Source organism: Microbacterium deminutum, assembly GCF_039530205.1.
Classification (GTDB): domain Bacteria; phylum Actinomycetota; class Actinomycetes; order Actinomycetales; family Microbacteriaceae; genus Microbacterium; species Microbacterium deminutum.
Map to the genome: position 1 here is coordinate 1087966 of NZ_BAAAOG010000001.1, position 111696 is coordinate 1199661.

At 69.4% G+C, this 111696-nt stretch carries 111 protein-coding genes, 2 tRNA genes and 1 pseudogene (2 of these 114 cut by a window edge); 52 read left to right on the forward strand and 62 right to left on the reverse strand.

All coding sequences use genetic code 11. The annotated features are described in order from the left end of the window. The 6 genes from sufD to ABD212_RS04925 form a co-directional block, all read left to right on the forward strand. Positions 1–28, forward strand: partial view of a Fe-S cluster assembly protein SufD gene (gene sufD, locus ABD212_RS04900; RefSeq protein WP_344091781.1) — the end only. The gene continues 1169 nt to the left of window position 1, outside the view; 28 of the gene's 1197 nt are visible here — the last part of the coding sequence; its start codon lies off the left edge, out of view; the stop codon is at positions 26–28. Next, positions 25–354 (forward strand): non-heme iron oxygenase ferredoxin subunit, encoded by a 330-nt coding sequence (locus ABD212_RS04905; protein WP_344091783.1) that lies wholly within the window; start codon positions 25–27, stop codon positions 352–354. The genes sufD and ABD212_RS04905 overlap by 4 nt, the downstream gene beginning before the upstream one ends. A gap of 46 nt (positions 355–400) precedes the next feature. Then, positions 401–1183: a Fe-S cluster assembly ATPase SufC gene (sufC, locus tag ABD212_RS04910; RefSeq protein ID WP_344091785.1), complete on the forward strand. Its 783-nt coding sequence runs from the start codon at positions 401–403 to the stop codon at positions 1181–1183. Positions 1184–1192: 9 nt separating this feature from the next. Further along, positions 1193–1522 carry an iron-sulfur cluster assembly protein gene (locus tag ABD212_RS04915; protein ID WP_179438005.1) on the forward strand — a complete coding sequence of 110 codons (330 nt, stop codon included), beginning with the start codon at positions 1193–1195 and terminating at the stop codon, positions 1520–1522. An 80-nt stretch (positions 1523–1602) separates the two neighbouring features. Continuing rightward, on the forward strand, positions 1603–2763 hold the full coding sequence (locus ABD212_RS04920) for a MalY/PatB family protein (RefSeq protein WP_344091787.1): 1161 nt from the start codon (positions 1603–1605) through the stop codon (positions 2761–2763). Continuing rightward, entirely contained in the window at positions 2760–4172 is a 1413-nt protein-coding gene (locus tag ABD212_RS04925; protein WP_344091789.1) for an MFS transporter, read from the forward strand. Before ABD212_RS04920 ends, ABD212_RS04925 begins: the two co-directional genes overlap by 4 nt. Positions 4173–4306: 134 nt before the next feature. On the opposite strand, the gene ABD212_RS04930 is transcribed toward ABD212_RS04925, so the two are convergent. Continuing rightward, entirely contained in the window at positions 4307–4942 is a 636-nt protein-coding gene (locus tag ABD212_RS04930) for a biotin transporter BioY (RefSeq protein WP_344091790.1), read from the reverse strand. 115 nt (positions 4943–5057) lie between these two features. Between ABD212_RS04930 and ABD212_RS04935 the strand changes: the two genes are divergently transcribed. Continuing rightward, complete coding sequence (locus ABD212_RS04935; protein WP_344091792.1) at positions 5058–6656, forward strand: ABC-F family ATP-binding cassette domain-containing protein; 1599 nt, start codon at positions 5058–5060, stop codon at positions 6654–6656. A gap of 285 nt (positions 6657–6941) precedes the next feature. Here ABD212_RS04935 and ABD212_RS04940 read toward each other — a convergent pair whose 3' ends face one another. The 4 genes from ABD212_RS04940 to ABD212_RS04955 are packed head-to-tail and all read right to left on the reverse strand — an operon-like array spanning position 6942 to position 9275. Next, a complete protein-coding gene (locus ABD212_RS04940) occupies positions 6942–7820 on the reverse strand; it encodes an SURF1 family cytochrome oxidase biogenesis protein (protein ID WP_344091794.1) in 879 nt (292 codons plus the stop codon). After that, a complete protein-coding gene (locus tag ABD212_RS04945) occupies positions 7817–8041 on the reverse strand; it encodes a hypothetical protein (RefSeq protein WP_344091796.1) in 225 nt (74 codons plus the stop codon). The genes ABD212_RS04940 and ABD212_RS04945 overlap by 4 nt, the downstream gene beginning before the upstream one ends. Then, complete coding sequence (locus ABD212_RS04950) at positions 8038–8403, reverse strand: DUF3099 domain-containing protein (RefSeq protein WP_344091798.1); 366 nt, start codon at positions 8401–8403, stop codon at positions 8038–8040. The genes ABD212_RS04945 and ABD212_RS04950 overlap by 4 nt, the downstream gene beginning before the upstream one ends. A gap of 50 nt (positions 8404–8453) precedes the next feature. Then, positions 8454–9275 carry a DUF4190 domain-containing protein gene (locus tag ABD212_RS04955; protein ID WP_344091800.1) on the reverse strand — a complete coding sequence of 274 codons (822 nt, stop codon included), beginning with the start codon at positions 9273–9275 and terminating at the stop codon, positions 8454–8456. Between the two features lie 138 nt (positions 9276–9413). Between ABD212_RS04955 and ABD212_RS04960 the strand changes: the two genes are divergently transcribed. Beyond that, the gene (locus tag ABD212_RS04960) at positions 9414–10124 is read left to right on the forward strand and encodes a beta-ketoacyl-ACP reductase (protein WP_344091802.1); all 711 of its coding nucleotides are present in this window, start codon (positions 9414–9416) and stop codon (positions 10122–10124) included. 82 nt (positions 10125–10206) lie between these two features. On the opposite strand, the gene ABD212_RS04965 is transcribed toward ABD212_RS04960, so the two are convergent. The 3 genes from ABD212_RS04965 to ABD212_RS04975 are packed head-to-tail and all read right to left on the reverse strand — an operon-like array spanning position 10207 to position 12885. After that, on the reverse strand, positions 10207–10902 hold the full coding sequence (locus ABD212_RS04965; protein ID WP_344091804.1) for an alpha/beta fold hydrolase: 696 nt from the start codon (positions 10900–10902) through the stop codon (positions 10207–10209). 54 nt (positions 10903–10956) lie between these two features. Continuing rightward, positions 10957–11595 carry a phosphoserine phosphatase SerB gene (gene serB / locus ABD212_RS04970; RefSeq protein WP_344091806.1) on the reverse strand — a complete coding sequence of 213 codons (639 nt, stop codon included), beginning with the start codon at positions 11593–11595 and terminating at the stop codon, positions 10957–10959. A 45-nt stretch (positions 11596–11640) separates the two neighbouring features. Then, positions 11641–12885: a glucose-1-phosphate adenylyltransferase gene (locus tag ABD212_RS04975; RefSeq protein WP_344091808.1), complete on the reverse strand. Its 1245-nt coding sequence runs from the start codon at positions 12883–12885 to the stop codon at positions 11641–11643. Positions 12886–12931: 46 nt separating this feature from the next. On the opposite strand from ABD212_RS04975, the gene glgA reads away from it, so the two are divergent. The 3 genes from glgA (at position 12932) to ABD212_RS04990 (ending at position 15313) form a co-directional block, all read left to right on the forward strand. Beyond that, a complete protein-coding gene (gene glgA, locus ABD212_RS04980) occupies positions 12932–14125 on the forward strand; it encodes a glycogen synthase (protein WP_344091810.1) in 1194 nt (397 codons plus the stop codon). Positions 14126–14134: 9 nt separating this feature from the next. Then, positions 14135–14920 (forward strand): ABC transporter ATP-binding protein, encoded by a 786-nt coding sequence (locus tag ABD212_RS04985; protein ID WP_344091812.1) that lies wholly within the window; start codon positions 14135–14137, stop codon positions 14918–14920. Between the two features lie 135 nt (positions 14921–15055). Then, entirely contained in the window at positions 15056–15313 is a 258-nt protein-coding gene (locus ABD212_RS04990; protein WP_067246295.1) for a type B 50S ribosomal protein L31, read from the forward strand. 185 nt (positions 15314–15498) lie between these two features. Here the strand turns inward: ABD212_RS04990 and ABD212_RS04995 are convergent, their stop codons facing one another. Beyond that, positions 15499–16230 (reverse strand): 3'-5' exonuclease, encoded by a 732-nt coding sequence (locus ABD212_RS04995; protein ID WP_344091819.1) that lies wholly within the window; start codon positions 16228–16230, stop codon positions 15499–15501. Positions 16231–16305: 75 nt separating this feature from the next. Between ABD212_RS04995 and ABD212_RS05000 the strand changes: the two genes are divergently transcribed. After that, on the forward strand, positions 16306–17205 hold the full coding sequence (locus ABD212_RS05000) for an alpha/beta fold hydrolase (RefSeq protein ID WP_344091821.1): 900 nt from the start codon (positions 16306–16308) through the stop codon (positions 17203–17205). Here the strand turns inward: ABD212_RS05000 and ABD212_RS05005 are convergent. Beyond that, complete coding sequence (locus ABD212_RS05005) at positions 17165–17719, reverse strand: CGNR zinc finger domain-containing protein (RefSeq protein WP_344091823.1); 555 nt, start codon at positions 17717–17719, stop codon at positions 17165–17167. The two genes, ABD212_RS05000 and ABD212_RS05005, sit on opposite strands and share 41 nt — an antisense overlap. A 73-nt stretch (positions 17720–17792) precedes the next feature. Here ABD212_RS05005 and ABD212_RS05010 point away from each other — a divergent pair, with 73 nt between their 5' ends. Then, a complete protein-coding gene (locus ABD212_RS05010) occupies positions 17793–18791 on the forward strand; it encodes an EamA family transporter (protein WP_344091825.1) in 999 nt (332 codons plus the stop codon). Here ABD212_RS05010 and ABD212_RS05015 read toward each other — a convergent pair. Beyond that, entirely contained in the window at positions 18763–19236 is a 474-nt protein-coding gene (locus ABD212_RS05015) for an Lrp/AsnC family transcriptional regulator (protein ID WP_344091827.1), read from the reverse strand. The two genes, ABD212_RS05010 and ABD212_RS05015, sit on opposite strands and share 29 nt — an antisense overlap. A 161-nt stretch (positions 19237–19397) precedes the next feature. On the opposite strand from ABD212_RS05015, the gene pdhA reads away from it, so the two are divergent. The 3 genes from pdhA to ABD212_RS05030 are packed head-to-tail and all read left to right on the forward strand — an operon-like array spanning position 19398 to position 23045. Beyond that, positions 19398–20528, forward strand: a complete 1131-nt coding sequence (gene pdhA, locus ABD212_RS05020; RefSeq protein ID WP_344091829.1) for a pyruvate dehydrogenase (acetyl-transferring) E1 component subunit alpha — start codon at positions 19398–19400, stop codon at positions 20526–20528. Beyond that, a complete protein-coding gene (locus ABD212_RS05025; RefSeq protein WP_344091831.1) occupies positions 20525–21535 on the forward strand; it encodes an alpha-ketoacid dehydrogenase subunit beta in 1011 nt (336 codons plus the stop codon). Before pdhA ends, ABD212_RS05025 begins: the two co-directional genes overlap by 4 nt. A 46-nt stretch (positions 21536–21581) precedes the next feature. After that, on the forward strand, positions 21582–23045 hold the full coding sequence (locus tag ABD212_RS05030; protein ID WP_344091833.1) for a dihydrolipoamide acetyltransferase family protein: 1464 nt from the start codon (positions 21582–21584) through the stop codon (positions 23043–23045). A 196-nt stretch (positions 23046–23241) separates the two neighbouring features. Here the strand turns inward: ABD212_RS05030 and ABD212_RS05035 are convergent, their stop codons facing one another. Further along, positions 23242–23838: an SACE_7040 family transcriptional regulator gene (locus tag ABD212_RS05035; RefSeq protein WP_344091835.1), complete on the reverse strand. Its 597-nt coding sequence runs from the start codon at positions 23836–23838 to the stop codon at positions 23242–23244. Between the two features lie 103 nt (positions 23839–23941). Here ABD212_RS05035 and ABD212_RS05040 point away from each other — a divergent pair, with 103 nt between their 5' ends. From ABD212_RS05040 to ABD212_RS05060, 5 genes are all read left to right on the forward strand, one after another. Next, the gene (locus ABD212_RS05040) at positions 23942–25618 is read left to right on the forward strand and encodes a carboxyl transferase domain-containing protein (RefSeq protein ID WP_344091837.1); all 1677 of its coding nucleotides are present in this window, start codon (positions 23942–23944) and stop codon (positions 25616–25618) included. A gap of 5 nt (positions 25619–25623) precedes the next feature. Then, positions 25624–27822 (forward strand): acetyl/propionyl/methylcrotonyl-CoA carboxylase subunit alpha, encoded by a 2199-nt coding sequence (locus ABD212_RS05045; RefSeq protein ID WP_344091839.1) that lies wholly within the window; start codon positions 25624–25626, stop codon positions 27820–27822. Between the two features lie 83 nt (positions 27823–27905). Further along, positions 27906–29057 (forward strand): acyl-CoA dehydrogenase family protein, encoded by a 1152-nt coding sequence (locus ABD212_RS05050; RefSeq protein WP_344091842.1) that lies wholly within the window; start codon positions 27906–27908, stop codon positions 29055–29057. A gap of 5 nt (positions 29058–29062) precedes the next feature. Continuing rightward, positions 29063–29596: a MaoC family dehydratase gene (locus ABD212_RS05055; protein WP_344091845.1), complete on the forward strand. Its 534-nt coding sequence runs from the start codon at positions 29063–29065 to the stop codon at positions 29594–29596. Beyond that, on the forward strand, positions 29593–30414 hold the full coding sequence (locus tag ABD212_RS05060) for an HpcH/HpaI aldolase/citrate lyase family protein (protein ID WP_344091848.1): 822 nt from the start codon (positions 29593–29595) through the stop codon (positions 30412–30414). The genes ABD212_RS05055 and ABD212_RS05060 overlap by 4 nt, the downstream gene beginning before the upstream one ends. A gap of 734 nt (positions 30415–31148) precedes the next feature. Here ABD212_RS05060 and ABD212_RS05065 read toward each other — a convergent pair. The 3 genes from ABD212_RS05065 to ABD212_RS05075 are packed head-to-tail and all read right to left on the reverse strand — an operon-like array spanning position 31149 to position 33032. Beyond that, positions 31149–31526, reverse strand: a complete 378-nt coding sequence (locus ABD212_RS05065; RefSeq protein ID WP_344091850.1) for an iron chaperone — start codon at positions 31524–31526, stop codon at positions 31149–31151. A 10-nt stretch (positions 31527–31536) separates the two neighbouring features. Further along, positions 31537–32142 (reverse strand): histidine phosphatase family protein, encoded by a 606-nt coding sequence (locus tag ABD212_RS05070; protein ID WP_344091852.1) that lies wholly within the window; start codon positions 32140–32142, stop codon positions 31537–31539. Positions 32143–32180: 38 nt separating this feature from the next. Beyond that, positions 32181–33032: a Sir2 family NAD-dependent protein deacetylase gene (locus tag ABD212_RS05075; protein ID WP_344091855.1), complete on the reverse strand. Its 852-nt coding sequence runs from the start codon at positions 33030–33032 to the stop codon at positions 32181–32183. A gap of 74 nt (positions 33033–33106) precedes the next feature. On the opposite strand from ABD212_RS05075, the gene ABD212_RS05080 reads away from it, so the two are divergent. Beyond that, complete coding sequence (locus tag ABD212_RS05080; protein ID WP_344091857.1) at positions 33107–33919, forward strand: TrmH family RNA methyltransferase; 813 nt, start codon at positions 33107–33109, stop codon at positions 33917–33919. A 25-nt stretch (positions 33920–33944) separates the two neighbouring features. Here ABD212_RS05080 and ABD212_RS05085 read toward each other — a convergent pair whose 3' ends face one another. After that, a complete protein-coding gene (locus ABD212_RS05085; protein WP_344091859.1) occupies positions 33945–34805 on the reverse strand; it encodes an SGNH/GDSL hydrolase family protein in 861 nt (286 codons plus the stop codon). A 154-nt stretch (positions 34806–34959) separates the two neighbouring features. On the opposite strand from ABD212_RS05085, the gene ABD212_RS05090 reads away from it, so the two are divergent. The 3 genes from ABD212_RS05090 (at position 34960) to ABD212_RS05100 (ending at position 38593) form a co-directional block, all read left to right on the forward strand. Next, positions 34960–36867: a DEAD/DEAH box helicase gene (locus ABD212_RS05090; RefSeq protein WP_344091861.1), complete on the forward strand. Its 1908-nt coding sequence runs from the start codon at positions 34960–34962 to the stop codon at positions 36865–36867. Between the two features lie 21 nt (positions 36868–36888). Then, positions 36889–37389, forward strand: coding sequence for an SRPBCC family protein (locus ABD212_RS05095; protein WP_344091863.1), 501 nt, complete (start codon positions 36889–36891; stop codon positions 37387–37389). A gap of 115 nt (positions 37390–37504) precedes the next feature. Further along, positions 37505–38593 (forward strand): VIT1/CCC1 transporter family protein, encoded by a 1089-nt coding sequence (locus ABD212_RS05100; protein WP_344091865.1) that lies wholly within the window; start codon positions 37505–37507, stop codon positions 38591–38593. A 28-nt stretch (positions 38594–38621) separates the two neighbouring features. Here the strand turns inward: ABD212_RS05100 and ABD212_RS05105 are convergent, their stop codons facing one another. Next, positions 38622–39122: a hypothetical protein gene (locus ABD212_RS05105; RefSeq protein ID WP_344091868.1), complete on the reverse strand. Its 501-nt coding sequence runs from the start codon at positions 39120–39122 to the stop codon at positions 38622–38624. A gap of 242 nt (positions 39123–39364) precedes the next feature. Between ABD212_RS05105 and ABD212_RS05110 the strand changes: the two genes are divergently transcribed. From ABD212_RS05110 to ABD212_RS05120, 3 genes are all read left to right on the forward strand, one after another. Next, positions 39365–39449, forward strand: a tRNA-Leu gene (locus tag ABD212_RS05110). A gap of 593 nt (positions 39450–40042) precedes the next feature. Next, positions 40043–41344: a M20/M25/M40 family metallo-hydrolase gene (locus ABD212_RS05115; protein WP_344091870.1), complete on the forward strand. Its 1302-nt coding sequence runs from the start codon at positions 40043–40045 to the stop codon at positions 41342–41344. A 53-nt stretch (positions 41345–41397) separates the two neighbouring features. Next, the gene (locus ABD212_RS05120) at positions 41398–42225 is read left to right on the forward strand and encodes an undecaprenyl-diphosphate phosphatase (protein ID WP_344091872.1); all 828 of its coding nucleotides are present in this window, start codon (positions 41398–41400) and stop codon (positions 42223–42225) included. Positions 42226–42254: 29 nt separating this feature from the next. Here ABD212_RS05120 and ABD212_RS05125 read toward each other — a convergent pair whose 3' ends face one another. Further along, complete coding sequence (locus ABD212_RS05125; protein ID WP_344091874.1) at positions 42255–43118, reverse strand: PAC2 family protein; 864 nt, start codon at positions 43116–43118, stop codon at positions 42255–42257. 132 nt (positions 43119–43250) lie between these two features. Between ABD212_RS05125 and ABD212_RS05130 the strand changes: the two genes are divergently transcribed. The 9 genes from ABD212_RS05130 to lnt all read left to right on the forward strand — a co-directional run bounded on the left by ABD212_RS05130 (position 43251) and on the right by lnt (position 53334). Continuing rightward, positions 43251–43937, forward strand: coding sequence for an HAD family hydrolase (locus ABD212_RS05130; RefSeq protein WP_425561232.1), 687 nt, complete (start codon positions 43251–43253; stop codon positions 43935–43937). Further along, positions 43934–44941, forward strand: a complete 1008-nt coding sequence (locus ABD212_RS05135; RefSeq protein ID WP_344091876.1) for a tRNA (adenine-N1)-methyltransferase — start codon at positions 43934–43936, stop codon at positions 44939–44941. The genes ABD212_RS05130 and ABD212_RS05135 overlap by 4 nt, the downstream gene beginning before the upstream one ends. Positions 44942–44950: 9 nt before the next feature. Beyond that, positions 44951–45919 carry an FKBP-type peptidyl-prolyl cis-trans isomerase gene (locus ABD212_RS05140; protein WP_344091878.1) on the forward strand — a complete coding sequence of 323 codons (969 nt, stop codon included), beginning with the start codon at positions 44951–44953 and terminating at the stop codon, positions 45917–45919. A 207-nt stretch (positions 45920–46126) separates the two neighbouring features. Continuing rightward, positions 46127–47059, forward strand: coding sequence for a helix-turn-helix transcriptional regulator (locus ABD212_RS05145; RefSeq protein WP_425561241.1), 933 nt, complete (start codon positions 46127–46129; stop codon positions 47057–47059). Continuing rightward, positions 47056–48018: a helix-turn-helix transcriptional regulator gene (locus ABD212_RS05150; protein WP_344091882.1), complete on the forward strand. Its 963-nt coding sequence runs from the start codon at positions 47056–47058 to the stop codon at positions 48016–48018. Before ABD212_RS05145 ends, ABD212_RS05150 begins: the two co-directional genes overlap by 4 nt. An 87-nt stretch (positions 48019–48105) precedes the next feature. Beyond that, entirely contained in the window at positions 48106–48363 is a 258-nt protein-coding gene (tatA, locus tag ABD212_RS05155) for a Sec-independent protein translocase subunit TatA (RefSeq protein WP_344091884.1), read from the forward strand. 65 nt (positions 48364–48428) lie between these two features. Next, a complete protein-coding gene (gene tatC, locus ABD212_RS05160) occupies positions 48429–49190 on the forward strand; it encodes a twin-arginine translocase subunit TatC (protein ID WP_344092454.1) in 762 nt (253 codons plus the stop codon). Positions 49191–49203: 13 nt separating this feature from the next. Next, positions 49204–51720: a DEAD/DEAH box helicase gene (locus ABD212_RS05165; RefSeq protein ID WP_344091886.1), complete on the forward strand. Its 2517-nt coding sequence runs from the start codon at positions 49204–49206 to the stop codon at positions 51718–51720. 9 nt (positions 51721–51729) lie between these two features. Further along, entirely contained in the window at positions 51730–53334 is a 1605-nt protein-coding gene (lnt, locus tag ABD212_RS05170) for an apolipoprotein N-acyltransferase (protein ID WP_344091888.1), read from the forward strand. Positions 53335–53337: 3 nt separating this feature from the next. On the opposite strand, the gene ABD212_RS05175 is transcribed toward lnt, so the two are convergent. The 4 genes from ABD212_RS05175 to ABD212_RS05190 form a co-directional block, all read right to left on the reverse strand. After that, positions 53338–53721: an RNA polymerase-binding protein RbpA gene (locus ABD212_RS05175; protein WP_344091890.1), complete on the reverse strand. Its 384-nt coding sequence runs from the start codon at positions 53719–53721 to the stop codon at positions 53338–53340. Positions 53722–53856: 135 nt separating this feature from the next. Then, positions 53857–54636, reverse strand: a complete 780-nt coding sequence (locus tag ABD212_RS05180) for a glycerophosphodiester phosphodiesterase family protein (RefSeq protein ID WP_344091893.1) — start codon at positions 54634–54636, stop codon at positions 53857–53859. Further along, on the reverse strand, positions 54633–55595 hold the full coding sequence (locus tag ABD212_RS05185; RefSeq protein ID WP_344091895.1) for an SPFH domain-containing protein: 963 nt from the start codon (positions 55593–55595) through the stop codon (positions 54633–54635). Before ABD212_RS05185 ends, ABD212_RS05180 begins: the two co-directional genes overlap by 4 nt. Continuing rightward, on the reverse strand, positions 55588–56091 hold the full coding sequence (locus ABD212_RS05190; protein ID WP_344091897.1) for an NfeD family protein: 504 nt from the start codon (positions 56089–56091) through the stop codon (positions 55588–55590). Before ABD212_RS05190 ends, ABD212_RS05185 begins: the two co-directional genes overlap by 8 nt. Before the next feature lie 123 nt (positions 56092–56214). Here ABD212_RS05190 and ABD212_RS05195 point away from each other — a divergent pair, with 123 nt between their 5' ends. Continuing rightward, the gene (locus ABD212_RS05195; protein WP_344091900.1) at positions 56215–56979 is read left to right on the forward strand and encodes an SDR family oxidoreductase; all 765 of its coding nucleotides are present in this window, start codon (positions 56215–56217) and stop codon (positions 56977–56979) included. A 3-nt stretch (positions 56980–56982) separates the two neighbouring features. After that, complete coding sequence (locus tag ABD212_RS05200; RefSeq protein WP_344091902.1) at positions 56983–58965, forward strand: S9 family peptidase; 1983 nt, start codon at positions 56983–56985, stop codon at positions 58963–58965. Between the two features lie 63 nt (positions 58966–59028). Here ABD212_RS05200 and ABD212_RS05205 read toward each other — a convergent pair whose 3' ends face one another. Continuing rightward, on the reverse strand, positions 59029–59583 hold the full coding sequence (locus ABD212_RS05205) for an HdeD family acid-resistance protein (RefSeq protein ID WP_344091904.1): 555 nt from the start codon (positions 59581–59583) through the stop codon (positions 59029–59031). A 186-nt stretch (positions 59584–59769) separates the two neighbouring features. Here ABD212_RS05205 and ABD212_RS05210 point away from each other — a divergent pair, with 186 nt between their 5' ends. The 4 genes from ABD212_RS05210 to ABD212_RS05225 all read left to right on the forward strand — a co-directional run bounded on the left by ABD212_RS05210 (position 59770) and on the right by ABD212_RS05225 (position 62419). Next, the gene (locus tag ABD212_RS05210) at positions 59770–60363 is read left to right on the forward strand and encodes a sulfite oxidase-like oxidoreductase (protein WP_344091906.1); all 594 of its coding nucleotides are present in this window, start codon (positions 59770–59772) and stop codon (positions 60361–60363) included. Continuing rightward, the gene (locus ABD212_RS05215) at positions 60360–61085 is read left to right on the forward strand and encodes a ferredoxin reductase (protein ID WP_344091908.1); all 726 of its coding nucleotides are present in this window, start codon (positions 60360–60362) and stop codon (positions 61083–61085) included. Before ABD212_RS05210 ends, ABD212_RS05215 begins: the two co-directional genes overlap by 4 nt. Further along, entirely contained in the window at positions 61085–61384 is a 300-nt protein-coding gene (locus tag ABD212_RS05220; RefSeq protein WP_344091910.1) for a DUF6510 family protein, read from the forward strand. The genes ABD212_RS05215 and ABD212_RS05220 overlap by 1 nt, the downstream gene beginning before the upstream one ends. 138 nt (positions 61385–61522) lie before the next feature. Beyond that, positions 61523–62419, forward strand: coding sequence for a DNA-3-methyladenine glycosylase family protein (locus tag ABD212_RS05225; protein ID WP_344091912.1), 897 nt, complete (start codon positions 61523–61525; stop codon positions 62417–62419). An 80-nt stretch (positions 62420–62499) separates the two neighbouring features. Here the strand turns inward: ABD212_RS05225 and ABD212_RS05230 are convergent, their stop codons facing one another. Further along, positions 62500–63312, reverse strand: a complete 813-nt coding sequence (locus tag ABD212_RS05230; protein ID WP_344091914.1) for an MBL fold metallo-hydrolase — start codon at positions 63310–63312, stop codon at positions 62500–62502. Beyond that, complete coding sequence (locus ABD212_RS05235) at positions 63312–63902, reverse strand: dihydrofolate reductase family protein (protein WP_344091916.1); 591 nt, start codon at positions 63900–63902, stop codon at positions 63312–63314. Before ABD212_RS05235 ends, ABD212_RS05230 begins: the two co-directional genes overlap by 1 nt. A gap of 74 nt (positions 63903–63976) precedes the next feature. Here ABD212_RS05235 and ABD212_RS05240 point away from each other — a divergent pair, with 74 nt between their 5' ends. Then, entirely contained in the window at positions 63977–64468 is a 492-nt protein-coding gene (locus ABD212_RS05240; RefSeq protein WP_344091918.1) for a winged helix-turn-helix transcriptional regulator, read from the forward strand. A gap of 37 nt (positions 64469–64505) precedes the next feature. On the opposite strand, the gene ABD212_RS05245 is transcribed toward ABD212_RS05240, so the two are convergent. After that, positions 64506–64652 carry a hypothetical protein gene (locus ABD212_RS05245; RefSeq protein WP_344091921.1) on the reverse strand — a complete coding sequence of 49 codons (147 nt, stop codon included), beginning with the start codon at positions 64650–64652 and terminating at the stop codon, positions 64506–64508. Here ABD212_RS05245 and ABD212_RS05250 point away from each other — a divergent pair. Next, positions 64651–65394, forward strand: a complete 744-nt coding sequence (locus ABD212_RS05250) for a class I SAM-dependent DNA methyltransferase (RefSeq protein WP_344091923.1) — start codon at positions 64651–64653, stop codon at positions 65392–65394. The genes ABD212_RS05245 and ABD212_RS05250 overlap by 2 nt on opposite strands. Before the next feature lie 62 nt (positions 65395–65456). On the opposite strand, the gene ABD212_RS05255 is transcribed toward ABD212_RS05250, so the two are convergent. Beyond that, positions 65457–65717, reverse strand: a complete 261-nt coding sequence (locus ABD212_RS05255; protein WP_344091925.1) for a DUF6458 family protein — start codon at positions 65715–65717, stop codon at positions 65457–65459. A gap of 149 nt (positions 65718–65866) precedes the next feature. On the opposite strand from ABD212_RS05255, the gene ABD212_RS05260 reads away from it, so the two are divergent. Beyond that, positions 65867–66778 carry a pseudouridine-5'-phosphate glycosidase gene (locus ABD212_RS05260; RefSeq protein WP_344091927.1) on the forward strand — a complete coding sequence of 304 codons (912 nt, stop codon included), beginning with the start codon at positions 65867–65869 and terminating at the stop codon, positions 66776–66778. Beyond that, on the forward strand, positions 66778–67620 hold the full coding sequence (locus ABD212_RS05265; RefSeq protein WP_344091929.1) for a carbohydrate kinase family protein: 843 nt from the start codon (positions 66778–66780) through the stop codon (positions 67618–67620). The genes ABD212_RS05260 and ABD212_RS05265 overlap by 1 nt, the downstream gene beginning before the upstream one ends. A 19-nt stretch (positions 67621–67639) precedes the next feature. On the opposite strand, the gene ABD212_RS05270 is transcribed toward ABD212_RS05265, so the two are convergent. Together ABD212_RS05270 and ABD212_RS05275 are read right to left on the reverse strand one after the other, a co-directional pair. Beyond that, positions 67640–68086: an SRPBCC family protein gene (locus tag ABD212_RS05270; protein ID WP_344091932.1), complete on the reverse strand. Its 447-nt coding sequence runs from the start codon at positions 68084–68086 to the stop codon at positions 67640–67642. Then, on the reverse strand, positions 68079–68441 hold the full coding sequence (locus ABD212_RS05275) for an ArsR/SmtB family transcription factor (protein ID WP_344091934.1): 363 nt from the start codon (positions 68439–68441) through the stop codon (positions 68079–68081). Before ABD212_RS05275 ends, ABD212_RS05270 begins: the two co-directional genes overlap by 8 nt. Before the next feature lie 89 nt (positions 68442–68530). Here ABD212_RS05275 and ABD212_RS05280 point away from each other — a divergent pair, with 89 nt between their 5' ends. Continuing rightward, on the forward strand, positions 68531–69091 hold the full coding sequence (locus ABD212_RS05280; RefSeq protein WP_344091937.1) for a dihydrofolate reductase family protein: 561 nt from the start codon (positions 68531–68533) through the stop codon (positions 69089–69091). Between the two features lie 67 nt (positions 69092–69158). On the opposite strand, the gene ABD212_RS05285 is transcribed toward ABD212_RS05280, so the two are convergent. Further along, the gene (locus ABD212_RS05285) at positions 69159–69920 is read right to left on the reverse strand and encodes an SGNH/GDSL hydrolase family protein (protein WP_344091940.1); all 762 of its coding nucleotides are present in this window, start codon (positions 69918–69920) and stop codon (positions 69159–69161) included. Between the two features lie 22 nt (positions 69921–69942). Next, positions 69943–70980, reverse strand: a complete 1038-nt coding sequence (locus ABD212_RS05290; protein WP_344091942.1) for an LLM class flavin-dependent oxidoreductase — start codon at positions 70978–70980, stop codon at positions 69943–69945. Positions 70981–71071: 91 nt separating this feature from the next. Here ABD212_RS05290 and ABD212_RS05295 point away from each other — a divergent pair, with 91 nt between their 5' ends. Next, positions 71072–71701, forward strand: a complete 630-nt coding sequence (locus ABD212_RS05295) for a phosphoribosyltransferase (protein ID WP_344091944.1) — start codon at positions 71072–71074, stop codon at positions 71699–71701. A 3-nt stretch (positions 71702–71704) separates the two neighbouring features. On the opposite strand, the gene ABD212_RS05300 is transcribed toward ABD212_RS05295, so the two are convergent. Both ABD212_RS05300 and polA read right to left on the reverse strand, forming a co-directional pair. After that, positions 71705–73378 (reverse strand): DUF885 domain-containing protein, encoded by a 1674-nt coding sequence (locus ABD212_RS05300; protein WP_344091946.1) that lies wholly within the window; start codon positions 73376–73378, stop codon positions 71705–71707. Between the two features lie 44 nt (positions 73379–73422). Continuing rightward, entirely contained in the window at positions 73423–76062 is a 2640-nt protein-coding gene (polA, locus tag ABD212_RS05305; RefSeq protein WP_344091948.1) for a DNA polymerase I, read from the reverse strand. Between the two features lie 69 nt (positions 76063–76131). Here polA and ABD212_RS05310 point away from each other — a divergent pair, with 69 nt between their 5' ends. Next, on the forward strand, positions 76132–76563 hold the full coding sequence (locus tag ABD212_RS05310) for a hotdog fold thioesterase (RefSeq protein WP_344091950.1): 432 nt from the start codon (positions 76132–76134) through the stop codon (positions 76561–76563). Between the two features lie 41 nt (positions 76564–76604). On the opposite strand, the gene ABD212_RS05315 is transcribed toward ABD212_RS05310, so the two are convergent. Continuing rightward, on the reverse strand, positions 76605–77225 hold the full coding sequence (locus tag ABD212_RS05315; RefSeq protein ID WP_344091952.1) for an ANTAR domain-containing response regulator: 621 nt from the start codon (positions 77223–77225) through the stop codon (positions 76605–76607). Between the two features lie 39 nt (positions 77226–77264). Here ABD212_RS05315 and ABD212_RS05320 point away from each other — a divergent pair. Next, positions 77265–77347 (forward strand) — tRNA-Leu (locus tag ABD212_RS05320). Between the two features lie 213 nt (positions 77348–77560). Here the strand turns inward: ABD212_RS05320 and ABD212_RS05325 are convergent. From ABD212_RS05325 to rpe, 16 genes are all read right to left on the reverse strand, one after another. Next, a complete protein-coding gene (locus ABD212_RS05325) occupies positions 77561–79108 on the reverse strand; it encodes an APC family permease (protein ID WP_344091955.1) in 1548 nt (515 codons plus the stop codon). A gap of 95 nt (positions 79109–79203) precedes the next feature. Beyond that, the gene (locus ABD212_RS05330; RefSeq protein ID WP_344092457.1) at positions 79204–79581 is read right to left on the reverse strand and encodes an SHOCT domain-containing protein; all 378 of its coding nucleotides are present in this window, start codon (positions 79579–79581) and stop codon (positions 79204–79206) included. Between the two features lie 79 nt (positions 79582–79660). Continuing rightward, on the reverse strand, positions 79661–81112 hold the full coding sequence (pyk, locus tag ABD212_RS05335; protein ID WP_344091957.1) for a pyruvate kinase: 1452 nt from the start codon (positions 81110–81112) through the stop codon (positions 79661–79663). A 48-nt stretch (positions 81113–81160) separates the two neighbouring features. Continuing rightward, positions 81161–82627, reverse strand: a complete 1467-nt coding sequence (locus ABD212_RS05340; protein ID WP_344091959.1) for a glutamate synthase subunit beta — start codon at positions 82625–82627, stop codon at positions 81161–81163. After that, a complete protein-coding gene (gene gltB, locus ABD212_RS05345; protein ID WP_486341484.1) occupies positions 82620–87227 on the reverse strand; it encodes a glutamate synthase large subunit in 4608 nt (1535 codons plus the stop codon). Before gltB ends, ABD212_RS05340 begins: the two co-directional genes overlap by 8 nt. An 89-nt stretch (positions 87228–87316) precedes the next feature. Then, the gene (gene lgt, locus ABD212_RS05350; RefSeq protein ID WP_344091961.1) at positions 87317–88339 is read right to left on the reverse strand and encodes a prolipoprotein diacylglyceryl transferase; all 1023 of its coding nucleotides are present in this window, start codon (positions 88337–88339) and stop codon (positions 87317–87319) included. Positions 88340–88406: 67 nt separating this feature from the next. Next, positions 88407–89192, reverse strand: coding sequence for a tryptophan synthase subunit alpha (trpA, locus tag ABD212_RS05355; RefSeq protein WP_344091963.1), 786 nt, complete (start codon positions 89190–89192; stop codon positions 88407–88409). Continuing rightward, positions 89189–90478 carry a tryptophan synthase subunit beta gene (gene trpB, locus ABD212_RS05360; protein ID WP_344091965.1) on the reverse strand — a complete coding sequence of 430 codons (1290 nt, stop codon included), beginning with the start codon at positions 90476–90478 and terminating at the stop codon, positions 89189–89191. Before trpB ends, trpA begins: the two co-directional genes overlap by 4 nt. Beyond that, positions 90475–91278 carry an indole-3-glycerol phosphate synthase TrpC gene (gene trpC, locus ABD212_RS05365; RefSeq protein WP_344092463.1) on the reverse strand — a complete coding sequence of 268 codons (804 nt, stop codon included), beginning with the start codon at positions 91276–91278 and terminating at the stop codon, positions 90475–90477. Before trpC ends, trpB begins: the two co-directional genes overlap by 4 nt. Positions 91279–91313: 35 nt before the next feature. Next, on the reverse strand, positions 91314–91544 hold the full coding sequence (locus ABD212_RS05370; RefSeq protein ID WP_344091967.1) for a DUF6704 family protein: 231 nt from the start codon (positions 91542–91544) through the stop codon (positions 91314–91316). A gap of 31 nt (positions 91545–91575) precedes the next feature. Then, positions 91576–92184, reverse strand: a complete 609-nt coding sequence (locus ABD212_RS05375) for a Trp biosynthesis-associated membrane protein (RefSeq protein WP_344091969.1) — start codon at positions 92182–92184, stop codon at positions 91576–91578. Continuing rightward, entirely contained in the window at positions 92184–92549 is a 366-nt protein-coding gene (hisI, locus tag ABD212_RS05380) for a phosphoribosyl-AMP cyclohydrolase (RefSeq protein ID WP_344091972.1), read from the reverse strand. The genes ABD212_RS05375 and hisI overlap by 1 nt, the downstream gene beginning before the upstream one ends. Next, positions 92546–93319 carry an imidazole glycerol phosphate synthase subunit HisF gene (gene hisF / locus ABD212_RS05385; protein ID WP_344091974.1) on the reverse strand — a complete coding sequence of 258 codons (774 nt, stop codon included), beginning with the start codon at positions 93317–93319 and terminating at the stop codon, positions 92546–92548. The genes hisI and hisF overlap by 4 nt, the downstream gene beginning before the upstream one ends. After that, positions 93319–94158, reverse strand: coding sequence for an ATP phosphoribosyltransferase (hisG, locus tag ABD212_RS05390; RefSeq protein ID WP_344091976.1), 840 nt, complete (start codon positions 94156–94158; stop codon positions 93319–93321). The genes hisF and hisG overlap by 1 nt, the downstream gene beginning before the upstream one ends. A gap of 40 nt (positions 94159–94198) precedes the next feature. Next, positions 94199–94462: a phosphoribosyl-ATP diphosphatase gene (locus tag ABD212_RS05395; RefSeq protein ID WP_344091978.1), complete on the reverse strand. Its 264-nt coding sequence runs from the start codon at positions 94460–94462 to the stop codon at positions 94199–94201. 78 nt (positions 94463–94540) lie between these two features. After that, positions 94541–95233: a ribulose-phosphate 3-epimerase gene (gene rpe, locus ABD212_RS05400; protein ID WP_344091980.1), complete on the reverse strand. Its 693-nt coding sequence runs from the start codon at positions 95231–95233 to the stop codon at positions 94541–94543. Positions 95234–95253: 20 nt separating this feature from the next. Between rpe and glsA the strand changes: the two genes are divergently transcribed. Beyond that, positions 95254–96426 carry a glutaminase A gene (glsA, locus tag ABD212_RS05405; protein WP_344091982.1) on the forward strand — a complete coding sequence of 391 codons (1173 nt, stop codon included), beginning with the start codon at positions 95254–95256 and terminating at the stop codon, positions 96424–96426. A 7-nt stretch (positions 96427–96433) separates the two neighbouring features. Here glsA and ABD212_RS05410 read toward each other — a convergent pair whose 3' ends face one another. The 12 genes and pseudogenes from ABD212_RS05410 to ABD212_RS05465 form a co-directional block, all read right to left on the reverse strand. Beyond that, entirely contained in the window at positions 96434–97804 is a 1371-nt protein-coding gene (locus ABD212_RS05410; RefSeq protein ID WP_344091984.1) for an RsmB/NOP family class I SAM-dependent RNA methyltransferase, read from the reverse strand. Continuing rightward, the gene (fmt, locus tag ABD212_RS05415; RefSeq protein ID WP_344091987.1) at positions 97801–98724 is read right to left on the reverse strand and encodes a methionyl-tRNA formyltransferase; all 924 of its coding nucleotides are present in this window, start codon (positions 98722–98724) and stop codon (positions 97801–97803) included. The genes ABD212_RS05410 and fmt overlap by 4 nt, the downstream gene beginning before the upstream one ends. 7 nt (positions 98725–98731) lie before the next feature. Continuing rightward, entirely contained in the window at positions 98732–100705 is a 1974-nt protein-coding gene (locus ABD212_RS05420) for a primosomal protein N' family DNA-binding protein (protein WP_344091989.1), read from the reverse strand. Positions 100706–100750: 45 nt separating this feature from the next. Beyond that, the gene (gene metK / locus ABD212_RS05425) at positions 100751–101944 is read right to left on the reverse strand and encodes a methionine adenosyltransferase (protein ID WP_344091991.1); all 1194 of its coding nucleotides are present in this window, start codon (positions 101942–101944) and stop codon (positions 100751–100753) included. A 122-nt stretch (positions 101945–102066) separates the two neighbouring features. Further along, positions 102067–102321, reverse strand: a complete 255-nt coding sequence (rpoZ, locus tag ABD212_RS05430; protein ID WP_179438111.1) for a DNA-directed RNA polymerase subunit omega — start codon at positions 102319–102321, stop codon at positions 102067–102069. A gap of 68 nt (positions 102322–102389) precedes the next feature. After that, positions 102390–103262 carry a guanylate kinase gene (gene gmk, locus ABD212_RS05435; protein ID WP_344092466.1) on the reverse strand — a complete coding sequence of 291 codons (873 nt, stop codon included), beginning with the start codon at positions 103260–103262 and terminating at the stop codon, positions 102390–102392. Between the two features lie 118 nt (positions 103263–103380). Beyond that, a complete protein-coding gene (gene pyrF / locus ABD212_RS05440) occupies positions 103381–104229 on the reverse strand; it encodes an orotidine-5'-phosphate decarboxylase (protein WP_344091993.1) in 849 nt (282 codons plus the stop codon). Further along, a complete protein-coding gene (gene carB / locus ABD212_RS05445) occupies positions 104226–107513 on the reverse strand; it encodes a carbamoyl-phosphate synthase large subunit (RefSeq protein ID WP_344091996.1) in 3288 nt (1095 codons plus the stop codon). The genes pyrF and carB overlap by 4 nt, the downstream gene beginning before the upstream one ends. A 269-nt stretch (positions 107514–107782) precedes the next feature. Beyond that, positions 107783–108928, reverse strand: a pseudogene (gene carA, locus ABD212_RS05450) (glutamine-hydrolyzing carbamoyl-phosphate synthase small subunit); the annotation flags it as partial. Next, positions 108925–109434 carry a PH-like domain-containing protein gene (locus ABD212_RS05455; protein ID WP_344091998.1) on the reverse strand — a complete coding sequence of 170 codons (510 nt, stop codon included), beginning with the start codon at positions 109432–109434 and terminating at the stop codon, positions 108925–108927. The gene ABD212_RS05455 and the pseudogene carA, both read right to left, overlap by 4 nt. Beyond that, the gene (locus ABD212_RS05460; protein ID WP_344092001.1) at positions 109431–110741 is read right to left on the reverse strand and encodes a dihydroorotase; all 1311 of its coding nucleotides are present in this window, start codon (positions 110739–110741) and stop codon (positions 109431–109433) included. Before ABD212_RS05460 ends, ABD212_RS05455 begins: the two co-directional genes overlap by 4 nt. Then, positions 110738–111696 carry the 3' portion of an aspartate carbamoyltransferase catalytic subunit gene (locus tag ABD212_RS05465; protein ID WP_344092004.1) on the reverse strand. Its footprint extends 25 nt past the window's final position, so the window shows 959 of its 984 coding nt (coding positions 26–984); its start codon lies beyond the right edge, outside the window — the gene reads right to left on this strand; the stop codon is at positions 110738–110740. Before ABD212_RS05465 ends, ABD212_RS05460 begins: the two co-directional genes overlap by 4 nt.

Here is a 111696-nt window from a genome sequence, read left to right on the forward strand (position 1 = left end):
CGAACTCGCCCAGGAGGTTTCCGGATGACCGCTCAGCGCGTCTGCGCTCTCAGCGAGCTCGAGCAGGACTCGGCGATCCGCGTCGAGGTCGACGGTGTCCCGATCGCCGTCGTGCTGGACTCGGCAGGCGATGTTCACGCCATCGGCGACACCTGCACGCACGGCGACATCTCCCTCGCGGAAGGCTTCGTCGACGGCGACTCGCTCGAGTGCTGGGCACATGGGTCGGCGTTCTCGCTGAGCACCGGCAAGCCGCTCAACCTTCCCGCGTACGAGCCCGTCCCGGTCTTCGCCGTAACGATCGACGGCGACGACGTGCTCATCGATCCGAACGTGAAGAAGGCGATCTCGTAGGCTTCGCCGCGAATCGACCTCACACATCATGAAAAGAGAACTCTGAATGTCTGTCCTCGAGATCCGCGACCTGCATGTGACGGTCGAGACGGATGCCGGCATCACCCCGATCCTCAACGGCGTGACCCTCACGATCCGCACCGGTCAGACCCACGCCATCATGGGTCCCAACGGCTCGGGCAAGTCCACGCTCGCATACACGATCGCGGGTCACCCGAAGTACAAGGTCACCGCCGGCACGATCACCCTGGACGGCGAGGACGTCCTCGCGATGACCGTCGATGAGCGCGCCCGCCGCGGCCTGTTCCTCGCGATGCAGTACCCGGTCGAGATCCCGGGCGTCACTGTGACCAACTTCCTGCGCACCGCGAAGACCGCCATCGACGGCGAGGCTCCCTCGATCCGGACGTGGACCAAGGACGTCAAACAGTCGATGAAGAACCTTCGCATGGACCCGAAGTTCGCGCAGCGCAACGTCAACGAAGGATTCTCCGGCGGCGAGAAGAAGCGCCACGAGATCCTCCAGCTCGAGCTGCTGAAGCCGAGCATCGCGATCCTCGACGAGACCGATTCGGGGCTCGACGTCGACGCGCTCAAGATCGTGTCCGAGGGCGTCAACCGCGCGAAGGGCGAGACCGATCTCGGCGTCCTGCTCATCACGCACTACACGCGCATCCTGCGCTACATCCACCCCGACTTCGTGCACGTCATGATCGGCGGCCGCATCGTCGAGGAGGGCGGGCCGGAGCTCGCCGACCGCCTCGAGGACGAGGGCTACGACAGCTACCTCGAGCCGTTCGCCGAGGCCGCGGCGGACGTCGAAGCGTAGAATCGTTACATGACCGCAATACTTACGCCCGAAAAGTACGACGAGGTCACTGAGGCCCTGAAGGACGTCATGGATCCCGAACTCGGGATCAACGTCGTCGACCTCGGACTCATCTACGACCTGGGTTGGGATGACGAGAACGATGCCCTCGTCATCCACATGACCCTGACGTCTGCCGGCTGCCCGCTGACCGATGTGCTCGAAGAGCAGACCGCCCAGGCCCTCGACGAAGTCGTCGAGCGGTTCCGCATCAACTGGGTGTGGATGCCGCCGTGGGGCCCCGAGCGCATCACCGACGACGGCCGCGACATGATGCGGGCGCTCGGCTTCGCCATCTGACTCGACTCGCGGCAGACGCCCGAGTCGCAGGATGACTGCGCGACGAGGGAGGCATCCGCGGCCGCCGATAGGCTCGAGGGGTGAGCGTCACCCCCCTCCGGGCACTGTCCATCGAGCAGCTGCGGCAGCGGTCCAGCACGAAATGGCGCACCTACGCGCCCGACATCCTCCCCCTCTTCGTCGCCGAGACCGATTTCCCCCTCGCCGAGCCGATCACCGATGCCCTGCGCCGTGCCGTCGAGCTCGGCGACACGGGCTACACACCGCCGGATCCCGGCATCCGGGACGCCTATGCAGCCTTTGCGCAGCGCCGCTTCGGGTGGACGGTCGACCCCGCGAGGGTGCGGACGACCTGCGACGTCATGATGGGCGTCGTCGAGCTGCTCCGCCGCGTCACCGCGCCGGGCGACCGGGTGATCGTCACGCCGCCGGTGTACCCGCCGTTCTACGACTGCATCCCCGAAGCCGGCGCGGTCGTCGAGCGCGTGCCGCTGAGCCCGACCGGCACCGGATGGGAGCTCGACCTGCCCGGTATCGAGGCCGCTCTCGCCGGTGGCGCCCGGGCCGTGCTGCTGTGCAACCCGCACAATCCGACGGGCACCACCCATTCGCGCGAGAGTCTGGCTGCGCTCGCCGACCTCGCGAACCGCTTCGGCGCCGCCGTGATCAGCGACGAGATCCATGCTCCGCTGGTACAGCCTGGAGTGACCTTCACGCCGTTCCTGGCAGCGTCTGAAACGGCCGCAGAGGTGGGCTACGCCGTCACGAGCGCGAGCAAGGCGTACAACCTCGCGGGTCTGAAGTGCGCTCTCATGATCACGGCGGGCGACGAGCCTGCGCGGGTCGTGCGAGAGCTGCCCGACGAGGTCGAGTGGCGAACCGGGCTGTTCGGGGCACTCGCCGGGGTGGCGGCCTTCTCGCCGCAGAGCGACGCGTGGCTCGACGGACTGCTGGCAGCCCTCGACCAGAACCGCCGGCTGCTGGGCGGACTGCTCGCCGAACATGTCCCCGGCGCGCGGTATCGCATTCCCGATGCCGGCTTCCTCGCGTGGGTGGATCTCGGCGACCTCGGCTGGGGCGACAATCCCGCCGCGAGGATCCTCCGTGAGGCACAGGTCGCGCTGCATTTCGGTCCGCACTTCGGCGACGAGGGCAAGGGGCATGTGCGCATCAACATCGGGTGCTCGCCTCAGGTGCTGCGCGAGGCGATCGAGCGCATCGGGGCTCTCGACGCGCCATGACCGGCCCCATCGAGCCCCAGCCGGTCGAGTCGCCGCGGGTCGGGCGCGGCGGCGGAATCTGGGGACCACAGTACGTCTGGGTCACGGTCGGATCGGTCGCGCTCGTGTTCCTGGCCGCCATCCAATCGCTCGCCGTCACCACCGTCATGCCGGTCGTGAGCGCCGACCTCGACGGCGCATCGCTGTACGCCGTCGCCTTCGCGGGCACGCTCGCCACGAGTGTCATCGGGATGGTCGCGGTGGGCGCGTGGTGCGATCGCGGCGGAGTCGTCGTGCCGCTCACATCTGCGATCGCGGTCTTCGTGATCGGGCTGGTGGTGTCGGGGCTGGCGCCCACGATGGCTGTGCTCGTCGCGGCCCGCCTCCTCCAGGGTCTCGGGACGGGCGGCGCGATCGTCGCGCTGTACGTGGTCGTGGCGCGCGCGTACCCCGCCGAGGTGCATGGGCGTGTGTTCGCCGCCTTCTCGGCGGCCTGGGTCGTTCCGTCGCTCATCGGGCCGTTCCTCGCGGGGGCGGTCGCGGAATACCTGCACTGGCGGTGGGTGTTCCTCGGAATCGCGATCCTGACCGTGGCGTCCTACCTGCTCGTCGTGCTGCGCCTGCACGGGCTGCCCCTGCACACTGACGACCCCGCGACCGATCGGGTCGCCCCACGCCTCGTCCTCGCGGTCGCGGTGGCCGCAGGCGCCCTGCTGCTGAGCCTCGCCGGCAGCTTGGGACCGTGGGCGTGGGCGGCGGTCGCGGCATCCGTGCTGATCATCGGATTCGCATCGCGGCCCCTCCTGCCGCCCCGGACGCTGCGCTCCGGACGCGGGCTACCGAGCGTGGTGCTCATGCGGGGACTCATCGCGGGCGCCCTCTTCGGCGCCGAGATCTATGTGCCGTACCTGCTGATCGACGGCTACGGGTTCTCGCCCACGTGGGCGGGGCTCGGTCTCACGGCCGCGGCGCTCGCCTGGGCCGCGGCATCCGACGTGCAGGGCCGTTTCGGCGATCGCATGGGCAACGCGCGCATCACGCTGATCGGCACCGCGCTGCTGTTCAGCGCGGTCGCGATCGCGGCCGTCACGGCATCCGCCCATCTTCCTGCCGCGGTGCTCATCGTCGGCTGGACGTTCGCGGGTGCCGGCATGGGGCTGATGTATCCGCGCCTCACCGTGCTGACGCTGGCGTACTCCACCCCTCAGAATCAGGGGTTCAACTCGGCGGCGCTGTCGATCTCGGACTCGATCGGAGCCGCGACGACGATCGCGGCGATGGGTCTCGTCTTCACCGCGCTCGCCGGGACGGATGCCGGCTTCCCGGCGGTCTTCGTTCTCGCCGCCCTCCTGTCGCTGCTGGCATTGATCCCAGGTCTGCGGATGGGCCACGCCCACGAGAGCGCACCAGTGCATCGCGGCGCCCCCTGAGGACCGTGGATCCCCGCGGTCGCGGCCGACGCTGCCCAGAACTGATCGGCGCGATGTCTCGCGAACATGCCGAGACCCCGCTCCCGGCGCGGGGTCTCGGCACGGGGGGTCTCGGAGTATTGCGCGACGGGCGGTCAGGCGCCCTTGCGGCGATCGACCGCCCGGACCAGCGCCCACGCGCCGGGGATGATGAGCGCCGCGAGGCCCGCCTTGATGAGCCCGCCGATGATGAAGGGGAACACGCCTGCTTCGAGGATCTGCCAGAAGCTCAGGTCGAGACCCAGGACGACGTTCAGGATGTAGGCGAGGTATGGCACGCCGAACAGGAACGGGATGACGCTCGCGATGGCGAATCCGACGAACGCGAGCCCAGGACGACGGTCCCACGCGCGCTCGGCGAACCAGCCCGCCACGAACGCCGAGAAGATGAAGCCGATCACATAGCCGAAGCTCGGCTTCGCGACGGCAGCGATCGTGCCGGTGAAGTCGGCGAACACCGGGAGTCCGGCCAGGCCGACGATCATGTACGTGGTCAGTGCGGCGGCGCCGCGCCAGGCTCCGAGGGCCGCGCCGACGACGATGACGCCGAGCGTCTGCCCGGTGATCGGAACCGGCCAGAGCGGGATGGATACCTGTGCGAGGACCGCCACGAGGGCGGCGCCCGTGACGACGAGCGCGGCATCCACGGCGAACGCGCGGGCACGCGACGACGGGCGGCCGATGACGTCCGCAAGGACACGACGTCGGGATGAAGGTGCGGCGAGAGTCATGAGGCTCCTCGTGATCGGGACGCCGGGAAGGTGAGGAGGGCGTCGCGACTTATACTAGGGGGCTGGCCCATCGGGCCCCTTTGTACCCCTTCATCGAACGAAACGGACATTCGCTGTGCTCGCCGTGCACGACCTCGAGATCCGCGTGGGCGCTCGCGTCCTCATGTCGGACGTGTCGTTCCGCGTCAGCGACGGCGACAAGGTCGGTCTGGTGGGCCGCAACGGCGCGGGCAAGACCACGCTCACGAAGGTGCTGGCAGGCGATCTGCTGCCCAGCAATGGGCGGGTGGATCGCGCCGGCGCGCTCGGCTATCTGCCGCAGGATCCGCGCACCGGTGACCCCGGCATGCTCGCCCGCACCCGCATCCTCGACGCACGTGGACTCGGCACCATCGCACTGGGCATGCACGAGGCATCCCTCGCCATGGGCGACGACGACGCGGATGCCGCAGCCCGGGCGATGCGGAAGTACGCGAACCTCACCGAGCGATTCGAGGCGCTCGGCGGCTACGCGGCGGAGGCGGAGGCGGCATCCATCGCCCACAATCTCTCGCTGCCGGACCGGATCCTCGACCAGCCGCTGCGGACGCTGTCGGGCGGTCAGCGCCGGCGCATCGAGCTCGCGCGCATCCTGTTCTCGGATGCCGAGTCGATGATCCTCGACGAGCCCACGAACCACCTCGACGCCGACAGTGTCGTGTGGCTGCGGGAGTTCCTCAGGAACTACAAGGGCGGGCTCATCGTCATCAGCCACGATGTCGAACTCGTCGGCGAGACGGTCAACCGCGTCTTCTACCTCGACGCGAACCGTCAGGTCATCGACGTCTACAACATGAACTGGAAGAACTACCTGCGTCAGCGGGTGGCGGACGAGGAGCGTCGCAAGAAGGAGCGCGTCAACGTCGAGAAGAAGGCGACGGCGCTGCAGCTGCAGGCCGCGCGCTTCGGAGCGAAGGCGTCGAAGGCTGCCGCGGCGCACCAGATGGTGGCGCGTGCCGAGAAGATGCTCTCGGGCCTCGACGATGTGCGCCAGGAGGACCGCGTCGCGAAGCTCCGGTTCCCGAAGCCCGCCGCGTGCGGCAAGACCCCGCTGATGGCGTCCGGGCTGTCCAAGTCGTACGGCTCGCTCGAGATCTTCACGGATGTCGATCTCGCGATCGACCGAGGGTCGAAGGTCGTCGTGCTGGGCCTCAACGGCGCCGGCAAGACGACGCTGCTGCGGATCCTCGCGGGGGTGGACAAGCCCGACACCGGGCAGATCGAACCCGGTCACGGGCTCAAGATCGGCTACTACGCGCAGGAGCACGAGAACCTCGACGTCGACCGGTCGGTGCTCGACAACATGATGTCCGCCGCGCCGGACATCACCGCGACGGATGCGCGCAAGGTGCTGGGCTCGTTCCTGTTCACGGGCGACGACGTGCTCAAGCCCGCCGGCGTCCTCTCCGGCGGCGAGAAGACGCGGCTGTCGCTTGCGACGCTCGTGGTCTCGAGTGCCAACATGCTGCTGCTCGACGAGCCCACGAACAACCTCGACCCCGCGTCGCGCGAGGAGATCCTCGGTGCCCTCTCGCACTACGAGGGCGCCGTCGTCCTGGTGTCGCATGACGAGGGCGCCGTCGAGGCGCTCAACCCAGAGCGGGTGCTCATCCTGCCGGACGGCGTCGAGGACATCTGGGGACGCGACTACGCCGAGCTGATCAGCCTGGCCTGAGCTGGGGTTGAGCCCGGGCGGGTGACGGCGCCGGGTGTTGCCGGGGCTCGTTGCGCCGAGTCGCCCCGAGTGGCGGGCTTGCGCGGGTGGGATGCCGCCGGTCGGGGCAAGTCGGGGCAGAGCCTGCGCCGGGCGGTACCCTGCAGCCTGGTGTGAAGGGTGCGAGCCGGCAGGTGTGCCGAGTCGCCCCGAGTGGCGGGCTTGCGCGGGTGGGATGCCGCCGGTTGCGGCAAATCGGCGCGGGGCGTCGGGCGGGCTGGGTCTGCGTCGGCAGCCGAGCGCTCCTCAGCGCCCGGCGGCGTCGATCAGCGCGTCTTCGTCGACCGCGTCTCGATCACGGCGACGGCGTGGGGTGGGTGGCGCGAAGGCGATGCCCGCTTCGCGCGCTTCGGCCTCTTCGCGGCGGTGGCGCCGCTCGGTGTGGATGACGTACCCGATGAAGACGAACCCCATGATCGCGAAGAGGATCCATTGGATCGCGTAGGACAGGTACGGACCGGGATCGTCCGAGGGCGGTTCCAACGCGGTCGGCCGCTCGGCGGGCGCGGGGTCCTCCGAGACCATGAGGGCGTACGCGCTGCGTTCGAGCGCTGATCCGGCAGCGGGCTGCAGGATGTCGGCGACCAGGGCCAGGTTGATGGTCGGCACCTGTCCCTTCGGCGCTGATCGCCCTGATGGCGGAAGCGCCTCGCCGGGTCGCAGCCGTGCGATCACCGTCACCTTGCCGGAAGGCGCCGCGGGAACGGCATCCGGATCGGGCTGCTGGTCCCCTGGCGGCTCCCACCCCCGGTCGACGAGGATCACGCGCCCGTCGTCGAGCTGGAATGGCACGAGCACTTCGTACGCCGCAGTCCCACCGTGCGCCCGATTGCGCGCCAGAAGCTGATCGTCGGCGAGGTACCTGCCCTCGAGGCGCACGGGCCGCCATTCGTCTGCCGGATCCAGGCCGGCACCCGACGGGATGAGCTCGTCGAGCGCCACGGGCTTGGCGTCGTAGTTGGCCGCGATGAGTGCGAGCTGTTCCGATCGCCCGGCGTTGCGTGTGAACTGCCAGTTCGAGAGGAAGGCGCAGGCCACCGCGAAGAGCACCGCCAGCGCGATGTAGATCGCCCACCGCCCCGCTCGGGGAAGGCTCTGGATGCCGGCTGCGCGAGGACTGCTCATCGCGGCACCGCCTCGAGGCCGGGGTCGAGAGGGTGCACCGACACCGGGAAGTCCCGGGCGGCCAGGAACTCCCTCAGATACTCGCGGTGATCATCGCACGCAACCCATGACTTGACGCGATCGGCCTCATGGATGCGCGGATTGCGCCAGTCGATCCGCCACTGCGCCGGGGCGCGGCATCCCGCCCGCGAGCACGTCGGCTCGGCGTACCCGTCATTCATTCGCGCTCGTCCGGCTCGTCTGCCGCCGTGACGACGCGCGTCTCTTCGACCCGCAGGATGCCCGAGTCAGGTTTGGGGGCATCGTGCGGCGTTGCGGGGATCGCCAGTTCCGGACGTTCGGCATCCGGCGGGCGCACGTTCTGGCTGACGTTGGCCATCACCACGGCGATGTAGGGAAGGAGGACCGCGCCGATGCCGAAGACCCATGTGTACCAGCCGTACGGGGTCACGACGACCATCAGGACGAAGCACAGGATGCGGATCCCCATCGTGATGAGGTATCGCCGCGAGCGCGCTCCGGCGTCGTCGCGCGGCGCGCGCGGCAGTGAGGTGGCCGATGGGGCCCGGCTCGAACTCTTCACGATGCTTCCAGACTACGCCGGGCGCGGCGGCCGGTCGCCCGGAGAGTCAGTCAGTATCGGTAGGTCTGGAGATAGTGGACGTTCGCGAGGAAGACCGGCAGGAAGATCAGCAGCAGCAGGACCCCGATGACGAGAAATCCGATGCCGACCCACCCGAGGATCGTGCCGGTGAGGGCCAGTCCTCGACCTCCTTCACCCGTGTGCTTGATCTGCGAGAGCGAGATGTGGCCGGTGACCACTCCGACCACCGAGCCGATCAGCGGCAGGAGCACGTAGGCGGAGATGGACGCGATGAGCGATACGATCGCGAGCGTGTTCGTCCGCGGCTGCGCCGGCGCGCCGTAGGCCGGCGCAGCGCCGTGGGCCGGCGCAGCGCCGTATGGCGGAGCAGCGGCGTATCCAGGAGCGGCACCGTATGGCGGAGCGGCACCGTATGCGGGAGCGGCGCCGTAGGTCGGAGCGGCGCCGTACGCGGGGCCGGAGCCGTACTCGGGTGCCGGGGCGGCGCCATAGCCGGGTGCGGCCGCACCGTAGGGGGGCGAAGCGGCATAACCGGGCTGCGCCGGTGGTGCCGCCGGCGGATACGACGTCGGCGCGGCGTATGAATCGGGCGTCGGCGGGTAGACCGCGGTGGCGGTGTAGGCGTCGGGGCCCGGCGGCGCCGGAGCGGCAGGCGGCGCCGGAGCCCCGGGCGGTGCCGGAGCCGCCGGCGCCGCCGGGACGGCGAACACGTCGGCTTCGGGCTCCTGCGCAGCGGATGCCTCGGCAGCGGCGTCAAGCGTCTCCCCTGAAACGCCGGGGGAGGGCTGCGATGCGGCGGGATCGGGAGGGGAGGCGGGCGTGCTGTTGTCGCTCACGGCGGTGCCTTTCATGGATGCTCCTCCCAGGGTTCCGCGGACGCGGCAGAGTGTCAATCGGATCCGCGACTGCGTGATCGCTCGTCATGGGAGTGTCCGGCGCGCGCCGCTAGGCTGGTGCGGATCCGTTCACCAACCTTCGGGAGCGCCACCATGTCCACCGATCGCGTCGTCCTGGTCACCGGCGGAAACCGCGGCATCGGCCGATCGATCGCCGAGCGATTCGTCTCGGCGGGGTACAGCGTCGCCGTCACCGCGCGTTCCGGTGAGGGTCCAGAGGGCACGTTGACGGTTCGGGCGGACGTGACGGATGCCGCAGCGCTCGATGCCGCGTTCACCGAGGTGGAGAAGACCCTCGGCCCTGTGGAGATCGTGGTCGCCAATGCGGGCATCACCAAGGACACCCTGCTGCTGCGAATGACGGAGGACGATTTCGACAGCGTCATCGCCACGAACCTGGGCGGGACGTTCCGCGTGGTGAAGCGGGCATCGAAGGGAATGCTGCGAGCAAGGTGGGGACGGGTCATCCTCATCTCGAGCGTCGTCGGGCTGTACGGTTCGGCCGGTCAGGTCAACTACGCGGCGTCGAAGAGCGCGCTCGTCGGGTTCGCGCGTTCGCTCACGCGGGAACTCGGCGCACGCGGGATCACCGCGAACGTGGTCGCACCCGGATTCATCGAGACCGACATGACGGCCGCGCTTGCGGAGGACACCCAGGCCGAATACAAGCGCAGCATTCCCGCGGGCCGCTTCGCGACCCCAGACGAGGTGGCGGGCGTCGTCGCCTGGATCGCCTCCGATGATGCGGCGTACATCTCGGGCGCCGTGATCCCCGTCGACGGCGGCCTCGGCATGGGGCACTGACCTCCCTCCGCAGGCCTCCGCTCCGGAGCGCTGGGGCCCGACGCGGCGGTGCCCGGGACAAACGATCCGAGACGAGGACGCCTCAGCGCGAGACCGCCGCGAGGATCTCGCGCGCGAGAGCGTCCGGCTTCGTGAACTGCGGCCAGTGCCCGGTGCCGAGCTTCACGACCTCGCTGTCGTCGATGGCGTCGAATGCATCGGCCCACGGACGCCACTCGCCGAGCATCGCGCGCAGCTCGGCCTCCGACATCCCGCCCATGAGCAGCGTGACAGGCACCTTATGCCGCCGATCATCGTGCAGCTGCAGCGGGTCGGTCGGAACCTTCGCGGGGACCGACGCGGTGCGCGCCGCGGTCTCGGCCCGGGTCGCTTCGTCGAGATCCCAGACCTCGGGCTCGTCGAAGGACTCCCACCCGGGGAAGGGGACCACTCCGTCCACGACGTCGAACTCGGAGATGCCCTGGCCGGATGGCGGCGGAACCGTGTCGACGAATACGACCCGAGCCACACGGTCAGGACGCGCATCGACGGCTCCCCAGGCGACGTTTCCGCCGCCGCTGTGCCCGACGACCACGACCGCTCCGTCGGTTGCGTCGATCTCGGCGACGACCGCGTCGACCCAGTCGCCGATGCCGATGTCCGACGAGTCGGGCGCCGGCACGCCCGTGCCCGGCATCGTGAGTGCGTGAACGGTGTGCCCGGCTTCTTCGAGGGGCGCGGTGATCGAGTCCCAGGACGATGCGTCGAGCCAGAGACCGGGGATGAGGATGATGTCCATGGGCGCGAGGTTACCGAGCATGTCCGACATCGCGCACCGGGGTCGAGGTTCGGCTCAAGGCAGGAGCGCTGTCACCTCGGCGAGATCGATCGCACCGACGACGACATCCGCCCGTGCTCGGACCGCGGGCTTCGCGTTGAATGCCAGGCCGAGGCCGGCGTCGGCCATCATGTGGAGGTCGTTCGCTCCGTCGCCGATCGCGATCGTCCGCCGCAGCGGCACGCCGGCCTCCGCAGCCCATTCACGAAGCGCGGCGGCCTTGCCCGCGGCATCCACGATCTCTCCGTCGATCGAGCCGTCGAGCGCACCGTCCGCGACCCCGAGACGATTCGCGCGCCAGACATCCACGCCCAGTCCGGGAGCGACGGTGTCGAGGATCTCGTGGAAGCCTCCGGACACCACGCCGACACGGCCACCGCGGGCGTGGACGGCGTCGATCAGGTCGCGAACACCGCGGGTCGGCTCGATGCGGTCGAGGACGCGCGCGAGTGCGGTGACCGGTACGCCCGCGAGCACGGCGACACGGGAGCGCAGGCTCATCGCGAAGTCGACTTCGCCTCGCATGGCAGCCTCCGTGGCGGCTGCCACCTCTGGCCCGCGGCCGGCCTCGTCGGCGATGAGCTCGATGACTTCATTGCGGATGAGGGTCGAGTCCGCGTCGAGCACGACGAGGAAGCGGACGGGCGCGGGCATGCCGACAACGCTAGTGCCGCGGCAGCCCGCGACCCGAACGCGGCGTCATCGATCGACGTGGACGCCCTTGCCCACGACGGTGATGCCCGTGTCGGTGACGGTGAAGCCCCGCGCGAGATCCTTGTCGCGATCCACGCCGACCGTGGCGCCCTCGGCCAGGACGACGTTCTTGTCCAGGATCGCCCGGTGGATGCGCGCGCCGGCTCCGACGTGCACGTGGTCGAAGAGCACCGAGTCGGTGATCGTCGAGCCGCCTCCGGCGAGTGTCCACGGGCCCACCACGCTGCGCTCGAGGTGCGTGCCCGAGAGCACGGATCCCAGCGACACGACCGAGTCGATCGCGTTGCCGATGCGTCCCACCGAGTCGCGCACGAACTTCGCCGGCGGCGAGTTGACGGCCTGCGAGTGGATCGGCCATTGCGTGTTGTAAAGGTTGAAGATCGGCAGGGTCGAGATGAGGTCCTGGTGCGCGTCGAAGAACGACTCGATGGTGCCGACATCCCGCCAGTAGTCCCGATCGCGATCCGTCGATCCCGGGACGTCGTTGCGCTTCATGTCGTAGACGCCCGCTTCGCCGCGACCGACGAAGTACGGCACGATGTCGCCGCCCATGTCGTGGTTCGAGGTGGGCAGCTCGCCGTCCGCCTCGACCGCCTCGATGAGCGCCGACGTGTCGAAGATGTAGTTGCCCATCGACGCGAGCACCTCGCCGGGGGAGTCGGAGAGCCCCGTCGGGTTCTGCGGCTTCTCGAGGAACTCGTTGATCTTGCCGGGGTCATCGCCGACGACGTCGATGACGCCGAACTGGTTCGCGAGCGAGATCGGCTGACGGATGCCGGCGACGGTCGCGCGGGATCCGGACTCGATGTGCGCCGAGAGCATCTGACGGAAGTCCATGCGGTAGACGTGGTCGGCGCCGATGACGACGACGATGTCGGGCTTCTCGTCGTTGACGAGGTTGAGGCTCTGCAGGATCGCATCCGCCGATCCCGAGAACCACCGCTTGCCGAGGCGCTGCTGCGCCGGCACCGAGGCGACGTACGAGTCGAGGAGCGCAGACATGCGCCAGGTCTGCGAGATGTGGCGGTCGAGGCTGTGCGACTTGTACTGGGTCAGCACCACGATCTGACGAAGGCCCGAGTTTATGAGGTTCGAGATGGCGAAATCGATGAGCCGGTATTGACCGCCGAACGGAACGGCGGGCTTGGCCCGATCCGCCGTCAAGGGCATCAGACGTTTTCCCTCGCCGCCGGCGAGGACGATCCCGAACACCTTCGGAGCTGCTGGCATGGCACCACACTATGACGCGCAACCCCCGTGTACTAGCGTTCGAGACATGCGCGTCGACATCATCACCAAGGAGTACCCCCCCGAGATCTACGGCGGCGCGGGGGTGCATGTCACAGAACTGGTGAAATCGCTCCGCGCGTCCCTCGATGTGCGGGTGCGGGCCTTCGGCGCCCTTCGCGACGAGGAGGGGACCATGTCGTACGGGGTGCCGTCCGAGCTCGCCGACGCGAATGCGGCGGTCCAGACCCTCGGGACCGATCTCGAGATCGTGACGGATGTCGCCGGCGCCGACGTGGTGCACAGCCACACCTGGTATGCGAACTTCGCCGGACACCTCGCGTCATTGCTGCACGGCATCCCGCACATCGTCACTGCGCACTCGCTCGAGCCGCTGCGGCCATGGAAGGCCGAGCAGCTCGGCGGGGGTTACGCCGTCTCGAGCTGGATCGAGAAGACGGCGTACGAGGGTGCGGCCGCCGTGGTCGCCGTCAGCGACGGCATGCGCAACGACATCCTGCGCAGCTACCCGACCCTGGATCCGGCCAAGGTCCGCGTGATCTACAACGGCATCGACGTCGAGGCCTGGCATCCCGTCGAAGATCCAGATCTGCTCCGCGAGCTGGGAGTGGACGCGTCGCGGCCGTCCGTCGTCTTCGTGGGGCGGATCACCCGGCAGAAGGGGCTGCCCTACTTCCTCCGCGCCGCCGAGCGGCTGCCCGCCGAGGTGCAGGTCGTGCTGTGCGCGGGCGCTCCGGACACCCCGCAGATCATGGCCGAGGTCGAAGGCCTCGTCCGCGGGCTCCAGGAGTCGCGCGACGGCGTCGTGTGGATCGATCGGATGCTGTCGCGCCACGAGCTGTGCACCATACTGAGCGCCGCGACCACCTTCGTCTGCCCGTCAGTCTACGAGCCGCTAGGCATCGTGAACCTCGAGGCGATGGCGTGCGGCGCGGCCGTCGTCGGCACCGCGACCGGCGGCATCCCCGAGGTGGTCGTGGACGGCGTGACAGGGCGCCTCGTGCCGATCGAGCAGGTGCAGGACGGCACTGGGACACCGACTGATCCCGAGCGTTTCGTGGGCGATCTCGCGCGCGTTCTGACCGAAGTCGTCAGCGACCGTCAGCGCGCCCGCGAGTACGGTGCCGCCGGACGTCAGCGCGCCACCGACGAGTTCAGCTGGGGCCGCATCGCCGAGCAGACCGCCGCGCTGTATACGGAGGTCACCGGCGCCGGCCGATAGGCTGAAGACATGCCGCAGGTGCTCGAGTTCTCAGACGTCGTCGTCCGCAGAAACGCCCGAGACATCGTCGACCACCTCGACTGGTCGGTCAGCGACGACGAGCGCTGGGTCATCCTCGGACCCAACGGCGCGGGCAAGACCACCCTGCTGCAGCTCGCCGACACGTTGCTGCATCCGACATCCGGAACCGTCACGATCCTCGGCGAGCGACTCGGTCGCTCGGACGTGTTCGAACTGCGCCCGCGCATCGGATTCGCCTCGACCGCGATGGCCAAGCGGATCCCGGCGGAGGAGACCGTCCTGAACGTGGTGCTGACCGCCGCGTTCTCAGTGCTCGGCCGCTGGAACGAGCGGTACGAAGACATCGACGAGCGCCGCGCCCTGCGCGTCCTCGCCGAATGGCACCTGGAGGGCCTCGCCGATCGCACCTTCGGCACGCTCAGCGACGGTGAGCAGAAGCGGGTGCAGATCGCCCGGGCGATCATGACGGACCCCGAGATGCTGCTGCTCGACGAACCGGCCGCGAGCCTGGACCTGGGTGCGCGGGAGGAGCTGGTCTCGCTGCTGGGCGGATATGCGCAGGCGCCCAGCACCCCCGCGATGATCATGGTCACGCATCACGTCGAAGAGATCCCGGTCGGATTCACGCATGTGATGCTGCTCGCCGAAGGGCGCGCGGTCGCCGCGGGACCCCTGAGCGCGACGCTCACCGCCGAGAATCTCACGGCGACGTTCGGCGTGCCGATCTTCCTCACCGAACTCGGCGGCCGTTACGCCGCCCGGGCCGCGCACTGAGACGAGGGCGGACTCGTCGGCTGCTCGATTCCACGAGTGGGCCGCAGGGCTGATAGAATCGCTCTTTGGTGCGCTCGCACCGCAGACTTTCACCGCCCTGGCAAAATCCAGTGCACCACTCCCTAGAGGATCACCATGAAGACTGACATCCACCCCGACTACCAGGCCGTCGTGTTCCGCGACCTCGGCTCGGGCGAGACCTTCCTGACCCGCTCGACGGTCACCAGCGACAAGACGATCGAGCTCGACGGCGTCGAGTACCCGGTCATCGACGTCGAGATCTCATCGGCATCGCACCCGTTCTACACGGGCAAGCAGCGCATCATGGACTCGGCCGGTCGTGTCGAGAAGTTCAACCAGCGCTTCAAGAACTTCGGCGGCTCGAGCAAGTAAGCCCGCCTCGCGATGGCCCCGCTTCGGCGGGGCTTTCGTCGTTGTACCGGCCGGTCGCGCGGCATCCGGTCGTTGAGCGACGAGACGAAACGCGTCGTACCCGGCCGGTACGCCGGGTTGGGGGCGTTTCGTCTCGCTTCGCTCGCTCAACGACCGGGGGGCGACGGCCCGCGACGAAGCTCGGCTCAGCGGATCGGCCAGCTGCCGTCCAGACGATCCTCGGGGTCGAGGCGTCCGATCTGGATGAAGTAGTCGGTCAGGCTCGCGGCCTGGGCTCGGGCCCACGCGATCTGCCGCGTGTGAAGCTCGCCGGCGGTCGTCGGCAGCCACGGTGCGAACCGCTCGGCCAGTGCCTGCGCCACGCGTCCCGCCGCGACCGCGTCAGCCGACGCCTCGTGCGCGCCTTCGAGCCTGACGGAGTAGTGCGCTGCCACGACCGACAGCGTGCGCTTGCCGCGCCGCCATCGGTCGTACGCCTTGTCGACGACGAGCGGGTCGATCACCGGAGACGGGTCGTCGATCGGCCCGACGCCATGGCGGAGCGCCTCGTATTTCAGGAGTGAGAAATCGTACGGCGCGTTGTAGGCGACGATCGGGATGCCGGCATCCAGCAGGGCACGCAGTGCCCCGACGACCTCGTCCACGACCTCGGGCGCCGGGCGACCCTCGTCTCGCGCGCGATCGGTCGTGATCCCGTGGATGGCGGTGGCGCCTTCGGGGATTGCCACGCCAGGGTCTGCGAGCCAGTCGCGTGCCCGGATCACCGCGCCACCGGCATCCAACAGCCCGACGTGCGCCGTCACGATGCGGTCGGTCGTCACGTCGACGCCGGTCGTCTCGAGATCGAAGACGCCGATCACCTTGACCCACTCAGGGGTCTGGAAGAGCGGGAGCGGCTCGGGTCGCCACTGGTCCATGCCGATGACGGTATGCGTCCCCTCCGACATCCGCTGTCAGGCGCTCCGCCAGCCACGCTCTCGTAGACTCGACGCGTGGTCGTCCCGAATCCGTATGCGGCGCTGCTCGAGGCGATCCCCGTCGAGCGGCACGAGGTCGACGCCGGCGGCTCGACCACGGCGTACTGGACGTATGGGCCGGCGGATGCCGAGACCACCGTCGTCGCGGTGCACGGGTTCCGCGGCGAGCATCACGGGCTCGAGCCGGTCGTCGCCCACCTCCCCGAGGTGCGTGTCATCTCACCCGACCTTCCCGGATTCGGCGAGACGCCGCCGCTCCCCGGCAGCCGCCATGACATCGACGCCTACGCCGCGTGGCTTCAGGAATTCGTCGACGCGGTCGCCCCCGGCGCCGTCATCCTGGGTCACTCGTTCGGCTCCATCGTCGTCGCGGCGGCCGTCGCCGGCGGCCTCGCGACGCCGCGTGTCATCCTGGTGAACCCCATCGGCGCGCCGGCGCTCGAAGGCCCACGCGGGCTGTTGACCCGGCTCGCGGTCTTCTATTACTGGGCGGGCGCGCGACTTCCGAAACGCGTCGGGGATGGGCTGCTGCGCAACGGCGCGGTGGTACGGGTGATGAGCGTGTCGATGGCGAAGACACGGGATGCCGAGCTGCGCCGGTTCATCCACGACCAGCACGACACCTACTTCTCGCGATTCGCCGACCGCGACCAGCTGCACGACGCATTCCTCGCCTCGGTCTCCAATGACGTTCGCGCGTACGCGCCGAGGATCTCGCAGCCCACGCTGCTCGTGGCGGCGCAGCGCGACGACATCACTCCGATCGAAGCGGAGCGGCGCCTCGCGACCATGTTCCCGGATGCGACCCTCGTCGAGATCCCGGATGTCGGACACCTCATCCACTACGAGACGCCGGCTGCCGCGGCCGATGCGATCAGACGGTTTCTCGCGCCTTCCGAGCGCGATACGCGTTGACGTTCATGCGATTGCCGCAGTTGCCGGTGTCGCAGTACCGCTTCGATCCGTTCTTCGAATAGTCGATGTACACCGACTCGCAGTCGTCGGCCGAGCACACCCGGACGCGGTCGTATTCGTCCGCGCGGATCACGTCGACGAACGCCATCGCCGCCTCGACCAGGATCCGGGTGGCGAGCGGAGCGTCGTCGCTGGTCGCATGGACGTGCCAGTCGTAGCCGTCGTGCCGGACGAGGCGGGGGAGCGCTTCGCCGTCGCGCAGCATCGCGTTCACGAGGGGAACGGCGCTGTCGCGATCGACATCCCACAGCTGACGCAGGCGCGACCGGATGCCGCGCACCGCCTCGACCTCGTCGGAGTCGCGCCGGATCGTGCCGCTGTACGGGTTCATCGCGAGGTATTTCTCGAAGTCCGCGATCGTGACGAGGGTGTCTTCGTCGTCGAACGCCGGCAGCGTGTTGACGAGATGGACGGCGGCCATCAGCGACTGCTGCGTGTCACGAATGAAGACCATGTTGACTCCTGACATCCGCTTCGATATTGTCACCAGTGTAAGCACATTTCACTCCTTACAGTCGGATGCCGCCATGACCACTTCGACCGCATCGCTTCCGGTCATCCGATCGCTGTCGTCGACGCGGCCCAAGACGTCGGGACTGATCATGGCCGTCGCCTCCGCGCTGGCGTTCTCGTCGAGCGGACCGTTCGTGAAGCCCCTCCTCGAGGGCGGCTGGTCGCTCGGCGCGGCGCTGCTCGTCCGCATGGGAGTGGCGGGGCTCATCCTGTCGCCGGCTCTGTTCCTGGCGATCAGGCGCCAGCGGGGGTTCCTCCGCCGTCACTGGCGGCTGCTGCTCGGGTTCGGGCTCATGCCCGTGCTCGGCTGCCAGCTCTTCTTCTTCTCGGCGATGCAGCGGATGCCGGTCGCCGTGGCCCTGCTGATCCAGTACCTCGCGCCGGTGATGCTCGTGGCCTTCGTCTGGGCGCGGACGCGGCGGGCGCCGTCCGCGCTCGTGCTGTGGGGCTCGGCGGTGGCCATCGTCGGACTCGTGCTCGTCGTCGACATCTCCGGCGCATCCTTCGACCTGATCGGCACTCTGCTGGCCCTCGGTGCGGCGGTGTGCGTGTGCGCCTACTTCGTCATCTCGGAGCGCGCCGGCGACGACCTGCCGCCGCTCGCACTCGCGGCGGGCGGCCTGCTCATCGGCGCGGGTTTCATCGCGATCTTCATCGCCGGCGGCATCCTCCCCTTCGAGGCGCCGGCGATCGACGTGGTGCTCGCGGGAGTCTCGGTGCCGTGGTTCGTGCCGCTGCTGTGGGTCGCCGGGATCGCCACGACCCTCGGCTACGCGCTCGGGGTCATGGCCGTGCCCCGCATCGGCTCGCGCGTGGCATCGTTCGTCGGCCTGTCGGAGGTGCTGTTCGCGCTGGGCTTCGCCTGGCTCTTCCTCGCGGAGGTGCCGGCGCCGATCCAGTTCGTCGGCGGCGCGCTCATCCTCGTCGGCGTCGTGCTCGTCCGGCTGGATGCCCAATCACCCGGGAACCCGCGTGGGGAGGCCGCTACGTTTCCCGCCGTGCCAGCTCCATGAGGGGCGCCACTCGGTGACTGATGACCTCTCCCATCACGAGGGAGGTCTCGGTGCGCTCGACGCCCTCGATTGCGAGGATGCGGGCATCCGTGTCGAAGAGGTGCTGCGTATCGCGGCACGCGACCCGCACGAGCAGATCGACCTGACCTGACAGCCCGTGGGCGTGGACGATCTCGGGAACCTTCGTCAGCTCGGCGGTGATGCGGGGGAGGTCCGCCTGGCGGACGATGACGCTGATGAAGGCCTCTATCGGGAAGCCGAGCGCAGACGACGAGATCGCGCGTTCGTACGAGAGGAAGACGCCGGCGCGCTCGAGGCGGGCCATGCGTGCCTGCACGGTGTTGCGCGACAGCCCGAGCCGTTCGGCGAGCGCCACCACGGTCGCTCGCGGGTCGGCGGAGAGGGCGGCCAGCAGCTCCAGGTCGACGTGATCGAGGGCGCTCATAGTGCGCAAGGTTAGCACGGTCTCCGAGCTCGTGAGTTGGCAACATGCTCAAGAGGAGGCGGATTGGTTGAGCTAGGTGCGATGTGGACGTATTCTTGAGGTGTCGGCGACGCCGCCGGCGATCCACGTTGACCCGCCTCACGAGGGCAGGTCGAGGAGTGATGACGATGACGCACACCATGAACCCCACGGCCGATGTCGCGACCGACATCGACGATGTCGCCCGGCTGCTGAGTCCGGACGGCGAGCGGATCTCGGATCCCGACCTCGAGAGATGGGTGGCGGATGTCGATTCCGCCGTCCTTCGGAGCCTCTATCGCGACATGGTGCTGGTGCGCCGCATCGACACCGAGGGCGTCGCCCTGCAGCGGCAGGGACAGCTCGGCCTGTGGGCGCCCTGCCAGGGGCAGGAGGCCGCCCAGGTGGGGACCGCACGCGCCTTCCGCGCGGACGACTTCGTGTTCCCGAGCTACCGCGAGATCGGCGTGAACTACGTGCGCGGCGCGAAGCCCGCCGACTTCGTGATCGCGTGGCGCGGTGAAGAGCACTCCACGAACAACCCCTACGACATCAACACCGCGACGCCGCAGATCATCATCGGCGCCCAGTCGCTCCACGCGGTCGGGTACGCGATGGGCATCCAGATCGACGGCACCGACCAGGTCGCGGCCGCCTACTTCGGCGACGGCGCCTCGAGCCAGGGCGACGTCAACGAGGCAATGATCTTCGCATCGTCGTTCCGCTCTCCGGTCGTCTTCGTCTGCACGAACAACCAGTGGGCGATCTCCGAGCCCGTGTCGGTGCAGGCGAAGTTCCCGATCGCCGGGCGGGCGCCGGGCTTCGGCATCCCGAGCATGCGCGTGGACGGGAACGACGTCCTCGCGTGCCTCGCGGCGATGCGCTGGGCGCTCGACAACGCGCGCCGCGGCAACGGGCCGGCATTCATCGAGGCCGTGACCTACCGCATGGGCCCTCACACGACGTCGGACGACCCGACCCGCTACCGCGACAAGGACGAGGTCGAGCGCTGGCGCCGGCGCGACCCGATCACCCGGGTCGAGGCGCTGCTGCGGGCCGAGGGCGCGTTCGACGACGCCTTCGCGGCCGAGGTCGCCGCCGACGCGGACCGTCTCGGTGCCGCGGTCCGCGCCGCCACTCTCGGCGCGACCTCGCGCCAGCCGATCGAGGTGCTCGACCACGTCTACGCCGAGCCGCACTCCGGCCTCGAAGAGGAGCGCGCCTGGTTCGCGGCGTACCTCGACGGCTTCGCGGGTCAGGAGACGGGCCGATGACGCAGCTGACGATGGCGAAGTCCATCAATGAAGGGCTCCGTCGTGCCATGGCCGACGACCCCAAAGTGCTCATCATGGGTGAGGACATCGGCAAGCTCGGCGGGGTGTTCCGCATCACGGACGGCCTGCAGTCCGAGTTCGGCGCGCAGCGCGTGATCGACACGCCGCTCGCCGAGTCGGGGATCATGGGCACGGCCGTCGGGCTCGCGTTCCGGGGCTATCGGCCGGTCGTCGAGATCCAGTTCGACGGCTTCGTGTACCCCGCGTTCGATCAGATCGTGTGCCAGGTTGCGAAGCTGCACTACCGCACGCGCGGAAACGTCACGATGCCGATCACGATCCGCATCCCGTGGGCCGGTGGCGTGGGTGCCGCCGAGCACCACTCCGAGTCGCCCGAGGCTTATTTCGTGCACACCTCGGGACTGCGCGTCGTCGCCGTCTCGAATCCGCAGGACGCGTACGTCATGCTCCGCCAGGCGATCGCCTCGAACGATCCGGTCGTCTACTTCGAGCCCAAGCGGCTGTACCACACGAAGGGGGAGGTCGACCTCGACGTCGACCTGGCCGACGCGCCGCCGATGGGCCTTGCGCGGGTCGCGCGCGAGGGAACCGACGTCACGCTGCTGACGTACGGCGCGCAGGTGACGACGGCACTGGATGCCGCGACCGCCGCCGAGGACGAGGGCGTGTCGATCGAGGTCATCGATCTGCGGTCGATCTCGCCGGTGGACTATCGCACCGTGACGGCCTCCGTGCGCAAGACCGGACGCGTCGTCGTCACGCACGAGGCCGCACGCGAGGCCGGTGTCGGGGCCGAGCTCATCGCGAGCGTCACCGAGCGGTGCTTCAACTACCTCGAGGCCGCGCCGGCGCGCGTCACGGGCCACGACATCCCATACCCGCCCGCGAAGCTCGAGAAGCACCACCTGCCGGACCTGGACCGGATCCTGGACGCCGTCGACCGCGTGCTCGACCGGCCGAACTCGCTGACCGGAGTCGAGCTGTGAGAAACGATCACGACGGCCGCGGAGCGGCCTGGAACGGAGCGGTGCTGTGATCCAGGACTTCGCGCTCCCCGACCTCGGTGAGGGACTTCCCGAGGCCGAACTCGTCCAGTGGATGGTGAACGAGGGCGACACCGTCACCCTCAACCAGACGATCGCCGAGGTCGAGACGGCCAAGGCCGTCGTCGAGCTCCCCTCGCCTTACGCGGGCACCGTCAAGACGCTGCACGCGGCGGCCGGAGACGTCGTCGCCGTCGGCTCGGTGCTCATCTCATACGACGTCGAGGGTGCCGATGCGGCCGACAGCGGGCTCGCGCCCCAGGCCGGCGAGCCGGCGGCGGCCGCTGCGCCGGATGCCTCGGCGCCTGCCGCGGACGCTCCGGCCGAGTCTCCCGCCGAGCCTGAGGAGAAGGCCCAGCCCAACCTCGTCGGCTACGGGGCGGCACCCCGCGGTGCCGCTCGGCCGCAACGACGTTCGCGCTCGGTGGGCTCTCGGCCCGCGGCATCCGACACAGCCGTTCTCGAGGCCGCCCCGCACGACGCACTTCACGGCGTCTCGGCCGTCGTCGAGCAGCCGGTGGAGCGCCCGCGCTCGACTCCGCCGGTGCGCATGCTGGCGAAGCAGCTGGGTGTCGACCTCGCGCTCGTCGAGGCGACGGGTGATGCGGGACTCATCATGCGAGGCGATGTCGAGGCCTATGCGCGCCGCGTCGGCGCGGCGCCGGTCTCAGGAGCGTCGAACGGCGGCGCCCCCGCATCGTCCGTCATGGACGTGGACGTGCTCGAGGCCTCGCGGCCGCAGACGCCGGGGGAGCGGACCACCCGCACACCGATCCGGGGCGTGCGCAAGCTCACCGCCGAGGCCATGGTGCGCAGCGCCTTCACCGCGCCGCACGTCACGACGTTCGTGACAGTCGACATCACCGGGACGACCGAGCTGATCGCCTCGCTGAAGAGCGACCGGGGCCTTCAGGACCACAAGATCGGCATCATGGCGGTCGCCGCGAAGGCCGTGTGCCTGGCGCTGGCGCGGCATCCGGGACTGAATTCGCGGTGGGATGACGCGGCCGGCGAGATCGTCGAGCACCACTACGTCAACCTGGGCATCGCCGCCGCGACCGGCCGCGGACTCGTGGTCCCCAACATCCGGGACGCGCAGGAGCTGACGCTCGTCGAGCTGGCCGACGCGATCCGCGGGTTGGCCGAGACGGCACGCGCGGGAAAGACGGCGCCTGCCCAGATGATGGGCGGCACGTTCTCGATCACGAACGTCGGCGTCTTCGGCGTGGATGCCGGCACCCCGATCATCAATCCGGGTGAGGCGGGCATCCTCGCCCTGGGTGCCGTTCGCCGTCAGCCTTGGGAGCACCGCGGTGAGATCGCGCTGCGCGACGTCATGACCCTCGCTCTGTCCTTCGATCACCGGCTCGTCGACGGCGAGCAGGGATCGAAGTTCCTCGTGGACGTCGCCGACATCCTGCGCGAACCCGGCCGGGCGATGCTGCTGCGCTGATCGCGGCGCAGGGGCGCCTCGTCGACCACCGAGAACAGTCCACGAGATGTCGGCCTCTTCGAGCCGGGTGAAGATCGTAGGGGGTGCGGGATCCAGCCACTTGTCGTGCCCGCCACCGCCCGGTTCGTGATGAAGCCCTGCGAAGTCGAGGCGTGGAAGGCATCTTCCGGCCAGGTCAGGACACGACCCGAGCCCCTCAGGAGGTCAGCGCGGCGAACGCCATCGATTCGAGGATGCCCCGCACGGTGCTGTCTGCAGGAGCGCCCCGCAGGCCGCGCGAGCTGTACGGAGTCGAGTTGATGAGCCCGAAGCACGCATGCGCACGCACCCGAAGCTCGCTCTCGCCGTGCGTCGGGAGGAGGTCCGAGAGGATGCCGATCCACAGTTCCACGTACTCCCGCTGGAGCCGCCGCACGGTGTGGCGATCCTCCTCGCGCAGACTGGCGAGGTCGCGATCCTGCACGCGGATCACATCGGCGTCGCTGAGGGCGAAATCGACGTGGAAGGCGATGATCGCGCGCAGCCGATCCTGCGGATCTCCGCCTTCGTCGACGACGGCGCGACCGCCGGCGCGCAGCCGCGCGCTCACGCCGATCAGGATCGCGCCGAGCAGCGCCTGCTTGTTCTCGAAGTGCCGGTAGACGGCGGGGCCGCTCACTCCGACAGCCGCTCCGAGATCCTCGAGGCTCACGCCGCTGTAGCCGCGCTCGGCGAAGAGCCTTGCAGCCTCGTGCAGGATGGCCGCCTGCCGATCGGCTTTCGCACGATCGCGTTCGGTGACACCGCTTGTCATCTCAGTTAATCCTCGCTAACCTAGACTCCAGTTAGTGAACCCTAACCAATCGATCGCGGCGAGACAACAGACGTGACCCGATCGTGACGTCGACGGAGATGACATGAGCACGCCCACGGCCGGCGACCTGCGCGACGACCTCCTTTCGAGCGACCGCCTCGTCCGGCGTCCCGTGCTGCGACGGCTGCACAGCGTCGTGGCCCACGACGACCGATTCGAGCGCACTCGCGATGCCCAGGCGACGCTCGTCGCCGAACTGCGGGAGCGGCTGGCCGCGGCATCCCTCGGTGGACCCGTCCGCTCACGCGAACGCCACGTCTCACGCGGAAAGCTGCTGCCGCGCGACCGTGTGACGCGCCTGCTCGACGAGGGGAGCCCCTTCATCGAGATCGCGCCGTTGGCCGCCGAAGGCCTCTACGGCGGCGAAGCCCCCGGCGCGGGCGTGATCGCCGGCATCGGCCTGGTGCAGGGGCGGCACGTCATGGTCGTGTGCAACGACGCGACCGTCAAGGGCGGCACGTACTATCCGCTCACGGTGAAGAAGCACCTGCGCGCGCAGGAGATCGCGCTAGAGAACCGGCTGCCCTGCATCTATCTCGTCGACTCGGGGGGCGCCTTCTTGCCGATGCAGGACGAGGTCTTTCCGGATCGCGACAACTTCGGACGCATCTTCTACAATCAGGCACGGATGTCGGCCGCCGGCGTCCCGCAGATCGCGGCCGTGCTCGGTTCATGCACCGCGGGCGGCGCCTATGTGCCCGCGATGAGCGATGAGACCGTGATCGTGCGGAATCAGGGCACGATCTTCCTGGGCGGACCCCCACTCGTGAAGGCAGCCATCGGCGAGGTCGTGACGGCGGAGGAACTCGGCGGCGGCGACCTCCACGCCCGGCGCTCCGGAGTCGTCGACCACCTCGCAGAAGACGACGAGCATGCCCTCGAGATCGTGCGCGAGATCGTCGCGACGCTCCCGCCGCCGCTCGCACCGGGATGGGAGGTGCTGCCCACGGTCGCGCCCGCCGTCGACCCGTCCGACCTCTACGGCGTCGTGCCCGTCGACGTGAACCAGCCGTACGACGTCCACGAGGTGATCGCGCGGCTCGTCGACGCCAGCGAGTTCCACGAGTTCAAGGCGTTGTATGGCGAGACCCTCGTCACAGGGTTCGCCAGGCTCCACGGCCACCCTGTGGGCATCATCGCCAACAACGGCGTGCTCTTCTCGGAGTCGGCGCAGAAGGGCGCGCACTTCATCGAGCTGTGCGACCAGCGCGGCATCCCGTTGCTGTTCCTGCAGAACATCTCGGGTTTCATGGTGGGACGGGATGCCGAAGCGGGCGGCATCGCGCGAGACGGCGCCAAGATGGTCACGGCGGTGGCCACCACCCGGGTGCCCAAGCTGACGGTGGTGATCGGCGGATCCTTCGGCGCCGGCAACTACTCGATGTGCGGCCGCGCGTACTCGCCGCGATTCCTGTGGACGTGGCCTGCGAGCCGGATCTCGGTCATGGGCGGTCCGCAGGCGGCATCCGTGCTCTCGACCGTCAAACGCGACCAGCTCGAAGCCCGCGGCGAAGCGTGGACCGCGGAGGCCCAGGCCGAATTCGAAGCGCCGATCCGCGCCCAGTACGAACAGCAGGGCAGCCCGTACTACGCGACAGCGCGGCTCTGGGACGACGGCGTCGTCGATCCGGCCGACACTCGGGACCTGCTCGGACTGGCACTGGATGTCGTCTCCCGCACGCCCCTGCCCGAGCCGCGCTTCGGCGTCTTCCGGATGTGACCCCGATGGCCTCGATCCCCTTCCCTGAGTCCGTGGCACCGGTCGGCGAGGCCGTGGCACCGGTCCGTGAGTCCGTGGCGCCGGCTGCCGAGCCCGTCGGAGGTTTCGACACGGTCCTCGTGGCTAATCGCGGCGAGATCGCACGCCGCGTCATCCGCACCCTCCGCCGGCTCGGCATCCGCTCCGTCGCCGTCTACAGCGACGCCGACGCCGACGCTCCTCACGTGCGCGAGGCGGACCTGGCGGCACGGATCGGGCCGGCCGCGGCATCCCGTTCGTATCTTGACATCGATGCGGTGCTCGCGGCCGCGCGGGAGACGGGCGCGCAGGCGATCCATCCCGGGTACGGGTTCCTGTCCGAGAACGCCGCCTTCGCGCGGGCCTGCGCCGACGCGGGCATCGTCTTCATCGGCCCGGGCGAGCGCGCGCTCGACGTCATGGCCGACAAGATCCGGGCGAAGGCGCATGTCGCCGCCCACGATGTGCCGACTGTGCCCGGCTTCAGCGCGAAGGGCATGTCGGATGCCGAGATCGCCGTCGCGGCATCCGAGGCGGGCTACCCGCTCCTGGTCAAGCCGTCAGCCGGCGGCGGAGGCAAGGGCATGCAGATCGTGCGCGCTCCCGGGGAGCTGACGGAGGCGCTCGCCACGGCTCGGCGCGTCGCCGCCGCCGCGTTCGGCGACGACACGCTGCTCCTCGAGCGGCTCATCGAGCGCCCGCGGCACATCGAGGTGCAGGTGCTCGCTGACACGTACGGCACCGTCATCCATCTCGGCGAGCGCGAGTGCACGCTTCAGCGGCGGCACCAGAAGGTGGTCGAAGAGGCGCCGTCGTCCGTCGTCGACGCCGCCACGCGCGCCCGGATCGGCGCGGCGGCGTGTGCCGCGGCCGCCAGCGTGGACTACCGCGGCGCGGGAACCGTGGAGTTCCTCGTGGCCGCCGACCGTCCGGACGAATTCTTCTTCATCGAGATGAACACGCGGCTGCAGGTCGAGCACCCGGTGACCGAGCTCGTCACCGGGGTCGACCTGGTCGAGCAGCAGCTGCTGGTCGCCGCAGGGGAGCGGCTGGCGCTCGCTCAGGACGGCGTCCGCCTCGTCGGGCACGCGATCGAGGCGCGCGTATACGCCGAGAGTCCCGAACGCGGGTTCCTTCCGGCGACCGGCGATGTGCTGGAGTGGCGGGCGGCGTCTTCGCAGGACGGCGAACGTCCCGACGTCCGCACGGATGCCGCGGTCGAGACAGGCTCGGTCATCACCGCCGACTACGACCCGATGATCGCGAAGGTGATCGCGTGGGGAGCCGATCGCGCCGAGGCGCTGACCCGGCTCGATGAAGCTCTGGCCGAGACGGTGGTGCTCGGCGTCGACACGAACATCGCGTTCCTGCGCGGCCTGCTCGCCATCCCCGCGGTGGTCGCCGGCGATCTCGACACGGGGCTCATCGACCGGATGCCGGCGTTCGTCGGGGCGCGGCCCTCGGAGCCAGCCCTCGCCGCCGCGGCATCCTTCGTGAGAAACCATCGTCCGGCTGAGATGTCGGGCGATGCGCGGGGTCTCATCACGGGAGTGGTTCCCCAGCGAGGAGCGAGCGAGCTCTGGGCGACAGCCTCGGGGTGGCGCGCGGGCTCGCATGCGGTGCCCGTTTCGCAGTGGTTCGAGACTGCGGACGGCGAGATCGCGTCGGTGGCGTCCGTACCCGACCTGTCCTCCCGCTCTGTCGGAGACGGGGCTGACGACGGCGCGACGCCTGATGGCGCGATGGTCCGCGCCTCGGCAGACGGCCTGCTGTGGGTTCATGCGGACGGCGCGACCACCACGCTCCGGCCGCTGACCCGGCGCGAGGCGATGGACGCCCGTCTGGCCGCGCGGGAGCGGGAATCCGCAGCCACCGATCCGCAGCTGCACGCGCCGATGCCCGGAGCGGTCGTCGCCGTACATGTATCGGATGGCGCGGCCGTCCGTGCGGGCGACCGCATCGTGACGATCGAGGCCATGAAGATGGAGCATCCCGTCGTCGCGCCGCACGACGGCATCGTGACACTCGACGTCGCCGTGGGGGAGCAGGTGCGCCGCGACCAGGCACTGGCGCACGTCGTGGCCACGCCCGGCGACAGTGAAGCATCCGAACGCGACGCGGCTGAGACCGCGGGATCCACCAGCGGAGTTGATCCCGTCACGACCTCATCCGACCACCGATCCTGACCCCGTCACGACCCCATCCGACCACCGATCCCGATCCCCGACACGACCTCATCCGACCACCGATCCCGACCCCCGAGGACACCATGGACACCTACGACCTGACCGAAGACGAGCGCGAGCTCGCCGCCATGGTGCGCGAATTCGCCGACGAGGTCGTCGCGCCCCGTTCATACGAGGCCGACCGCACCCACACGCTGCCGCTCGACGTCGTCGCGCAGATGGGCGACCTCGGGCTGTTCGGACTGCCGTTCCCTGAGGAGTACGGCGGACAGGGCGGCGACTACTTCGCACTGTGTCTCGCCATCGAGGCGCTCGGGCGCGTCGACCAGTCGCTCGCGATCACCCTCGAGGCGGGGGTCAGCCTCGGTGCGAGCCCCGTCTTCCGGTTCGGGACCGAGGCGCAGAAGCAGGAACTGCTGCCCGACCTCCTCGCCGGCCGTGCGCTGGCGGGATTCGGGCTCACCGAGCCGGAGGCGGGGTCGGATGCCGGAGCCACCCGCACCACCGCCCGGCTCGACGGCGACGAGTGGGTCATCAACGGCTCGAAGCAGTTCATCACCAACTCCGGCACGGCCATCACCCGCTTCGTGACGGTCACCGCCGTGACCGGCGAGAGCGACGGCCGGAAGGAGATCTCGACCATCATGGTGCCCAATGGCACGCCGGGGTTCACGGTCGAGGCGCCGTACGACAAGGTCGGCTGGAACGCGTCCGACACGCATCCGCTGACCTTCCAGGACGTGCGCGTGCCCGACGCGAATCTGCTGGGCCGCCGCGGCAGGGGCTTCGCGAACTTCCTCCACATCCTGGACGAGGGCCGCATCGCGATCGCTGCCCTGTCGACCGGGGCCGCGGAGGGGTGTCTCGAGGCCGCCGTCGACTACGCGAAGAAGCGCACGGTGTTCGGCGAGGCGCTGTCGACCCGGCAGGGCATCCAGTTCATGCTCGCCCGGATGCGTGCGCGCGTCCACAACTCGCGCCTCGCCTGGCATCACGCGGCGCGCCTTCGTGATGCGGAAAGGCCGTTCAAGGAGCAGGCCGCCATCGCGAAGCTCACAGCCAGCGACGCCGCCATGGACAACTCCCGCGACGCCACCCAGATCTTCGGCGGCAACGGGTTCATGAACGAGTATCCGGTCGCACGTCACTACCGCGATTCGAAGATCCTCGAGATCGGCGAGGGAACGACCGAGGTGCAGCTTCTCGTGATCGCGCGGGCGCTCGGAGTAGCGTGACCCACGTGGACGGACCTGACCGGCCAGACGGCATCCTGCAGCGCGGCCTCTACTTCGAGGAGTTCGAGGTCGGCGCGCGTTACCTACACCGACCGGGCCGAACGGCGACGGAGGCCGACAACGTGCTGTTCTCGTCACTCACGATGAACACGCAGGCGCTGCACCTGGATGCCGCCTACGCGGCGTCGCAGCCCTTCGGGCAGCGGCTCATGAACTCGATGTGGACCCTCGCGACGATGGTCGGGGCATCCGTCGCGCAGCTGACCCAGGGCACCCTGGTCGCGCAGCTCGGGCTGAGCGACATCGCGTTTCCGGCGCCGCTCTTCCACGGCGACACGATCTACACCGAGACCGAGGTGCTCGAGAAGCGCCGATCGGCGTCGAGGCCCGGGCAGGGGATCGTCACGATGCGCCACACCGGCCGCAACCAGCACGGCGACGTCGTGGCGACGGCGACTCGGGTCGCGCTGATGTGGTGTGCTCCGGATGCCGCTCTGCCAGCACCCGTGGCTACGCCCGCACCTGTGAGCGCGCCGTGACCGGACGGACGGGTTTCGACCTGGGCCCCGCGCTGCTGTTCTGCCCGGCCGACCGCCCGGAGCGCTTCCAGAAGGCGCTGGATCGGGCGGATGCAGTCATCATCGACCTCGAGGACGCCGTCGCGCCCACCGCGAGGACCGCCGCGCGCGGCTCGGTCATCGAATCGGAGCTCGATCCGACGCGCGTGATCGTGCGCGTGAACCCGCCTGGGACGCCCGACTACACCGCGGACCTCGCGACCCTGTCACAGACCGACTACCGGCGGATCATGGTTCCCAAGTCGGAGTCGGCCAAACGCCTCTCGAAGATCGACCGCCGCTTCGAGGTGGTGGCGCTCTGCGAGACAGCCAAAGGGATCGGGCAGGCCGATCGGATCGCAGCCCTCGCGAACGTGAGCGCTCTCATGTGGGGCGCTGAGGATCTCGTGGCGAGCCTCGGCGGCACATCGAGCCGCAAGCCGAACGGGCGCTATCGCGACGTCGCACGCCTGGCGCGCGCTCGGGTCCTGCTGGCGGCGGGCTCGCGAGGCAAAGCCGCGATCGACACAGTTCATCTGGACATCGCCGACACGAAGCGGCTGTCGATCGAGGCGATGGATGCCGCGGCATCCGGTTTCGCTGCGACGGCGTGCATCCACCCGAGCCAGGCGACCGTCATCCGAGAGGCGTATCGGCCGGATGAGAAGTCGGTCGCGTGGGCGCACGCGGTTCTGGCCGCCGCCGCGGACGAACGCGGCGTTTTCACGTACGAGGGGCGGATGGTCGACGAGCCGGTGCTTCGTCATGCGCGGGGACTCCTCAAGCGCGCCGAACTGTGACCGTTCTCTGTCTGGACGCGTTCGGACGTTGCCGGTAGTGTGGCTGGTCGCGTTCGGAAGTTGACGGTAGTGCCCCCGGAACGCCACCGCTCCCTGCTTTCAGCGAGCAGGGGGCCATGCTTCACGCGACCTCGAATCGGCGTGGCGACTTGGTGAGGAGTCGTGTCGGTGGTCCAGCCGGTCCGCCCCGTTCGAGCGAAGGTGGGTACAGCCAGAACCCACCATCGATGCGCGTGATCTTCCAGCCTTGGTTGTGCAGTCGCAGATGATGGAAAGTGCGGAGCATCACTCCGAGGTCGACATCCGTTCGGCCGCGATGATCGGCCCAATGCTCGGAGTGGTGTGCCTCGCAGTGCGAAGGAGGTTCGGCGCACCCGGGCCACAGGCATCCCCCGTCTCGAATGCGGAGAGCCGCGCGCTGCCAAGGGGCCCGGTCATCCCGATGCATATGCTCAGCGCCGTCGTGGGACCGGATCCGCGCCACGATGATCCGCCAGGCGCCCGCATGGAGCGGGCCCCTGGCGGATGCGGTGTTCGTCGGGCTTGCCGCCCGAGGAGCGCTGGCGTCCATCGTCGGCTCCGCGGACACAGGACCAGGAGTCCCTGGTGACTCCACACAGAAGCCGGACTCAGCACCGCTCAACCGACGCCCGCATCACAGCGAAGGAACCTGCCTGCTCAGCCCGCCGAACCAGGCCCCCGCAAACGGACAATTTCCTCGGCCACCCACTCGCTCACCCCTCGGACCCAGGCACCCGCATACGGACGATCTCCGCAACCACCCGCCCGATCAGCCCATATGGCATCGGCTGTGCGTGAAGGAACACGGCGGAGTCCTTCTCCGCCCGGTACGGCGCGATCTCTGCTTCGAGGGGTTCAGGCAGAGGGGGCACGGGATAGAGGCCGACGTGCTTCTTCCACCCTGCGAAATGGATCGCCTTCCGCCCGCCGAGCATGACGGCGGCGATGCCGTAGCGGATCCTCTCCTCCGGAGTGTCGACGCCTCCCGCCTCGACCGCAGCGAGAATGATCTCGCGGATCCGCCGCAGCCGCTCGGCGACGTCCGGCGGGAACCCGGCGATGTAGTCGTCGACCGTCGCGGGTGCCGCCATGACGGCGAGCCTAGGCCGTCGCTGCCGCGTAGGACAGCAGCCGCAGTCGCTCCCGCTCGTAGAGCATCGAGTACGCGGATCCATTGGCCAGCCGCTCACCGGTGAGCGGCAGCTCGCCGCCGGTCGCGTGCCGGATCAGTTCGCGGATCATCGCGCCATGGGTGACGACGATGACGGATGCCGCAGCAGGTGCCGTCTCGCGTCGGGCGTCGCGCACCACATGACGCAGCGCCCGAAGCCCGCGGATGCGCAGGTGCGGCCACGGTTCTGCACCCGGCACCTCCGCGGTGTGCCAATCGCCCCAGCGAGTGAGGAATTCATCGACGTCGAGACCCTCGGCCTCGCCGTACGCCCGCTCGCGCAGCTCGGGGTACAGCCGCCACACGGGTACCTCGAGCTGGCCCGCGATGATCTCTGCGGTCTCGCGCGCCCGCGACAGGTCGCTCGAGACGACGACGACCGGCGCATCGGCGTCCAGCCGCGCCCGCAGGGCGGCCGCGGCATCCCGTGCCTGCTGCCTGCCGATGTCGTTCAGCGGGATGTCCGTCGATCCCTGGATGCGGCGCGTGCGATTCCATTCGGTCTCGCCGTGTCGGATGAGAGTCAGGACGGTCACAGTTCGAGCCTAACCGCGGGCCGGGACGCGCCGGCCGCTCACAGCGGTCGCACGAGCGCGGCGCCGAGCACTGCCAGCACTTCGCTCGTTCCGGCATCGACCTTCACGGTCGCGCGGGCGTCCGCGCGCGTCGCGCCACGATTGATGATCACGACCGGCAAGCGGCGGCGACGGGCACGTTCGAGCAGCCGGATGCCGGAATTCACGACAAGCGACGAGCCGGCGATCACCAGGGCTTCGCTGCCCTGGACGAGCTGCTCGGCGTCGCGGAACTTGGCTGCGGGGATGAACTCGCCGAAGAAGACGACGTCCGGCTTCAGCATCCCTCCGCATACCGTGCACACCGGAACCCGGAACCCCTCGGTGGTCTCGGGGCGCACATCGCCATCGGGTCCGAGCGCGATGTTCTCGGGAATGCGGATCCACGGGTTGTCGGACTCGACGCGCTCCGCGAGGTCGCGGCGATCGAAGACCTGACCGCAGTGCGTGCAGAAGACGCGGCGCATGGTGCCGTGCAGCTCGACGACGCGGCGACTTCCGGCGCGCACGTGGAGTCCGTCGACGTTCTGCGTGATGACGCCCGTGGCGATCCCGCGAGTCTCGAGATCGGCGATTGCGAGATGGCCTCCGTTGGGCTGGGCGGCGGCGAAGGCGCGCCAGCCGAGGTGGCTGCCGACCCAGTACCGTCGCCGGGCTGCGTCGCTCGCGAAGAACTGGTCGACCGTCATGGGGGTGCGCGCCGGCGCGCCCTGCCCGCGATAGTCGGGGATGCCGGAGTCCGTGGAGACGCCGGCTCCGGTGAGGACGGCGATCCGGCGGCCCGAGAGGGCGGCGACAGCCTCGGACACGGCATCGGTCGCCGCGGCGTCGAGCTCTGTGACGGTGGTCACGCGATCACCCCCTCGGCTCGAGTGTAGGGGTCGCGGTTTTCGGGGATGTTACGGCCATCTGCCAGAGTGGTGCCGTGCGCATCGAACGGGTCGGGTCGGCGGACGACGATCGCCTCGCCGACTACCGCGATCTGACGGATGTCGCGCTGCGCCGGATCCTCGAGCCCTCTGGTGGCCTCTACATGGCCGAGTCCGCGAAGGTGATCGCGCGGGCGCTCGCCGCCGGGCATCGACCGCGGTCGTTCCTCGTGCAGGAGAAGTGGCTGCCGGAGATGGAGGTGCTGGCCGCCGGACGCCCCGAGACGCCCGTCTTCGTCGTCGAATCCCACGTCGCCGAGCATCTCACCGGATATGCGGTGCATCGGGGCGCCCTGGCGGCGATGCATCGGCCGCCGCTCGCGCCGGTGGCCGAGGTCGTCGCCGGTGCCCGGCTCGTCGTGGTCCTCGAGGACATCGTCGACCACACGAACGTGGGAGCGATCTTCCGCGCGGCGGCCGGACTCGGCGCGGACGCGGTGCTCGTCAGCCCGCGGTGCGCGGATCCGCTGTACCGCCGCAGCGTGCGGGTCAGCATGGGCACGGTCTTCCAGGTGCCCTGGACACGGCTGCCGGAGTGGACGGAGGCCCGCGGCATCCTGCACGACGCGGGCCTGCACCTGGCCGCGCTCGCTCTTGCGGAGGGCGCCGCGTCGCTCGACGCGTTCGCCGCCGACCGGCCGGAGCGCGTCGCGCTGCTGTTCGGCGCCGAGGGGGACGGGCTGAGTCGCCGCGCGCTCGCGGCGGCCGACACGGTCGTGACGATCCCGATGGCGGGAGGCGTCGACTCGCTCAACGTCGCGGCCGCGAGTGCCGTCGCGCTGTGGGCGCTGCGACAGCCGGCCCCTTGACTCTGCGGTTCGGCGCCGGGCGAACCTAGACCGTCTCGCGGGGCGGGTCGCCGGCATCCCTTCCCGGCGCGAGCGTGGTCATCGGCAGCGGATCCGGCCGCTTCGCGGTGATCTCGTCGCCCGACGACTGGTGGCGCAGCCGCCGCAGCACCCACGGCACGAGATACTCGCGCGCCCACACCAGGTCGACCGCGCGCGCCTCACGCCACGTGCGGCTGGGCAGGGGATCCGGTTGCATCGGCTGGAGATCGTTCGGGACGTTCAGCGCCCGCAGCACCATGCGGGCGACCTCGTGATGGCCCAGAGCGTTGTAGTGCAGGCGGTCGTCGTCGAAGAACCGCATGTCCTGCACCTCCTTCAACGCCCACTGGTCGGCCACGATGCAGTCGTATTTGTCGGCGATGGCGCGGATGTTCTCGTTGTAGATCGCCACCCTCCCGCGGATTCCGCGGAAAACCGGGGTGAAGTCCGTGTCGATTCCGGTGAAAACGACCAGGGTCGCCCCGTCCTGCGAGAGGCGTACGACGGCATCCTCGAACAGCTGCGCGACGGCATCCGGGTCGGCACCGGGGCGGATGACGTCGTTGCCGCCTGCCGAGAACGTGATGAGGTCCGGCTTCAAGGCGATCGCCGGGTCGATCTGGGTGTCTACAACCTGCCTGATGAGCTTCCCGCGCACCGCGAGGTTCGCGTAGGCGAAGTCGCCGACCTGCTGTGACAGCACCTCCGCGACGCGGTCCGCCCACCCGCGGTGGCCTCCGGGCAGATGCGGTTCGGGGTCGCCGATTCCTTCGGTGAACGAGTCGCCCAGCGCGACGTACCGGCGCCACGGGTGCGGCTGGGGGTTCGCGATGTAGGGGGTTCGGTTGTCTTCGCTCGTCGGCATTCGTGTTCTCCCGGTTCGTGACCGTATTTCAGCGTATCGCCGCAGCGGCAGGGCGACGCGCGGCGCCCTCGACCTCGAGCCGTGGTGTCACCGGGCTCGTCTAGGGTGGTGACTCGTTGTGCGCGGCAGGCGTGGGCGACGGGCGGGAGGGCCGATGGAAGACGACGCGCTCCTCGCGGACCCGACGCCGACGGTTCACGATGCGGAGGCGTACCCCGGCGATGACGGCCGCCTCGGGACGTTCGCTGCTCCGCCTTCCCAGCTCGGCGGGAGGGCTGCCGATCATCTCTCGCCGTCCTACCCCCAACGCGCCCCGTGGGGCACCGCACAGCGCCTGCGGGCATGGCAGGCCGAGGCGCTCGACCTCTACTTCAGCCTCGACGGTCCGGACGGCCCGGGCTCGGGCCCGCGGGACTTCCTCGCTGCAGCGACCCCGGGAGCCGGCAAGACCACGTTCGCACTCCGGCTCGCGAGCGAGCTCATGCGTCGGCGCGTGATCGACCGGATCGTCGTGGTGGCGCCCACGGAGCATCTCAAGACGCAGTGGGCGGATGCCGCATCCCGGGTGTCGATCAGACTCGATCCGTCCTTCAGCAACCGTCACTCGGTGCCCGCGCGGCAGTACCACGGCGTCGCCGTGACCTACGCGCAGGTCGCGGTCAAGGCATCCGTCCACGAGCGCCTCATCATGGATGCGCGAACCCTCGTGATCCTCGACGAGGTGCACCACGGCGGGGACGCGCTCAGCTGGGGAGATGCCCTCCGCGAGGCCTACCGCGGGGCCACGCGCCGCCTGCTGCTGTCCGGCACCCCGTTCCGCAGCGACACCGCCCCCATCCCGTTCGTGGAGTATCACCCCGACGAGCGCGGCATCCACCTCTCCCGCACCGACTTCAGCTACGGCTATCGCCGCGCGCTCGAGGACGGCGTCGTGCGGCCGGTCATCTTCCTGGTCTATGCCGGCCGGATGCGCTGGCGCACCAGAACCGGTGACGAGATGGAGGCGCAGCTCGGGCAGGACAACACCAAGGACATCACCGCCCAGGCCTGGCGCACCGCGCTGGATCCCGAAGGGGACTGGATTCCGGTGGTGCTGCGGTCGGCGGACCGCCGGCTCACCGAGGTGCGCGACCAGATCCCGGATGCCGGGGGCCTCGTCATCGCGACGGATCAGACCGCTGCACGCGCCTACGCCGGGATCCTCCGGGGCATCACGGGAGAGGATCCGGCCGTCGTCCTCTCCGACGAGGCCGAAGCCTCGGCGCGGATCGAGGCGTTCGCGGGTTCGACGAGCCGCTGGATGGTCGCCGTCAGGATGGTGTCGGAGGGCGTCGACGTACCGCGGCTGGCGGTCGGCGTATACGCGACATCCGCTTCGACGCCGCTGTTCTTCGCCCAGGCGATCGGCCGGTTCGTGCGTGCGCGGCGCCGCGGCGAGACTGCGAGCGTGTTCCTGCCGAACGTCCCCCAGCTGCTCGCCCTCGCCGGTGAGCTCGAGCGCCAGCGCGACCACGCCCTCGACCGCGAGAGCGACGATGACGACTGGAACACCGAAGAAGACCTGATGGATGCCGCCGAGCGCGATGACAGGGCCTCCGACGCGCTCACGGCGGAGTTCACCTATCAGGCGCTCGGATCGCTCGCCCATTTCGACCGGGTGCTGTTCGACGGGAGCGACTTCGGGCAGCTCGCCGTGCCCGGCACGCCCGAGGAGGAGGAGTTCCTCGGGCTTCCAGGACTCCTCGAGCCGGAGCACGTCCATGAGCTGCTGCTTCAGCGCCAAGCGCGACAGGGCAGGCATCGCCGTGCCCGCGAAGCCCGCGAGGCCGAGCCCGGGGGAGGGGCCGAGTCCGCGGTTCCCGCACCGCTGCACCGCACGCTCAAGGAGCAGCGGCAGCTGCTCAACAGCCTCGTCGGGCTCTACGCGCGCCAGTCGAGCGAGCCTCACGGCGCGGTGCACGCCGAGCTGCGACGACTGTGCGGCGGGCCCGCCGTCTCGCATGCGACGGTGACGCAGCTGCAGGCGCGCATCGACCTGCTGCGCAGCCGAGTCCGGTCCTGACGGTCGCCGTAGACTCCGGGGATGGGCACGGCCTACTCGTTCGTGTCGGTCTGGCGCGTGCCGGCATCCGCGCCGCGCTGCTGGGCCGAGCTCGTGCGGATGATCACGCCGCCCGCGGCCCGCACGGAGTCGGTCGCCGGCTCTCAGCGCGGCGCCGTCGCGACGTGGTGGCGGTCGGTGTCTGTCGAACCGCCGCGCAGGATCGCGGTCGGTGAGGGGATGGCACTCCACGTCCGCAGCCCCCTCGGCTACGCCCTGCGGGTCCACCTCACGCTCACCGGCGTCGAGGACGGTCGCTTCCTCTCCGCGGCGAGCGCCGGCGACCTCCGGGGAGCGGGGAGCGTGGCTGTCGAGGCGGCGGGGGATGCGGCATCCGTCGTCACGTTCCACTGGGATGTCGCGACCGAGCGCCGCTGGATGAACGCCACCGCCTTCGTGCTCCGGCCGGTCTTCGAGCATGCGCACGCACACGTCATGCGGCAGGGCGAGCGAGGGTTGCGCGCTGCGCTGAGCACGCCCTGACCGCGGCGTTCGGAATCCCGAAATGCTGGCAATCCCGCGGCTGCGCGAGGTCCGCGCACCGCGCCCTCAGTAGCGTGGAGGGGTCCCGCAGCACACCGCCGCATCGGAGGCTTCCTTGAGCGCGCCCGCCCAGCCCACGTCCCGCGACCGGCGTCGGTGGGCGAAGTACCTCGTCAACGAGCGTGCCGAGGCACAGGTCTACCGCCAGCTCGCCGCGCGCCGCGACGGCGAGGAGCGCGACATCCTGCTGGCGCTCGTCGAGGCGGAAGGCCGTCACGAAGCGCACTGGCTCACCCTTCTCGGCGGCGAGCCCTCGCACTTGCCGCGGCCCGACGCCGGCACGGTGCTCATCGGGTGGCTGGCAAGACGTTTCGGGTCGATCTTCGTCCTCGCGCTCGCCCAGAACGCCGAGGCGCGATCGCCCTACGAGACGGAGCCCTTCGCGACGCCCGCCATGGCCGCCGACGAGAAGATCCACCACGAGGTCGTCCGCGGCCTCGCCGCACGGGGCAGGCGCCGGCTGTCGGGAACGTTCCGGGCCGCCGTCTTCGGGGCCAACGACGGGCTCGTCTCGAACCTCGCCCTGGTGATGGGCGTCGGTGCGACCGGCGTGTCGGCGCAGTTCGTGCTGTTCAGCGGCATCGCCGGGCTGCTCGCGGGGGCGCTTTCGATGGGCGCAGGGGAGTTCGTGTCGGTGCGGTCGCAGCGCGAACTGCTCGAGGCCACCGAACCGAACAACTTCGCCGACAACGTGCTGCCCGACCTCGATCTCGACGCGAACGAGCTCGCCCTCGTCTATCGAACGCGAGGGATGCCGGAGGCCGAGGCTCTCGAGCGTGCGCGCGGAGTCGTCTCGGCCGCCCACGATGCGGACCGGTCGATGCCCTATACACGCCCCGCGGAGGCCGTCGACGACCACGAGGTGGTGGGAAGCGCGTGGCGCGCAGCCCTCTCGAGCTTCCTGTTCTTCGCGTCGGGCGCGATCATCCCGGTGCTGCCGTGGATCTTCGGTCTCTCGGGCGTTGCCGCGGTGGTGACCGCACTCGTGCTCGTCGGCATCGCGCTCCTGGCCACCGGCGCGGCCGTGGGTCTGCTTTCGGGCGGCCCGCCGCTGCGTCGCGCGGTGCGCCAGCTGCTGATCGGCTACGGCGCGGCGACCATCACCTACGTCCTCGGACTCCTGTTCGGCGTCTCGATGGGCTGAGCCGGCGCGCTCGACCGCCGGTCCGCTTCTAGTCCAGCTCAGCGCATATGTCCCTGGTCTTCCCCCACGAACCCGTGATCGTGAAGACTCCTTCGGCGGTCGACGTGTAGGTCACGGCGCCGATGTAGATCTTGGTCGACGGACCGGCGGGAATATCGGTCGGAAAGAGGATGATCAGATTGTGCCCGATGCTCACCACGGTGGATGAGCCGTCCGCGTGTCTGGTCGTCGTGGTCGCATAGAGGTCGCTTCTCGTCGAGACGGAAGCGCCCGTCGAGACATTCGTGAAGGTCAGCGCGTGTCCCTTGCCGGCATCGATCGTCCGGACCCTCCCATCCGCGCCCTTGAACTCCCTGTAGATCGTGTGCCCGCTCGGAGCGATGTTCAGCCCCAGCTCGAATGAGCACGCCTGCCCGGCCGGAAACACGAGATCGAAGGGCGCCGCGGCCTGCGCGGGCAGCGCCCCGGTTGACAGGACAGCGGTGAGAAGAGCGGCGGCGACGATACGGCCGCGTGTTCGGAATGCCATGACTACCTCCAGGTGCAGGCGGTGCCGTTCACGTTGCCGATGACTGGGTAGCAGGTCGCAGCGGAATCGCCGTCGAAGTACTGCGTGGAACCGCCAGGATGGCAGTCGCCCCACGCCCCCGCAAGAGAGGGCCGAGCAGGCGCCGCCGGCCGGCGATCGACGTTGCGACGGACTGGCGCCGATTCTGCGTGTCCGCGCGGACATGGTAATGTCGATCCTCGGTTGCGAAACCGAAACCACCTGCGCGGGTGGCGGAATAGGTAGACGCGCTAGCTTGAGGTGCTAGTGCCCGTATAGGGCGTGGGGGTTCAAGTCCCCCCTCGCGCACAGAACGGCTGAAGGCCCCCGAAAGGGGGCCTTCAGCCGTTTCCGGGCACACGGCCGAGCCGCGAACCCCCCCGGGCCCTCGCGCAGCGCCCCGGTCGCCCCGTCCACACTGAGAAACCAGTTCCGCGCACAGACATCGCGCGGTGCCGTGATTCTGGGCGCGGATGTGGTTTCCCGGCCGGAATGTGATTCTCGTCGCGCTACGGCGAGCGCGCCCGCTCCGTGGCTCCCAAGGATCGCTGGCACTCCCGAGTCCGATCACGTACAGCCCGGGCCACCCCAGGTCGAAGCCGAGAAAGCGCTTGCGCGCCGAGACATCACGCATGGCGGCAGTCCTCAGCGCGAATCCGGTTTTTCGGCGCGGATGTGGTTTCTCACCACGCCGAGCGCGCCCGGACTGCGGCGGCGGCGCACGCGCGGCGGCACCGCCGGGGCGCCAGGCGACGAGGCACGGCCCTCACCCCTCGCGCACCCCGATGCGCAGGTGTCGCGCGAGAGTCTGAGTCTTTTCTCAGCGGAGGGACCGCGTCTGAGCAGGCGCGCGTAACCTCGCCGTCACGGGAGCGCCCATCGAGCCAGGTAGCGTAGTCGGCATGCTCTCGCCCGACCTCGCGCTTCCCGAGGTGGTCTCTGTCGCTCGCGATCTGATCCGTTTCGACACGACGAATCACGGCGGCGGCCGCGCCGCCGGCGAGCGCGAAGCGGCCGAGTACGTCGGCGCGTATCTGTCGGCGCTCGGCCTCTCTCCGCAGTTCTACGAGCCGATTCCCCGCCGCACCAACGTCATGGCTCGCGTTCCCGGTCGCAACCGCGAAAAGCCGGCACTGGTCCTGCACGGTCACCTGGACGTCGTTCCCGCGATCGCCGATGACTGGACCGTCGATCCGTTCGCGGGGAAGATCGGCGATGGCATGCTGTGGGGCCGCGGTGCGGTCGACATGAAGGACATGGATGCCATGATCCTCACCTCGGTCGCCGACATCCTGCGCTCGGGTGACCAGCCCGAACGCGACCTCGTGCTCGCGTTCTTCGCCGATGAAGAGAACGGCGGCGTAGAAGGATCCGCGCTCGTCGTCAAGGACCGGCCGGAGTGGTTCGCGGGCGCCACCGAGGCGATCAGCGAGGTCGGCGGCTACTCGATCACGGTCGGCGACCGGCGCGCCTACCTCCTGCAGGTCGGCGAGAAGGCGCTCGTCTGGATCCGGCTCGTCGCACGCGGGCGTGCGGCCCACGGATCGAGCTTCCACGGCGACAACGCCGTCACGAAGCTCGCGGCCGCCGTGGCGGCGCTCGGTCGCACCGAATGGCCGGTGCACCTCACCGACACGACCCGCGAGATGATCGCGCGCCTCAGCGACATCAGCGGCACGGCATCCGACGACGCCGACGCACTGGCGGCGAGAACGGGCGCGGCATCCGGATTCCTTCGCGCCACCCTGCGGACGACGACGAACCCGACCGGTCTCACCGCCGGGTACAAGCACAACGTGATTCCCGACCGTGCCGAGGCGCTCATCGACGTGCGCACCCTGCCCGGCACTGAGGACGACGCGCTCGACCACATCCGGCGCATCGTAGGCGACGACGTCGACGTCGAGATCGTCCATCAGGACATCGGTCTCGAGGTGCCGTACGAGGGCGACCTCGTCGACGCGATGGTGGCGGCCCTCCACCGGCACGACCCGGGTGCTCCCGTCATTCCGTACCTCATGGGCGGTGGCACCGACAACAAGGCGCTGGCATACCTCGGGATCGCGGGCTACGGCTTCGCACCCCTGCGGCTCCCGGCCGACCTCGACTTCACCGGCATGTTCCACGGCGTCGACGAGCGCGTCCCGCTCGACGCACTCGTCTTCGGCCGAACCGTTCTCACCGACCTGCTCCGCACCTACTGACGACACCCCCGGATGCCCCTTCCCGAGGCTTCCCGGAACGAAAGGCGCCGCCCATGCTCCTCCTCGAGGCGATCATCCTCGGCCTTGTCCAAGGCCTCACCGAGTTCCTTCCCATCTCGTCGAGCGCGCACCTGCGCATCGTCGGCGAGTTCCTGCCGTCCGCTCAGGATCCGGGCGCAGCTTTCACCGCGATCACGCAGATCGGCACCGAAGCGGCGGTCATCGTATTCTTCTGGCGCGATATCGTCCGCATCGTGGGCCACTGGTTCCGCGCGCTGTTCGGCCGCATCCCGCGCAACGACCCGGATGCGCGCATGGGTTGGCTGATCATCATCGGCACCATTCCGATCGTGGTGCTGGGGCTGCTCTTCCAGAAGCAGATCGAGACGATCTTCCGGTCGCTGTGGCTCATCGCCGGGATGCTGATCCTGTTCGGCGTGCTGCTCGGCATCGCCGATCTCGTCGGCGCCAAGAACCGCAAGCTCGAAGACCTCACGATCGGGCACGGCATCATCTACGGGCTCGCGCAGTCGCTCGCGCTGATCCCCGGTGTCTCACGGTCGGGCGGCACGATCACCGCCGGACTGTTCATGGGCTACGAGCGACCTGCCGCAGCACGCTATGCGTTCCTGCTCGCCATCCCCGCAGTGCTGGGAAGCGGCTTCTTCGAGCTCTACAAGAGCTGGGACCAGCCTGGGGTCTTCACCCTGGGCGAGACCGCGGTCGCGACGGGAGTGGCGTTCATCGTGGCGCTGGGAGTGATCGCGTTCCTGATGAGCTGGATCTCGAGGCACAGCTTCCTGCCGTTCGTCATCTACCGCGTCGCGCTGGGGACGCTGGTGCTCGTGCTGCTCGCGACGGGCGTCATCCAGCCCCTTTGAGCCTGCCCGGCCGTCGGGCCGGCGACCCGCTATCGCCGCGGGTCGTCGCGCCCCGGCTTGGACGGGCCGTCGCCGCCTCGGCGGAGATAGCGCTCGAACTCCTGCGCGATCGCATCGCCCGAGGCCTCGGGGGAGTCCCACGTGTCACGGGTGCGCTCGAGCTGGCGGATGTACTCGGTCATCTCTTCGTCGTCTGCCGCGGCGGCGTCGATCGAGGCCTCCCACGCCGCCGCCTCGGCCGACAGGTCCCCGCGGGGGACCGGCGCGCCGGTGAGGTCTTCGAGCCGGTCGAGAAGCGCGAGAGTCGCCTTGGGCGAGGGCGTGTGGCCGGCGACATAGTGCGGAACGCTCGCCCACAGGCTCGCCGAAGGGATGCCGGCGGCATCGGCCGCGTGCCCGAGCACGCTGAGGATCCCGACGGGACCCTCGTACGTGCTGCGCTCGAGCTGAAGCGACGTGCGCAGCTGCTCGCTGTCGCTGCCCGCGAAGACCGAGATCGGCCGGGTGTGCGGTACATCCGACATCATCGAGCCGATTGAGACCATCCCGGTGATGTCCTCACGCAGGGCGACGTCGATGAACTCCGCGGCGAATGCCTGCCATGCGCGTGCCGGTTCCACCCCGGTCAGCAGCCACAGCTGCGTGCCCCGGGTGTGACGCGCAGGCTTGAGGAGGGTGGCCTCGGGCCAGGCCAGCACCCGCTTGCCCTCTCCGTCGATCGACACATGCGGACGCGTGTACTGGTAGTCGAAGTAGAGCTCGGGGTCGATCGAGAAGACCGTCTCGTAGCTCCCGTTCGCGCGCAGGTGACTGATCGCGGACGACGCGGCCTCGCCCGCGTCGTTCCATCCGTCGAACGCGGTCACCAGCACTCGGCGTCCCAGTCCGTCCACGCGACCTCCTCCACCGGCCCGAAAGGGTTCCTTCCAGGATAGGCCCGCGCTCCCCAGGCGGGGCCCCCCGCCCCGCGAGCCCTTCGACACGCCCCCGCCAGGGGCGGACGAGGCGGTCGATAGCATGGACGGGTGACTCCCCCCTCGCTCGCCGCCGTCCTCTGGGACATGGACGGGACCCTCGTGGACACCGAGCCGTACTGGATGGCAGCCGAGACTCCGCTCGTCGAGAGCTTCGGCGGCACCTGGTCGCACGAACAGGCGCTGGCCCTGGTCGGACTCGGGCTCGAGGATTCCGCGCGCATCTTCCAGGAGGCGGGGGTGCGGATGGGTGTCCGCGACATCATCGACCGTCTCACCGACGACGTCATGCGACAGCTCTCGCAGACGGGCGTGCCCTTCCGCCCCGGTGCGCGCGAGCTGCTCGCCGGATTGCGGGAATCCGGCATCAAGACGGCCCTGGTGACGATGTCGATGCGCCGGATGGCCGACACCGTCGTGGACCTCATCGACTTCGAGGCGTTCGATGTGGTGATCGCGGGCGACGACGCGACGCGGCCGAAGCCCTTCCCCGATCCCTACCTGCAGGCGTGCGATGCCCTCGGCGTGACACCGGCCGAGACGGTCGCCATCGAGGACTCGCCCAACGGGCTGCGGTCCGCGGTCGCATCCGGCGCGGCCGTGATCGGCGTTCCCCTGATGGTCTCGATCGCCGGGGCGGGCGCCCACGCTGTGTGGCCGACGCTCGAAGGCCGCACCGCGGCGGATGTCGCCGCGGTCCACACGGCTCATTTCAGCGCGAAGGAGCCCGTACGATGACCGAACGACCCAGTGGACCGTTCCGCATCGGCGACCGCGTGCAGCTGACCGGACCCAAGGGACGCCTGTCCACCATCACCCTTCGCCAGGACGGCGAGCTGCACACCCACCACGGCGTGCTCCGCCACACGGCGCTCATCGGGCAGCCAGACGGGTCGGTCGTCGCGAACAGTGCGGGCCACGAGTATCTGGCGCTGCGCCCGCTCCTGCGCGACTTCGTGATGTCGATGCCGCGCGGCGCCGCCATCGTTTACCCGAAGGATGCCGCGCAGATCCTCGCCGAGGCAGACGTGTTCCCCGGCGCTGTGGTCGTCGAGGCGGGCGTCGGATCGGGCGCGCTCTCGCTCTGGCTGCTGCGCGCAACGGGGTCGAGCGGACGCCTCATCTCGTTCGAGCGAAGAGCTGAGTTCGCCGACGTGGCGCGTGCGAACGTCGAAACGTACCTCGGGGGAATGCCCGAGAACTGGGATGTCGTGGTCGGCGATCTCGTCGAATCGCTGCCCGAGACGGTGGCTGCGGCATCCGTCGACCGTGTCATCCTCGACATGCTGGCGCCGTGGGAGTGCATCGACGTCGTCGCCGACGCGCTCACACCCGGAGGAGTCGTGCTCTGCTACATCGCGACGGCCACCCAGCTGAGCCGTGTCGCCGAGTTCATCCGGGGGACCGGTCTGTTCACCGACCCTGAGGCGAGCGAGACGATGGTGCGCGGGTGGCATGTCGAAGGCCTCGCGGTCCGTCCCGATCATCGGATGATCGCCCACACCGGCTTCCTGCTGTGGGCGCGCCGGCTCGCACCCGGCGCCGTCCCGCCCGAGGTCAAGCGCCGCGCCTCGAAGTCGAGCTACGGCGACGAGGACGTGGAACTGTGGACCCCCGGCGCGGTCGGCGACCGGCAGATCACCGACAAGAACCTCCGCAAGCGCGTTCGCGAGGCGCAGCGGGCCGCCGACGGGGCGCGACTGGCGGCCGGCTCGGCGGAGACTGCCGAACCTTCCGTCTAGGATTGTCCGGTGCGCAAGATCCCCGCTGCCCTCGCGGTCCTCACCCTCGCCGTCGTCTCACTGACCGGCTGCTCGATGCCCGGCGCATCGGGGTGCACCCGCCCGGCAGTGCCGGATCAGGACGTGATGGACCTCATCAAGGTCTCCGGGTCGACCGATGCCGCGCCCCAGGTCGATGTGCGCACGCCGTTCCACACCACAGACGTTTCGTTCCAGGATGTCGAGACGGGCGATGGCACGCCGATCACGAGCGACAAGCAGCTCGTCGTGGTCGACATCTCCGTCGTCAGCGGCAAGACGGGCGAGGTCGTCGCCAAGACCGGGTACTCGGGCGATCTGACCTCGGTGCGCCCTGTCTCGGCTCTGTCCGGCCTGTTCCCAAAGATGGGCGACGCGCTGCACTGCGCGACGGAGGGCTCCCGCGTCGTGCTGGCCGTGCCGCCGGGCGGGGTGGAGGCCCAGACGGCGGCGAGCATCGGACTCGCCGGTGACGAGTCGGCCGTCGCGGTCATCGACCTGCGGAAGGTCTATCTGCCGAAGGCGGACGGTTCGAACGTCTACAACACCGGCCAGGGACTCCCCACGGTGGTGCGCGCGCCCGACGGCCGCCCCGGGATCATCGTGCCCGACGGCGCCCCGCCGACGAAGCTGGCGGTGCAGACCCTCAAGAAGGGCGACGGCGAGGTCGTGACCGGCGACGTGCCGGTGCGTGTCCACTACACCGGTGTGCTGTGGGACGCCAAGACGGTGTTCGACACGACGTGGGACGGTGAGCCGAAGTCGATCACGCTCGACTCCGTCGTGCCCGGGTTGGCAACGGCTCTGAAGGGCGCCACGGTGGGGTCCCAGATCATGGTGGTCGTGCCACCCGACAAGGGGTATGGCGACCAGGCGCAGGGCTCGATCCCGGCCGGCTCGACACTGGTGTTCGTTGTGGACATCCTTGGTCTGGACGCCCCGGCGACCACCACCCAGTAGCCGCTCGGTGGGCTTCGGCGGCCTCGACGCCGTTCGTATGAGATTTCGACACGCGGGCTTCGCCCGCTGCCCAATCCAGAGTCGGGTCGCATCAACGCGGGCTGCGCTCGCATTGATCCGACCCGACTCTAGGATGAGTGAGTGCCCGCGAACACGACCGTGAAGAACCCGCCCGAGGAGCGGCTGGTCAACCTCGTCGTCGCGCTCATGGCGACCGAGCAGGGGCTCACCAAGGACACGATCCTCACGTCGGTGGCGGGTTATCGCGAGCAGAGCGATGCCGGCGCATCCAAGGACGCGCTCGAGAAGATGTTCGAGCGCGACAAGGAGAGCCTCCGCGGCCTGGGCGTCCCGATCGAGACGATCGGCGACTGGGCGGATCCCGATGATCTCCGTGAAGCTCGCTATCGCGTGCCGACATCGGAGTACGCCCTTCCCGAAGACATCGAGTTCACCCCTGCGGAGCTCGCCCTGCTGAATCTCGCCGGCGGCGTCTGGAGCGAGAGCTCCATGTCGGATGACGCGCGCAGCGGCCTGCGCAAGATCCGTGCTCTCGGCATCCCGATCGACGAGCCGATCATCGGCTTCTCGCCGCGTATCAGCGTTCACGACCCGTCGTTCTCGATCCTGCAGCGGGCCATCGAGCAGACGAGGGTCGTGACGTTCCCCTACCTCAAGCCCGGCGAAGACGCCCCCCGCATCCGGCGTCTGCAGCCCCTCGCCCTCGTGGACTACGAGTCGCGCTGGCATGTGTTCGGAATCGACCTCGATGTAGCGGCGGATCGCACCTTCCTGCTGTCGCGCATCGTCGGGCCGGTCGAGATCACCCGGCAGTCCTTCGATCCGGCCCTGCGGGATGGCGCAGGAGATCGCGCTCTCGCCGGCCTCGACCAGGTCGCCGCCCGCAACACGGCGCTGCTCGAGGTGAACCCCGGCACCGAGGCGGCACTGCGGCTCAGCCGGCGGTCCACCCCCGCCGAGCAGGGCATCCATGTGTCGTTCGTCGACATCAACATCTTCGCCGACGAGCTCGCCTCATACGGACCGGAGGTCCGTGTCGTCGAGCCCGCCGAGCTGACTGCGCAGGTGATCTCGCGGCTCGAGCTGGCGCGCGCCGTCAACAGCCGGGACACGTCATGACCCGCCGCCGCCCGCTGCTGGCCACCGACCGCGCTGCGCTCATGCTCCAGCTGGTGCCGTACCTCATCGGCAAGGGCGAGGTCTCGATCCTGGAAGCGGCCGACGAGTTCGACGTCACCCCCGAGCAGATGCGATCGATGGTCGAGAAGCTGACGGTGATCGGCCTGCCCGGCGACGGCGGCTACTGGCAGATGGCGAACGAGCTGTTCGACATCGACTGGGATCTGCTCGATGAGCGGGACATTATCGTCATCACCAATTCGGTCGGCCTCGAGCGCTCGCCGAAGCTCACAGCCCGCGAGGCGGCGGCCCTGCTCGCGGGGCTGCAGCTCGCGCGGACGATCCCGGGAGTCGGCGACACCGAGCTGTTCTCCGGTCTGCTCGCGAAGCTCGCCCGCGGCGCGTCGAGCACGCCGGCGGATGTGATCGTCGCGCCCGGACCGGTCGACGCGGTGCGCGACACGGTCGCCGCGGCCCTCCAGCGCCAGGTGGCGGTCTCGTTCACGTACAAGGCACCGGATGCCCCGCCTACCACCCGCACCGTGGACCCCGTGAAGGTCCACATCGCCGACGGACAGTGGTACCTGCAGGGCTGGTGTCACCTGCGTCAGGCGATGCGGACCTTCCACCTGGACCGCGTCAGCGACCTCGAGCTCACCGGCACCCCGATCACGCACGGCCAGGATCCGGTTCCGGGGTGGTTCGATGCCGACGCCGGAGACGTGGTCGCCCGGATCCGGTTCCCGGCCTCCGTCGCACCGCTGCTCGGCGACTACCTCGAGCGAGCGACGATCGAGACCTCGGACGACCCGCTGGTCGCCGCGATGCGGGTCGCGGACGAGCTGAGCCTGCGCCGCCTCGCCGCTCGCCGAGGCGGGGATGTCGAGATCCTCGAACCCGCCGGGGCGCGCCGCGCGGCGGCGGACTGGGCCGAGGCGGGACTCGCGCAGTATCGCTGATCCCGCTCGACACGACTTCGCCGCGCGCGGCGGCCCGCACGAACCCGCGGGTTACAATGATCACTGACCCGCCGAAAGGACATCGTCATGCTGCAAGGCCTTACAGGGTGGCACTTCCTGATCATCCTCGCGGTGATCCTGTTGCTGTTCGGCGCGGCGAAGCTCCCCGCGCTCGCCAAGAGCATGGGCCAGTCGGCTCGAGTCTTCCGCGGCGAGATGAAGGCGATGAAGGACGAAGACGCCGCGGCCGCACCCGCCGCCGATCCCGGCACCGCCGCCTCCGTCGAGACGCCGGCGACCGATGTCCGCGCAGACGCGGGCGGAACCGCAGACACCAAGTCCTGACGGCCGTGGCCACGGCGGGACCGCCGCGCATCGAAGATCCGAACGTGCCGCGGCGTGACAAGCGGATGTCGCTGGGGCAGCACCTGGTCGAGTTGCGCAGGCGCCTGATGATCGCCGCGCTCGCGCTCGTCGTCGGGATGGCCGTCGGATTCCTGATCACGGATCCCGTCCTCAAGCTCATCACCGAGCCCATCCGGCAGGTCGCGCAGACGCGGGGCGAGACGGGCGCGGTCGAGCTGATGTTCAGCACGGTGACGTCCGGATTCGATCTGAAGCTGCGCATGTCGTTCGCGATCGGCCTGCTGATCTCGGCGCCGATCTGGATGTGGCAGATCTGGGCGTTCGTGATGCCCGGGCTCACCCGCAAGGAGATCCGCTACACCGTCGGATTCCTCGCCGCGGCGATACCGCTGTTCTTCGCAGGGTGCTGGGCCGGCCTTGTCGTGATGCCGCACATCGTCGAGTTGATGGCATCGTTCGTGCCGGCCGGAGCGGCGGCGTTCTACGACGCGTCGTACTACTACGACTTCGTCTTCAAGCTGCTGCTGGTCGTCGGGGTGGCGTTCGTGCTTCCGGTGTTCCTGGTCGCACTGAACTTCGCCGGAATCATGTCGGGCCGGGCGATCCTGAAGGGCTGGCGCATCGCCGTGCTGGTCTCGATCGTGTTCGCAGCCCTTGCGACCCCCGCCGCAGACATCGTCAGCATGCTGCTGCTGTCGGGCATCCTCGTGGTGCTGTTCCTCGCCGCCGCGGGCGTGTCGCTGCTCTTCGACCGTCGGCGCGCCAAGCGCGTGGCGGCGATCCTGCCTCCTGAGGCGCCCGCGTGACGGGGCCCGCCGCGTGACCGCGCCCGGTCCCGCTGAGCGCTACGCGCGCGCCACCGAGCTCGCCAAGCAGGACCGGAGCCATCCGATCACGACCGCGTTCGCGGCATCCCAGCGCTTCACACTCGACCCCTTCCAATCGGCCGGATGCCGCGCGCTCGAAGAGGGACGCAGCGTCCTGGTGGCCGCGCCGACCGGCGCCGGCAAGACGATCATCGGGGAGTTCGCCGTCCACCTCGCGATGCGCGAGCCGGTGCGCAACGGACAGGGCGACAAGGCGTTCTACACCACGCCCATCAAGGCGCTGTCGAACCAGAAGTTCCGCGAACTGCAGGACGTGTACGGCGCGGACGACGTCGGCCTGCTGACCGGCGACACGAACATCAACGGCAGTGCGCGCATCGTCGTGATGACGACCGAAGTGCTGCGCAACATGCTGTACGCGGACTCGCCCGCACTGCGCGGCCTGAAGTACGTGGTCATGGACGAGGTGCACTACCTCGCAGATCGGTTCCGCGGGGCGGTGTGGGAGGAGATCATCATCCACCTCCCGCAGGACGTGCGGCTCGTCTCGCTCTCGGCGACGGTGTCCAACGCCGAGGAGTTCGGCGACTGGCTCGACACCGTCCGCGGCGACACCGAGGTGATCGTCTCCGAGATCCGCCCGGTGCCGCTCGAGCAGCATGTCCTCGTGCGCGGCGATCTGCTGCCGCTGTTCGACGATCGAGCGGGGATCGCGACCGCCCAGGTGAACCAGGAGCTCATGCGCATCCGCTCGTTCAAAGGGCCGATGTACGAGAACAACCGCCGCGCACAGGCGATGAGCAGCAGTCGGCAGAAGGGCCAGTTCGACGCGCCCCGCCGTCGCCCGAATCGCGGCGGCAAGCGCCCGGTGCGCTCCGCCAACATGCAGCGGATCGAGCGGCTCGACCGGCCCGAGGTCGTCGAGCTCCTCGGGCGGGCGAACCTGCTTCCAGCGATCTTCTTCATCTTCAGCCGCGCCGGATGCGACGCCGCCGTGCAGCAGGTGAGGCGCGCGGGTGTCCGGCTGACCTCTCCCGACGAGCGCGCCGAGATCAGGTCGATCGTCGAGGAGCGCACGCGGACGCTGCACGACGAGGATCTCGCGGTGCTCGGCTACTACGACTGGCTCGACAACCTCGAGCGGGGGCTCGCCTCGCACCACGCGGGCCTGCTGCCGGCCTTCAAGGAGGTGGTCGAGGACCTGTTCCAGCGCAAGCTGGTGAAGGTCGTCTTCGCCACCGAGACGCTCGCCCTCGGCATCAACATGCCCGCCAGGACGGTGGTGCTCGAGAAGCTCGAGAAGTTCAACGGCGAAGCGCGCGTGGCGATCACCTCGGGCGAGTACACGCAGCTCACCGGCCGCGCGGGGCGGCGCGGGATCGACGTCGAGGGTCACGCGGTGATCCAATGGACCGAGGGTCTCGATCCGCAGCAGGTCGCCGCGCTCGCGTCGCGCCGCACGTACCCGCTCAACTCCAGCTTCCGCCCCACGTACAACATGGCCGTCAACCTCATCGACCAGTTCGGGCGGGGGAGGGCGCGTCAGATCCTCGAGTCTTCGTTCGCGCAGTTCCAGGCGGATCGGGCCGTGGTGGGACTCGCACGGCAGGTGCGGGAGCAGGAGGAGTCGCTCTCGGGCTACGAGAAGGCGATGACGTGCGACCGCGGGGACTTCGCCGAGTACTCCGCGATCCGCCGCGATCTGAGCGACGCCGAGAAGCTCAACCGGAAGGATGCGAACGCCTCGCGCGCGACGCGCGACGCGCGCCAGCGCGAGATCGGCGGACTGCGACGGCGGATGCAGCGGCATCCGTGCCATCAGTGCCCCGACCGCGAGCACCACGCCCGCTGGGCCGAGCGCTACTGGCGACTCAAGCGCACGATCGACAAGATGCGCCAGCAGATCGATGCCCGGACGGGAACCGTCGCGCGCATCTTCGATCGCGTCGTCGATGTGCTCGCCGCTCTCGACTACGTCCGCGTGGCCGAGGACGGCGGCACCAGGCTGACCCCGTCGGGTCGCACGATGCGCCGCATCTACGGCGAGCGGGACCTGCTCGTCGCCGAGTCGCTGCGCCTTGGTCTGTGGAAGGATCTGGATGCCGCATCCCTCGCCGCCCTCGCGTGCTGCCTGGTCTACGAGCCGCGCCGTGACGAGGCGAGCACGGGGGAGCGGGGGCTCCCGCGGGGTGTGTTCCGGGTGGCGCTGAATGAGACGCAGGCGCTCTGGCAGCAACTCGACGACCTCGAGCGCGATCATCGCCTGCCGGGCTCGGAGCCGATCGCCGCGGGGCTCGCGCGGGCGATGCACTCCTGGGCGCGGGGCGGAGCCCTGGACCGCGTCCTCGATGAGGCCGACCTCGCGGCAGGAGACTTCGTGCGCTGGGCGAAGCAGACGATCGACCTGCTCGACCAGCTCTCGATCGTCGCCGAACCCGCCCTCGCGGCCACCGCGCGGAAGTCCCTCGACGCCGTTCGCCGCGGCATCGTCTCGTACTCGTCCGTTTAGGGTTGATGCGTGCCCGAGCCCGTCGCCTCCGCGAGCCGACCCGCGATCGCGGGCCCTGCCGCGCCGCTGCCGCTCTGGGGAGCGGTCATCGTGTCCGCACTCGGCGGGCTCGTGCTCACGACGGCGTTCCCCGCGTTGGGCTGGTGGCCGACCGTCTTCGTCGCCGTGCCGATGGCACTCGTCGCCCTCATCGGCAGGCGGGCCTGGAGCGCGCTGCTCGTCGGCTTCGCGTTCGGCGCGGGCTTCTACTTCGTCAACGTGTCGTTCACCGCCCGCTACCTCGGGCCGGTTCCGTGGATCGCACTCTCGATGCTGGAAGCCGTGCTCACCGCGGTGTTCGCCGTCCCCATCGCCCTCGCATACCGGTGGCTGCCGCGCGCGCTCCCCGGGCGGTGGGCGCGCCTCACCCTGCTGCCGCTGCTCGTCGCCGGGCTCTGGACGATGCGCGAGCAGGTCATCGGCTCATGGCCGTACGGCGGATTCCCATGGGGGCGTGTCGGCGTCACGCAGTCGACGAGCGTTCTCGGACATCTGGCGTCCTGGGTCGGGATCTCGGGCCTGACGTTCCTCATCGTGTTCTGCTGCGCGGCTGCGCTCGAATACGTCCGCCTCCGCCAGTTCCGCACCGTCCGGTACGCCTTCCCTGCGGTGCTCGCCGCGCTCCTGCTGGTGCTCGTTCCGCAGTTCCCGACGACGGATGCCGGCACCATCCGCGTCGGCGCGGTGCAGGGCAACGGGCCGGCGGGCTACTTCGACGAGCGGACGCCGAACGCCGTCCTCGACGCGCAGCTGGCGGCGACGGAGCCTCTTGTGGGACAGGACATGGACGTCCTGCTGTGGCCAGAGGGCGGGATCGACTCCGACCCGACGACGGATGCCTCGACGGCTGCGGTGCTCGACGGCCTTGCCGACCGGGTCGGCGCGCCGCTGCTGGTGAGCGCCGTCACCACGCGGGGCGATCAGTACTTCAATTCCTCGCTGCTGTGGAAGACGGATGCCGACAACCCGGCGCAGGTATACGACAAACGGCATCCCGTGCCTTTCGGCGAGTACGTTCCCGACCGCTGGTTCTACAATCTGCTGGCCCCCGACCTCATCGGTCTGATCGGTCGCGGCTACACACCGGGGACGTCGCAGCCCTTCTTCGATGTCGGGGGCACCGGGGTGGGACTCGCGATCTGCTTCGACGTCATCTACGACGACGTCATCTGGGACGGCGCGCGCGACGGCGCCGAGGTGTACATGTTCCAGACGAACAACGCCGATTTCCGCGGCACCGACGAGAACCTCCAGCAGCTGGCGTTCGCCCGCATGCGGGCCATCGAGACCGGCCGGGCCGTGGTCAACCTCTCCACGGTGGGCACCAGTCAGGTCATCGCGGTCGACGGCACCGAGATCGCGGGACTGCCTCCCGACGTGGCGGGGCATCTGCTGGTCGACGTGCCGCTGCGCACGGGCCTGACCCCCGCCGTCATCGCCGGTGCCGCGATCCAGACCGTGATCGGATGGGGGAGCCTGGCGGCGATCCTGGCACTGGGCGTGATCGCCGCGCGACGGCGGGGCAACGCCGAGACGCCGGCTCCCGAAGGAACCGGCGTCTCGCGGAATGCGTGAGCGTCAGGCGCTGATCTTGTCGAGCGTGACGTCTTCACCAGCGCCACGGCGCGAGCGCACGTAGGCGAGGCGCTCTTCGAGGAGCTCTTCGAGCTCGGAGAGCGAGCGCCGCTCGAGCAGCATGTCCCAGTGGCTGCGGGCGACCTTGTCGCCGCTGTGGTCGACGGTCGCGGTGCCGTCACCGATGCGCAGCAGCGACTCGGCGCCGCAGATGCGGCATTCCCACGCCTGAGGAATCTCGGCGTCGGCTGCGAATGTCATGGTCGTGTCACGTCCGCACGACGTGCACGTGTAGGTGTGCTGTGCGCGCTCATGGAATACGACGCCCTCTTCGCTTTGCAGGCTCTGGGCGCCGAGTCGGATGCCGCGCAGACTGCGGTCTGCCATGGTGAGGTCCTCTCGTCGTCTTCAGGTATAACGAAGTGACCTGAGCGGATACTCCGAACGCAGGGCTCTCGAGAACCTTTCACAGTGTATGCACAGTGTGAGGCGCCATCCGTTCGCGGGGCGCCCGCACCCGGGTCAGTCCTTCAGGATCCGCAGCGCGATATCGGCTCGATCGGTCACGATCCCGTCGACTCCCCGCGCCACGAGGCGGCGCATGGCGACGGGATCATTGACCGTCCAGACATGCACCTCGACGCCGTGCCGGTGAGCCGCTTCGATGAGTCTCTTCGTCACGATCCGCACCGGCCCGCGACGTTCGGGCACCTGCAGGGCGTCGACGTCGGCGAGGGCACGGTGCACGAGACGGTCCGATCTCACCGCGAGGGCACCCAGCAGCCGGACGATCGTCGCGGTCCCTGCGGATGTCGCGGGACGGATGCCGGCTCCCGCCGCCAGCGCAGCCTCGAGCGCCTCTCGGCGCCGGTCGTCGGAGAAGCTCGTGACCAGCACGCGCTCCGCGTGCGGAGCGATGAGTCTGCCGACGGGGACGGCCGCATCAGGGACTTTCACGTCGAGGTTGAACCGCACGTCCGGAAACGCGTCGAGCGCCTGCACCAGCGTGATGAGCCCGCCGCGCTGGGCCATGAGCTTCTCGAGCTCGCGCGCACTCACCTGCGCGACCTGTCGAGGGTCGCCGGTCACGCGGGAGAGATCCTCGTCGTGGAACAGCACGACCCTGCCATCCGCGGTGAGGTGGCAGTCGGACTCGACGTAGTCGCAGCCCGCGGCATGAGCGGCGGCGACCGCCGCGAACGAGTTCTCGGCGATGCCGTGCGCGGCATCCTCGGATCGGACCAGCCCGCGGTGCGCGAGCACGCGAGGCGGCGCCGTGCCCTCGAACCAGGGGTGGGTCACGGCGAGGGCGGCTCGCCGCCGGTCAGCTCCTGCTCGGCCCGTGGCGCGTTCGCGGCATCCATGATGGAGCCCGTGAACGCACCGCTCATGCCCTTGAGCGCGTCGGTGAACTCGCTCGGGATGATCCACAGCTTGCTCGATGCGCTCTCGGCGATCTTCGGAAGTGTCAGCAGGTACTGGTAGGCGAGCAGCTTCTCGTCGGGGTTGCCCGCATGGATCGCGTCGAAGACCGTCTTGATCGCCTCTGCCTCACCCTGGGCATGCAGCACCTGGGCCTGCTTGTCGCCTTCGGCGCGCAGGATGTCCGCCTGCCGCCGGCCCTCGGCTTCGAGGATCTGCGACTGTTTGGACCCTTCGGCCGTCAGGATCACGGCGCGCCGGTCGCGTTCGGCGCGCATCTGTTTCTCCATGGAGTCCTGGATGGAGTGCGGCGGATCGATCGCCTTCAGCTCGACACGGTTGACGCGGATGCCCCATTTGCCGGTGGCTTCGTCGAGGACGATGCGCAGCTGCCCGTTGATCTCGTCACGACTGGTGAGAGCCTGTTCGAGGTTCAGCCCGCCGACCACGTTGCGCAGCGTCGTCGTGGTGAGCTGCTCGACGGCGCCGAGATAGTTCGCGATCTCATACGTCGCCGCGCGGGCGTCGTTGACCTGGAAGTACACGACCGTGTCGATCGAGACCACGAGGTTGTCTTCGGTGATCACCGGCTGCGGCGGGAACGACACCACCGTCTCGCGCAGGTCGACCAGCGGACGCAGCCGGTCGACGAAGGGCACCAGTATGTTGAGGCCGGGGCTCAGCGTGCGCTGGTAGCGGCCGAGGCGCTCCACGACCCCGGCGTATGCCTGCGGGATGATGCGGATCGAGCGGAAGAGCACCACGACCACGAAGATCGCCACGGCGACGACCAGCGCGATCACGAGGATCTGCCCGACGAGCGTGCCGATGTCAGCCATTGTGCGAAGTCCTTCCGTCTTCCGTGCCGGTCACGGTGTTCGCCGGTACGACCTCGACCGTCGCTCCCGACACGGCGGCGACGACGACCCGATCGCCGACATCCAGCTCTGCCCCCGACTGCGACGGCGCGAGGCGGGCCGTCCAGGTCTCGCCATTGTCGAGCTTGACCAAGCCCTTGGTGTCGGTGAAGCGCGACATGACGCGCCCGCCCTGGCCGTAGATCGCGTCGACGTTGGTCTTCGCGTCCGGATCGCTGCGATGCAGTCGGCGCAGCAGCAGCGGCTTGATCGTGAAGAGCAGCAGGACCGACAGCACTGCGGCCACCACGATCTGCAGCCACCAGGGGCCGCCGAGCAGGTTCACGCCCAGCCCGCCGATGAGCGAGCCGGTCGCCAGCATGAGGAACGTGAATTCCAGCGTGACGAGCTCGATGATGATGAAGATGACCGCGAGTGCCAGCCATCCGATCCACATGTACTGCGTGAGATCCGGCACCTTCGCCCAGTCCCTTCTTCGCCTCTGTTGGAACCCTAACACCGGCTGGAACACCCGCGGTTGATAGGGTCGAATCGGCCCGGAGGACCCCGTCCGGGCGCCGATCCGTCAGGAGCCGCCACCATGTTCCAGCCTCTCGCCGCCGACTCGCTGAAAGGCAGGACCGCACTGGTCACCGGGTCTTCGCGCGGCATCGGCGCAGACACCGTCCGGTACTTCGCCGAGGCGGGCGCGAACGTCGTCATCAACTTCCGCAACAAGGCTCCTCGGGCCGAGAAGCTCGCGAACGATCTGCGCGCACTGGGCGTCGAGGCTCTCGTCGTAGGCGCCGACCTCACCGACCCCGATTCGGTGCAGGCGATGTTCGACGAGGTGAAGCGCACGTTCGGCGGCCTCGACATCCTGGTCTTGAACGCGTCGGGCGGCATGGAGTCGGGGATGGCCGAGGACTACGCGCTGAAGCTCAACCGTGACGCCCAGGTCTCCGTGCTCGAGACTGCGCTGCAGCTGCTGGGCGAGGGCGGGCGCGTCGTGTTCGTGACGAGCCATCAGGCCCACTTCATCCGCACCACTCCCACGATGCCCGAGTACGAACCCGTTGCGCTGTCCAAGCGTGCGGGCGAGGACGCACTGCGTGAGCGCATCCCCGCGCTGACCGAGCGCGGCGTGGAGTTCGTCGTGGTGTCGGGCGACATGATCGAAGGCACCATCACCGCGACCCTGCTCGAGCGCGCGAACCCCGGCGCGATCGCCGAGCGTCGCGAGTCGGCGGGAAAGCTCTACAACGTCAGCGAGTTCGCCGCCGAGGTCGCGCGCGCCGCGGTGGATCCGATCCCCTCCGACAACACCCGTCTGGTCGGAGACACCGGCTCGTTCGCGGGGGAGTGACGGGTGCGCGCCGAAGACATCGAGAAGCTCGTCTCGGTCGGACGCCCCGAGATCGCCCCGGACGGTTCATTCGCCGTCTTCGCGGTCTCGCGTCCCGATCTGGTCGCGAACCGCGCCGTCGGTCAGCTGTGGCGCATCGACCTCCCCGACGGCGCGCCGCGGCGCCTGACGCGGGGCACCGCCGACTCCGCACCACGGCTGTCGCCCGATGCCTCGCGGATCGCCTTCCTTCGCGGCGACGCGAAGGGCAAGCCGCAGATCTTCGTCGTCGACGGCGGCGGCGGTGAGCCCGTGCAGGCGACGGATGCCGCGCTCGGCGTCAGCGAGTTCGACTGGTCGCCGGACGGGCACGTGCTCGCGTTCACTGCACGCGTCCCCGAGCCGGGACGATACGGCTCGGTCGAGGGGTTGGATGCCGCGGCCGAGGCTCCGCGGCGCATCACGGGTGTGCGGTGGCACGCCAACGGGCTGGGTTACCTCGCCGATCGGCCGTCCCGCCTGTTCGTCATCGAGGCGCCCTCCACCGACAGCGAGCCGTTCTACGAGCCGGCGGCGGTCACCGGCGCCGAGGATGAGAAGCCGAAGAAGAAGCAGGTGCTGGCGCACCAGGCGACGCCCCTGGGTGAGGACGGGCCGTCCCAATCGGGCGCGGTGTTCGCGGGCGACGAGATCCTGACGGTCATCGATGACATCGAACCCATGCGCCGAGACCTGCGCTCCGTCGTCGCCGCCGTCCGCGCAGACGGCAGCGGCGAGCGCGAGGTGCTGGGCCGCGACGCGAATCTCTCGGTGGACGAGGTCGCCGTCGCCGACGACGGCACGATCGCGCTGCTGGCGAGCGACGTGGGCCCGGAAGGCATCGACTTCGTCGCACCGGGCGTGGCGCTCTGGATCGTCGAGCCGTCGGGCCCCCGCGCCTTGACGGATCCCGAGACGGTGGACCTCGGCGAGGTGGGCAGCCACATCACGCCGATCGGCGATGACTTCCTCGTGCAGGACCGCACGCGAGGACGCGTGCGGCTGCTGCGCGTCACCCGTTCGGGGCAGGTCACCGAGGTGCTTGGCGGCGATGTCGAGGTGGCGGGTCACGCGTCGGCGGCTGACAGGATCCTCGCCGCGATCGCCACGCCGGAGTCGTTCGGCGAGCTCATGCTGGTGGAGTCCGGCGAGCCGCGGACTCTCACCGCGTTCGGCGCGCCGGCCGCACACGCGGGAATCGCGTCCGTTCGCGAGCTCACGATCGACGGGCGCGAGGGTTATCCGGTGCACGGCTGGGTCGCCACTCCGCAGGGGGACGGCCCGTTCCCCGTCATCCTGCAGATCCACGGCGGCCCGTATGCCTCTTACGGCATCCATCTCTTCGACGAGACGCAGGTGCTCGTGGACGCCGGTTATGCCGTCGTGTACTGCAACCCGCGCGGATCGGCCGGCTACGGGCGCGAACACGGCCGCGTCATCCGCCAGGCGATGGGAACGGTGGACTTCGCCGATGTCATCGACTTCCTCGAGGAAGTTGTCGCCGCGGACTCGTCCCTCGACGGATCGCGCGTGGGCATCATGGGCGGTTCATACGGCGGCTATCTCACGGCCTGGGTGATCGCGCACGATCATCGCTTCGCCGGCGCGATCGTCGAGCGCGCATTCCTCGACCCCGTCTCCTTCCAGGGCACCAGCGACATCGGCGCCTTCTTCGGGGACGAGTACGTGGGCATCGACTCCGGAGTCATCGCGCGCCAGAGCCCGATGGCCGTCGTCGATCATGTGACCACACCGACTCTCGTCATCCATTCGGAGCTGGACTTCCGCTGCCCACTCGAACAGGCGACCCGCTACTACAGCGCACTGAAGCGTCAGGGGACGGATGCCGAGCTGCTGGTGTTCCCCGGTGAGGACCATGAGCTGACGAGGTCGGGCCAGCCCCGCCATCGCGTGGAGCGATTCGAAGCGGTGCTCGACTGGTGGCGGCGGAAGCTGCCGATCGGCTGAACCGCCGCTCGCACGCGGAAGGCCCGGGACCTCGCGGTCCCGGGCCTTCCGGTGTTCCTGGTGTCAGTCGCCCCGGTAGGTGAAGGCGCGGATGATGTTGATGATGCCGAGGACGACGAGCGCGATGCCCAGCAGCCACCACAGCACGGCGGCTCCCCACAGCGGGGAGAACAGCAGGACGATACCGGCGATGATGCTGATGATCGCGAAGATGATCGACCAGACCTTCGAGCGCGCGTCGCCGAGCGTCGACAGCGCGACGATGCCTTCGACGATCCACATGATGCCGACGAGGATGCCGAGGAACACCGCGAGCCACGCCGTGGTCTGGCTGAGGTTCAGGAATGCGACCACGCCGGCGATGATGAACAGGATGCCGAGCGCGATGTGGCCCACACGGGACCAGCCGCCGCGGTTCTTCGAGAAGATGCCGAGGCCCGCATACACGAGGCCCGCGACGATCGCGTAGATGGCGATGATGGCCGTGACGACCATGGCGGTCTTGCCCGGCCAGGCCAGGATCAGGATGCCGACGATGACGGCGAGGACGCCGCCGACACCGAGCGCGGTGCGGATGCCGTTGATGGCCGATCGCTCGGCCGATGTTTCGCTGGACATGAGATGCCCTTTCTGAGAGTTCCCTGTGAGGTGCGCGCCTCAGCCTAGACCTGTTACGGCAATAGGGGATGAACGATTCCGCGTGTGTCGCGGCATTCCGTTCCGCTGCTGCCAGATCCGTTCTCGCGCTGGAGCGGCAGGCGCGTTACCGTGAGCGTGCGAGCTTCTGACCAGGTAGGGGGAGAGATGGCGGTCTTCTCGAGAGGTTTCGGCGCCCGGCGGCGGGAGAGCGACGCGAGGCTGCCTCCGGGGCAGTACATCACAGAGGACTTTCCGGTGCTGTCGGCAGGCCCGACGCCCAAGATCGACACCGACAAGTGGTCGTTCGCCATCCGCACCGAGGCCGACATGGTCACCACATGGACATGGGACCAGTTCATGGCGCTGCCGATCGAGGACGTGGCGACCGACATCCACTGCGTCACCCGCTGGTCGAAGCTCGGCACCTCGTGGCGCGGCGTATCGCTGGACACCCTGCTCGACCACGTCGAGACGGATGCCGACTTCACGATGGTGCACTCATACGGCGGCTACACGACCAACGTCCCGATGGCGGATCTGCGGGGTGGCCGCGCGTGGGTGGCCTTCGAGTTCGAAGGCGATCCGCTCGACCCCGAGCACGGCGGTCCGGCGCGCCTTCTCGTGCCGCATCTGTACTTCTGGAAGAGCGCGAAGTGGGTGCGCGGCCTCACCCTGATGGCCCGGGATGAGCCGGGCTTCTGGGAGCAGAACGGGTACAACATGCACGGCGACCCCTGGACCGAAGAGCGCTACTGGTGATCGTCGGGGACTGGCGGTCCGCGCGGGTCGTCGAGGTGGCGCCCGCGACGTCCACGGCACGAGTGCTGCACGTCGAGGTGCCGGGCTGGCCGGGAAGCGATCCCGGGCAGCATGTCGACATCCGGCTCACCGCCGAGGACGGCTACCAGGCGGTCCGGTCGTACTCGCTGGGCTCGTACGGCTCCGCCCCCACCATCGAGCTCGCGGTCGATGAGATCCCCGACGGCGAGGTCTCGCCCTACCTCGTGCGCGACGTGCTTCCCGGCGACGAGCTCGAGGTCAAGGGTCCGCTCGGCGGGTACTTCGTGTGGCGGCCTGGGGGAGCACAGCCGGTGCAGCTGATCGCGGGCGGGTCGGGCATCGTGCCGCTCATGGCCATGGCGCGAGCGAGGACCGATGCCACAGCTGACGTGCCGTTCCGGCTGCTGTACTCGGTACGCACCCCCCAAGACGCGATATATCGCGAAGAGCTCGGAAATGGCATCGCGGCCGGGGGAGTGGACGTCACCTGGGCGTACACGCGGTCCGCGCCGCCGGAATGGCAAGGCCGGGTCGGTCGGGTCGACAAGGCGGCGCTGGCGACCTCGGTGTGGCCGGCGGACCGGATGCCGGTGGTCTACGTGTGCGGGCCGACGGGGTTCGTCGAGCATGTCGCCGACACGCTGGTGGAACTCGGCCACGATGCGCGCCGCGTCAAGACCGAGCGCTTCGGAGGTGCGTGATGAGAGCTGAGAACGCCACCGTGGTGGTCGACGGAAACGCGGCGGCCGGCATCCTGTCGGAGGTCTTCGCAGGCGATGTCACCACGATCGTGGGCACCTGCGGGGGATGCGGATCGGCGGCCCCGTTCGCCGAGGCGATCGTCGAGATCGACGAGTTCGCGGCGATCGTCCGCTGCCGTGGCTGCACCCACACGCTCGTGACGGTGCTCCGCGGTGGGTCGCAGACGAGGATCGTCGTGGGAACCCTCCGCGAACTCGTGATCTCCGAGCCGGGAGCGGTGAGCCCAGCACCAGCGTGATCGGGATGAGCACCGGCACGCACCCGATCGTGGTGAGGACACGGTGTCGCGTGAGATGACCTCGCCGACGCCGAAGCGCTCCGAGTGGTTGACAGAGGCGGTGCTGCGCGTGTCGGAGGTCGCGCCTAGGCTCCGACCATGGCTGCAGATGCAACGATGCCCCCCGCGCTGGTCGTGGATCGTGAGGTGCTCGGTCCCTGGTCGCTCAGGACCAGCCGCGACTTCTGGGAGGGCTTCGCGCCGGCCGCGCTGTCGGCGCAGCACGCGCCCGAAGCGCTCCACACGGTGTTCCTCGGCGAGAGGGACTGGCACCGGGTCGAATCGGTTGTGGTGCAGGACGGCGGCTCCGCGCGGATCTCGCTCACAGGCCACGGCGATCTGGCGGCGGCTGCCGATCAGGTGAGCCGCTTCCTGTCCATCGACATCGATGCACGCGAATGGCCGGATGTCGGTCGCCGCGATCCGGTCATCGCGATAGCGCAGGAACGGCTGCCGGGCCTGCGGCCGTGCGGGTTCCATTCACCGTACGAGGCCGCGGCGTGGGCGGTGCTGTCTCAGCGCATCCGGATCCGGCAGGCCGCTGTCCTGCGCAGTGAGATCGTGAGCCGATACGGCGAGGACGGCGCGTTCCCGACGCCGACCACCCTGAGGACGCTCGACCTGGAGCTGCCGGGCCGCAAGAACGAGTACCTGGCGGCCGTTGCCGAAGCCGCGCTCGACGGCATCCTGGATGGCGCGGCGCTGCGTTCGATCGATGCCGCTGACGCGATCGAGCGCGTGCAGCAGATCAAGGGCCTCGGTCCGTTCGCCGCCGAGCTCGTCGTCATCCGCGGCGCGAACGCTCCGGACGTGATGCCGACGGCCGAACGCAGGCTCGACGCCGAGATCGCCCATCAGTACGGGTCGGACCGATCGGCCGCGTCCTTGTCCGAGGTGTGGCGGCCGTTCCGCAGCTGGGCTGCTGTTCATCTTCGAGCGATGCGCGAGATCCGTGCCCGCGACACCGGCGAGAGCACGATGGGCTCGATGTCGTGACGAGCGGAATAGCCGATAATGCACATTATGTCAGATCGAGAGCCCGAGCCCCTCCCCGGCGCTGATCAGACACGTGTGAGCTAGCGTCGCTGACGCAGGCGTTCGAGCTGTCCGGCGTGCAGGTCGCTCACCCATTCCCAGCCCGGCGTGGCTGATGGGCCGATCCGCGAGTCGCTGGGGTCCTCGCCGTCGCGCACCGCGTGCAGATATTCCCGGTCCCGGTCGATCCGCGCGCGAACCTGGCCGGCTCCGCCGACCGAGCCGTGGCCGGGAACGACGACATCGACGTCACCCGCCGCATCCTCGAGCAGGTCCAGCGCGGTGAGATAGTCCTCGATCGGGTCGGCGCCGCCGCCCAGGTCGAGGATCGGAACCAGGACGTCCGAGAGCATGTCGCCCGCGACGAGGACTCCGGGGTCCTCGATCAGCAGGGCTGCATGCCCCGGGGCATGCGCCTGGTGCTCGATGATCCGGATCCCCTGGCCATCCCAGGGCAACCTCGTCGCGTCGGCGGGCAGCTCGGTGATGAGGCCGAACAGTTCGTCCAGCGGCACGTCACCCGCGTCGGATGGGATCATCCCCGCGGCTCTTTCCTGCCAGCCAAGGTCCGACATCCGGGCTCTGATCGCCGCCGCACCTCGAGCTGTGCCGTATCTGGGTCCTTGGCCGAGCCCGGCGTGCCAGAGCAGGTGATCCCAGTGCGGATGGGTGGAGAAGCCCGCCGCCACGGGGCGGCCCGACGCGCGAAGGTCGCTCGCGATGCCTGCCATCTCGTCGCTCGAGATGCCGGGGTCGACGAGCAGCACGCCATCCGGCCCCTCGACGACCACCGTATTGGTCTGCATGAACGCGCTCGGGTGGATGAGCACACCGTCCGCGACCCTTTCGAGCATCAGTCGCCCTTCCCTGCATCCCGGATGGCGTAGCGATGCATGGTGACGCCGGATTCGAACGACCGCTGCTCGAGCAGGTCGAGATCGATCGGCATGTCGTATTCGTCGAACAAGGGTCTGCCGAAGCCGAGGATCGCGGGATGCGTGGTCAGCAGCAGCTCATCCAGCAGCCTCGCCCGAAGCAGCTGCGTCGCCAGCGCCGCGCCCCCCACGCCGATGATGCCGTCGGTGCCTCTTCGAAGAACGGCGAGCTGGTCGATCGCGTCGTCTCCGCCGATGATCCGGGTGTTGTGATCCGCGCTGCGGCGAGTGCGGGAGACGAGCACCTTGGGCTTGGCGGTCCAGATCTCGCCGTACTCGCGCAGGAAGTCCGGCAGCGACGCATCCTCACGCGCACTCGGCCAGAACTCCTCCATGGTCTCGTAGAAAACCCGCCCGTGCACGATCAGCGCGGCCTCACGTGCCCGGGCGTTGAACTCGCGGTGCAGCTCCTCGTCGATGCGGATCCACTCCCCCGCGCCGTTGTCCCCGGCGACCTGCTCGATCCGCAGGTCGAGCGACACGTTCATCGAATAGACGAAGCGGCCCATCAGTTCTCTTCTCGAATAGTGATTGCGTTCTGCAACCACTATATTGAGTGCGAAACACCTGTCAAGGAGGAATCGTGGAACCACGGTCCGGGGACCCGATCAGTGCGGCCGTCGAGGTGCTCGGTGATCGCTGGTCGCTGCTCGTGCTGCGCGATGTCATCTTCGGCGACCGCCGCTACTTCCGGGCCCTGCTCACCGGGTCGATCGAAGGCATCGCTTCGAACATCCTCGCCGATCGCCTGAAGCGCCTCCTCGATGCGGGACTGCTCACCCGCGGCACCGCGGCCCGAGGGCAGCGGGCGCGTTTCAGCCTGACAGAGGCCGGCATCCGGACCGTGCCGATCCTCTGCGCCCTGGGCGACTGGGGCCTCGACTGGCGTTCCGCAGCCGTCGAGCTCCAGAGCCGGCAGCAGGTCATGCGCGACGGGGGTTCGGCGTTCATCGAGCAGCTCATGGATGAGCTTCGCGTTCGCCACCTCGATGCCCCGGCGAGGCCACACGACGGTCCGGGCGCGTTCGAGCGCCTGGCCGCCAGCCCCCCCGCATCCGATGCGACACCACCGTGACGGATCCGGATGTCGTGGCGACGCGGTTCCGTCGGCGTCAGCGCCAGCACTCGCCGAGCTGCCCGGCCAAGACCCTGCGCTGGTCGTAGCCCGCCCTGGGATCCACGCGGGCCGGGGCGTTGCGGTGGCGCGCCTGGCCGCCGTGGAACGCGAGTCCCGCGTGCGCGCCGTACCATCGCGACATGACCAGCAGCGATTATTGGGACGAAGACACCGCCCGCCGCTTCGAGGACGACTCGGCCGACATGTTCGCTCCAGAGGTCGTCGAGCCGGCCGTGGACATGCTGGCTCGCCTGGCCGGCGCGGGCCCCGCACTCGAGTTCGCGATCGGCACGGGGCGTGTGGCGATCCCGCTGCGCGATCGCGGAATCCCGGTGCAGGGAATCGAGCTGTCGCAGCCCATGATCGACCGGCTGCGATCCAAGGCGCCGGCCGACGCGATTCCCGTGTTGGCCGGTGACATGGCGACCACCCGCGTTCCCGGAGAGTTCTCGCTGGTCTACGTCGTGTGGAACAGCATCGGCAACCTGCGCACGCAGGCGGAGCAGGTGGCGTGCTTCCGCAACGCTGCGCGACATCTCGCTCTCGGCGGCCGGTTCGTCGTCGAACTGTGGGTGCCCGGCATCCGCCGGCTTCCGCCGGGTCAGAAAGCCGTGCCCTTCGAGATCAGCGATGATCACGTCGGGTTCGACACGTACGACCTGGTCACGCAGCAGGGAACCTCCCACCACTACCGGCGGTTGCCCGACGGAACGGCGAGATACGGCTTCAGCAACTTCCGCTACATCTGGCCTGCCGAATGCGACCTGATGGCCGAACTCGCCGGCCTCCGGCTCGAGCAGCGAAGCGCGGACTGGCTGGGCGCGCCCTTCACCTCCGAGAGCGAGAGTCACGTGTCGGTCTGGCGCAAGCCCGCGGAACGCTGAGACAGCGAAAGCCCGGATCGGGAGGCATGCCGCCTGATCCGGGCTTTCGGCTCTGCTGTGTGTCAGAGGGTGTCGTCCGGGGTGGTGCTGCTGGACCGGCGTGTGACGCGCTCGTTCGCGGCCGGGTCGACCGCTGTGCGCGTGACGCTCTCCGACTGGCGGCGCCGCATCATCAGCACGAGGCCGAGGATGAAGACCACCGCTCCCGCTGCCATCAGGATGTAGCCGATCATGTCGAGGTTCACCCAATCCAGCTGCACGTTCACAGCGAACGCGAGAATGGCTCCGATGGCGAACAGTACGATCCCTGCTCCGATGCTCATGCGAGGTTCCTTTCCGGGGTCGCAATGCGCCCCTGGGACACGGCGCTGGAGCGCCTCGCCCATCAGAATCGCTGTTGGCATGGCAAACTGCCAAGGGGGTTGACACCGGATGCTCCAATGTGGTGACTGCAGGACGAAAGGTTGACGGCATGGTCGGTCTGAGAGTGTCGGATGCCGTGCGGGCGGCGATCGCGGACGGGGCACCGGTCCTCGCGCTCGAGTCCACGATCTTCACGCACGGGCTCCCCCGGCCTCGCAACCTGGATGTCGCGCTCGAGGCTGAGGAGCGGGTGCGCAGCGCGGGGGTGGTTCCCGCGACGATCGGCGTGGTCCACGGAGTGCCGACCGTCGGACTCACCGCGGACGAGATCGAGCGCCTCTCCACCTCAGCGGGCGTCGTGAAGGCGAGTCTGCGCGATCTCGCCGTGGCGGCGGTGAAGGGACTGAGCGCCGGGACCACAGTGGCGGCGACCGCGTATCTCGCCCACCGCGCCGGGGTTCGGGTGTTCTCGACGGGCGGACTCGGTGGTGTGCATCGCGGTGCGCAGCAGACGTTCGACGAATCGGCTGACCTCAGCACCCTCGCGACGCTTCCACTCGTCGTGGTGAGCGCAGGCGTGAAGTCGATTCTCGACATCCCGCTCACTCTCGAACGCCTCGAGACCCTGAGCCTGGCGGTCGTGGGCTACCGGACGACCGACTACCCCGGGTTCTACATCGCCGATTCGGGGCACGACATCGAGTACTCCGTCCACTCCCCCGCCGAGATCGCCGACATCGCACGGCAGCGCGACGCGCTCGGCATTGCATCCACACTGCTGGTCGCGAACCCGGTGGCGGTGGAGCACGAGCTGCCGCCTGCCCTGCACGACGATGTGCTCACGCGTGCTCTCGCCGCGGCCGAGGCGTCCGGGGTCACCGGACACGATACGACGCCGTTCCTGCTCGACTGCTTCCAGCGCGAGACAGCGGGGCGCAGCCTCGACGTGAACGTCGAGGTGTACCGCGGCAACGTGGCCCTCGGCGCCGAGATCGCGCTCGTCCTCGCGGCCGCACCCTGATGCTCGTCGTCATCGGCGACCTCGTCGCCGACCTCATCGTGCTGGGGGGCGCTGCCCTCGAGCACGGCACCGACAATCCCGCGGAGGTCCGCCTGACGCGGGGTGGCAGCGCCGCCAACGTCGCCGTCGCGGCGAGCCCACGCCGTCCGGTCCGGTTCATCGGGAGGGTGGGCGACGATACGCTCGGCCGCACCCTCGCAGGCGAGCTCGCGGCCGCAGGCGTGGACGTGCGGGTGCAACGGGCAGGCCGCACCGGAGCCATCGTCGTGCTGGTGGATGCCGGGGGCGAGCGCACGATGATCACCGACCGCGGTGCGGCTGCCGAACTCGGGCCGATCGATCCCCAGTGGCTGACGGATGCCGAGTGGGTGCATCTACCGCTGTACGGCTTCGCTGCGCCGCCGTCGCGCGCGGCGCTGCTCGAGACCGCCCGCCTGCTCGCCGATCGTGGCGTCCCGACGAGTCTCGACCTCTCGAGCGTCGCGACGATGCGAGACCTCGGGGCCGACACGCTCTCGAACATCCTCGCCGCCGTCGCGCCCGCCGTCGTCTTCGCGAACGCCGATGAGGCAGCCGCGGCCGCGCAACTCGGACTCGACCCGGCGTTGACCGGGGTCTACGTCGTCAAGCGAGGCGGAGATCCTGTCATCGTCCGCATCGACGGAGCCGCCGTGGAGGTGCCCGTGGAACGTGTCGCCGACGTGGTGGACTCCACCGGCGCGGGGGACGCCTTCGCGGCGGGGTACCTCACCGCCGCGCTGTCCGGCGCCTCGCCCCAACAGAGCGCCCGCGCGGGGAGCACGCTCGCGATGAGCGCGCTCCGTCGCGCGGGCGCCCTGTGAACCTCCTTCGCGGTGGGTCTCAGGTCGTCTGCAGCTGCTCGACGACCCGCTCGATGTCGTCGATGAACGCGTTGTAGCCCGCGATGGTGGCCGCGACCTGCTCGTCCGTGAAGTCCGACCGGTCTTGACTGATCGTGAGCTGCGTGCCGCCGTCGACCTCTTCGAGGTCGAACAGCACCGGCAGGCCGACCTCGTCGCCGGGCTGGTCGGTCAGTGTCATCGCCAGGTGCGATGGCGGGTCGACCTCGACGTACGACCCCGCCCAGTCGATGCGATTGCCGTCGGGCAGCTGCATCACCGCACGGAACGCGCCGCCCGGGCGGACATCCATCGTCAGCGTGTCCTGCGGCACCTCGACGGCGGCGGTGCCGAACCACACTGCGAAGTGCTCGGGCTTGGTGAGAGCCTCGAAGACGAGCTCGCGCGGGGCGCGCAGCGTGCGAGTGATCGTGAAGTAGTCAGCCATGGGTGTTCTCCTTGTCGTGGGCTGTGATGCGGATCTGCTGCAGGGCGTTCAGGTAGTGATCCAGGGCGCCGATGCTGTCCTCCCAGAAGCGGGCGTAGTCGCCGATCCATTCAGATGCCGCGGCAAGCGGCGTCGCGTCGAGTCGGGCCGGCCGGAACTGCGCGTCCCGACCGCGGGTGACGAGCCCCGCCCGCTCGAGCACGCGCAAGTGCTTCGACACGGCGGCGAGCGTCATGTCGAACGGGGCGGCCAGCTCCCCCACCGTCACCTCACCCTGGCTGAGCCGGGCAAGGATCGCGCGACGGGTCGGATCGGCGAGGGCCGAGAACGTGGCGCTCAGCTGGTCGGTTGTCATCTCGCCTCCTAGTATTCAACCAATAAGTACAATACCGACTGGTTGAATACCTGTCAACAGCGTCTTCTCGTCGCGCTACTGTGTGCCTCATGACCCGTGTCATCTTCAACACCGCGACCACGCTCAACGGCTACCTGGCCGACGACGCCGACTCACTCAGCTGGCTGTTCGACGTGCCCGGCGCCGACGAGGCCGAGGGCGGTTTCAGCGGTTTCCTCGAAGGGATCGGCGCGCTGGTGATGGGCTCCACGACGTACGAATGGGTCGTCGGGCACGAGGACCTCGTGGAGCACCCCGAGAAGTGGTTCTACCCCGAGCAGCCGGCGTTCGTGCTGAGCAGCAGGGCGCTTCCCGCCGTCTCCGGCGCCGACATCCGCTTCCGCTCCGGCGAGGTCGCAGCCATCTGGGACGAGGTGCGCACCGCGGCGGGCGACCGCGACGTATGGCTCGTCGGCGGCGGAGACCTCGTCGGCCAGTTCGCGGATGCCGGCCACCTGGACGAGATCCGGGTCAGCGTGGCACCGGTCACCCTTCCTTCGGGACGCCCGCTCCTCCCCCGGCGAATCGAGTCGGATCGCCTGCGGCTCGAGTCCGTCCGGCAAGCCGGGCAGTTCGCCGAGCTCGTCTATTCGGTGCGCGCCGTGCGATGAGCGATCACCGGCGCGGCCTGCGTACCGCACGTATCAACGCGGATCTGCGGATCGCCCTCGTGGAGCGTCAGTCCTGAGCCGGCTCGAACGTCGTCCACGTGGCGTACTTCGGCTCGCGGCCGTCGCCGGACGACGTGCCGGTGAGCCGACGACGTACCCACGGTCCGACGTGCTCCCGATAGTAGGCGGTGCGCTGTGCCGGGGCCGCGGGCACCGATGGCAGCGACCACCACCCGCTCGGCGGCTCCATCCCCAGTGCGGTCAGCACGCGCGCCGCGACACGATGGTGCCCACGCGCGCTCATGTGCAGCCGATCCTCGGACCAGTAGGCCGAGGTCGACAGCTCGCGATCAGGCCAGTTGAAGGCCCTGACGATGTCGGGTCGATCCGCGAACCTGGCTGAGACCGCGGCGGTCAGCAGATCCCCACGCCGTTGGAAAACGCGACCGAGCGGCAGCTGTCCTGACGGGTTCGCCCCGGAGAGCATGATGAGCTGCACGCCCTCGTCGTCGCATCGCTGCGCCACGTGCGAGAACCCGTCGACCACACGCGACACGCTCGTGCGCGGTCGGAGCATGTCGTTGCCGCCGCCGTTGAACGACAGGTGGGTCGGCTTGAGCGCGAGTGCCGGCTCGAGCTGCTCGTCGATGATCGGCCAGATCAGTCGTCCGCGGATCGCGAGGTTGGCGTAGTCGACCGGCTCGCCCGAAGCATCCGCCCAGCCCTGCGCGACGAGGTCGGCCCAGCCGCGGACACGACCGTCGGGGAGTTCGTCGCCGACGCCTTCGGTGAAGGAGTCGCCGATGGCGACGAAGCGAACGGATGCCACGCACCCAGCCTACGTGAACGGCTCAGGGCAGCAGTTCGCGCACGAGCGGCGCGACGCGCGTGCCGTACAGCTCGATCGAGCGCATCATCTTCTCGTGCGACAGCGTGCCCGTCGAGAACTTCATGTCGAACCGCTGGATGCCGAGAGCCCGCACCGTCTCGGCGATCTTGCGCGCGACCGTCTCGGGTGAGCCGACGTAGAGGGCCCCCTCGGGGCCGACGTCGTGCTGGAATCGCATCCGGCTGTAGGTCGGCCAGCCGCGCTCGCGGCCGATCGTGTTGTTCATCGCCTCGAACCCGGGGTAGGCCTCATCCCACGCCTGCTGGTCCGTGTCGGCCACATGCCCCGGCGAATGCACGCCGATCGGAAGGGACTCGCGCTCGAACGATGCCAGCGAGCGGTGGTACAGGTCCACGAACGAACGGAAGCGCGCGGCCGGTCCGCCGATGATCGCGAGCATGAGGCCGTAGCCGTGACGGGCGGCCCGCACGACCGACTCCGGCGTGCCGCCGACGCCGACCCAGGCCCTCAGACCGGCCTCGGTCTTCGGGTACACGTCCGCCTCGTCGAGGGACGCGCGCGTCGTTCCCTGCCAGGTCACGGGCTTCTCGTCGAGGAGGCGTGAGAAGAGCTCCAGCTTCTCGTCGAAGAGGGCTTCGTAGTCCCGCAGGTCGAAGCCGAACAGGGGGAAGGACTCGATGAACGAGCCGCGGCCGAGGATGACCTCGGCGCGTCCGGACGAGATGGCGTCGAGGGTTGCGAATCGCTCGTAGACCCGCACCGGATCGTCGCTCGAGAGCACAGTCACGGCGGTGCCGAGATGGATCCGGGTAGTGCGCGCCGCCGCGGCCGCCAGCACCATCTCGGGGCTCGACACGGCGAATTCCGGGCGATGATGCTCGCCCACTCCGAAGAACGACAGGCCGACCTCGTCGGCGAGCACCGCCTGATCCACGACGTTGCGGATTGCCTGGGCGCCGCTGATCAGCGCGCCCGACCTGTCGCGGGTCACATCCCCGAATGTGTCGAGTCCGAGTTCGATCCCTGCCGGTTCACTCATGTGCGGATCCTCTCCATGCGACTGCATAGAACCCACGTGAGTCGACTATCATTCCCGCGACAGCGGGATGCCGCAGGCGTAGCGTGTGCGCATGGCCATCTTCGCCGACCGCGTCGCCGCGGGGCGCGAACTCGCCGAGTCGCTCGAGGCCTGGCGCGGGACGGATGCCGTCGTCTTCGGCATCCCACGGGGCGGTGTCGTGCTGGCCGCCGAAGTGGCTCGCACGCTCGCGCTGCCGCTCGACGTCGCCGTCGTACGCAAGCTCGGCGCTCCGTCGCACCAGGAGTTCGCGGTGGGCGCGATCGCCGCCGGTGTTCGCGTCGTCAATCCAGATGCCGTCCGCGCGGGCGGGGTCACGGCCGAGCAGCTCGCGTCGGTGGAGGACCTCGAGCGGATCGAGCTCGAACGCCGGCTTCGCGCCTTCCCCCGTTCGGGCGGCGCGATCGCCGGGCGCACCGCGATCGTCGTCGATGACGGCGTGGCCACGGGGGCGACCGCGGTCGCGGCATCCCGCGCACTCCGGGCCGAGGACCCGCAGCGCATCGTGCTGGCGGTACCGGTCGCGCCGTCGGACTGGACTCCTCCGCCTGATGCCGTGGACGAGTTCGTCTGCCCGCACCGCGTGCACGACTTCTGGGCCGTTGGGCAGTTCTACGACGACTTCACGCAGACGAAGGACGAGGAGGTCGCGCGACTGCTGTCCCACGACCTCCCGGAGTGACCCTCAGCGCGCCAGCGCTTCGCGCAGCGTGTCGAGACCGACTCCGCCGATCCCGAGCGCCCGCTTGTGGAACTGCTTGATGGAGAAGGACGCGCCCTCGCGCTCTTCGACCTCGTCGCGCAGCTGCTCCCAGATGCGCTGCCCGACCTTGTACGACGGTGCCTGGCCGGGCCACCCGAGGTAGCGGTTCACCTCGAACTTCACGAACTCGTCGGGCATGTTCACGTTCGCGCGCATGAAGTCGAGCGCGTAGTCGGCATCCCACGTGCCGTTGCCGTCCGGGCGCGGCTTCTCGAGGTGCACGCCGAGGTCGAGGACGACGCGCGCGGCCCGCATGCGCTGCCCGTCGAGCATACCGAGGCGGTCGGCGGGGTCTTCGAGGTAGCCGAGCTGCTCCATGAGGCGCTCGGCGTAGAGCGCCCATCCTTCGGCGTGTCCGGAGGTGCCCCCGAGCAGACGCCGCCACGAGTTCAGCTGCGCGCGGTTGTAGACGGCTTCGGCGATCTGCAGATGGTGACCTGGGACGCCCTCGTGATACACCGTCGTGAGCTCGCGCCAGGTGTCGAACGACTCGACGCCTTCGGGCACCGACCACCACATGCGACCGGGACGCGAGAAGTCATCCGTGGGGCCGGTGTAGTAGATCCCGCCCTCCTTCGTGGGCGCGATCATGCACTCGAGGCGCCGGATCGGCTCGGGGATGTCGAAGTGGGTGGCGCCCAGTTCGGCCACGGCGCGGTCGCTGGTCTCCTGCATCCAGCGCTGGAGCGCGTCGGTGCCGTGGAGCTTGCGGCTCTCGTCCTGCTCGAGGAAGGCCACCGCCTCTTCGACGGATGCTCCGGGCTTGATCTCGTTCGCGATGGACTCCTGCTCGGCCACCATGCGTGCGAGCTCTTCGACACCCCACTCGTAGGTCTCGTCGAGGTCGATCGTCGCGCCGAGGAATCGACGGGACTGCAGCGCATACAGCTCGCGCCCGACGGCATCCTTCTCGCCCGCCGCGGGTGCGAGCTCGGCGGTGAGGAACCGCGCGAGCTCGTCGTAGGCGACCCGCGCCGCATTCGAGCTGTCGGCCAGCTCGCGTGCGACGGATGCCGGCAGCTGGCCGTCATCGGGTGCGGCGTTGCCTGTGAAGGTGGCGAAGAACCCGCTGTCGCTCGTGTAGCGCGCGATCTGCGTGACCACTTCGCGCACCTGCCGCTGTGCGGGCACGATGCCCTCGGAGATGCCCTGGCGCAGTGTCGCGACATACCCGTCGATCGCCTCCGGCAGAGCCTTCAGGCGCTTGGCGACGACCTCCCAGTCGTCCGCGGTCGCGGTGGGCATGAGGTCGAACACCGATCGGATGTTCTGCGCGGGCGACGAGATGACGTTCAGGTCGCGCAGGTGCCACTTGGCGTCGTGGAGTTCGAGGTCCAGCTCGATCTCCCGGGTGAGGTCGAGCTGCGTGACGGCATCGATCTGGTCGGCCGGCACCGCAGAGGCGAGTGCGGCGAGCGTCTTGCGCGCCTCTTCGGCGAGGCGCTCGTGTCCGGCGGGGCTGTAGTCGCCGAATCGGTCGTTGTACTCGAACCTCCCGATGTAGGTCGCAAGACCCGGCTCGAGTTCAGCGAGAGTGTCGACCCATGCGTCTGCAATCGTGTCGATCTGCGTGGGCGTGCGTGTGGCATCAGTCATGCGTCGAGCCTAAGGATCAGGCCGCCGCCGCGCCAAACGCAACCTCAGTGTCCGGCTTCGTTCCAGTCGTCGCCGCGGCCGATCTGCACGTCCAGCGGCACCGAGAGTTCGGCGGCGCCGCCCATGCGCTCGCGCACGATGCGCTCCGCGGCATCCCACTCCCCCGGCGCGATCTCGACGACGAGTTCGTCGTGGATCTGCAGCAGCACTCGCGAGCGGAGGTCGTGGGCGGCGAAGTCGTCATGGATGCGGAACAGCGCGATCTTCATGATGTCGGCCGCGCTGCCCTGGATCGGCGCGTTGAGCGCGGCGCGCTCGGCGTTCTCGCGGAGCACGCGGTTGGGGCTCGCCAGGTCGGGGAACGGCCGGCGCCGGCCGAAGATCGTCTCGGTGTAGCCGTCGATCTTCGCGTGCTCGACGGAGGAGCGCAGGTAGTCGCGCACCGCGCCGAACCTGGCGAAGTACTCCATCATGAGCTGTTTCGCCTCGGTCTGCTCGATGCGCAGCTGCTTCGAGAGGCCGAAAGCGGACAGGCCGTACACGAGTCCGTATGACATCGCCTTGACCTTGGTGCGCATGGCCGGGGTGACGTCCTCCGGTGGCACGCCGAACACGCGTGCGCCGACGAAACGGTGCAGATCCTCACCCGAGTTGAACGCCTCGACCAGACCCGGATCCTCGGACAGATGTGCCATGATCCGCATCTCGATCTGCGAGTAGTCGGCGGTGAGCAGGGTCTCGTAACCCTCTCCCGCCTCGAACGCGGCCCGGATGCGACGACTCTCACTCGTGCGCACCGGGATGTTCTGCAGGTTGGGGTCGGTGCTCGAGAGCCGGCCGGTCTGGCTGCCCGTCTGGACGTACGTGGTGTGCACGCGCCGATCCGCGCCGATCGCGGTGTCGAGGGACTCGATGATCTGGCGGAGCTTGGTGGCCTCGCGATGCTGCAGCAGGAGGTCGAGGAACGGATGCGGGTTGGTGTCCTGAAGATCGGCGAGGACCGCGGCATCCGTGGAGTACCCCGTCTTGGTCTTGCGGGTCTTCGGCAGCTGCAGCTCGTCGAACAGCACCTCCTGCAGCTGCTTCGGGGATCCGAGGTTGACTTCACGGCCGATCGCGGCGTAGGCGCGCTCGGCGAGCGCGTCGGCGCGCTCGTCGAGGTCGACGGAGAAGGCGGCGAGCTTCTCGTGCGACACGGCGACGCCGGCGAGCTCCATGTCGGCGAGCGCGAGCAGGGTAGGCAGCTCGATGTCGGACAGGACTGCCGCGACACTGGCTGCGAGCTCGCCACGCACGGAGTCCGCGACCCGCAGCGTGAACCACGACAGCTGCCCGGGAGTGGCGCCCTCGGTCTCGGGCACGAGCTGGGTGGGGTCGGCCTCCGGCAGCTTCTCGTCGAGGTACCGATCGACCAGATGGGCGAGGGTCTTGTCGGGGAAGCTCGGACGAAGCAGCCACCCCGCGACGATGGTGTCGAACGCGAGGCCGCCGAGGCGGATCCCCGCCCGTCGGAGCGCCTTGACCTGTGGTTTGGCGTCGCTGAAGACTTTGGGGGCCGTCGACTGCAGCCATTCGGCGAGCGCCTCGGAGACCTCGGGCGTCCATGTCGCCTCGGCTGCTGCATCCGCAGTCGCGAAGCCGACGCGACGGGGAAGGCCCCCCTCGACCACGGTCGTGACGCCCACTTCGCCGCTGGCGGCATCGAGCCATGCGCGGAGATCGGCGGGTGACGGCTCGGCCGCGACGGGCATGGGGACGGCGGCGGCCGAGGTGACGGCCGCCATCTGCTGCTCGATGCCGGCCAGCTCGGCGACGCGCGGTATCAGCGTCTTGAACTCCAGTCGCGCGAAGATGTCGCGGACCGCCTGGGCGTCCATGGGCTGCACGGCGAGATCCTGGGGGCCTACCGGCAGCACGACATCCCGCAGCAGGCGGTTCAGCGCACGGTTGCGTCGGACGTCGTCGAGGTGCTCGCGCAGGTTCTGTCCGACCACGCCCGTGACCTTGTCGGCGTTCTCGAGCAGCGCATCGAGCGAGCCGAACTGCCCGAGCCACTTCACCGCGGTCTTCTCCCCGACCTTGGGGACGCCGGGCAGGTTGTCGCTCGTCTCACCCACGAGGGCTGCGATGTCGGGATACTGCTCCGGCCGCACGCCGTAGCGCTCGATGACCGCCGCGGTGTCGTAGCGCTTCAGCTGGGAGACGCCCTGCACGTTCGGGTAGAGCAGCGTGATGTCGTCGGTGACGAGCTGGATCGTGTCGCGGTCGCCCGAGCACACCAGGACGTCGAATCCCTGCTCTGCGCCCTGTGTGGCGAGGGTTGCGAGGATGTCGTCGGCCTCGATGTCCTCTTTCTGGAGCACCGTGATGCTCATCGCCGCGAGGCAGTCCTGGAGGAGCGGGATCTGACCCTTGAACTCGGACGGGCTCTCGGAGCGGTTCGCCTTGTACTCGGTGTACTCGCGCGAGCGGAACGACTGCCGTGACGTGTCGAATGCCACCGCCATGTGGGTCGGCTGCTCGGCCTTGATGAGGTTGATCAGCATCGCGAGGAACCCGTAGATGCCGTTCGTGTGCTGCCCGTCCTTGGTGGAGAAGTTGTCCACCGGGAGTGCGAAGAAGGCCCGGTACGCCAGCGAATGGCCGTCCACGACGAGAAGGGTAGGCTTTGCGGAGTCCGTCACCCTGCAACTCTAGTCAGGGCGGGAGACACCCCATCCCGCCCCTTCGGGGCTTCGCACCCGAGGTGAGTCATGGCCGAGAATCCCCCCGCGAACATCGACGCGATGGAGTGGGCGACGTCACGCGGCATGGGCGCATTGGCCGAGAAGATGGGCATGGAGTTCCTCGAGTTCACGACCGAGAGATGCGTCGCGACGATGCCCGTGGAGGGCAACACGCAGCCCGTCGGGCTGATGCACGGCGGTGCCTATGTCGTGCTCGGCGAGTCGCTCGGATCCATGGCCGCCAACCTGCATGCGGGACCGGGTCGCCTCGCCGTCGGCGTCGACATCAACGCCACGCACACGCGTTCAGCGAGGTCGGGCCTCGTCACCGGTGTGTGCACGCCGGTGCACCTGGGAAGGACGATCACGGTGCACGAGATCGTCGTGACCGACGATCACGGCAGACGGTGCTCGACGATCCGGATCACCAACCACATCAAGTCGCTGCCGTCCCACTGACTCCGCACCGCATCCGGGATCGGATCGGGACTGGCGAGGGGTCAGGACTTCTTCGGCGCCAACTGCTCGATGATCGCCTTGGCGACATCCTGCATCGTGAGCCGACGGTCCATCGAGGCTTTCTGGATCCAGCGGAACGCCTCGGGCTCGGTCAGGCCCATCTTCTCGTTGAGCAGCCCCTTGGCTCGATCGACCAGCTTGCGGGTCTCGAATCGCTCCATCATGTCGGCGACCTCGGCCTCGAGCGTGATGATCTGCTCGTAGCGGGCCAGTGCGATCTCGATCGCGGGCAGCAGGTCATTGGGCGTGAAGGGCTTCACCACGTACGCCAGGGCGCCCGCTTCGCTCGCACGTTCGACGAGCTCCTTCTGACTGAAGGCCGTCAGCAGCACCACGGGAGCGATGTGGTTCTTGCTGAGCTTCTCAGCCGCCGAGATGCCGTCCAGCTGCGGCATCTTGACGTCCATGATGACGAGGTCGGGACGCAGCTCGGTCGCGAGCTGGACGGCGGTCTCCCCGTCGCCGGCCTCGCCCACGACGTCGAAGCCGTTGTCGCGGAGGATCTCGACGATGTCGAGACGGATGAGCGACTCATCCTCCGCGACGACGACGCGACGGGGGACGGATGTCGGAGACCCAGTGGGCTGCTCTTGCTCAGTCACGTTTGAATCCTACGGTATGGTCGTTCGCGGACGTGCCGCGCCGGTGTGGCGGAATGGCAGACGCGGGGCACTCAAAATGCTCTGTCCGAGAGGACGTGTGGGTTCGAGTCCCACCACCGGTACGAATCGAAGGGGCCGCCCCGTCAGGGGTGGCCCCTTCGATTCGTGTTGACGCCGCGTCTCCGAGAAGCCCGACTGTGGGCGGGCCCACGCGGCCCGAGGTTCCGCCCGCCGCGCAGCGGCGTGCGGAGGGCGCCGGGGACGAGTCCCACCACCGGGACGAAACAGAAGAGCGGATGCCTCGTGCTGAGGCATCCGCTCTTCGTCTCAGACGATCACTCGTCTTCGATCGTTCGCACCGCTGTGGTGTTCGGGTCGGGAAGCGTCTCCACCTGCTCGGGCGAGCGGAGGTCGACGTCCACCGGGGCCTTCTTGTCGAGCTCGGGCGGCAGTTCGAGCGGCCGCCGCGAGTAGTAGACCTTCGCCTTGCGATAGAAGAGCAGGAGCGGGACGACACCGAGCACGATGAGCCCGATGCCGATCCAGTTGACGACAGGGTCGTTGCTCGGGATCGAGACGAAGAACGCCCACCCCATGAACAGTGCCCCGGCGGCGGGCCAGAGCCCGATCAGGATGAAGTTCTTCACCGACTGGAACAGGACTCTGCGGTACGCGACCACGACCGCGACCCCGGCGAGAGTGTAGTAGAACGCGATCTGCAGGCCGATCGATCCGATGGCGTCGGCCATGATCTTGCTCACGCTGTCCATGAAGTTCGATCCGACGAAGAGCAGGAGCGAGACCACGAGGATCACGACGGTCGCGAACGTCGGGGTCTTCCATCGAGGGTGCACTCGACCGAAGCGGAGCGGGATCGTGTGGTCGCGGCCCATCGCGAACAGCGTCCGTGTCACCTGGATGAGAGTGGTCTCGAGGGTTGCGATCGTGGACAGTGCGACCGCGATGATCAGGATCTTGCCGCCGATCCCGGGCCAGATGACGTCACCGAGCACCGAGAGGATGTTGGCGCTGTTGTCCTCGATCTGCTTCTGCGGGAGCATGACCAGCGTCGCGATCGTGAAGATCTCGAAGAGCACGAACACGATCCCCACTCCGATGAGACCCGCTGCACCGGCGGACTTGTGGCCGTCCTTCGTCTCTTCGTTGAGGTTCGAGGCCACATCCCAGCCCCAGTAGTAGAACGCCGCGATCAAGGCGGCGCTGACGAACACCCCTGGACCGGTGAGGTGCGAGAAACCCAGCCAGTCCCACGAGAAGCTGGGACCCGCGTGGGTCGTCGTGGCGGCGCGGAACAGCGCGAGCGCGGCGAAGAGGACGAGGATGCCGACCTCGGTGACCGACATGATCCACTGCGCCCGAGCGGTGATGTGCACGCCGAAGTAGACGAACGCGGCCATCATGACGAACCAGAGCGCGCCGACGGCGGTGATGAGGGGGACGTTCTCCGCCTGGCTCGGGTCGAAGAGCGACACGGTCATCGCGCCCGCGGGGAGCGCGCCCGCGACCATGAAGACCGTGGCCGAGATCACGAGCGCCCAGCCGGACAGGAATCCGAGTGCAGGGTGCAGCGCGCGTGCCACCCACGAATATGCGGCTCCGGCGTTCACGTCGGCGCGCCCGAGATACATGAAAGCCCAGGCGATGCCGAGCATGGGGATGCCGCACCACAGCAGCGCGCCGGGAGCGCCTAGGCCGGCAACACCGACGAGGGTCGCCGTGGTCGCCGCGATCGAGTACGCCGGCGCGCTGCCGGCGACCGCCATCACGATGGACCCGGCGGCGCTCACGCCATCGGCCTGGAGCGTTTCGGGTTTGTGCGATCCTCCGTCGACGGGTGCGACCGGAGAGTCAGTTCGGGCCATGAATCATCCTTACTGTCATCGACGTCGATGACAGGAGGACGTTACACCCACTCAGGCGCGGAGCAATGACACGGATCGTCCGGACTGTGCCCGGATCACGCACCGAAGTACTGGTTTCCGAGTGCCTTGCTCTTGAGGGCGTCGAACTCGCCCTGGCTGATGACTCCGGCATCCAGCAGTTCCTTCGCTTTCGCGATGTCATCGGCAGGATTCGCCGACGCCGAGGGGTGGTAGTCGTCCGACTCGGGCATCGTGTAGCCGCGTGCCGCCGCCGCGCGCTCCGCCATCCCGCTGCCACGCGCGATGACGTAGACGAGTGCCGTCAGGAAGGGCACGAAGACCAGGAAGATGATCCAGACCGCCTTCAGCCAGCCGCTGAGCTTTTCGTCACGGAACAGGTCCGAGATGATCAGGATGACGACATAGATGTACGCCGCGACGTAGAAGAACCACAGCAACCACCAGAAGAACATGCGAGGCACCCCCGGATAGGACGACGGAACGGTCGCGCTCAGCCTAGCGAGCGCGACCGTTGCGCGGAGGCATTGCTCGCTACAACTCGCCGGACTTGTAGATCGGCGCCTTGCCGTGCACGGCGTCCCCGACCTTGTGGATGCGGATGTCGTTGGTCGAGCCGATGATTCCGGGAGGCGATCCCGAGATGACGACCACCTTGTCGCCGACCTTCGCGAGGTCGTTCGTCAGCAGGTAGTCGTCGACCTGGATGAACATGCGGTCGGTGTGCGCGACATGCTCGACGAGGGTGGACTGCACCCCCCACGTCAGCGACATCCGGCGCCGGATCGCCGGCTCGGGGGTGAATCCGATCATGGGGATGCGCGGGCGCAGCCGCGACATGCGCCGGGCGGTGTCGCCCGACTCGGTGAAGATGCAGAGGTATTTCGCGTCGACGAAGTCCGCGACCTCCATGGCGGCGAGGGTGATCGCGCCGCCCTGGGTCCGAGGCTTGGTGGTGAGGGGCGCGATCCGCTCGAGACCGTGGTCTTCGGTCGACGCCACGATCCGCGCCATGGTCTCGACGACGATGACCGGGTACTTGCCTACGCTCGTCTCGCCCGAGAGCATCACGGCGTCGGCGCCGTCGAGGACGGCATTCGCGACATCGCTCGTCTCGGCGCGCGTCGGCACCGGGTTGTCGATCATCGACTCGAGCATCTGCGTCGCGACGATGACGGGCTTGGCCATGCGGCGGCAGAGCTCTACCGCGCGCTTCTGCACGATCGGCACCGCCTCCAGCGGCAGCTCGACGCCGAGGTCGCCGCGGGCGACCATGATGCCGTCGAACGCGTCAATGATCTCTTCGAGGTTGTCGACGGCCTGCGGCTTCTCGATCTTGGCGATCACGGGGATGTGACGTCCCTCTTCGGCCATGATGACGTGGACGCGCTGCACGTCCTTCGCGCTGCGCACGAATGAGAGCGCGATGAGGTCGGCGCCCGCCTGGAGGCCCCAGCGCAGGTCGGCTTCGTCCTTCTCGGAGAGCGCCGGCACGTTGACCGCCACGCCGGGAAGGTTGATGCCCTTGTTGTTCGAGACCGGGCCGCCGACGATGACCTCGGTCGTCACCACCGTCCCGTCGGTCTCGAGGACCTTCACGCGCACCTTGCCGTCGTCGATGAGCAGGAAATCGCCGGCCTTGACGTCGTGCGGGAGGCCTTTGAACGTGGTCGAGACGATCTCCTTGGTGCCGAGGATGTCGTCGACCGTGATCTTGAAGATGTCGCCCACCGCGAGCTCATGGGGTCCGTCGGCGAACTTGCCGAGACGGATCTTGGGGCCCTGCAGGTCGACCAGGATGGCGACCGCGCGCCCCGCGTCGTCGGCGGCCTTGCGCACGTTGGCGAAGTTGCTCTCGTGGACCGAGTAGTCGCCGTGGCTCAGATTGAATCGAGCGACGTCGACGCCCGCTTCGATGATCGCGCGGACCATCTCGTACGTCGACGTGGCGGGGCCGAGGGTGGCCACGATCTTGGCGCGTCTCATCCTTGTGCTTTCTCGGGGAGGGTTCGGTGGCGAAAGGCCTCGGCCAGCCTACGCGGGCTGCAGGCCGATGGCGACATCGGTGGGCGCGACCGGCGCCGGCAGCGCCGTCTCGCCCATGAGGTACTGGTCGACATGCGCCGCCGCGGCACGGCCCTCGGCGATCGCCCAGACGATGAGCGACTGCCCGCGGCCGGCGTCGCCGGCCACGAACACTCCGGGCGCCGTGGTCTCGTAGTCGTCCGCACGACGCACATTGCCTCGGTCGGTGAACTGCGTGCCGAGCTGCTGCTCGAGCAGCGCCCGCTCGGGGCCGGTGAAGCCCATCGCGATCAGCACCAGATCGACCGGGATGTCGCGCTCGGTGCCGCTCTTGGGCACCCGGCGGCCGTCGACGAACTCGGTCTCGGCAACTCTCATGGCCCGCACTTCACCGCCGTCGTTGCCGAGGAACTCCACCGTCGACGCGAGGTAGGACCGTTCGCCGCCCTCTTCGTGGGCGGACTGCACCTCGAACACGTGCGGCGTCATGGGCCACGGCTGCGTCTCGGGACGCTCGCCCGGAGGGCGGACGCCGATGGCGAGGTTCGTGACGCTCAGCGCACCCTGGCGGTGGGCGGTGCCGATGCAATCGGCACCGGTGTCGCCACCGCCGATCACCACGACATGCTTTCCTTCGGCCGTGATCTGGTTGGGCACCGAGTCCCCAGCCGTGGCGTGGTTCGACTCGACGAGGAACTCCATCGCGAAGTGGACTCCGGCGAGGTCGCGACCCGGGATCGCCAGCTCACGCGGCACGGTGGCACCGGTTGCGATGACCACGGCGTCGTAGCGCGCCCGCAGGTCGCTCCACGAGATGTCCCTGCCGATCTCGACGCGCGCACGGAAGCGCGTGCCCTCGTCCTGCATCTGCCGCAGCCGCGACTCGAGGTGCCGCTTCTCCATCTTGAAGTCCGGGATGCCGTAGCGCAGCAGTCCGCCGATGCGGTCGTCCCGCTCGAACACGGCGACGGTGTGGCCAGCCCGGGTGAGCTGTTGAGCGGCCGCGAGGCCGGCGGGACCCGAGCCCACGACGGCGACCGTCTTGCCCGTAAGGCGCCCGGGCGGCTCGGGCTCGACCCACCCGTTCGCGAACGCCTCGTCGATGATCGAGACCTCGATCTGCTTGATCGTCACGGCGGGCTGGTTGATGCCGAGGACGCACGCGCTCTCGCACGGCGCGGGGCACAGCCGCCCGGTGAACTCGGGGAAGTTGTTCGTCGCGTGCAGCCGTTCGATGGCGGAGCGTCCCTCGCCGCGCCATGTGAGGTCGTTCCACTCCGGGATCAGGTTCCCCAGCGGGCACCCCTGGTGACAGAACGGGATGCCGCAGTCCATGCAGCGGCCGGCCTGGCGGCGCAGCACGGCGGTGTCTCCCGGCTCGTAGACCTCTTTCCAGTCCATGATCCGCACCGGCACGGGCCGCCTGGGCGGCAGTTCGCGCTCGGTGACCTTCAGGAAGCCTTTCGCGTCAGCCACCCGTCACCTCCAGAATGCGGGTCCACACGACGTCTCCGTCGGGGTCGAGCCCCTCGGCGACCGCCTCCTGGCGCGTCTGCAGGACCGCGGCGTAGTCGCGCGGAAGCACGCGCACGAAGTTGTCGAGCTCGGCCTCGAAGTTCTCGAGCAGACCGGACGCCAGCGTGGAGTCGGTCTCGGCGACATGCTGCACGAGCAGATCGCGCAGGATCTCGGCATCCCCCGACCCGAGCTCGCTGAGTTCGAGCTCGCCGCCGGCGAGCGCCTCGCGGTTGACGAGCGCGGCGTCGAGCCGGTACACGTAGGCGGTTCCCCCCGACATGCCGGCGCCGAGGTTGCGGCCCGTCGATCCGAGGATGACGGCGAGCCCACCGGTCATGTACTCCAGCGCGTGGTCGCCGACGCCTTCGACGACGGCCGTCGCTCCCGAGTTGCGGACGAAGAACCGCTCGCCGACGACGCCGCGCAGGAACATGGTGCCCTGGGTCGCGCCGTAGCCGATCACATTGCCTGCGATGACGTTCTTCGAGGCATCGAAGGTTGCCGCGCGCGGCGGTCGGATGACGATCTGCCCGCCAGACAGGCCCTTGCCGACGTAGTCGTTGGAGTCTCCCTCCAGGCGCAGCGTGATGCCCGCGGGCATGAACGCCCCGAACGACTGCCCCGCCGAGCCGGTGAGGTTGACCACGATGGAGCCGGACGGCAGCCCGTTCTCGCCGCGGGCCTTGGTGACGTGGTGTCCGAGCAGGGTTCCCACGGCGCGCTCGGTGTTGCGGATCGGCAGGTCGATCGTGACCCGGCCGCCGTGCGCGATCACGTCCTGCGCCCGCTCGATGAGCGAAACGTCGAAGTGCTTGTCGAGCTCATGGAGCTGGCCGCGCATGCTGCGGCGCGGCTCGTCGTCGGCGAACGCGGGTCCGTGCAGCACCGGCGCGAGGTCGAGGCCGTTGGCCTTCCAATGGTCCACGGCGCCGTTGACATCGAGCAGCTCGGTGTGGCCGATCGCCTCCTCGAGCGAGCGGAACCCCAGCTCGGCCAGGTATTCGCGCACCTCCTCGGCGATGAACTCCATGAAGTTCACGACGAACTCCGGCTTGCCGCTGAAGCGCGCGCGCAGCACGGGGTTCTGCGTCGCGACGCCCACCGGGCAGGTGTCGAGGTGGCAGACCCGCATCATGACGCAGCCGGAGACCACCAGCGGTGCGGTGGCGAAGCCGAACTCCTCGGCTCCGAGCAGCGCGCCGATGATCACGTCGCGGCCCGTCTTCAGCTGCCCGTCCACCTGTACCACGACCCGGTCGCGCATGCCGTTGAGCATGAGCGTCTGCTGGGTCTCGGCGAGGCCCAGCTCCCACGGGGTGCCGGCGTGCTTGAGCGAGTTCAGCGGGCTCGCGCCCGTGCCGCCGTCGTGACCGGAGACCAGGATGACGTCCGCCAGGGCCTTCGCCGTGCCGGCGGCGACCGCGCCGATCCCGGACTGGCTCACCAGCTTCACGTGCACCCGCGCCTCCGGGTTCGCGCGCTTGAGATCGTAGATCAGCTGCTTGAGGTCTTCGATCGAGTAGATGTCGTGGTGCGGCGGCGGCGAGATCAGTCCCACTCCGGCCGTCGCGTGCCGCGTGCGAGCGACCCAGGGGTAGACCTTCGTCGGCGGCAGCTGGCCGCCCTCGCCGGGCTTCGCGCCCTGCGCGAGCTTGATCTGCAGGTCCTTCGCCTGCGTCAGGTACAGGCTCGTGACGCCGAAGCGTCCGGAGGCGACCTGCTTGATGGCACTGCGGCGATCGGTGTCGAGTAGGCGATCGACATCCTCGCCGCCCTCGCCCGTGTTGGACTTGCCGCCGATGCTGTTCATCGCGATCGCGAGCGTCTCGTGCGCCTCGCGCGAGATCGATCCGTAGCTCATGGCGCCGGTCGAGAACCGCTTGACGATCGCGGACACGGGTTCGACCTCGTCGATGGCGACCGGCTTGCGGTCACCCGACTTGAACCTGAAGAGTCCGCGCAGGGTCTTCAGCTCATCCGCCTGGTCGTCGACGAGCTTGGTGTACTCGCGGAAGATGTCGTACCGCCGTGTCCGCGTCGAGTGCTGCAGGCGGAACACGGTGTCGGGGTTGAACAGATGCGGTGAGCCGTCGCGCCGCCACTGGTACTCGCCGCCCGTCCAGAGGCGCTCGTGGGCGCGCACCGCGGCATCCTGCGGATAGGCGTAGCCGTGACGGGCGGCGTTCTCGAAGGCGATGACATCGAGCCCGACACCGCCCAGCTTCGTCTCGGTGCCGGTGAAGTAGCGGTCCACCAGTTCATGCGAGAGTCCGACCGCTTCGAACACCTGCGCGCCCGCATACGACGAGACGGTCGAGATGCCCATCTTGGACATGATCTTCAGCACGCCCTTGCCGAGCGCGTAGATGAGGTTCTTGACGGCCTTCTCGGGCGAGATCCCGGTGATGTAGCCGGCGCGGACCAGGTACTCGACCGTCTCCATCGCGAGGTAGGGGTTGACGGCGGATGCCCCGTACCCGATCAGCGTCGCGACGTGGTGCACTTCGCGCACGTCGCCCGCCTCGACGACGAGCCCGCACTTCATGCGCGTCTCGTTGCGGATGAGGTGGTGGTGCACGGCCGCGAGCATCAGCAGCGAGGGGATGGGGGCCAGATCCTTGTTCGAGTCGCGGTCGCTGAGCACGATGAACTCCGCGCCGTCCTCGATCGCCTGGTCGACCTCGTCGCACATCTGTGCGAGACGCTTCTGCATGCCCTTGTGGCCCGCCTCGACGCGGTATAGGCCGCGGATCGTCACCGAGGTCCGCCCAGGCAGGGCCGTGTCGATGTGCTGGATCTTCGCGAGCTCGTCGTTGTTGATCACGGGGAAGTCGAGCGTGACCACCCGGGTGTGATCGGGCCCCCACGACAGCAGGTTGCGCTCCGGGCCGAGGCCCAGCGACAGCGAAGTGACGACTTCTTCGCGGATCGAGTCGAGCGGCGGGTTGGTGACCTGGGCGAACTGCTGCGTGAAGTAGTCGAAGAGCAGGCGCGGACGCTCGCTGAGCACGGCGACCGGCGTGTCGCTTCCCATCGCGCCGAGCGGCTCGGCGCCGGTCTGACCCATCGGGGTAAGCAGGATCCGGACCTCCTCCTCGGTGTAGCCGAAGGTGCGCTGGCGCCTGGTGATCGATGCGATGGGGTGGACGATGTGCTCGCGCTCAGGCAGCTCGGCGAGTCGGACGCGACCGCCATCCAGCCACTCCTGCCACGGCTCGAGGTCGGCGAGCTGGGCCTTGATCTCGTCATCCTCGATGACCCGGTGCTGGGCGGTGTCGACGAGGAACATGCGGCCCGGGCGCAGCCGCCCGCGGCGCTTGATGCGCTCGGGCGCGAAGTCCAGGACCCCCGTCTCGCTGCCGATGACGATCAGGCCGTCGGTCGTCTCGGTCCAGCGGCCGGGACGCAGCCCGTTGCGGTCGAGGGTGGCGCCGACGAGGGTGCCATCGGTGAAGATCAGCGCCGCAGGTCCGTCCCAGGGCTCCATCTGCATGGAGTGGAACTCGTAGAACGCCCGCAGCTTGGGGTCGATGTCGACCTGCTTCTCGTATGCCTCGGGGACCATCATCATGATGGCGTGCGGGAGGCTGCGTCCCGTGAGCGTGAGGAGCTCGAGCACCTCGTCGAAGGACGCCGAGTCGCTCGCGCCCTCGGTGCAGATCGGCAGCACGGGGCGGAGGTCGCCGAGCAGCTCGGACTCGAGCTGCGATTGACGCGCGCGCATCCAGTTGCGGTTGCCGTTGACGGTGTTGATCTCGCCGTTGTGCGCGAGCATCCGCAATGGCTGCGCGAGGGGCCAGGAGGGGAACGTGTTGGTCGAGTACCGCGAGTGCACGACGGCGAGCTCGGACGCGAAACGCTCGTCCTGCAGGTCGGGGTAGAACGGCTCGAGCTGGAGGGTCGTCACCATGCCCTTGTAGCCGAGCGTGCGGGCCGACAGCGAGACGAAGTACGCGTCGAGCTCTCGACGTGCGCGTTTGCGCAGCCGGAATGTGCGACGGTCGAGTGCGATGCCGGACAGGGCTGCGGACTCTCCGACAGCGGGACGCGACACGAACAGCTGCTCGAACACCGGCCGAGCGGCGAACGCGAGCTTGCCCAGGTTCTCTTCGGCGGTGGGCACATCGCGCCAGCCGAGCACGGTGAGGTTCTCGGACTCGGCGATCTGCTCGATGCCGCTCTTCTGCGCGGCGCGGGCGCTCTCGTCCCGCGGCAGGAAGACCATCCCCGCGGCGTACTCCCCCACCGGCGGCAGCGCGAAGTCCACCACCGCGCGGAGGAAGGCATCGGGCATCTGCGTCAGGATCCCGGCACCGTCGCCGGTTCCGGCATCCGACCCGATCGCGCCGCGATGCTCGAGATTGCGCAGCGCGGTCAGGGCCAGCTCGATGATGTCGTGCCCCGCCTCGCCGCGCAGCGTCGCGACCATGGCCAGTCCGCACGCGTCCTTCTCGAACGCAGGGTTGTACATGCCCTGCTTCCGGGGGAAGCCGGTCTGATCGAACGGCGCGGTGCTGCGCGCCTCGGGGGAGGCGCTGCGACGGGGGCTCGATGCCATATCAACCGTCCTCACGTTGATGCTCAAGATGGGACGACGTCGGCCCGTGCTCCGGAGACGGAGCGTGCGTTACTTCGTGGCGACTCTGCTTATTGAGTACTGCTCAGGGCTGCGCTTGTGGCGGTGTCTCCGTCGACTTCGGACGTCGGGGGTTCGCTGACGTCGACGAAGTCGTCGGTGTCCTGCGATTGTACAGTCCCCGCTGGGGCTCCGCCCCAGACCCCCGGTTTGCTGGCGCGCTCCCCTTCCCGTTTCCACTCGCGGCCGGGCACGTAGGGCGAGGGTTCGAATCCCGGGTGACGCCGTTTCTGGACGAAGAAGATGACGATGCCGAGGATCACGCCGAGGATCGCCGCCCACACGTTGGTGCGCAGGCCCAGGAAGATGTCGCTCGGGTCGATGCGGATCGACTCCCACACGATCCGGCCGGCGCTGTACCAGACGAGGTACAGCGCGAACACACGGCCCCACTGCAGCCGGAACCGGCGGCCGACCCAGAGGAGGAAGAGCACACCGAGGCTGTTCCAGATCACCTCGTAGAGGAAGGTCGGGTGGAACAGCGTGCCGGGCTCGAGGCCGGGCGGGAATGCGGGGTTGGTGCTGTCGATCTCGAGGCCCCACGGCAGGTCGGTCGGCAGACCGAAGAGCTCCTGGTTGAAGTAGTTGCCGAAGCGTCCGATCGCCTGCGCGAGCAGGAGTCCTGGTGCGAGGGCGTCGGCGAATGTCCAGAATCGGATGCCGGTCCACTTGCATCCGAGCCAGGCGCCGATCGCGCCGCCGATGAGGGCGCCGTAGATCGCGATGCCGCCCTCCCAGATGAACAGCGCCGAGAGCGGGTTCTTCCCCGCGCCGAAGTAGAAGTCCCAGTGGGTGAGCACGTGGTAGATCCGCGCCGTGATGATCGCGAGCGGCACCGCGATCAGGGCGATGTCTATGACGACCCACGGCTCCGCACCGCGCTTGGTGAGGCGGCTGTTGGTGATCAGGGTGGCGACGATGATCCCGGCGATGATGCACAGCGCGTAGATGTGGATGCGCAGCGGCCCGATGTCGAAGTAGCTGATCGACGGGCTCGGGATGCTGGTGACGACGCTCACGGCGGCGTTGATCATGGGCGATCGTGTCCTTGCTCGTGGGGATGCCGGCGGCGAGCCGACGTCTGCAGTCTAATTGTCGCGGCTAAGACGTCGTGCCCGCGGCCAGCGCGCTCGCGGCCTGGCGGAGACCGTCCACGCCGCCGTCGCGCAGCGCGCGCACCAGCGCGGTTCCGACGATCGCGCCGTCGGCGTATTCGAGGACGCCCGCCACCTGCTCGGCGTTCGAGATGCCGATGCCGACGCACGCGTGCTCGACGCCATGTGCACGCAGGCGGCCGACGAGCGTGCGGGCCGCGGCATCCAGCTGCGCGCGCTCGCCGGTGATGCCCATGGTCGACACGGTGTACACGAAGCCGGTGGATTCGCGGACGATGAGGTCGAGCCGCTCGTCAGTCGAGGTCGGCGCGGCCAGGAAGATGCGGTCGAGGCTGGTGCGCCTGCTGGCGTCGATCCACTCCTGCGCGGCGTCGGGCGTGATGTCAGGAGTGATGAGCCCTGCTCCCCCGGCGGCGAGCAGGTCGTCCGCGTAGCGGTCGACACCGTACTGCAGCACCGGATTCCAGTAGGTCATGACGAGCACGGGGACATCGACGCGACCGGAGATCTCGCGCACCGCGGTGAACGTGTCGCGCAACCGGAAACCTCCCGCGAGGGCCGCCTGCGTCGCCTGCTGGATGATGGTGCCGTCCATGACCGGGTCCGAGTACGGCGGGCCGAGTTCGAGGATGTCGGCGCCGGCTTCGGCGAGCGCGACGGCGGCGTCGATGCTCGTCTGCAGGTCGGGGAACCCGAGCGGCAGATAGCCCACGAAGGCGCCCCGGCCGGCGGCGTTCGCGGCGTCGATCGCCGCGGCGACGCGCGACGTCATAGCTTCGGGCCCTCTCCCTTGGCCGCCTCATCGGCGGGCGGCCGCTGGACGGGCGACGCTGCGTCGGGCCCTGCGACCGCCGCCGCGTGGGCCTTGTCGTAGAGGTCGAAGTAGCGCGCTGCGGTGTCCATGTCCTTGTCGCCGCGGCCCGAGAGGCAGACCGCGAGGATGGCGTCGGGGCCGAGCTCCCGGCCGATCCGCAGCGCACCGGCCAGTGCGTGCGCCGACTCGATGGCCGGGATGATCCCTTCGGTCTCGGAGAGCAGACGCAGCGCCTGCATGGCCTCGTCGTCGGTCGCCGGGATGTACTCCGCACGGCCGATCGAGGCGAGCCACGAGTGCTCGGGGCCCACGCCCGGATAGTCCAGTCCCGCCGAGATCGAGTGCGACTCGATCGTCTGCCCGTCCTCGTCCTGCAGCACGTACGTCCTCGCGCCGTGCAGGACTCCGGGTCGGCCGCGCTCGATGGATGCCGCGTGGCGAGGTGTGTCGACGCCGTCGCCCGCGGCCTCGACGCCGTAGAGCTTCACGCCCTCGTCGTCGAGGAACGCGTCGAACATGCCGATCGCATTGGATCCTCCGCCGACGCACGCGATCACGGCATCCGGGAGCCTTCCCGCCTCCTCCAGCAGCTGCGCGCGCGCCTCTTCGCTGATCACCTTCTGGAAGTCGCGCACCATCGCGGGGAACGGATGGGGTCCGGCCGCCGTGCCGAAGATGTAATTGGTCGTCTCGACGCTTGCGACCCAGTCGCGGTAGGCGTCGTTGATGGCGTCCTTGAGGGTGCGGGAGCCGGTCGTGACGGGAATCACCTCGGCGCCGAGAAGTCGCATGCGCGCGACGTTGAGCGCCTGCCGCTCGGTGTCGACCTCGCCCATGTAGATGGTGCACTCGAACCCGAACAGCGCCGCGGCCGTCGCCGTCGCGACGCCGTGCTGGCCGGCCCCGGTCTCGGCGATCACGCGCGTCTTGCCGAGCCGCTGCGTGAGCAGAGCCTGGCCGAGCACGTTGTTGATCTTGTGCGAGCCGGTGTGGTTGAGGTCCTCGCGCTTGAGGAAGACCCGGGCGCCACCGGCGTGCTCGGCGAAGCGTGCGACTTCGGTGATCGGCGACGGGCGGCCGGCATACGAGTGCAGCAGCCGGGTGAACTCCGCCTGGAACGCGGGGTCGGCCTTCGCCGACTCGTACTCCGCAGTGAGCTCGTCGATGGCGGCGATGAGCGACTCCGGCATGTATCGTCCGCCGAATTCGCCGAAGAAGGGACCGGATGCCGCGCGCAGACTCACTTCGACTCCCCCGGCTGTGCGACGCGTGCGCCGGCTTTGAGGAATGCTGCCAGCGTGGTGATCGGATCGCTCGTGACGAGGGCCTCCCCCACGAGGACGGCGTCGGCTCCTGCCGCACGGTAGCGCGCGACGTCGTCCGGCACGAGGACCGCCGACTCGGCGACCTTCACGGCACCGGCAGGGATCCGCTCGGCGAGGCGGCCGAACAGGTCGCGGTCGAGGTCGAAGGTGGACAGATCACGGGCGTTCACACCGATGAGGCGTGCCCCCACCGCCGCGGCGCGGTCGACCTCTTCGACCGAGTGGGTCTCGACGAGCGGGGTCATGCCCAGCTCGACGATGAGGGCGTGCAGGTGCGCCAGGCGATCCTGCTCGAGGGCTGCGACGATCAGCAGGACGAGGTCCGCACCGCCGGCACGCGCCTCGAAGACCTGGTACTCGGTCGCGATGAAGTCCTTGCGGAGCACGGGAACGCCGACCGCGGCTCTCACGGCGGTGAGATCCTCGAGGCTGCCCTTGAATCGGCGGCCCTCGGTGAGCACCGAGATGACGGCCGCACCGCCCTGCTCGTAGAGGCGCGCCTGATGGGCCGGGTCGGGGATCGCGGCGAGGTCGCCGCGCGAGGGGCTCGCGCGCTTGACCTCCGCGATGATCTTCACGCGGTCGCTCGGCGCCAGCGCGGTCAGGGCGTCGAGAGCGGGAGTCTGGGCGCGCGCCGCCTCCTCGACGGCCGCGAGCGGCCGCAGCGAGGCGCGGGTCTCGGCATCCTCGACCGCCCCGGTCGTGAGGTCCGCGAGCATGCTCGGACTCACCGTCGCCGGCTCGCCACGAGTGCTCAATGCTCTTTCGCGATGTACTTCGACCCGTTCGCGCCGTAGCCGGCCTTGGACATGCCCCAGCCGACGAGCGCTCCGATGACGACGATGGCCGCCGCGATCCATACCACGATGGGCATGTCGAGGAAGAAGAAGAATGTGCCGATCGCGATCCCGACGAGCATGATGATGACGGCTGTCCAGGCGGCCGGCGAGTGTCCGTGACCAGGGTCGGCGATGGGGTTGCTCATGAGTCTTCTCCAGGTGCGCGCGGGGGCGTGGTCAGTCTAGCGGTCGGGCGGTCGGATCCTCGCCACGCGAGAGGTCATCCCACGAGTCGATCGCGTCATGGGGCCGGGATGACGGGGCGGTGGCCGCGACCGGGTTCGGTGCGTCGGTGCGGTACCGCCGGCCGCTCCCCCGCCAGCGGTGCGCGGTCGCGAGGGTGAGCGCACCCGCCGCGAACAGCAGGATCCATCCGGCCAGCGCGACGAGCGGCCACGCGGTGGCATAGACCCGCCCGACGAGGGCGGCCACGGCATCCGCACCCGTGATGCCGGTCGCTGCGGTGACGGCTCCGGCGATCGCGGAGGTGGGGTGGGTGAACGCGACAGTGGCGGTCAGCCAGGCGAGGATCGCGGCGATCACGACCGTGAGCGCACCGAACAGGTACCGCAGGACGAGCCCTGCGATGGCGAGGACCGCGCCGAGCGCGAGCACCGCGAGACTCAGCGGTGCGAGGACCGGGATCGCCGCGGCCCCGGACACCGTGATCGTGTGCACGGCCGCCCCGCCCAGGGTGACGACGAGCCAGGTCTGGGTCGACGAGACGACCCCGACCGCGCCGATCACGAGCGTGGACATCACCGCGATCATGCGTGCGCGTCGCATCACGCCGGCGCCTCCGGGCCCCGCACCGGCTCGAGGTCGTCGGCGTCGAAGCAGGTCCGTGTGCCGGTGTGACACGCAGGTCCGACCTGCTCCACCATCACGAGGACCGCGTCGCCGTCGCAGTCGAGTCGTGCGCCGCGCACCAGCTGGATGTTGCCCGACGTGTCGCCCTTGCGCCAGTACTCGTGACGCGAGCGCGACCAGAACGTGACGCGACCCTCGGTGAGCGTGCGCCGGAGGGCCTCGGCATCCATCCACCCGAGCATGAGGACCTCGTGCGTGTCCCACTGCTGGACGATCGCCGCGACCAGTCCGTCGCCGTTGAACGAGACACGCGCGATGCGCTCGTCGATCGATTCGGTCACGTCGCCACCTCCCGCACCGCGATGCCCTGCGCGGCCATCGCCGCCTTGACCGCGCCGACGGTGAGCTGGCCCGAATGGAAGACGGATGCCGCGAGCACAGCATCGGCTCCGGCGGCGATCGCGGGACCGAAGTCCTCGGCCCTGCCCGCACCGCCGGAGGCGATCACCGGCACGCTCGACACCTCGCGCATCAGCGAGACGAGTTCGAGGTCGAAGCCCTCGCGGGTGCCATCGGCGTCGATCGAGTTGACGAGCAGCTCGCCCGCGCCGCGCTCGATGGCCTCGCGTGCCCACAGCAGCGCGTCGAGGGCCGTCTCGGTGCGGCCGCCGTGGGTGGTCACGACGAATCCCGACTCGGTCGCGGGCGACCGCTTGACGTCGAGCGAGAGCACGAGCACCTGGGCTCCGAAGCGATCCGCGATCTCGTCCACCAGATCGGGCCGTGCGATCGCGGCGGAGTTGACCCCGATCTTGTCGGCGCCGACAGACAGCAGCCGCGCTACGTCGTCGGTGCTGCGGACGCCGCCGCCGACGGTGAGCGGTATGAAGACCTGCTCCGCCGTGCGCCGCACGACGTCGTACGTGGTCGAGCGCTCGTCGACGGTCGCGGTGACATCGAGGAACGTCAACTCGTCAGCCCCCTGCGCGAAGTACTCCCGCGCGAGTTCGACGGGGTCGCCCATGTCGCGGAGGTTGTCGAAGTTGACGCCCTTGACGACGCGCCCCTCGGCGACGTCGAGGCACGGGATGACGCGGCAGACGAGGCTCATCACAGCCTCGCTGCGTGGATCGCGGTCACGAGGATCGCCCGAGCGCCGATCGCGTAGAGGGCATCCATGACCTGGTTGACGCCCTTGCGCGGGCTCATGACGCGCACGGCGACCCATTCCGGGTCGCGAAGGGGCGAGATCGTCGGCGACTCGATGCCGGGAGCCACGGCGACGGCCTGCTCGATGAGGGCGGCCGGGAGGTCGTAGTCGATGAGGACATACCGCTGCGCGACCATCACGCCCCGGAGGCGCCGCAGCAGGGTCTCGGTGCCCTCGACCTCCTCGGGACCCGCGATCAGCACCGCTTCGGACTCGAGGAGCACGGGGCCGAAGATCTCGAGCCCCGCCTGCTTCAGCGTCGTGCCGGTCGAGACCACGTCGGCGACGGCATCCGCCACGCCCAGGCGCACCGCGGACTCGACCGCGCCGTCCAGCGGCACCAGGTCGACCGCCACGCCGCGCTTGTCGAGGAAGCCGTCCACGAGTCCGGGATAGGCGGTGGCGACGCGGCATCCCTCGAGGTCCTCGATCGTGGTGAACCGGCCGGGAGGACCCGCGAACCGGAACGTCGAGTCGCCGAATCCCAGCGGCTCGATCTCGCGCGCCGGCATCCGTGCGTCGAAGAGCAGGTCGCGACCCGTGATCCCGACGTCCAGCGCGCCGGATCCGACGTAGGTGGCGATGTCCTTGGGGCGCAGGTAGAAGAACTCGACCTCGTTCTGCGGGTCGATGACATGGAGGTCCTTGGGATCGCGACGGCCGGTGTAGCCCGCCTCGCTCAGCATCTCGGAGGCGGTCTCGGCGAGCGATCCCTTGTTGGGCACGGCGATTCGCAGCATGGGTGGCGCTTTCGGGTCGTGGCGGATGTCGGGCGCGCGCTCAGAGATGTCGATAGACGTCTTCGAGGGAGAGGCCTTTCGCGAGCATCAGCACCTGCAGGTGATACAGCAGCTGCGAGATCTCCTCGGCCGCGGCATCCGTCGACTCGTATTCCGCGGCCATCCAGACCTCGGCGGCCTCCTCCACGATCTTCTTGCCGATCGCGTGGACTCCGGCGTCGAGCTGCGCGACCGTCCCCGAGCCCTCGGGGCGCTCAGCCGCCTTGGCGGCGAGCTCGGCGTACAGCGCGTCGAACGTCTTCACACAGCCAGGTTATCCAACGAGCGGACCCTCCGACCCGCGAAGGGTGGGTCAGGACGAGTGCCGGGGCGCACGCCGAGGTCAGTGGGAGTGGCGGGCGGCCGTCATCCGCAGTCCGGCGATCGCGTTGTCGGGGTCGCCTGCCCCGAAGACCGCGGATCCCGCGACGAACGTGTCGGCGCCGGCCTCGGCGGCCTGGGCGATGGTCGACTCGCCGATGCCGCCGTCCACCTGAAGCCAGACGGCCGACCCTCGGCGACGGGCCTCATCGGCGAGTCGGCGGAGCTTGGGCATCATCTCGGGCATGAACGACTGCCCTCCGAAGCCGGGCTCGACCGTCATCACGAGAACCTGATCGACCTCGTCGAGCATCCCGAAGAGCGTCTCCACGGCCGTCGCAGGCTTGACGGCGATCCCGGCACGGGCGCCCATCGCACGCAGCCGCCGGGCCAGTGCGATCGGCTCGGTGGCCGCCTCGAGGTGGAACGTCACCGAGGCTGCGCCGAGCTCGGCGTACGCGGGCGCCCACTGATCCGGGTCGTCGATCATCAGGTGCACGTCGAGCGGAACGGGACTCGTCGCCTGGATGCGCTCGACCATCTGCGGACCGAACGTCAGGTTCGGGACGAAATGATTGTCCATCACGTCGACGTGGACGAAGTCCGAAGCGGCGATGCGCGACAGCTCGGTCTGAATGTTGGCGAAGTCTGCGGCCAGGATGCTCGGATTGATCCGGATGCCGCCCGTGCGGCCGTTCTCGTCGCGGAGGGGCACGGGTCCATTATGGTCGAGCCGTGGATCCCATCATCGCCCTGATGCAGGGCGTGCTCGATATCGTCCGGGACGACAACAGCGGCAGTCCCGCCTCGTACATCCCCGAGCTCGCCGCGGTCGAGCCGGATCGCCTCGGCTTCGCGGTCGTCGGGCCGCGCGGACACGTCCGGTCGGTCGGCGACGACGACGTCGAGTTCACGATCCAGTCGATCTCGAAGCCGTTCGTCCTCGCCCACGTGCTCTCGAGGATCGGGCTGGATGCCGTCATGGAGCGTGTCGGCACCGAGCCCAGCGGCGAGCCGTTCAACGCGATAAGCCTCGAGGAGGGAACCGGGAAGCCCGCGAACCCCATGGTGAACGCCGGCGCGATCGCGACGACCGGCCTCGTCGAAGGCGGGGGTGTCGATGACCGCACCGAGCGCATCGTCCGGACGCTGTCCGCGTTCGCGGGTCGATCGCTGCACATCGACGAGTCGGTCTACCGGTCGGAGTCCACGACCGGCGACCGCAATCGCGCGCTCGGACACCTCATGCGCTCCTACGGGATCGTGGACGCCCCGGTGGACGTCGCTCTCGAGACGTACTTCCGTCAGTGCTCGATCGCGGTCACCGTGCGAGACCTGGCGGTCATGGCCGGCACTCTCGCATTCGGCGGACTGAATCCGCTCACGCACGAACGCGTCGTCGAGGAGCGCGTGGCCCGGGACGTGCTCTCGATCATGTCCAGCTGCGGGATGTACGACTTCTCGGGCGAATGGCTGCTGCGGGTGGGGCTTCCCGCCAAGAGCGGGGTGAGCGGCGGAGTGCTCGCGGTGGCCCCATCGCAGTTCGGCGTGGCGGCATACAGTCCGCGGCTCGACCGGCACGGCAACAGCGTGCGCGGGCAGGCGATCGTCACGGCCCTGTCGGACCGCATGGGGATGCATCTCCTCGAGCCGCATGAGAGCATCTCGCAGCCCATCGTCGACGTCGTCGACACCGATGAGGGCCGTACCATCCGGCTGAGCGGCGAGCTCGGTTTCGCCGCCGCCGAGCGGGTGCTGGCGGTGCTGCGGGATGTCGCGCTCGTGGTTCCGCCCGGCGCCGTCATCCGGGTGGATGCCCGGGAAGTCGGTCGCGCGCATCCCGCGGCCCTTGCCGCCCTGAAGACGGAAATCGACGCCATCCCGGGCGACGTCCGCATCATCGAGTAGCCGCCTGTCACACCCGCCGCAGCAGCGAGATCGACATCGCGTCGGTGTTGTGGCGGTGCGGCCAGAGCTGTGCGCGGTCCGAGCCGTCGGTCTGCGCCGGCAGATCGAGCTCGGCGTCGGCGACGGCAGCGATGACGGCTCGCGCATCGATCGCCTCGACCGCCTCGCCCCACTCTCGGCGGACCTCCGCGACGACGCCCGCGGTCTCGCCGAGATGGGGTGAGCACGTGATGTAGGCGACGATCCCGCCCGGTCTGAGGGCGCCGATCGCCGCCGTCAGCAGCTCACCCTGCAGCTGCGTGAGCTCGGGCAGGTCCGCCGGGGACTTGCGCCAGCGGGCCTCCGGGCGTCGGCGCAGCGCACCGAGCCCGGTGCACGGCGCGTCGACGAGGATGCGGTCATAAGTGCCGGGTGCCTCGTCGGCGCGCATCCGGCCGTCCTGCTCCGACACCGGCACCTCGAGGGGAACCGCCTCCAGCGCCTGGCGCACGAGCCCCGCGCGGGCGGGCGAGATCTCGTTGGCCTCCAGCCTGGCGCCGTGGGCCAGCGCCTCGGCGGCGAGCACCGCCGTCTTGCCGCCCGGGCCGGCGCACAGATCGAGCCAGCGCTCACCGTCGCGGATCGGCGTCGCGCGACTCAGTGCGAGCGCGGCGAGCTGCGATCCTTCGTCCTGCACCCGCAGACGACCACCCGACGCGCGGATCGTGGCATCCGGGTCGCCGCCGCCGACACGGAACCCCAGGGGCGAGAACGGCGTGCGCCGGGCATCCTCGGGGATCTCGGCGAGGCCGGGCAGCGCCGCCATGGTGACACGAGGCGCCGCGTTGTCGGCCATGAGGAGCGCCTCGAGCTCGTCGGCGCGGCCCTCGGCGGCCAGCGCTCGCCGGAACGCGCGCACTACCCACACGGGGTGCGAGAAGACCAGTCCGAGCCGCTCGTCGCCGGATCGCGCCCCTTCGGCGACACGCGTCATCCACTCGCCGGGGTTGTCTCGCGAGACACGGCGGAGCACGGCGTTGACGAACCCGGCTGGCCCGCGCCCCACGGCGGCACGGGCGAGCTCGACCGACTCGTTGACGGCGGCGTGCGAGGCGACGCGGGTGGAGAGCAGCTGATGCACCCCGAGGCGCAGGGCGTCGAGCACCGCCGGGTCGATCTCGGCCGCGGGGCGTTCTGCGGCGATGGCGATGATCGCGTCGTACGTGCCCTGGCGGCGGAGGGTGCCGTAGGTGAGCTCGGTCGCGAGTCCGGCGTCCGCGGTGTCGAGGCCGGCTCGTTCGATGGATCTCGGCAGCAGGAGATTCGCGTACGCGTCGGACTCGTGCACGGCCCGGAGCGTCTCGTACGCGACGCGCCGCGAGTCGCGGGCGCCGCTCATGACCCCGCCACCGGCGTGTCGGTGCGAAGGCCCCGAAGCCAGTCCCCCGCTGACATGGCGGGCCTCCCGGCGGGCTGCACGCGGTCGAGTGCGATCGGCAGGGTCGCGGTGCCCACGACGACGATGCGATCACGCACGGCGATCGCCCCGGGAGGGAGCCGGGGCCCGTCGTCGCCCACACCCCGCACGCCAAGCACCTTGAGACGTGTGCCGTCCACCGTGGTGTGGGCTCCGGGTTCAGGGGTGACGCCCCGGATGCGGCCGAGCACGGCCTCGGCAGGCTCATCCCAGCGGATCCGTCCGTCGTCGTCACCGAGCTTGGCGGCGTAGGTCGGTTCGCCCTGCTGCGGCCGGGCGACGGCTGTTCCCGCGGCGATCTCATCCACGACGTGTGCGAGCAGCGTCGCCCCCTCGTCGGCGAGCGCCGCGAGGACCTCGCCCGCGGTAGCGCCGGATGCCGGCCGATGGACGATCTCGCCGTAGACGTCGCCGGCGTCGAGCTCGGGGACGAGCCGGAAGACGCTGGCGCCGGTCTCGGCATCCCCCGCGATCAGCGCGTGCTGGACCGGTGCGGCCCCCCGCCATCGGGGCAGCAGCGAGAAGTGGAGGTTGATCCAGCCGTACCGGGGGCCGGAGAGCAGCGGCTCGCGCACGAGGCCGCCGTAGGCGACGATCACCCCGAGGTCGGGCGCGAGCCCCGCGATCCGCTCGGAGGTCTCGGTATCCAGCCGGTCCGTGCGGATCGTGTCGAGGCCGAGTTCGCTCGCCGCTGTCGAAACCGGCGACGGCGTCATCACGCGCTTGCGACCGAGCGGCGCGTCGCGCCGGGTCACCACGGCGGCGATGTCATGGACCGAGGCCGCGAGTCGTCGCAGCGACGGCACGGCGGGTGCGGGCGTGCCGGCGAAGACGAGGCGCATGTGTTCCTCACAGATCGAGGTCGGGGAGATCGACCCGGACTCTGAGTGTATTGCGCGGCCCGGCGGGTCGTCCCTTGGCCCGACGCGCCTTGAGCGCCTGGCTGATCACCGACGCGCGCAGGGTGTCGGTGACCTTCGCACCCGAGGCGAAGTCGAACCTGACGAGCGCTCGGACGGCGCCCTCGCGGTCGAGGGGCCCGAGCACCGCGTCTTCGTCGAGCGCCGGCACGGCCTCGCGAAGCGCGGCGACCGCGCTCGAAACGCTTCGGGCGTCACCCTCGAGCGCCGCAACGCGCACGGTCGGCGGCATCCGCAGCGGGGTGCGGTCGGCCAGCTCGGCCCGGGCGTAGGCCGGCTGCGTCCAGGTGGCGAGCGCGCGCGCGACGGGTCCTGCCACGCCCACGAGGTGCACCGGTGCTCCGGCGGCGGCGAGCGCGGCGGCGTTGGACCACCACCGGAGGCACGACTCTCCGATCCGGAGATCGTCGGCGAGCAGCATCCGGTCGGCATCCAGCAGGATCACCGCGCGGTACCCGCCTGCGGCGACCGGCTCGGCCCCGCGGGTGGCGACGACCAGCGCAGGGCGGCCGTCGACCTCGGTGATCGGGTGCTTGCCGTCCGCCACGATGACACGCGTGCCCGGGAAGGCGCGGCCGAGCTCCTCCGCGGTGCGCTCGCTGCCGGCCGACGCCATCCGCAGGCGGTTCGACCCGCAGTCGGGGCACACCCATCCGGGCGCCGTCCGTCCGCACCAGGCGCACTCCGGGACCGCGCCCGGCCGCGGGGCGCGGAGCGGGCCGCCGCAGTGCGGGCAGCGGGCGGGATGCCGGCATTCTGCGCACACCAGAACGGGGGCGTATCCGGGCCGCGCCACCTGCACCAGCACCGGTCCGTTCGCGAGCGCGTCGCGCGCGGCCGCGAACGCGGCGGACGGCACGCGGGCGCCCCGGGACTCCCCTTCGCGGGTCGCGCTGAGCACGACCTTGGGGCTCGCGCGCCGGGCGGCGGCCACCTCGCGCACCCAGCCGACGCCGACCAGTCGCTCGACGTCGGTGGTGCGGGTGTGTCCGGCGAACAGCAGCGCCATGCCGTCGAGCTCCTGACGCAGCAGCGCGACGTCGCGCGCGTGGACTCCGGGGCTGAGCGGTTCGGCGAGGAGCGGATCGCCGTCGTCCCAGATCGCGACGAGTCCCAGCCGGTGCACGGGCGCGTACACGGCGGACCGGTTGCCGATCACGATGCACGGCGCGGGCGAGAGCGTCCGCAGGAAAGCGGCGTACCGCACCGGCGAGCTCTGCCGGGAGTCGTCGCGGATCACGGCGTCGGCGGGCACCCGGCCCGCGAGCGCCGCCTCGACCTGCCCCAGGTCGCGGTGATCGGGCACCACGAGAATCGCGGACCGCCCGGCGGCCAGCGTCTGGACGGCTGCGGCGGCGAGGACGACCGCCCACATCCCGACCGTCGTGGCGTCTGGAAGCGGTGTGGTCGATGGCGGCGCGTCGATGACCAGCCGCCGGCCGCGGGCGATCCCGTCGCCGAGCCCCGGATAGCTGGCGAGCACAGCCGTCGCCCATGAGCGCGCGTCCGCCGGCACATCCGGCGCGACGGGCGGCGGGGCCGCGAGCCACGCCCTCTCAGCGCGCACCATGCGCTTCGGTATCGCGAGCCGCAGGATGTCGCTCGCCGACCCGGCGGCGCGATCGGCCGCGCGCCGCGCCAGCGTGTGCAGCCCGGGCGGCAGCACCGGCACCGGTGAGACGACCGAGTCGAGCTCCGAGAGCGGCCGATCCGAGGCATCCGGATCGCCCACCTCCACGATGTAGCCCTCGATCATGCGGCCTGCGCTGCGCAGCGGCACCTTGACTCTCACGCCCGGCTGCGCCGCCTCGACGAAAGCATCGGGGATGGCGTAGTCGAAGAGACGGTCGAGCTGCGGGAGCGGCGAGTCGATCAGCACGCGCGCGACCCGCGGTGAGGTCATCTCGGACCTCGGCCGCTCACACCCCCGCGCAGAGGCAGCCCCATGTCACAGCCCTGCAGCTGCGCGGAGGTCGTCGACCCGGTCGGTGCGCTCCCACGTGAAGTCGGCGAGCTCGCGTCCGAAGTGGCCGTACACCGCGGTCTGAGCGTAGATCGGGCGCAGCAGGTCGAGCTGGTCGATGATCGCCTTGGGGCGCAGGTCGAAGACGTCGAGGATGCAGCGGGTGATCACGTCGTCGGAGACGCGCCCGGTCCCGAATGACTCGACGTACAGACCGACCGGCTTTGCCTTGCCGATCGCGTAGGCCACCTGCACCTCGAGCCGGTCCGCCAGCCCCGCGGCGACGGCGTTCTTCGCTACCCAGCGCATGGCATAGGCGGCCGACCGGTCGACCTTGGACGGATCCTTGCCGCTGAACGCGCCGCCGCCGTGGCGCGCGGCGCCGCCATAGGTGTCGATGATGATCTTGCGCCCGGTGAGTCCCGCGTCGCCCTTGGGTCCGCCGGTGACGAAGGGTCCGGCGGGATTGATGTAGTACTTCACCGACGGGAGTTCGAGGCGCGTGGCCTCGAGGACCGGGTCGATGACCTCGGCGCGCACCGCGGCGCGCAACGCCTTGGGAGAGATGTCGGGGTGGTGCTGCGTGGACAGCACGACCGACTCGACGGTCTTCGGCGTGGCGCCGTCGTACCCCAGGGTCACCTGCGTCTTGCCGTCCGGACGCAGGAACGGCAGCGCGCCGGTCCGGCGGACCTCGGCGAGGCGCTCGGCCATGCGATGCGCCGTCCAGATCGCCATCGGCATGAGCTGGGGGGTCTCGGTCGTGGCGTAGCCGAACATGATGCCCTGGTCGCCGGCGCCCTGCTCGTCGCGCGGGTCGGTCGATCCGTCCTCGCGCCGCTCGAAGGCCTGGTCGACGCCGGCCGCGATGTCGGACGACTGCGCGCCGATCGAGACGCTCACCCCGCACGAGTCGCCGTCGAAGCCGGTGTCGCTCGACGTGTACCCGATGCCGTTCACGACCCGGCGGACGATCGCGGGGATCTCGACGTACGCCGACGTCGACACCTCGCCTGCGACGTGCACGAGACCGGTCGTCACGAGCGTCTCGACGGCCACCCGACCTCGGGGGTCGGCCTCGAGGATCGCGTCCAGGATGCTGTCGGAGATCTGGTCGCAGATCTTGTCGGGGTGCCCCTCGGTCACGGATTCGGAGGTGAACAGACGCAGCTCGGTCATCGAGGCTCCCGGAGGAAGTCGGAGGCGGGTGAGGGACGGCACAAGTATGCCCGCAACGATCGACACCGCCGCAGCCCGCGCCTCGCGGCGTCGTGGCTCGGCGGTGTCGGCGGTGAGCGGGACTACTCCACGTGGCGCAGGCGCAGCTTGTCTTCGTGGATCTCGTGCAGCGCGATCGTGAGGGGCTTGTCCTCGACGGTCGAGTCGACGAGCGGCCCGACGTTGTCGAACAGGTTGCCCTCGTGCAGGTCGGAGTAGTAGTCGTTGATCTGACGGGCGCGGCGGGCCGCGAAGATCACGAGCTGGTACTTCGAGTCGACCTTCTCGAGCAGGCTGTCGATGGGGGGCTCGATGATGCCCTGGTTCGTTCCGGCCATGGCGAAACCTCCTGTTTCGGCGACGGATGTCGCGGGAAAGACGGTGGCGCGACGAGGGCGCGCAACGATCAGCGCGCGGGCGCCTTCACCAATTCTACGACCTCTCGCGCGGCCGAGGCGACGTCCTCGTTCACCACGCGGTAGTCGAACTCGTTCTGCGAGGCCAATTCGACCTTCGCCGTCCGGAGCCTGCGCGCCCTTTCCTCGGCTCCTTCCGTCCCGCGGCCCACGAGCCGGTGGACGAGTTCGTCCCAGCTCGGCGGCAGCAGGAACACCAGCGTCGCGGACGGCTCGGCGGCTCGCACCTGGCGCGCGCCCTGCAGATCGATCTCGAGCAGCACCGTCTCTCCGGCCTCGAGCGCCTCGTCGATCGGGCGACGCGGCGTGCCGTAGCGATACCGGTTGTGGACGGTCGCATGCTCGAGCAGCTCGTCGTCGGCGACGAGGCGGTCGAACTCGGCATCGTCGACGAAGAAGTAGTGCTCGCCGTCGGCCTCGCCGGGGCGGGGCGGGCGCGTCGTCGCCGAGACCGAGAGGTGGATCTCGGGATGCTGCGCCTTGATCTCCGCCGCCACCGTTCCCTTGCCCACCGCCGTCGGCCCCGCGAGCACCACGAGCCGGCTGCGCTCGCCACGCGGCCCGGGCTCGGGCCATCGTTCGTCGAGGAAGCCCTGCATGGCGCGGCGCTGGCGCGCGCCGAGGCCGCCGAGCTTCTTCACCGGCGAGATGCCGAGCTCGTTCAGGATCCGGTCGCGTTTGCCCTCGCCGATCGCGGGGATGCTGGTGAGGAACTCCGTCACGCGCATCGCTCCAGCCGGAGACTCGGGGTCTGCGAGGGCGCGGCGCAGCAGCTCCTGCGGCGAGATGACGCGCATCGCGACATCCTTCTTGAGCGAGGCGCGCACGCGACGCGCGGCGACGGCACGACGGGATGCCGCGATCCGGTCGACCTCAGGGGGCCGCGTGAGCGAACCGGGGGTTTGGGGCGGAGCCCCATCAAGCTCGCGCGTCGGCGAACCGGGGGTTTGGGGCGCAGCTCCATCCGAAGCAGTCCGTTGATCAGCCACGAGTACCACGGTATTCGCTCACGCGCGCTTCGATCGCCACCGCCAGGCCTTGCGGCCCCGCCGCGAGGATGCTTCGGCTCTCGCTCGCGATGACGTACGGAGCCATCTCACCGAACCTCCGGGCGAGGTCCGCGGGCCCGGCGCCCTGGTGACCGAAGCCGGGGGCGAGGATCGGCGCGGGCGGCGAGAAGGGCCGGATGCCCGCCTCGGCCCAGTCGACCGTGGCGCCGATGACGAAGCCGAGGCTCGCCCACTCGCCGTCGGGCGTGGTGTGGTCGTTGCGCTCCGAGACCTCGGCGATGATGGCGGCCGAGACCGTGGCGCCGGCGGTGCCGACGGCGCGCTGCCCCGCGAGCGCCTCGGGGTTGCTGGTGGCGGCGAGAACGAAGACCCCTTTGCCGGAGCGCTCCGCCAGCCGGAACGTGTCGTCGAGGGTTCCGATGCCCAGGAACGGGTTCACGGTCAGGGCATCGGCCTCGAGGGGAGATCCTGGGGTGAGCCACGCGGCCCCGTAAGCATCCATCGTCGTGCCGATGTCTCCCCGCTTCGCGTCGGCGATCACGATGAGACCGGCCGCGCGGGCCGCTGCGAGCACGGCTTCGAGTGCGGCGAAGCCCGCGGATCCCCAGCGCTCGAAGAACGACACCTGGGGCTTGACGATGGCGACGCGGTCTGCCGCGGCATCCACCACGCGCAGGCCGAACTCCCGCACCCCGGCGGCCGAGGCATCCAGCCCCCACGCCGCGAGCAGACCCGGGTGCGGATCGATGCCGACGCACAGCGGCCCGAACTTCTCGAGTGCCCGCTGCGTGCGGGTGCCGAACGGCTTCGCGTCGCTCACGCGCGGCGTCCGCGGTCGGCTGCGTACTCCTGCAGGCTCCTCACCCGGAATCCCTCGCGCAGCACCGGCAGGGCGCTCACCGCGGCGCCGAGCACGGCCATCGTCGTGAAGAGGGCCTTGTCGCCGGCCACGGCGGCGGCGCGGATCTCGTAGCCGTCCGCGCGGGCCATTCCGCCGCTCGGGGTGTTCACCACGATGTCGATCTCGCCGGCGTTGATGAGGTCCACGATGTTGGTCTCGCCCGACTCCTGGGTGGCCGAGAACTTGTTCACGACCTCGACGGCGATGCCGTTTCGCGCCAGGATCTCGGCGGTGCCCTCCGTCGCGACGAGGCGGAAGCCGAGCTCCTGCAGCCGGTGCGCGGGCAGGATGACGGCCCGCTTGTCGCTGTCGGCGACCGAGATGAAGACGGTGCCCTCGAGCGGCATGCCGCCGTACGCGGCATCCTGGCTCTTCGCGAACGCCGTCGGGAAGTCCCGGTCGATGCCCATCACCTCGCCGGTCGATCGCATCTCGGGGCCGAGCACCGAGTCGACGATGAGCCCCTCCTTGGTGCGGAAGCGCTTGAACGGCAGCACGGCCTCCTTCACCGCGACAGGAGCGTCGAGGGGCACGCGGGACCCGTCGGACGGCGGCAGGAGCCCCTCGTCCTTGAGCTCGGCGATGGTCGAACCCGCCATGATCCGCGAGGCGGCCTTCGCGAGCGGGATGCCGAGCGCCTTCGACACGAACGGCACGGTCCGGCTCGCACGAGGGTTGGCCTCGATGACGTACAGCACGCCGGCGCTGATGGCGAACTGCACGTTCAGCAGGCCGCGCACGCCCACGCCCTCGGCGATCGCGAGGGTTGCGATCCGCACCCGGTCGATGTCGGTGCGCCCGAGGCTCACCGGCGGGAGGGTGCAGCTGGAGTCGCCGGAGTGGATGCCGGCCTCTTCGAGGTGCTCCATGACGCCGCCGATGTAGAGCTCGCCGCCGTCGTACAGCGCGTCCACGTCGATCTCGATGGCGTCGTCGAGGAACCGGTCCACCAGCAGCGGCTTGCCGGGCTCGACGATCACCTCGCCCGCGGTGCGGACGAAGTACTCGCGGAGGCTCGCCGTGTCGTACACGATCTCCATGCCGCGCCCGCCGAGCACGAAGCTCGGCCGCACGAGCACGGGGTACCCGATGTCCTCGGCCACCGCGACGGCTCCCTCGGCGTCGACCGCGGTGCCGTGGCGCGGCGCGAGCAGACCCGCGGCGTCGAGGATGTCGCTGAACAGCTGGCGCTCCTCGGCCAGGTCGATGGCTTCAGGGCTGGTGCCGAGGATGCGGTAGCCGGCATCCTGGATGCCCTTTGCGAGCCCCAGCGGGGTCTGGCCGCCGAGCTGGCAGATGACGCCGAGGATCTCGCCGGACTGCGCCTCGGCGTGCAGCACCTCGAGCACGTCCTCGAGCGTCAGCGGCTCGAAGTAGAGGCGGTCGCTCGTGTCATAGTCGGTCGAGACGGTCTCGGGGTTGCAGTTGACCATGACGGTCTCGTAGCCGGCATCCGACAGCGCGAACGATGCGTGCACGCACGAGTAGTCGAACTCGACGCCCTGCCCGATGCGGTTCGGGCCCGAGCCGATGATGACGACCTTCGTCCGCTCCGAGGGCTCGACCTCGGTCTCGAAGTCGTAGCTCGAGTAGTGGTAGGGCGTGAGGGCCGGGAATTCCCCCGCGCACGTGTCCACCGTCTTGTAGACCGGGCGGAGGCCGAGTCCGTGACGGATGCCACGGGCCTCGGCCTCGGAGATGCCCCGCAGCTGCGCCACCTGGGCATCGCTGAAGCCGTGCTCCTTCGCGATGCGGAGGGTTGCGGCATCCAGTTCCGCTGCCGTGCGAACGAACTCGGCGACCTCGTTGATGAGCACGATCTGGTCGAGGAACCAGGGATCGATGCCCGTCGCGTCGAATAGCTGCTCGACGGTCGCGCCGTGGCGGAGAGCCTGCTGCACGACGACGATCCGCCCGTCCGTCGGGGTCCTCGCGATCTCGACGAGCTGCTCGACCCCGCGCGCCTCTTCGCCCCAGTGGAAGCTCGACCCGCGCTTCTCGAGCGAGCGGAGCGCCTTCTGGAGCGCGGTGGCGTAGTTGCGGCCGATGGCCATCGCCTCGCCGACGGACTTCATGGTCGTGGTGAGCGTGGTGTCGGCTGCCGGAAACTTCTCGAAGTTGAACCGAGGCACCTTCACCACGACGTAGTCGAGCGTCGGCTCGAAGCTCGCCGGAGTGACCTTCGTGATGTCGTTGGGGATCTCGTCGAGGCGGTAGCCGATCGCGAGCTTCGCGGCGATCTTCGCGATCGGGAAGCCGGTCGCCTTGGAGGCCAGCGCGCTCGAACGGGACACGCGCGGGTTCATCTCGATGACGATGATGCGGCCGGTGGCCGGGTCGACGGCGAACTGGATGTTGCAGCCGCCGGTGTCGACGCCCACGGCGCGGATGATGTCGATGCCGATGTCGCGGAGCTTCTGGTACTCGCGGTCGGTGAGCGTCAGCGCCGGCGCGACCGTGATCGAATCGCCGGTGTGGACGCCGACCGGGTCGACGTTCTCGATCGAGCAGACGACGACCGTGTTGTCGGCGGTGTCGCGCATGAGCTCGAGCTCGTACTCCTTCCACCCGAGGATCGACTCCTCGAGCAGCACCTCGTGCGTCGGCGAGTCGTGCAGGCCCGCGCCCGCGATGCGGCGGAGGTCGCGCTCGTCGTACGCGAACCCCGATCCGAGGCCGCCCATCGTGAAGGACGGGCGCACCACGAGCGGGTAGCCGAGCTCTTCGGCGGCGGCGAGGCAGTCGTCGATCGAGTGCGCGATACGGGATGCCGCGACATCCGCCCCTGCGTCGAGGACGAGCTGCTTGAAGATCTGGCGGTCCTCGCCCTTCTCGATCGCCTCTACCTTGGCGCCGATGAGCTCGACGTCGTACTTCTCGAGGATCCCCTGGGCGTGCAGGGCCATCGCCGCGTTGAGAGCGGTCTGGCCGCCCAGCGTCGGGAGGATGGCGTCGGGGCGCTCCTTGGCGATGATCGTCTCGATGACCGCGGGCGTGATCGGCTCGATGTACGTCGCGTCGGCGAAGTCGGGATCGGTCATGATCGTGGCCGGGTTGGAGTTCACGAGGATGACGCGCACCCCCTCTTCCCGAAGCACCCGGCAGGCCTGGGTGCCCGAGTAGTCGAACTCGCACGCCTGGCCGATCACGATCGGCCCGGAGCCGATCACGAGGACGCTGTTGATGTCGTCGCGCTTGGGCATCAGGCGTTTTCCTCGGTGTCGGTGTCGTCAGGGATCCGTTGCGTTCCGCGCTCCGGATTCGCCGTCTCGCGAGGCATGCCCCCGCGCGCCTCCGGCGCGCTCCCGCCAGACCCGATGCCAGCCTCGCGAGACGGCGAATCGCTCCGCGCTCGCGAATCGTCGTCGGCTTCGGTCGTTGAGCGAGCCGCAGACTCCCCCCCGGTCGTTGAGCGAGCCGCAGGCGAGACGAAACGCGCCGAACCTTGCGGAGACGTCTCATCTCGCGTCGGGCGCTCAGCGAGCGACGCCACGACCATGTCCTTGAAGCGGTCGAAGAGGTAATTGGCGTCGTGCGGGCCGGCGGCCGCCTCCGGGTGGTACTGCACCGAGAAGGCGGGGATGTCGAGTGCCCGCAGGCCCTCGACGACGTTGTCGTTGAGGTCGACGTGGCTCACTTCGACCCGCCCATAGCCGTTCGGGCTCTCACTCACGACGTCCAGCGGGGCATCCACCGCGAATCCGTGATTGTGTGCGGTGATCTCGACCCGCCCGGTCGATCGGTCCAGCACCGGCTGGTTGATGCCTCGGTGACCGAACGGGAGCTTGTACGTGCCATACCCGAGCGCGCGGCCGAGCAGCTGGTTTCCGAAGCAGATTCCGAAGAAGGGCAGCCCATCGTCGAGCACGCCGCGGAGCAGCTCCACGTGGTCGTCAGACGCGGCGGGATCGCCGGGGCCGTTCGAGTAGAAGACCGCGACCGGGTCGATCGCTCGGATGTCGTCGATCGTCACGTTCTGCGGCAGGACGTGCACGTCGAAGCCACGCGCGGCGAGATTGTCGATCGTGCTCTGCTTGACGCCGAGATCGAGCACTGCGAGGTTGCCGATCCGCTCGGCGGTCGCGGGCGTGACCTCCGCCGCGGCGACCGAGACCTCAGCCGAGAGGTTCAGTCCCGCCATCTGCGGCGCTTCGCGGACGAGGCGGAGCTGCTCTTCCTCGTCGAGGGACGCGGCATCCCCCGAGAACACTCCCCCGCGCATGCTGCCGGCCGACCGGATGTGGCGCGTCACGGCCCGCGTGTCGATGCCGCTGATCCCGACGACGCCGTCGCCCACGAGGGCGTCGTCGAGCGACTCGTCGGCACGCCAGTTCGAGACGATGCGCGAAGGGTCGCGCACGATGTACCCCGAGACCCAGATGCGGCGTGACTCGGGGTCCTCGTGGTTCATGCCGGTGTTGCCGATGTGCGGCGCTGTCTGCAGCACGATCTGGCCCGCGTACGAGGGGTCTGTCAGGGTCTCCTGGTAGCCGGTCATGCCGGTGGCGAAGACGACTTCGCCGAGGGTGGTGCCGCGGGCGCCGTACGCGCGCCCGACGTGGCGGGTGCCGTCTTCGAGCACGAGGACGGCGGGATCGGACTGGAACAGCGAAGTCATGCGTCGGGTCCTGTCGAAGAGGGGCTGAGGATGCCGCGGATCGCGTCGGCCAGCGCGCGCGCCGAGGCGTCCTGCGGTCGGAGATACGAGTCGACGACTGTGCCGTCGTCGGTGCGCCACGAGAGACAGACCAGACCGTCGGGCTCGACGACGCGGTCGATCGCGACGGTCGACTGCGCAACGGCCGTGATCCGCGCCGGATCGAGGAGCATCGTCGGCTGGCCGGTGAGGTCGAGCGCGACGCCGACGTCCGTCACGCGAACGTCCGCCTTGGACCGGAAGCCGAGCCCGCTGATCGCAAGCCGCTCGAGCGGCTGCCCGTGCCGTGTGGTGGCGACATACAGCGAGGGGAACTCCGCGATCACGGTGGCCGACCCGGGAACGTCGCCGATGGGGGCACGCAGCGCGGAATCGCGGCGGGTCCGCCGTCGCCACGCCCAGAACAGCAGTGCGATCAGTCCGACCACGACGACGACGATCACCGCGACTGCGGCTTCGCGGCTCATGCGCGCTCCCCCGGCGTGTCGAGCAGAGTGCCGTCGGCGACCGTGGGGACGCCCTGGTGCAGCGTCCAGCGCACGTCGCCGGGCAGTTCCCGCCCGAGGTAGGGCGAGTTCACGCTGCGTCCGCGCAGGTCCGTCGTCGAGAAGGCGCGCACCGGCTCGGGATCGTAGAAGGTGAGGGATGCCGGCTGCCCCGCGGTCAGCGGGGTTCCGTGCCCGGCGAGTCGGCCGATCCGCGCAGGCTCGCGCGACATGATGCGCGCGACATCCCCCCACGTGATCATGCCGGTGTCCACCATCGCGAGCTGGACGACCCGCAGCGCGCTCTCGAGACCCACCATCCCGTTCGCCGCCGCTTGCCACTCGCAGGACTTCGCCTCGGCCGGGTGCGGCGCGTGATCGGTGGCGACGATGTCGATCGTGCCGTCGGCCAGTCCCTCACGCACCGCCATGACGTCCTCCTCGCGCCGCAGCGGCGGGTTGACCTTGAACCGCGCGTCGTAGCCGCGGGCGAGCTCGTCGGTGAGGAGCAGGTGGTGCGGAGTCACCTCCGCGGTGACATCCACACCGCGATGCTTCGCCCACCTGATGATCTCCACCGAGCCCGCCGTCGAGACGTGGCAGACATGCAGCCGCGAGCCGACGTGCTCGGCCAGCAGCACATCGCGCGCGATGATCGATTCCTCGGCGACGGCCGGCCACCCCGCGAGGCCCAGCTCGGCCGAGACGGCACCCTCGTTCATCTGCGCGCCCTCGGTGAGGCGCGGATCCTGCGCGTGCTGCGCGATCACCCCGTCGAACGCCTTCACGTACTCGAGCGCTCGCCGCATGATGAGCGGATCCCACACGCAGTACCCGTCGTCGCTGAACACGCGCACCCGCGCGCGCGAATCCGCCATCGCACCGAGTTCCGCCAGTCGCTCGCCCTTCTGGCCCACCGTGACGGCGCCGATCGGCTGCACGGTGACGAAGCCGGCAGCCTCACCCAGCGCGAGCTCCTGCTCGACGACCCCGGCCGTGTCTGCCACCGGCGAGGTGTTGGGCATCGCGAACACGGCTGCGTAGCCGCCCGCGGCCGCGGCGCGGGATCCGCTGAGGACGGTCTCGGATGCCTCGTATCCCGGTTCGCGAAGGTGCGTGTGCAGGTCGACGAGGCCGGGAAGCACGACGAGTCCATCGGCGTCGACGACCGTGGCTCCGGCTCGCGACAGGCCGAAGCCGACCGCGGCGATGACGCCGTCGGCGACGATCAGGTCGGCGGGCACGGAGTCCTCGAGCCGGGCGCCGCGGAACAGGAGAACCTCGCTCATCGTGCGTCCTCCTGCGTCACTCGCGTCGTGGTCTCTTCTCGTCCCGCACCGGTCAGCAGCAGGTAGAGCACGGCCATGCGCACCGACACGCCGTTGGTCACCTGCTCGAGCACCGTCGAACGGGGCGAGTCCGCGGCATCCGCAGAGATCTCGAGGCCCCTGTTCATCGGCCCGGGATGCATCACCATGCTATCCGCCCGCAGCGCCTCGAAGCGTCGGGCGTCGAGCCCCCATCGCCGGGAATACTCCCGTTCAGTGGGGAAATACGCGGCGCCCATCCGCTCCAGCTGGATTCGCAGCATCATGAGCGCGTCGGGTCGCTCCGCGATCGCGTCGTCGAGGTCGTAGCAGACGCGCACCGGCCAGGCTGCGACGTCGTTCGGAACCAGGGTGGGCGGCGCCACCAGCGTGACCCGCGCACCGAGCGTATCGAGCAGCCATACGTTCGACCGCGCGACGCGGGAGTGCAGGATGTCGCCCACGATCGTCACCGTCACGCCGGAGAGATCCCGTCCGCGGCTGTCGGCGCCGAACGTGCGCTTGCGGATCGTGAAGGCGTCGAGGAGCGCCTGGGTCGGGTGCTCGTGCGTGCCGTCGCCGGCGTTGACGACGCCCGCGGTGATCCATCCGCTCGTCGCGAGGGTGCGAGGAGCGCCGGACGCTCCGTGGCGGATGACGACGGCATCCGCTCCCATCGCCTGCAGCGTCTGCGCCGTATCCTGCAGCGACTCGCCCTTCGAGACACTCGACCCCTTGGCCGAGAAGTTGATGACGTCTGCGCTCAGGCGCTTGGCGGCTGCCTCGAACGAGATGCGGGTGCGGGTCGAGTCCTCGAAGAAGAGGTTCACCACGGTCTTGCCCCGGAGCGTCGGCAGCTTCTTGACCTCGCGCTGCTGCGTGTCGGCCATGTCTTCCGCGACGTCGAGGATGCGCAGGGCGTCCTCGCGGGAAAGGG

What these genes read in the sequence shown, in the direction of transcription:
- ABD212_RS04905 (WP_344091783.1), top strand. Translation starts at nt 25, where the DNA reads ATGACCGCTCAGCGCGTCTGCGCTCTCAGCGAGCTCGAGCAGGACTCG.
- sufC (WP_344091785.1), top strand. Translation starts at nt 401, where the DNA reads ATGTCTGTCCTCGAGATCCGCGACCTGCATGTGACGGTCGAGACGGAT.
- ABD212_RS04915 (WP_179438005.1), top strand. Translation starts at nt 1,193, where the DNA reads ATGACCGCAATACTTACGCCCGAAAAGTACGACGAGGTCACTGAGGCC.
- ABD212_RS04925 (WP_344091789.1), top strand. Translation starts at nt 2,760, where the DNA reads ATGACCGGCCCCATCGAGCCCCAGCCGGTCGAGTCGCCGCGGGTCGGG.
- ABD212_RS04930 (WP_344091790.1), bottom strand. Translation starts at nt 4,942, where the DNA reads ATGACTCTCGCCGCACCTTCATCCCGACGTCGTGTCCTTGCGGACGTC.
- ABD212_RS04940 (WP_344091794.1), bottom strand. Translation starts at nt 7,820, where the DNA reads ATGAGCAGTCCTCGCGCAGCCGGCATCCAGAGCCTTCCCCGAGCGGGG.
- ABD212_RS04945 (WP_344091796.1), bottom strand. Translation starts at nt 8,041, where the DNA reads ATGAATGACGGGTACGCCGAGCCGACGTGCTCGCGGGCGGGATGCCGC.
- ABD212_RS04955 (WP_344091800.1), bottom strand. Translation starts at nt 9,275, where the DNA reads ATGAAAGGCACCGCCGTGAGCGACAACAGCACGCCCGCCTCCCCTCCC.
- ABD212_RS04960 (WP_344091802.1), top strand. Translation starts at nt 9,414, where the DNA reads ATGTCCACCGATCGCGTCGTCCTGGTCACCGGCGGAAACCGCGGCATC.
- ABD212_RS04965 (WP_344091804.1), bottom strand. Translation starts at nt 10,902, where the DNA reads ATGGACATCATCCTCATCCCCGGTCTCTGGCTCGACGCATCGTCCTGG.
- serB (WP_344091806.1), bottom strand. Translation starts at nt 11,595, where the DNA reads ATGCCCGCGCCCGTCCGCTTCCTCGTCGTGCTCGACGCGGACTCGACC.
- ABD212_RS04975 (WP_344091808.1), bottom strand. Translation starts at nt 12,885, where the DNA reads ATGCCAGCAGCTCCGAAGGTGTTCGGGATCGTCCTCGCCGGCGGCGAG.
- glgA (WP_344091810.1), top strand. Translation starts at nt 12,932, where the DNA reads ATGCGCGTCGACATCATCACCAAGGAGTACCCCCCCGAGATCTACGGC.
- ABD212_RS04985 (WP_344091812.1), top strand. Translation starts at nt 14,135, where the DNA reads ATGCCGCAGGTGCTCGAGTTCTCAGACGTCGTCGTCCGCAGAAACGCC.
- ABD212_RS04990 (WP_067246295.1), top strand. Translation starts at nt 15,056, where the DNA reads ATGAAGACTGACATCCACCCCGACTACCAGGCCGTCGTGTTCCGCGAC.
- ABD212_RS04995 (WP_344091819.1), bottom strand. Translation starts at nt 16,230, where the DNA reads ATGGACCAGTGGCGACCCGAGCCGCTCCCGCTCTTCCAGACCCCTGAG.
- ABD212_RS05005 (WP_344091823.1), bottom strand. Translation starts at nt 17,719, where the DNA reads ATGGTCTTCATTCGTGACACGCAGCAGTCGCTGATGGCCGCCGTCCAT.
- ABD212_RS05010 (WP_344091825.1), top strand. Translation starts at nt 17,793, where the DNA reads ATGACCACTTCGACCGCATCGCTTCCGGTCATCCGATCGCTGTCGTCG.
- ABD212_RS05015 (WP_344091827.1), bottom strand. Translation starts at nt 19,236, where the DNA reads ATGAGCGCCCTCGATCACGTCGACCTGGAGCTGCTGGCCGCCCTCTCC.
- pdhA (WP_344091829.1), top strand. Translation starts at nt 19,398, where the DNA reads ATGACGATGACGCACACCATGAACCCCACGGCCGATGTCGCGACCGAC.
- ABD212_RS05025 (WP_344091831.1), top strand. Translation starts at nt 20,525, where the DNA reads ATGACGCAGCTGACGATGGCGAAGTCCATCAATGAAGGGCTCCGTCGT.
- ABD212_RS05035 (WP_344091835.1), bottom strand. Translation starts at nt 23,838, where the DNA reads ATGACAAGCGGTGTCACCGAACGCGATCGTGCGAAAGCCGATCGGCAG.
- ABD212_RS05040 (WP_344091837.1), top strand. Translation starts at nt 23,942, where the DNA reads ATGAGCACGCCCACGGCCGGCGACCTGCGCGACGACCTCCTTTCGAGC.
- ABD212_RS05045 (WP_344091839.1), top strand. Translation starts at nt 25,624, where the DNA reads ATGGCCTCGATCCCCTTCCCTGAGTCCGTGGCACCGGTCGGCGAGGCC.
- ABD212_RS05050 (WP_344091842.1), top strand. Translation starts at nt 27,906, where the DNA reads ATGGACACCTACGACCTGACCGAAGACGAGCGCGAGCTCGCCGCCATG.
- ABD212_RS05065 (WP_344091850.1), bottom strand. Translation starts at nt 31,526, where the DNA reads ATGGCGGCACCCGCGACGGTCGACGACTACATCGCCGGGTTCCCGCCG.
- ABD212_RS05085 (WP_344091859.1), bottom strand. Translation starts at nt 34,805, where the DNA reads ATGCCGACGAGCGAAGACAACCGAACCCCCTACATCGCGAACCCCCAG.
- ABD212_RS05090 (WP_344091861.1), top strand. Translation starts at nt 34,960, where the DNA reads ATGGAAGACGACGCGCTCCTCGCGGACCCGACGCCGACGGTTCACGAT.
- ABD212_RS05095 (WP_344091863.1), top strand. Translation starts at nt 36,889, where the DNA reads ATGGGCACGGCCTACTCGTTCGTGTCGGTCTGGCGCGTGCCGGCATCC.
- ABD212_RS05105 (WP_344091868.1), bottom strand. Translation starts at nt 39,122, where the DNA reads ATGGCATTCCGAACACGCGGCCGTATCGTCGCCGCCGCTCTTCTCACC.
- ABD212_RS05115 (WP_344091870.1), top strand. Translation starts at nt 40,043, where the DNA reads ATGCTCTCGCCCGACCTCGCGCTTCCCGAGGTGGTCTCTGTCGCTCGC.
- ABD212_RS05120 (WP_344091872.1), top strand. Translation starts at nt 41,398, where the DNA reads ATGCTCCTCCTCGAGGCGATCATCCTCGGCCTTGTCCAAGGCCTCACC.
- ABD212_RS05135 (WP_344091876.1), top strand. Translation starts at nt 43,934, where the DNA reads ATGACCGAACGACCCAGTGGACCGTTCCGCATCGGCGACCGCGTGCAG.
- ABD212_RS05145 (WP_425561241.1), top strand. Translation starts at nt 46,127, where the DNA reads ATGGCGACCGAGCAGGGGCTCACCAAGGACACGATCCTCACGTCGGTG.
- ABD212_RS05150 (WP_344091882.1), top strand. Translation starts at nt 47,056, where the DNA reads ATGACCCGCCGCCGCCCGCTGCTGGCCACCGACCGCGCTGCGCTCATG.
- tatA (WP_344091884.1), top strand. Translation starts at nt 48,106, where the DNA reads ATGCTGCAAGGCCTTACAGGGTGGCACTTCCTGATCATCCTCGCGGTG.
- tatC (WP_344092454.1), top strand. Translation starts at nt 48,429, where the DNA reads ATGTCGCTGGGGCAGCACCTGGTCGAGTTGCGCAGGCGCCTGATGATC.
- ABD212_RS05175 (WP_344091890.1), bottom strand. Translation starts at nt 53,721, where the DNA reads ATGGCAGACCGCAGTCTGCGCGGCATCCGACTCGGCGCCCAGAGCCTG.
- ABD212_RS05185 (WP_344091895.1), bottom strand. Translation starts at nt 55,595, where the DNA reads ATGGCTGACATCGGCACGCTCGTCGGGCAGATCCTCGTGATCGCGCTG.
- ABD212_RS05195 (WP_344091900.1), top strand. Translation starts at nt 56,215, where the DNA reads ATGTTCCAGCCTCTCGCCGCCGACTCGCTGAAAGGCAGGACCGCACTG.
- ABD212_RS05205 (WP_344091904.1), bottom strand. Translation starts at nt 59,583, where the DNA reads ATGTCCAGCGAAACATCGGCCGAGCGATCGGCCATCAACGGCATCCGC.
- ABD212_RS05210 (WP_344091906.1), top strand. Translation starts at nt 59,770, where the DNA reads ATGGCGGTCTTCTCGAGAGGTTTCGGCGCCCGGCGGCGGGAGAGCGAC.
- ABD212_RS05220 (WP_344091910.1), top strand. Translation starts at nt 61,085, where the DNA reads ATGAGAGCTGAGAACGCCACCGTGGTGGTCGACGGAAACGCGGCGGCC.
- ABD212_RS05225 (WP_344091912.1), top strand. Translation starts at nt 61,523, where the DNA reads ATGGCTGCAGATGCAACGATGCCCCCCGCGCTGGTCGTGGATCGTGAG.
- ABD212_RS05230 (WP_344091914.1), bottom strand. Translation starts at nt 63,312, where the DNA reads ATGCTCGAAAGGGTCGCGGACGGTGTGCTCATCCACCCGAGCGCGTTC.
- ABD212_RS05235 (WP_344091916.1), bottom strand. Translation starts at nt 63,902, where the DNA reads ATGGGCCGCTTCGTCTATTCGATGAACGTGTCGCTCGACCTGCGGATC.
- ABD212_RS05250 (WP_344091923.1), top strand. Translation starts at nt 64,651, where the DNA reads ATGACCAGCAGCGATTATTGGGACGAAGACACCGCCCGCCGCTTCGAG.
- ABD212_RS05245 (WP_344091921.1), bottom strand. Translation starts at nt 64,652, where the DNA reads ATGTCGCGATGGTACGGCGCGCACGCGGGACTCGCGTTCCACGGCGGC.
- ABD212_RS05255 (WP_344091925.1), bottom strand. Translation starts at nt 65,717, where the DNA reads ATGAGCATCGGAGCAGGGATCGTACTGTTCGCCATCGGAGCCATTCTC.
- ABD212_RS05260 (WP_344091927.1), top strand. Translation starts at nt 65,867, where the DNA reads ATGGTCGGTCTGAGAGTGTCGGATGCCGTGCGGGCGGCGATCGCGGAC.
- ABD212_RS05265 (WP_344091929.1), top strand. Translation starts at nt 66,778, where the DNA reads ATGCTCGTCGTCATCGGCGACCTCGTCGCCGACCTCATCGTGCTGGGG.
- ABD212_RS05270 (WP_344091932.1), bottom strand. Translation starts at nt 68,086, where the DNA reads ATGGCTGACTACTTCACGATCACTCGCACGCTGCGCGCCCCGCGCGAG.
- ABD212_RS05275 (WP_344091934.1), bottom strand. Translation starts at nt 68,441, where the DNA reads ATGACAACCGACCAGCTGAGCGCCACGTTCTCGGCCCTCGCCGATCCG.
- ABD212_RS05280 (WP_344091937.1), top strand. Translation starts at nt 68,531, where the DNA reads ATGACCCGTGTCATCTTCAACACCGCGACCACGCTCAACGGCTACCTG.
- ABD212_RS05290 (WP_344091942.1), bottom strand. Translation starts at nt 70,980, where the DNA reads ATGAGTGAACCGGCAGGGATCGAACTCGGACTCGACACATTCGGGGAT.
- ABD212_RS05295 (WP_344091944.1), top strand. Translation starts at nt 71,072, where the DNA reads ATGGCCATCTTCGCCGACCGCGTCGCCGCGGGGCGCGAACTCGCCGAG.
- ABD212_RS05300 (WP_344091946.1), bottom strand. Translation starts at nt 73,378, where the DNA reads ATGACTGATGCCACACGCACGCCCACGCAGATCGACACGATTGCAGAC.
- ABD212_RS05310 (WP_344091950.1), top strand. Translation starts at nt 76,132, where the DNA reads ATGGCCGAGAATCCCCCCGCGAACATCGACGCGATGGAGTGGGCGACG.
- ABD212_RS05325 (WP_344091955.1), bottom strand. Translation starts at nt 79,108, where the DNA reads ATGGCCCGAACTGACTCTCCGGTCGCACCCGTCGACGGAGGATCGCAC.
- ABD212_RS05330 (WP_344092457.1), bottom strand. Translation starts at nt 79,581, where the DNA reads ATGTTCTTCTGGTGGTTGCTGTGGTTCTTCTACGTCGCGGCGTACATC.
- pyk (WP_344091957.1), bottom strand. Translation starts at nt 81,112, where the DNA reads ATGAGACGCGCCAAGATCGTGGCCACCCTCGGCCCCGCCACGTCGACG.
- gltB (WP_486341484.1), bottom strand. Translation starts at nt 87,227, where the DNA reads ATGGCATCGAGCCCCCGTCGCAGCGCCTCCCCCGAGGCGCGCAGCACC.
- lgt (WP_344091961.1), bottom strand. Translation starts at nt 88,339, where the DNA reads ATGATCAACGCCGCCGTGAGCGTCGTCACCAGCATCCCGAGCCCGTCG.
- trpA (WP_344091963.1), bottom strand. Translation starts at nt 89,192, where the DNA reads ATGACGTCGCGCGTCGCCGCGGCGATCGACGCCGCGAACGCCGCCGGC.
- trpC (WP_344092463.1), bottom strand. Translation starts at nt 91,278, where the DNA reads ATGCTCGCGGACCTCACGACCGGGGCGGTCGAGGATGCCGAGACCCGC.
- ABD212_RS05370 (WP_344091967.1), bottom strand. Translation starts at nt 91,544, where the DNA reads ATGAGCAACCCCATCGCCGACCCTGGTCACGGACACTCGCCGGCCGCC.
- ABD212_RS05375 (WP_344091969.1), bottom strand. Translation starts at nt 92,184, where the DNA reads ATGCGACGCGCACGCATGATCGCGGTGATGTCCACGCTCGTGATCGGC.
- hisF (WP_344091974.1), bottom strand. Translation starts at nt 93,319, where the DNA reads ATGAGCCTCGTCTGCCGCGTCATCCCGTGCCTCGACGTCGCCGAGGGG.
- hisG (WP_344091976.1), bottom strand. Translation starts at nt 94,158, where the DNA reads ATGCTGCGAATCGCCGTGCCCAACAAGGGATCGCTCGCCGAGACCGCC.
- ABD212_RS05410 (WP_344091984.1), bottom strand. Translation starts at nt 97,804, where the DNA reads ATGAGCGGCGCCCGCGACTCGCGGCGCGTCGCGTACGAGACGCTCCGG.
- fmt (WP_344091987.1), bottom strand. Translation starts at nt 98,724, where the DNA reads ATGCGCCTCGTCTTCGCCGGCACGCCCGCACCCGCCGTGCCGTCGCTG.
- ABD212_RS05420 (WP_344091989.1), bottom strand. Translation starts at nt 100,705, where the DNA reads ATGACCTCACCGCGGGTCGCGCGCGTGCTGATCGACTCGCCGCTCCCG.
- metK (WP_344091991.1), bottom strand. Translation starts at nt 101,944, where the DNA reads ATGACCGAGCTGCGTCTGTTCACCTCCGAATCCGTGACCGAGGGGCAC.
- rpoZ (WP_179438111.1), bottom strand. Translation starts at nt 102,321, where the DNA reads ATGGCCGGAACGAACCAGGGCATCATCGAGCCCCCCATCGACAGCCTG.
- carB (WP_344091996.1), bottom strand. Translation starts at nt 107,513, where the DNA reads ATGCCCAAGCGCGACGACATCAACAGCGTCCTCGTGATCGGCTCCGGG.
- ABD212_RS05455 (WP_344091998.1), bottom strand. Translation starts at nt 109,434, where the DNA reads ATGAGCCGCGAAGCCGCAGTCGCGGTGATCGTCGTCGTCGTGGTCGGA.
- ABD212_RS05460 (WP_344092001.1), bottom strand. Translation starts at nt 110,741, where the DNA reads ATGAGCGAGGTTCTCCTGTTCCGCGGCGCCCGGCTCGAGGACTCCGTG.